The organism is Xanthomonas sp. NCPPB 1638 (assembly GCF_041475635.2).
GTDB lineage: Bacteria > Pseudomonadota > Gammaproteobacteria > Xanthomonadales > Xanthomonadaceae > Xanthomonas > Xanthomonas cucurbitae.
Window position 1 is genome coordinate 3,201,200 of the sequence record NZ_CM192984.1, and the last position, 115,343, is coordinate 3,316,542.

The window sequence follows — 115,343 nt, forward strand, 5'->3', positions numbered from 1 at the left end:
CGGCGGTGCTGGCGCTGGCGCTGGGGAGCGGGGTGTACCTGATCCAGGCACGGAGGGAGCGCGCATGGCCGTTTCAGGCACGCTGAGCGCAGCGCAGATCGTGGTGGTGGGCGAGGTCTATCTGGACCATATCTTCAGCGGTTTCCAGCGCTGGCCGGCGCCGGGCGAAGAAACCTTCGCCCAGCACTACCGGCGCGAGCTGGGCGGCGGCACCCTCATCACGGCCTGCGCACTGGCACGGCTGGGCTGCAAGGTGCGCGCGATCGGCGCAATCGGCGCGCCCGATCGCGCGGTGTTCGCGCAGCGGCTGGGTGAGTTCGGCATCGCGGCCGATGGCTTGATCGACTCGCCCGCCGGCACCGGCGTGACCACCAGCGTGTCGCTGCACGAGGACCGCTCGTTCTTCACCTATGCCGGTGCGAATGCGGAATTGGGCAGCATGCTGCTGCGCGAAGAGCTGATCGCCGCGCTATCGACGGCCGCGCATGTGCACTTTGCGATGCCGCTGCCGGCCGCGCTGGCCGAGGTGCTGTTACCCCGACTGGAACGCGCCGGCTGCACCACCTCGCTGGACGTGGGGTTCAACCCCGCCTGGCTGGCCGACCCTGCCAACCACGCCACCTGCCGCGCGGTGAGCTGGTTTCTGCCCAACCAGACCGAAGCCGCACGGATGGGCTGCGGCGATGGTCCGCAGGCCTGCCTGGAATGGGCACATGCGCTGGGCCTGCGCCGCTGCGTCATCAAGCTCGGTGCCGCAGGCGCGATGTGCATCGACGACACCGGCGCACGCCGCATCGCCGCATCGCCGCAACGCCGGTGCAGGTGCGCGACACCACCGGCGCCGGCGATGCCTTCGATGCCGGTTTCATCGCCGCATGGCGGCACGGCCAGCCGCTGGATGCTTGCGTGCAGCAGGCCTGCCGCGCCGGTGCGGCATGTTGCAGCGCGCTCGGCGCGCTGGACGGTCTTTTCCTGCTATCTCCCCCAACCGAGGACGTGTCATGAGCAGTTCTATCGATAATCGCAAGATCACCCTGATCGGCGGCGGCGGCGTCCGCACCCCGTTGGTGGTCTACGGCGTCAACGAGGCCGCCGAGGCGCTGGGCGCGCGCGAGATCGTGCTGTACGACCCGGACCAGGAACGCCTGGCGCTGATGGTGGCGATGGGCCGCGCCATCGTGGCCGAAGCCGGTGGCGCGCTGCAGGTGCATGCGGCCCCCTCGCTGGAAGCGGCGATCGAAGGCGCGCACTTCGTGCTCAACAGCATCCGTGTCGGCGGCATTGCGCAGCGCGCGGCCGACGAACAGACCATCATCGCGCACGGCTATTCCGGCCAGGAAACCACCGGGCCCGGCGGCGTGGCCAAGGCCTTGCGGACAGTGCCGGTGGCCATCGACCAGGCGCGCCTGGTCGAGCGCCTGAGCCCGGAGGCCTGGCTGGTCAGCTTCACCAACCCGGCCGGCCTGATTACCCAGGCGATCAGCGCGCATACCCGTGCCCGCGTGGTGGGCATCTGCGACACGCCGGTGGAGTTGTTCCACAACATCGCACGTGCGCTGGGCGAGCCGGCCGCCGATGTGGAATGCGAGTACATCGGCCTCAACCACCTGGGCTGGATCCGCGCGGTGCGACTGCGCGGCGAGGACATCCTGGACCGCGTGCTCGCCGACGATGCCATCCTGCGCCAGCTCTACCTGGCGCAGCTGTTCGACTTCGACATGCTGCGGGCGCTGCGGCTGATCCCCACCGAATACCTGTACTTCATCTACGAACGCCGCCGTGCGCTGGACAACCAGCGTGCCAGTGGCGCCAGCCGTGGCGCCGAGATCGAGCGACTCAACCGCAACCTGATGGACGCCTTGCACGGCCACTTGCATGCCGGCGATACCCACGGCGCCGTGCAGACCTACGCCGCCTACCTCGCGCAGCGCTCTGGCTCCTACATGAAGCTGGAGGCAGAAGCAGGCTCGGCGTTCGCACCGGATCTGGCGCCGCAACCGGACCCGTTCCGCGCCAGCACCGGCTACCACCGCATCGCGGTCGATGTGATGAGCGCGCTGACCGGCGCCCGCCCCGGCCGGCACGTGGTCAACGTGCGCAACCACGGCGCGATGGCCGAGCTGGCCGACGACGACATCGTGGAAATTGCCGCCGACATCGACCGCGACCGCATCGTACCGATTCCCGCCGCCCCGCTGCCCGCCGCCGTGCAGGGTCTGGTGCGCACCTTCAAGGCCTACGAGCACGCCGCCATCGAAGCGGCCCTGAGCGGCCGCCATCTGGACGCCTGCAAGGCCATGCTGATCCACCCGGCGATTGGCGAGTGGAGCGCGTCGCGGCGCCTGCTGGAGGCCTTGTTCGGGCAGGCGCACGACGAAGACGGCCAGTGCGCCTGGCCGGCACGGTGGCGCGCACAGGCGGTGGGTTGAAGGGTTGGTCGGGCACCGTCAGGCCTGGCGGCAGCATCGGCAACCACGCCGACCTGCACGGGCCGTGGATCCGCCCGCCCGCCATGGCAACGGCGAGGGGTGCATACGGCGGCGGATTGTGCAGGCGCACTATGCATCTGCGGCGCACACGTTGTATGGTCATCGGGAATTGGTCATGCATAGGTCTCATCGCCGCATGCGCGCTCCCGTGGCGTCTGGCGCCGACCTCCACGCGTGCGATTGCCAAGTGAACCCACGGAGTCTTGAGGTCATGCACACCCGTCGCGACATCCTTCAGCTGCTCGGTGCCGGCGCGGGCGCCAGCCTGCTCGCCAGCGCCCTGCCCGCCTTCGCGGCAGCGTCCGCCCCCGGCACCCGTGCCGTCGGCGGCTTCGCCAGCAAGCGCCCGCCCAAGGCGCAGCGCCGCTTCGTCAGCACTGCGGTGGAACAGCAGATTGCGCAGATCAAGGCGCGCATCGCCGACCCGGAACTGGCCTGGCTGTTCGAGAACTGCTACCCCAACACGCTGGACACCACGGTGGAAACCGGCACCCGCAACGGCAAGCCGGACACCTTCGTCATCACCGGCGACATCCACGCGATGTGGCTGCGCGATTCCTCCGCGCAGGTGCACCCCTACGTGCCGCTGGCCAAGCGCGACCCGGCCCTGCGCCGCATGTTCCATGGCCTGATCCAGCGCCAGGCCGCGTGCATCAAACTCGATCCGTACGCCAACGCGTTCCTGCCCGATGGCCAGACCCAGCGCCTGAAATGGTCGCTCAACGACATCACCGAGATGAAACCCGGCGTGGGCGAGCGCAAGTGGGAGATCGACTCGCTGTGCTACCCGATCCGCATCGCGCACGAATACTGGCGCGCCACTGGCGATACCGCACCGTTCGACGATGACTGGCGCGAAGCGATGCACGTGGTGGTGCGCACCTTCCGCGAGCAACAGCGCAAGGACAACCGCGGCCCGTACGTGTTCCAGCGCCCCTCACCGCTGGCCACCGAAACCCTGGTGCTGGAAGGCTACGGCCAGCCGACCAAGCCCAATGGCATGATCCATTCGATGTTCCGCCCCTCCGACGATGCCTGCGTGTTCCCGCTGTTCGTGCCGGCCAACCTGTTCGCGGTGACCTCGCTACGGCAATTGGCCGCGATGAGCACGGCATTGCATCGCGACGCCGCCTTCGCCGCCGACTGCACCGCCCTTGCCGATGAAGTGGAAACTGCCACCCGCCAGTTCGGGCAACTGCGCGACAGCGACGGCCAGGCGTATTGGGCCTTCGAAGTGGACGGCTTCGGCAATCAGTTGTTTATCGACGATGCCAACGCACCCGGCCTGCTCAGCCTGGCCTACCTGGGCTGCTGCGACCGTGCCGACCCGGTGTTCCTGCGCACCCGCCAGCTGGCCTGGAGTGAGCGCAACCCGTATTTCTCGCGCGGCACCGCCGCAGAAGGCGTCGGCAGCCCGCACAGCGGCATGGGCACCATCTGGCCGATGTCCATCATCCAGTACGCATTGGTCAGCGACGACGACACACAGCTGCGCCAATGCCTGCAGTGGCTGAAAACCACGCATGCCGGCACCGGCTTCATGCACGAAGCGTTCGACAAGGACACCCCGAGCACCTTCACCCGCGACTGGTTCGCCTGGGCCAATACCTTGTTCGGCGAACTCATCATCGACCTGTACCAACGTAAACCCCAGTTGCTGCGTAGTAGCTGACTGTCCGAAACGCCAGATCCTCCGTTCCAGGCGGAACGACACAGCACGTGATTTTTCCTTCTCCCGCCGGGAGAAGGTGCCCGAAGGGCGGATGAGGGTGCCCCGGCATCGGCCCGTGAATTTCGAGACCACACACATGGCAACACGACGCGGTTTTCTCCAAGGCGCCATCGCCGCAGCACTATTTGGCAGCATGGGCCTGCCAGGCCTGGCGCGCGCGCGCGCCGGCAACTACGCGCTGCCTGCCGACGCGCGCACGCGTGCCGATCTCACCCGGCATGTGGATGTATTCATCGGCACTGGCGGCCATGGTCACACCTTTCCCGGCGCCACGCTGCCGTTCGGCATGGTGCAGCTGAGCCCGGACACCTATAACGCGGTGTGGGATTCGTGTTCGGGGTATCACGAATCCGATGGCTCGATCATGGGCTTTTCGCACACGCACCTGTCCGGCACCGGCATCGGCGACATGCTGGATTTCCTGCTGGTGCCGGCCACCGGCGAGGTCAAGCTGGTGCCCGGCCCACTGGACAACCCTGACGCCGGCTACCGCTCGCGCTTCGATCACAGCAACGAAGCCGCCTCGCCCGGTTACTACCGCGTGCGCCTGAAGGACAGCGGCGTGCACGCCGAACTCACCGCCACCGCGCGCGCCGGCCTGCACCGTTACCACTTTCCCAAGGGCAAGCCGGCGCATGTGTTGCTGGACCTGTGCCACGGCATGCAGGACAAGCCGGAGATTCCCACCCGCGTGAGCGACGCGCAGCTGCGCGTGGTGGATGCGCAGACCCTGACCGGCGGCCGCCGCGTCCATCAATGGGCCAAGGGGCGCTACATCTACTTTGCCATGCGGCTGTCGCGGCCGTTCGCCAGCGTGCAGCTGTACGACGAAGATCAGGCGCTGCCCGCCGGCACGCGCCATCGCGACGGCACCCATCTCAAGGCCGCGCTGCACTTCGCCGATGCCTCCGACGCACCGCTCCTCATCAAGGTCGGCATTTCGGCCGTCAGCGCCGACAATGCCCTGGCCAATCTCGACGCCGAGCTACCGGACTTCGACTTTGCACGCGTGCACGCCCACGCCGTCGCCGCCTGGGAAAAGGAACTGGGCCGCGTCCGCATCGACAGCGACGACGAGGCGCAACGGCGCATCTTCTACACCGGCCTGTATCACAGCCTGCTGGCGCCCACACTCTTCAGCGACGTGGACAACCGCTACCGCGGCATGGACCTGCAGATCCACACCGCGCCCAAGGGCTACAACAACTACAGCACTTACTCGCTGTGGGACACCTACCGCGCCGCGCATCCGCTGCTCACCCTGGTGCAACCCGAGCGCGTGCCCGACCTGGTGCAATGCCTGGTGCGCGGCGCCAACGAATGCCCGGATGGCGTGGGCATCTGGCCGCTGCAGGGCGTGGAAACCGGCTGCATGATCGGCTACCACTCGGCGGTGGTATTGGCCGAAGCGCATGCCAAGGGCTTCACCGGCATCGACTACAAGGCCGCCTGGCCCGCCTATCGCAAGCGCGCCATGCACGACACCACCCATGGCCTGGCGTATTACCGCAGCCTCGGCTACATCCCCGCCGACAAGGTGGACGAAGCGGTCAGCCGCACCCTGGAATATGCGTATGACGACTGGGCCTGCGCACATCTGGCGCAGGCCGCAGGCGCCAGCGACGACGCACGCGCATTGCGCGCACGCTCGCGCAACTACCGCAACGTATTCAACCGCGACAGCGGCTTTGTGCAGGCACGTTTGCAGGACGGCAGCTGGGCAAAACCGTTCGACCCGCGCGGCATGGGTCATCTCAAACAATGGCGCGATTTCACCGAATCCAATGCCTGGCAGGCCACCTTTCTCAACCAGCACGATCTGTACGGCTACATGGATTTGTACGGCGGCCGCGATGGCTTTGTCGCCAAGCTCGACGAACTGTTTTCCACCAGCTCCGAACTCCCCGCCGATGCGCCGCCGGACATCGATGGCATGGTGGGCCAGTACGCGCACGGCAACGAACCCAGCCACCACGTCGCCTACCTGTTCGCCTACGCCGGCCAGCCGTACAAGACCCAGGCGATGGTCCGCCGCCTGCTGCGCGAGCAATACCACGACGCGCGCAACGGGCTGTCCGGCAATGAAGATTGCGGGCAGATGAGTGCCTGGTTCGTGCTCAGTGCGCTGGGCCTGTATGCCGTGGACCCGGTCAGCGGCAACTACATCCTTGGCAGCCCACTGTTCAAGCGCGCCACCCTGGACGTGGGCACCGGCCGCACGCTGCGCATCGTGGCCAAGGACAACAGCGCACAGAACGTCTACGTACAGTCGCTGCGGTTCAACGGCAAACCGCTCAACCGCGCCTGGCTGCGCCACGCCGACCTGGCCGCCGGCGGCACACTGGAATTCACGATGGGGTCCAAGCCGAACCTGGCCTTCGGCGCAGACAAGCAGGATCTGCCACCGTCGTTTGCGTGATGCCAATGCGCCGCTTCCACAGGCGGCGCGTTAGGTTCTTGCTGCGCGGATCAAGCGGGCATTGCTCCTCCCTTCTCCCGCAAGCGGGCATTGCCTTTCCCTTCTCCCGCAAGCGGGAGAAGGTGCCCGAAGGGCGGATGAGGGCAGCACGCAAACCACCAGCACATCCATTCACCCGCACCACCAGCCCTCCCCACATCGAGACCTCCATGCTGCGTACCACTGTTGCTCCCCTGGTTCTGGCCCTGGCACTCGCGTTCCCCGCCGCTGCCGCCGCCACCGATTCCTGGCCATCCTTCGGCACCCAGGGCACGCAGTTCGTCCGCGACGGCAAGCCCTACCAGATCCTCTCCGGCGCCATCCATTTCCAGCGCATCCCGCGCGCCTACTGGAAGGATCGCCTGCAAAAAGCGCGCGCACTGGGCTTGAACACGGTGGAGACCTACGTGTTCTGGAACCTGGTCGAACCGCAGCAAGGCCGGTTCGACTTTTCCGCGAACAACGACGTGGCCGCCTTCGTCAAGGAGGCCGCCGCGCAAGGTCTCAACGTGATCCTGCGCCCCGGCCCCTATGTCTGCGCCGAATGGGAAGCCGGTGGCTATCCGGCGTGGTTGTTCGGCAAGGACGCCATCCGCGTGCGCAGCCGCGACCCGCGCTTCCTTGCCGCAAGCCAGGCCTATCTGGATGCCGTGGCCCAGCAGGTCCGCCCGCTGCTCAACCACAACGGTGGCCCCATCATTGCCGTGCAGGTAGAGAACGAATACGGCTCCTACGGCGACGACCACGCCTACATGGCCGACAACCGCGCCATGTTCGTCCAGGCTGGCTTCGACAAGGCGTTGCTGTTCACCTCCGATGGCGCCGACGTACTCGCCAACGGCACCTTGCCCGGCACCCTGGCGGTGGTGAATTTTGCGCCAGGCGAAGCCAAGAGCGCGTTCGAAAAACTGACCAAGTTCCGTCCCGAGCAACCGCGCATGGTGGGCGAATACTGGGCCGGCTGGTTCGACCATTGGGGCAAGCCACACGCCAGCACCAATGCCAAACAACAGACCGAAGAACTGGAGTGGATCCTGCGCCAGGGCCACTCGGCCAACCTGTACATGTTCGTGGGCGGCACCAGTTTCGGCTTCATGAATGGCGCTAATTTCCAGAGCAATCCCAGCGATCATTACGCAGCCCAGACCACCAGTTACGACTACGACGCCATCCTCGACGAAGCCGGCCGGCCCACGCCCAAGTTCGCGCTGATGCGCGATGCGATCGCCCGCGTCACCGGCGTACAACCGCCGGCGCTTCCCGCCCCGATCGCGACCACCACGCTGCCGGCAATCCCCCTGCACGAGTCCGCCTCGCTGTGGGACAACCTGCCCGCGCCGATCGCCATCGACACCCCGCAGCCGATGGAACAGTTCGGCCAGGATTACGGCTACATCCTCTACCGCACCACCATCACCGGCCCGCGCAAGGGCGCGTTGTATCTGGGAGACGTGCGCGATGTGGCGCGGGTGTACGTGGACCAGAAGCCAATGGGCAGCGTCGAACGGCGTTTGCAACAGGTCTCCACCCAGGTGGACATCCCGGCCGGCCAGCACACCCTGGATGTCCTGGTCGAAAACAGCGGCCGCATCAACTATGGCCTGCGCCTGGCCGACGGCCGCGCCGGCCTGGTCGACCCGGTGCTGCTGGACAACCAGCCACTCACCGGCTGGCAGGCGTTCCCGCTGCCGATGCGCTCGCCCGACAGCCTGCGCGGCTGGACCCGCAAGACCGTGCAAGGCCCGGCCTTCCATCGCGGCAAGCTGCGCATTGGCACCCCCACCGACACCTATCTGGACATGCTCGCCTTCGGCAAGGGCATCGCCTGGGCCAACGGCGTCAACCTGGGCCGCCACTGGAATATCGGCCCGCAAACGGCGCTGTATTTCCCAGCGCCCTTCCAGCGCCAGGGCGACAACACCATGGTGGTGTTCGACCTGGATACCGTCGAGGCTCCCAGCGTGCGCGGGCTGAAGCAGCAGGTGTGGCTCAAGCCGATGGACTGAACACGCGCGGCTGTTCCGGACGCCGGCAATACGATCGCGCAGCGGAGCAAGCGCAAGTGCCGTCCTGCGTCAGTCACTCGGCAACGCCCAACGTTGCCGGCCAACGCACTTGTTCAAGCACCTGTTGTACCTGCTCGGCAAGCAGCTCCAGGCAGAACGCCAGTTCGTCCATCCGGATCGCCGCATGCGGCGCTTGCTCTTCGCTGCGTGTGCGTGGCTCAGCCATGCGCGCCAAAAACCGCATGTGGTCGCCCAGCTTCTGCAAGCGATACTGCGCATGGTCTGGCAGGTAGTAGCCGGGCAGTAAGCCGGCTGCGTTGGACCCTCGCCTCATTCAGTCCTCCGTTGACAAGTATTTAGTGCCGCAAGCTGACGGTACTCCGCTTGAAATCCTATCAGCTGGACGCACCGACTTCACACATTTTTATTGCATCATCAACTTTGAAGCAATTTTTATTGACTTGCGACGATGAATACCTGATCGTATGCGTCATGTCCAATCATGCACTCAGCGCCACGCTGGCTGAACTGGCAAACGCCCGCATGGGCTATCCGTTCCGTGGCGCGATTTCTGAGATCACTGGCGGCAGCGTCCGCGTCATCCAGACCAGAGACATCACGCGCACCGGCCTCTGCCACTACGAGACGCTTGTTGCGACGGAGGTCGAGGGCCGCAAGGAGCCTGATTGGCTCCAGGACCAGGACATCGTCTTCATCGCCAGAGGCGCACATACCTTCGCAGCACTGGCACAGGCACCGCCGCCGCGCACGCTTTGCTCGCCGCATATCTATGTCATCCGGGTCAAGGCGCCGCAGCGGTTGTTGCCTGCCTTTCTCGCCTGGCAGCTCAACCAGGCCCCGGCACAACGCTACCTGCGCCAATCCGCCGAAGGCAGCAACCAGCTGAGCATTCGCCGCGCCGTCCTGGACAGCACGCTGATTCGATTACCGCCGCTACAGATCCAACACGCCGCCATCGCCATCGACCAGGCCGCACAGGCAGAGCGCATAACCCTCAATGCACTGATCGACAACCGTACCACCGAGCTGGCGATCTTCGCCGAGCGCCTACTCGCCTAAGCCTTTGGAACTCCCATGCGCAAGACCGATATCGCCCAGGACACCATCAACGCCGCCGTCTGGGGCGCCTGCGACACCTTCCGCGGCACCGTGGACCCCAGCGTCTACAAGGACTACGTGCTGACCATGCTGTTCCTGAAGTACGTCTCCGACGTCTGGCAGGACCACTACGACGACTACAAGACCAAACACGGCGACAAGCCAGGCCTGATCGAAGAACTGCTCAAGAGCGAGCGCTTCGTGCTGCCGCACAGCGCCAACTTCTACACCCTGTACGACCAGCGCCACCGCCCCGGCAATGGCGAGCGCATCGACACCGCCCTGCACGCCATCGAAGACGCCAACCTGGGCAAGCTGCGCGACGTATTCCAGGACATCAGCTTCAACGCCAATAAACTCGGCGAAGAACAGCAGAAGAACGACCTGCTACGCCATCTGCTGGAAGACTTCGCCAAGCCTGCGCTCAACCTGCGCCCCTCGCGTATCGGCCAGCTGGACATCATCGGTAACGCCTACGAGTACCTCATCAAGAACTTCGCCTCCAGCAGCGGCAAGAAGGCCGGCGAGTTCTATACCCCGCCGGAAGTCTCCGCGTTGATGGCGCGCCTGATGAACCCGCAACCAGGCGAGGAGATCTGCGACCCCACCTGCGGCTCCGGCTCGCTGCTGCTCAAGTGCGGCCGGCTGATCCGCGAGCGCACCGGCACCGGCAAGTACGCGCTCTACGGCCAGGAAGCCATCGGCAGTACCTGGGCGCTGGCCAAGATGAACATGTTCCTGCATGGCGAGGACAATCACCGCATCGAATGGGGCGACACCATCCGCAACCCCAAGCTGCTGGCCGGCAACCACCTCAAGAACTTTGACATCGTCGTCGCCAACCCGCCGTTCTCGCTGGAAAAGTGGGGCCACGACAGCGCCGACAACGACCCGCACGACCGCTTCCACTGCGGCCTGCCCCCACGCACCAAGGGCGATTACGCCTTCATCCTGCACATGATTGCCACCATGAAGGCGCGCAGCGGCCGCATGGCGGTGGTGGTGCCGCATGGCGTGCTGTTCCGTGGTGCCGCAGAAGGCCGCATCCGTCAGAAACTGATCGATGAGAACCTGCTGGATGTGGTGATCGGCCTGCCGGAAAAGCTGTTCTACGGCACCGGCATCCCTGCGGCCATCTTGGTGTTCCGTAAGAAGAAGAAAGACAAGAACGTGCTGTTCATCGATGCCAGCCGCCAGTACCAGGACGGCAAGAACCAGAACCTGCTGCGCGAGAGCGACCTGCAGCGCATCCTGGACACCGTGCAGGCGCGCCAGAACGCGGACAAGTACGCCCACCTGGCCAGCCCGGCCGAAATCGCCGGCCACGACTACAACCTCAACATTCCCCGCTACGTGGATACGTTCGAGGAAGAGGCCGAGATCGACCTGATGGCCGTGCGCCGCGAGCGCGAGCAGCTCAAGACAGAGTTGACCAGACTGGAGGAACAGATGGCCGCTTACCTGAAGGAGCTGGGTTATGAGTGAGAAAAAAACCGACATCGCCGCCGATGCGATTGAAGGCATGGCCACTCACGAAGGCGTAGCGGTACGCCGCACCTGGCATGCCGATCAGTGGTGGTTTGCGGTCATCGACCTGGTCAGTGCGCTGACCGACTCTGACAGCCCCGAAAGCTATCTACGCAACCTGCGCCGACGCGACGAGGAGCTCTCCCGCAGCTGGGAGACCCTGGTCACGCCACTGCGTGTCGCCACGGCGGGGGGGCCCCAGATGCTCAATTGCACCACGCTGGAAGGCGCGTTGCGCATCATTCAATCCATCCCCTCGTCCAAGGCCGAACCCTTCAAGCGCTGGCTGGCGCGCATCGGCAACGAACGCATCCAGGGCGAGGAGGCAGCCGACTTCGACGCTTTGAGCGAAAACCAGCGCCGCTTGTTCTTGCGCGACCAGATCAGCCAGCACAACAAGGATCTGGCCGCAGCAGCCAAACAGGCTGGCGTGGAAACCCCGCTGGAGTACGCCGTCTTTCAGGATCATGGCTACAAGGGCCTGTATGGCGGCCTGGGCGCAAAGGATATCCATGCGCGCAAGGCCCTGAAGAAGAGCCAGAAAATCCTGGACCATATGGGCAGCACCGAGCTGGCGGCCAACCTCTTCCGGGCGACGCAGGCAGAGGAAAAGCTCCGCCGCGACAACGTGCAGGGCAAGACGGCCGCCAACCACACCCACTACGCCGTCGGCCAGACCGTGCGCAAGACCATCCAGGAACTGGGCGGAACCCTGCCGGAGCACCTGCCAGCACCACGGACCAGCATCAAGCGGCTGCAGAAGGACGCCAGGCCGCCGTTGGGGCAGAGTACGGACCAAGACAAGGACGAACCATGAATCGGAACCTTGGTACCCGGCAAATCAATTACTTGCCGCAAGGGGGGGGTCATCTTGACCCCCCCCTTGCCCTGACCATTTGGGCGGCCGGCGCAGCACATGGTCACCATTGGGCGTTCCGAGAACACGCCCGAGCAGGGGCTTGCCTGAGGGAATTTGGCGATGCGTAAGCACCAACTCCCAGACTCGCCAACCACATCGGCCGCCACAGGCGACGAACGTGCACCGAGCACGAGTGCCCATGGCGAACTGGTGCTCTACGCCACCGACGATGGTACTGCCCGGTTCTATTTGCGCGCCGAGAACGGCAGCGTCTGGCTCAGCCAGCTGGAACTGGCTGCATTATTCCAGACCACCAAGCAAAACATCAGCCTACACGTCAAAAACATCCTGTCGGACAATGAGTTGCAGGAGGCCGCAGTTGTCAAGGAAGACTTGACAACTGCGGCCGACGGCAAGCGCTACCGCACACAGCTCTACACCCTGGACATGATCCTGGCCATCGGCTACCGGGTAAAATCCCCGCGCGGCACCCAGTTCCGCCAGTGGGCTACCACCCATCTGCGCGAGTACCTGGTCAAGGGCTTCGTGATGGACGATGAGCGCTTGAAGGATCCAGCCGGCTGGGACCACTTCGACGAGCTACTGGAGCGCATCCGCGAGATCCGCACCTCGGAGAAGCGCTTCTACCAGAAGATCCGCGACCTGTTCGCCCTGTCGGTGGATTACCGCGACGACGACACCGCCACCGGCCAATTCTTTGCCGTGGTGCAGAACAAGATGCTTTACGCCGTCACCCAGAAGACCGCCGCGCAACTGATCGTGGAACGTGCCGATCCGGACCAGCCCAATATGGCGCTGACTGGCTGGAAGGCCGCGTGCGTGCGCAAGACCGATGTCATCGTGGCCAAGAACTACCTGCACGCGGAGGAAAACACCCAGCTCAACCGCATCGCCGCCATGTTCCTGGATTACGCCGAGGACCGCGCCAGCCAGCGCCAGGACCTGCGCATGGACGACTGGCGCCAGTACGTGGACCGCTTCGTCGAATTCAACGAACGGCCGTTGTTGAAGGATGCCGGCACCGTCAGCCATGAACGCATGCAGCAGATCGCCCACGAGCGTTATGCCGTGTTCGATGCAAAACGGCGCAAGGCGGAAGCTATGGCGGCGGATAGCCAAGACATTAAGGCCCTGGAATCCATGGAGAAGCTTGCACGTGAACGAGACGAGCGCGGATCAAATCGCCAACCCGCTAATGACGGTAAGAAATTGTGATGCTTCCTAAAGACTGGCGACGTAGCACGATTGGTGAGTCCACCAAGCTTATTTCCGGCAATACGCCAAGCAAGGAGAATCCGGCCTTCTGGTCCGGCGATTTTCCTTGGGTAACTGTAAGGGACATGAAAACGCCTTGGTTGCAAGAAACGGGGCTGACATTGACTGAATCAGGAAAATCCGCAGCATCCATTGCGCCTGCTAACTCGGTGTTAGTTGTGACGCGAGGTATGGCTCTACTGAAGGATCTGCCGATCAGTCTCACCATGCGGGATATGGCTTTCAACCAAGATATCAAGGCGATGGTTCCCGTCGACGATCTTGATGCTCGGTTTTTCGCCTACCAACTTCAGAGTAAGAAGCATATTGTTTTGGATATGGTCGATACGGCAGGCCATGGAACAGGGAAGCTGGACACAATTCTTCTGAAATCTGTTGATTTAGCACTTCCACCAATCCGCGAACAACGCCGCATAGCCCACATCCTCTCCACCTGGGATCAAGCCATCGTCACCGTGGAAAAACTGCTAAAAAATAGCCAAAACCAAAAATCGGCACTGATGTGCGAACTTCTTTCGCGCAGGAAAGAAGGCGAAGACTGGAAAGCTTACCAATTGGGCGATTTATTCACAGAGCGCATCGAAGGCAAGCAAGACAGCCTCCCCCTTCTTTCAATTACACGGGACGATGGCATTGTCTTGCGTGACAGCGTGGGACGCAAAGACACCTCGAATGAGGACAAGTCAAAATACCTGCGCATCTGTCCTGGCGACATTGGCTACAACACCATGCGCATGTGGCAAGGCGTTTCGGCGCTGTCCCAAATCGAAGGCATCGTTAGTCCCGCATACACCATCATTCTTCCAAACGAAAAAATCGATGCGCGCTTTGCGGCATATCTTTTCAAGCTTGAAGAAATGATTTTTACGTTCTATCGCCATTCGCAAGGATTGGTGTCAGATACGTGGAACCTGAAGTTTGAACACTTCAAGAAGATCAAGGTACGCATTCCAATGCTCGCCGAACAGGAGCGTGCCGTGAGGGTTCTGACAGCAGCAGATGACCTCATCAATGCGCACAAGGCCCAAATCAAAAAGTTGCGCAGCGAAAAAACAGCCCTCATGGCCCAACTCCTCACCGGCAAGCGCCGCGTGCGCCTGCCCGCCGAAGAGACGAGCGCCGCATGACCCACAGCGCCCCCGACACCCGCGAACAGGCCGGCGCGCAGCTGCCCGCCCTGCACCTGCTGTGCAACCTGGGCTGGCAGTACCTGAGCGCTGCGGACTGCCTGGCATTGTGCGGCAGCACCCGCGAGGTGCTGCTGGTGCCGCGGCTGCTGGAGGTGCTGCAAACGCGGCGCTACATCTACAAGGGCCAGGACTACCCGCTCTCGCCCGGCGCCATCGACCAGATCGTGCGCGAGCTGTCGGCATTGCCGCTGGGCAATGGGTTGCTGGCAGCCAACGAGCGGTTATACCAGCTGCTGGCGCTGGGCATCACCGTCACCGAGTTCATGCCCGACGGCAAGAAGCACCAGCCCACCATCGCAGTGATCGACTGGCTGGATGCGGCTGCCAACCGCTGGGATATCACCGAAGAGTGCGAGGTGCTGTCCGCGCAGGGCACGCACAGCCGCACCCCGGACATAGTGGGCTACGTCAATGGCCTGCCGCTGGTGGTGATCGAGGCCAAGCGCCCGGCTGCCGGGCATGCCGGCAAGTCAATGGTGGACGAGGCTATCAGCCAGCAGTTGCGCAACCAGCGCAGTGAGGAGATTCCACAGCTGTTCGGTTACGCGCAGCTGCTGCTGGCGCTCAGCCTGACCGAAGCGCGCTACGGCACTACCCAAACGCCGGCCAAATTCTGGGCGCGCTGGCGCGACGAGCAGTTCGACGAGGCACATCTGCATCGCCTCAAGAACGCCGCGTTGCCCGCGACCACGCGCGATGCGCTGCTGGCCGGCAAGCCGGCGCCACTACGCGCTTACTGCCAGGCGCTGTGGAACCAACCCATGCTGCCGACAGAGCAGGACCGGCTGCTGGCCGGCCTGCTCACGCCGGCCAGGCTACTGGAGTTTCTGCGCAACTTCGTGCTGTTCGACCGCAAGGCCGGCAAGCTGGTGGCGCGCTACCAGCAGTTCTTCGGTATCCGTGCATTGCTGGCGCAGATCCGCAAGATTCGGCCCGATGGCGGCCGGGAGGGCGGCGTGCTCTGGCACACCACCGGCTCGGGCAAGAGCTTCACCATGGTGTTCCTGACCAAGGCGCTGCTGCTGGATGAAGCCCTGCAGGAATGCCGGGTACTGGTAGTCACCGACCGCACCGACCTGGAAACCCAGCTGGCGCGCAACTTCCTGAGCGGCGGCGCGTTCGGCTCGGCGGTCGCCACCCGCAAGGAGGGCGAACGCAGCAAGGCCACCACCGGCCGCGACCTGGCGCAGCGTATCGGCCAGGGCAATGAGCGCATCACCTTCTCGCTGGTGCAGAAGTTCACCACCGCCGCCAAGCTGCCCGAGTGCCGCAACCCCTCGCCCGATCTGATCGTGCTGGTGGACGAAGGCCACCGCAGCCACGGCGGCGAAACCCACGAACGCATGCGCAAGGCGCTGCCCAATGCGGCCTACCTGGCCTTCACCGGCACCCCGCTGCTGAAGGACGAAAAGACCGCCAACAAGTTCGGCCCGATCCTGCACGCCTACTCGATGCAGCGCGCGGTGGAAGACCAAACCGTGGCGCCGCTGCTGTACGAAGAGCGCGTGCCGGAGCTGGACGTCAACGAAGCAGCGGTGAACCGCTGGTTCGACAAGATCACCGCCGGGCTGTCCGAGGCGCAGAGCAGCGACCTGAAGAAAAAGTTCGCCAGCAAGCGCGCGGTGTATGGCGCGGAAAACCGCATCGAACTGATCGCCTGGGACATCGCCGCCCACTACCACGAGCACGTCAAACCGCTGGGGCTGAAGGGCCAGGTGGCCACCGACAGCAAGCGCGATGCAATTCGCTACAAGCGCGCATTGGACCAGACCGGCCTGGCCAGCAGCGCCGTGGTGATCTCCCCACCCGACACCCGCGAGGGCAACAGTACGGTAGACGAAGACAACGCGCCTGACATCCACAAGTGGTGGAAGCAGACCATGACCGATGCTCGCATCAGTCCAGAAGACTACGAGCGCGAAACGGTGCATGCCTTCGGCGGCGAAGGCGAGCCAGACCTGCTGATCGTGGTGGACAAGCTGCTTACCGGCTTCGACGAGCCGCGCAATGGCGTGCTGTACATCGACAAGCCGCTGAAGGGCCACAACCTGATCCAGGCGGTAGCGCGAGTCAACCGCCTGCACGATGCCAAGCGCCACGGCCTGCTGGTGGATTACCGCGGCATCCTGCCGGAGCTGGATACCGCCGTGCGCGCCTACCGCGATCTGGAAACCCGCACGCAGGCCGGCTTTGATGTAGCCGACCTGCAGGGGCTGTATCACGCGGTCAGCAGCGAGTACAAACGCCTGCCCGCACTGCATGCGCGGCTATGGGCGTTCTTCGAGGGGGTGACCAACCGCCGCGACCTTGAACAGTTCCGACAACGCCTGATCCCGCACTTCGTCCGGGACGCCGATGGCGAGGACTACGACGAACGCCAGGCCGTGCGCGAGGACTTCTATGCTGCCCTGACCGAATTCGGTTTATGCCTGCAGACCGCCTTGTCCTCGCGCAGCTTCTTCGAAGACACAGCCTTTCCCGATACGCTAATCGACCGCTACAAGCAGGATCTGCGGTTCTTCTCGGGCCTGCGACTGACCGCCCGGCGCGACGCGATGGAGACCGTGGACTACGGCGTCTACGAAGAACAGATCCGCAAGCTGGTGGACAAACAGGTGATCGGGCGTGAGGTCCGTGAACCGGAAGGCGCCTATGTGGTGCACGAACTGGGGCAGTCGCAGGACCCGCACACCTGGTCGGAGGAAAAAACCCGTAACGAGGCAGACCTCATCCAGACCCGGCTGCGCAAGACCATCGAACAGGACCTGGCCGGCGATCCCTACGCGCAAAAGGTGTTCGGCGAGCTGCTGCGGCAGGCCATCGCCGAGGCAGCCGCCATGTTCGACCATCCGTTGAAGCAATACGCGGTACTGCGGGCATTCGAACAGCGCCTGCAAAGCGAGCAGCCCCCTGGAATTCCTGCAGCGCTGGCCGACAAGCCACAGGCCAGTGCGTATTTCGGTGTCATCCGGCTCGCGCTGGGCGAACAGGCCATGGATGCCAATAGCGCGGAACGGATGACTGAGCTGGTGACGCTGGCCATCACCATCGACGAGGTGGTACGCAACGCGGTGGCAGAACATTCGTTGAACCCGCACAGCATCGAGTCCCAGATTCGTCAGACACTGCTTCCGGCGATGTTCGATCTGCTTGGGCTGGATCACGCCAAGACCATCGTGGACCAGGTGATCCACATCGTGCGCATCGGGCGCAGCCGCGCGTGACAAATGCCGCCCCACAAGACCACATGGTGGTGACCTATGGCGAGCGCCGCATTCACTGCCAGATCCACCGATCCCCCACCCGCCCCATCGCGCGCGTGGCGATCCATGTGGAGCCGGATGGTCGCGTCCGACTGGATGCGCCGCTACAGGCAACCGACGCGCAGATCCGACAGGCCCTCACCTGGCGCGCGCGCTGGATTCACCTGCACCTGACCGCGATCGAAAGCCGCCTGCGACACGTCACGCCCTACGCCTACGTCAGTGGCGAAACCGTGCTGCATCTCGGCAGACGCTACCGACTGAAGGTGACCCCTGACGCAGAGCAGAACGGCGTGCGCCTGCGTAGCGGCTATATCGAAATATGCGTAACCAGCCGGGCGCCCGAAGCGGTACGCACCGCGCTGGAGCGCTGGCAACGCGAGCGTGCCAGACAAGCGCTACCCCAGCGCGTCGCCGACATGGCCGCGCATCTGCGCTGGCTCAAGCAGCCGCCGCCCCTCGCATTGCGGGCGATGCAGCGGCAATGGGGCAGTTGCTCGCCGCTGGGCAGGATCAGCCTGAATCTGGCGCTGATCCGTGTGCCTGCGGTTTGCATCGATTACGTCATTCTCCACGAGCTGTGTCACCTGAAGCTTCACAATCACGGCAAGGGCTTCCATCGACTACTCGACGCCCATATGCCCGACTGGCGAAATGTAAAGCGTCGCCTGGATGGCCTGGCAGAGCTGGCGCTACGTCAGTGAAAGGCGGTTCCACCGCCTGCTGAGCGTCCACCTGACGGTAGCCATGCACAGAAGAGTGGAATTCCCTGTAACCCGCCGATGTGACACCACGGCCAGTCACTGACACACATAGAGTGATGTCGGCGGCCCTTCAGCCGGGCCGCCCCCAGCCGTTATCAGAACATCCGGTGCCGCCGCGCCGCCCGTTGCCCTGAAGGTATCGGGCGGACCAGATTCCAGGCAAGATCACCGGCTGACTCCGTTACGGATGCGCGTGCTTGCGACGTAGACGGCTTGATTGCAGGTTCCAGGAGCGTTGCATGTCCTCGTCCACCGTTACGCAAGAATCCGTTCCCGCCGCTGCGGGCAGCCAGCATGCCGTTGCCGAGCAGGTCCACGGCAAGCCCATGGACAGCACCGAGGCGGCGCACCGAATGGCCTTCCTGTGCCAGACCGAATCGGCGAAGAAGCCGCAGACGCTGTTGCCGCCACAGGTATGCGACGACAACGTGGCCTGAGCCCATCGAAGACGTGCAGCGGTGGCGGCGGCGTTCCGCCGTCGCCACCGCCCATCAGCTGACCGACTGGGACGACCTAAGCACCGTGAGCAAGCTGGTCATTGGGTATCCATCAAGTCCACACTGCATTGGATCCGGATGTTTGCCACGCGCCTGCTGACCTGCCTTGCTGGAAGTCTTGCTGCCTGCAGCGCGCAGGCACGCGCTCCCGTCCTTCCGGCCTTGCCTATCGTGCGAAGCGAATTCGTGGTGGGGGCTGCGTCTCACCTCCGTCGACAACGGGGCGACATGGTCGGCGCCGCAGCGACTGCCGGGCGGCATCCTTGGGCCGATCAAGAACAAGCCGCTGCAGTTGCCGAGCGGACGCATCCTGGCACCCAACAGCCGCGAAGATCGCGGCTGGCGCGCGCATCTGGAATGGTGGGTTGGTGCACATCAGCTACACCTGGAAGCGCCGACGGATCAAGCGTGTGGTGCTCGATCCCACCCGGATCAACGCATGCGGCTCCTGCTAGGCGCCCGCCCCCGCAACGCAGTCTGAGCGCTGTACAACGGCGTGCGGGCACGCCGCCGAGCCTTCGTAATGATGACGATGGCTTCGCCCCGCAGGATTAGCCGATAGCATTGCATGCCGATCATCGTCGGTGAGCTACAGCCAAGACGAGGAATGCGATGCGACGCGTCGATCAACCACGCCTGCCGGGCATGCCTGTCGGACTGCCGGAGCAGGATGCGTCCAATGCAACTGCGACCGCGCGCAATGTCCCACCCACACACCCCGCGCCCGAGCGCCCTACCGGCATGCTCGGCGGCCTGCTCAGATATGTGCCGGGCCACCGGCCCGGTCGCCCCCGTGTGCCACCGACCGTTGGCGCTTCACTATTACAGCGCTCCACAGCACTTCGCCCCTACCGCGACGTCTTATCGCAATGGCAACGACACTACAAGGCAGATCGCGATCGCTGGCACCGCGCATGGCGCGAGGCCAACCGCAACAACCCGGCGACCGAAACAAGCACCGCCCTGGCACTGAAAGCAACAGCCGACATGCTGGAGGACGCAGCCCTACCGGGGAGGGTATCGCTGGAGCTGCACTCAGTTCCCCTCCCACAATTCCCCGATCAGGCATACCGTCTTTCTCATCTGCAGCACATGACGATCAACGCGGCGGGGTTGATGGAGCTTCCCGCCACCATGCAGCAATTCGCGGGCTTGGAAACACTGACGCTTGCGCACAATCCGCTTGACTCGCTACCTACATCCATCGCAAGCCTCAGCCGATTGCGTGAGCTCTCCATCTTTTCCTGCCCGGAATTGAAAGAACTTCCCGAACGCCTGGCGCGCACCAATGCATCCGGCGAGCACGAGGGGTTGGTCAACCTGCAGAAGCTGCAGTTGGTAGGAACCGGGATCACATCGCTTCCGGCTTCCATCACCGGCCTGCAAAGCCTGAAAACGCTACAGATACGCAATTCGCCGCTGTCCGCCCTTGCCCCGGCCATCCATCAAATGCCAAGGCTGGAGGAACTTGATTTGGAAGGCTGCACGGCGCTGTGCAACTATCCTCCGATTTTTGGCGGCAGCGCGCCATTGAAACGACTGAGTCTGAAAGACTGCAGCAACCTGCGCACGCTGCCGCTGGACATTCACCGCTTGACGCAACTCGAAGAACTCGATCTGCGAGGCTGCGAAAATCTATCCAGACTGCCCTCGTCGATCGCCAGATTACCTGCCAGTTGCATTATCCTGGTGCCGCCGCATTTACAAGCGCAACTCGACCATCATCGTCTGATTGCGCGCCCCGCCGAACCAGAGCGGACTGGCCAGGTCGCCCCGGATCTCTCGCCCCCTATTGCCGGCAATCAAGCCAGCGCATCCTCCTCCACGGCGACTACAACCGAACTTCTGCACAAGGTTGCGCTCGAACGCATCGAAGACACCGCACAGGCTATGCTTAGCACGGTCATTGATGAGGAAAGAAATCCCTTTCTGGAAGATGCCCCATCCTATCTTCCAGAAAAGCGCCACCCCGGAACTCCCACCACCTTCGGCCAGATTCCGGTGTTGAAGAAAATGCTGGAGGAAAGCAGGGATGGCCATTTTCTGGCACGGGTGAGCGACATGGCAGGCCCATCCCCAAGGGTCGAAGACCCGACGGAGGAAGGCTTCAGCCGCCACTACACGAACGTCAGCAACTGGAAGGCGCAGAAGAGCGCGCACCTGGGCATCGTCGATCATCTCGGGCAGTTCGTTTATCACGAAGGAAGCCAGCTCGACGCAGCGACGCTGGCCAAGGCAGTCCAGATGTGGAAGACCCGGGAGCTGATTGTCAATGCACACCCCGAAGAACGGGCGCGCCTTCCCTCTTTCACGCTGCACATTCCCGAACGGGTCAGCGACGACTCTGATAGCGAACAGCAAACAACCTCGGAACATTCACGCCAGCGGTAGCGGCAAACGCGACATGCAGAGCGGCCAATCAAGCATTGCTGTGATTGTGCTTGAGCAAATCAGGCAGCGCCTACTTTGGCGAAACGACCCTTTGCACGTGTTTCACTCTTGCTGCAACGCGTCCACCATCCGTCGTACCCGCACGATATCGGTACGCTGATAGTCTCCGCCCAGATCGCGGATATACGGGTGCGGAGACGACACCTGGGCGGCGATCATGCCACGCGCCGAAGCATGGAATTCGTGGGCACCGGTGCGCTGCCGTACCATGCAGAGGTTGTGCTCGGAGAGTCCGGCGCCGGGCATGATGCCGATGCGACCGGCGGCCTGCCGCACCAGCGCGGCGATGACGTCCACGCCCTCGATGGCGCTGGCGCGTGCACCGGAGGTCAGCACGCGTTCGCAGCCCAGCGCGATCGCATCTTCCAGCGCGCGCGCGGGCTCGGCACTGACGTCGATCGCACGATGGAAGGTCACGCCCAGCGGGCCGGCCGCCTCGATCAACACGCGCATCGTGACCCTATCGACCTGTCCATCGCGATCCAGCGCACCCAGCACCACGCCATCGCAGCCCAGCGCCACGCACTGCTGCACGTCGCGGCGCATCGCCTCCACTTCATCGGCACTGAACACGAAGTCGCCCACACGCGGCCGGATCAGCACATACAGCGGAATCCGCAAGCGCGCGCGCACCACCGCCAACGTGCCGAACGACGGCGTCAACCCGCCGCCATCCAGCCCCCCGCACAACTCCACCCGCATCGCCCCGCCGTCCTGCGCAGCCACGGCCGATGCCACCGAATCGGCGGCCACTTCCAGGCCCAACGCACTCATGCGGCCGGCTCGGTGGTGTAGTGGCTGTCGCCGGGCACCAGCAGATCCTGCCGTTGCGCATCGCAGACCGCATAGCTGAAGCCCTTCTGGATCGCAAAGGCGCCCACCTCGCCACGCGTGTTCATCGCCAGGAACCCCACCTGCAGCGTGCGCGTCAGCTCCGGTTTGCGCCGGATCAGCCGCATCACCACCTCGCGGCAGGCATCGGCCGGCGACTTGCCCTGGCGCATCATTTCCACCACTGCAAAGCTGCCGACATTGCGGATCACCTCTTCGCCCACGCCGGTAGAGGTCGCGCCGCCCACCTCGTTGTCCACATACAGGCCGGCGCCGATGATCGGGCTGTCGCCCACCCGCCCGTGCATCTTCCACGCCATGCCGCTGGTGGTGCACGCACCGGACAGATTGCCGTGCGCATCCAGCGCCAGCATGCCGATGGTGTCGTGGTTGTCCTTGCCGCCGGGCAGCTTGGCATCACGCCAGGCGCGGTTTTCCACATTGGCCTCGGGCGAATACTGGGAGGTCTTCAACCATTGCTTCCACGCCGCTTCGGAACTCGGCGTCAACAACCTGGTTTGCGGAAAGCCCTGCGCAAGTGCGAACTGCCGCGCGCCGTCGCCCACCAGCATCACATGCGGGGTCTTTTCCATCACCGCGCGCGCCACCGAAATGGCATGCACCACGTCTTCCAGCGATGCCACCGCGCCACAATTGCCCAGGTGATCCATGATGCAGGCGTCCAGCGTCACCCGCCCATCGCGATCCGGATACCCGCCCAGGCCCACCGTCGGATTGTTCGGGTCCGCTTCGGGCACGCGCACGCCGGCCTCCACCGCATCCAGCGCCATGCCACCGGCGCTCAGGATCTTCCACGCGGCCTGATTGGCGGCCACGCCAAAATCCCAGGTGGAAATCACCCGTGCCTGACCTTTGGGCAATGCCGAAGGACGTACCGCCGCCGTGCCTGCGGCCGCGGCCTGCGCACGCGCGCCCCACCCGGCCAGGCCGGAAGCGATGGCGCCCAGGGTGGCGCTCTTGAGAAAACCACGGCGTTGAATCATCCAGGCGACTCCATGACCAAAACGACTGCCGCGCACCAGGCGGCAGCTTGCCATGATGCGGCAGCACGGCCTGCAGATAAACCGCCTGGCGGCCTGCGTGGATGCGGATCCAGGCACAACGGCCAATGCGCAGCACTGGCCGCCTGGCCCTGCAACGCGCTGCACTCATCGGGTTGCTGCAGGTTCGCCCATGCGCCGGACACGCCTGCCCCACCGCCACCTCACTCGACCGCCGTCTGCTCGTCATCGTCGCGCAACAGGCTGGTCAGCACATGGTCGCGCCACACCCCGTTCAACTGCAGATAACGCCGCGCGCGGCCTTCGATCTGGAAACCCAGCCGTGCCAACACCTGTGCGCTGCGCACGTTCTCCGGCACGTATTGCGCCATCACCCGGTGCAATCTCAATGGACCGAACACGAACGCAATGCCTTGTGCGGCGGCCCACTGCATCAGGCCACGGCCCTGCCAGGCGGCGTCCAGTCCATAGCCCAGATGGCAGGCCTGCAACGCACCGCGCTGAATCTGGGTGAATCCCACCGTGCCGATCACCTGCTGCCCGGTCAGCAGCACCAGTTGCAGTTCGCGTTCGCCTGGCACCGCGCTGCGATAGGCAATGCACAACCTGCGCCAGCCTTCTACGGTGTAGAACGCGGTTGGCCGCAGTGGCATCGCATCGGCCAGGTGCGCGCGATTGCGCACGTGATAGTCGGCCACCGCCGCCGGATCGACGCCGGCCAGGTCGCACAGCGCAACGCCACCGGCATGCCGCTGCGGTGCGAAGGTGGGCAAGCTCATCGTGTGCCCGGGTCGGCGCGACGCCGTGTGCAGGCACCTGCGCCCCCTGCGTGGCAGCCCGTGGCGGCGCCCGCCGACCAGGCATCCAGACAGCGGTTGGAAAGAACCATCCTCACCGGTTCGACTGCAGCGGCCCGCCCTATCCACGCGGCGATGTACCCGGCGCTTGCGCGCATGCCGGTCAGGCGGCGTCGGCAGTCGCCAACGCCTGCGCAACCTGTGCCTCGATGGCATCCAGGTTTGGCAACAGTGCGCTCTGCTCGCCCAGCAGCACGCGCATGTACACGCCGTCCGGTAGTGCGTCTTCGGATGCGTCGGCCAGCAGGCCGTCGCGCGGCACCGAGATCAGCTGAGGAAACGAGGCGGTGAGCAGGGCAAAGTACGGCAGCGCGGGATTGCCGCCCAGCGCCTTCAGCACGATCACCTTGTTGTTGAGTGCGGCCGGCTCTTCGCCCAACCCGCTCAGGCGCGCGAACGACAGCAGCGGCACCTTCCAGCCATACCAGTCGATACGGCCCACCACCCAGCGCGGCATGTCCGCCAGCGCTTCCACCGCCACCCGCGACATTACCTCGGCCACCGTGGCGTTGGGGAGCAGCACGCGCTCGTTGCCTGCCTGGATCAGGACGCCGCGGATTTCGTCGTTATTGGCGTAGCTCATGGCACGGTTCCGGTCTGAAAGAAGGGGCCGGGCTTACGCCGGCCAACGCTGCGCCAGCGCCTGTGCCAGTTGCGCAGGATCGGCGATTAGGATGCCCTGGCGCGCCAGGCGGGCGGCCGCGGCAGGGTCGTAGCAGCCATCGGCGGACTGACCGGCCAACCAGGCACCCTGGCCAGCCAATGCCAGTGCCCCGTCCACCAGCGCCTCGTTGGCGCCGCTGAGCATCAGCACGGCGCTATCGGCCGCCGGCAACGCGGCAATCAGCCCGGCGGGGTCGCTTTGCGTCACGAAGGCCAGCCCGTCCTGGTGCCGCTGTACGCCAACGCCGTCGGCCAGCACGTAGACCCTGGCCGGTGCCACCACCTGCCCGGCTTCGGCCAGATCGACCGGCAGCGCGGACACGCGCCCCATCTGCCGGACCAGGTTACCGTACTGGCCACCGTCCAGGGTCATGCGCACCAGTACGGCACGCGGAAACTCCGGCGGCAGCGCGGCCAGCAGCCGGCGGATCGCATCCGGCCCGCCGATGCCGGCCATCACCAGCACCGCGCCGGTGGGCGCACTCGTGTGTTCCAGGTCCATCAGCGACAGGCCGCCCGTGGACAGTGCGGCCACGTCCAGCTCGGCACGCGCGCGCGTCACCACCTGCACCTCATCGACCAGGCCCCAGGTACTGGAATCGCCAAGCGTTGGCGCCGGCTTGTCATCGGCTGAGCTGGCGACCTGCGCGAACAAGGCATCGCCCGGCACGCTTTCGAAGGCATGCGCGGCCGCTTCCAGGTGCTGGTCCAGCTGCAGGTCCGAATGCTGCCGCGGTTGGATCGCCAGGCCGGGTTCGGGATGCAGCGACGGCTCGCTTTCGGTGCCTGGCGGCAACACGTCGGCATGACCGTGCAGCTTGGCGGCCAGATGGCGCACCCAGCGCTGCGCTTCCCAGCCCTCGCGACGCACCGTGAGTTCGGCCTCGTCGAAGATCACCGTCACGCCAGGCAGGTTGAAGGCCGGCTCCAGGGCTTCGAGCGCATCTTCGATGGCCGGTTCCAGCGCCACCAGCACCGCTACCGGTTCGGCATCGCGCAAGGTCTGCACGTCCACCGCTGCGGGGTCGTCTTCCAGCACCACCTGCGCGCCAGCCGAGGCCAGCGCTTCGCGCAGACGCTCGCGCGCCGGCCCTGGCCGGCCCAACAGGGCCACCGGAGTTCCCACTGCGCCATTAGTCTCGGACACGGGCAATCCCCAGTAGGTCATACACGTTTCGCATCAGATCCAACTCTTGGTAGGGCTTGCCCAGGTAGCGCTGCACGCCGATCTCGAAGGCGCGCTGACGATGCTTCTCGCCACTGCGCGAGGTAATCATCACGATCGGCACCGCCTTGAAGCGCGGGTCGGCACGCATCGCGGTGGCCAGCTCGTAGCCGTCCATGCGCGGCATTTCGATGTCCAGCAGCATCAGGTCGGGCACGCGCTCTTCGAGCAGTTCCAGTGCCTCCACGCCATCGCGGGCGGTACTGACATCCAGGTTGTGGCGTTCCAGCACACGGCTGGTGACCTTGCGCATGGTCAGCGAATCGTCCACCACCATCACCAGCGGCACCTGACGCTGTGCTTCGGCGGGACTGTCCAGCGCCGGACGTGCCGGCTGGCTGAGGTAACGACGCACCAGCGGCGCCACGTCCAGGATCACCACCACGCGACCATCGCCGGTGATGGTGGCACCATAGATACCCGGCACCGAGGCGATCTGCAGGCCCACAGGCTTGACCACGATTTCGCGGTTGCCCAGCACCTGGTCGATCGCCACCGCGGCGCGCAGGTCGCCCGCACGCACCAGCAGCAACGGCACCTGCGCCTGGCCATCGGCACGCGCCGCAGCCTGGCCGACCAGCGAGCCCAGGTCGTGCAGCACGTACTCTTCGCCGGCGTAGTGGTAACCGCCCTCGCCCGACTCGTAACGGCTGCGCGAGATGCGGCCGATACCGCTGACCGACCCCACCGGCACCGCGAACGTGGTCTCTCCAATACGGACGAACACCGCCTGGGTGACCGCCAGCGTCTGCGGCAGGCGCAGGGTGAAGGTGACGCCCTGGCCACGCACCGAGTGGATGTCCACCGAGCCGCCGAGCTGACGCACTTCGTTGCGCACCACGTCCATGCCCACGCCACGGCCGGCCAGCTGGCTGACCTGCTCGGAGGTGCTGAAGCCGGAGGCGAAGATCAGCCCATCGAGTTCGGCATCGCTGAGCTCCTGGCCCGGTTCGATCAGGCCGCGCTGTTCGCCACGGCGACGGATCGCCTCGCGGTCCAGGCCGGCGCCGTCGTCGGCCACTTCCAGCACGATTTCCGAGCCTTCGCGGCGCAGACGGATCGCGATGCTGCCTTCTTCCGGCTTGCCTGCATCGCGGCGTTGCTCGGGCGTCTCCAGCCCGTGCGCGACCGAGTTGCGCAGCATGTGTTCCAGCGGCGCGACCATGCGATCGAGCACGTTGCGATCCAGTTCGCCCTGGGTGCCTTCCAGCAGCAGATGCACCTGCTTGCCGGTGTCGCTGGCGGCTTGACGCACCACACGGCGCAACCGCGGCACCAGGCCATCGAACGGCACCATGCGCGCGCGCATCAGGCCATCCTGCAGCTCGGAGCTGACGCGCGACTGCTGTTGCAGCAGGCCGTCGTACTGACGCGAGAGATCTTCCAGCACGCCCTGCAAACCGCCCAAGTCGGCCGCCGATTCGTTCAAGGCGCGGCTGAGCTGCTGCAGGGTGGAGAAGCGGTCCAGTTCCAGCGGATCGAAGGTGCGATCGCCCTGGTCCTGCTCACGCTGGTAACGCGCCACGATCTGCGCTTCGGTCTCCAGGTCCAGACGCCGCAACTGGTCGCGCAGGCGGGCGTTGGTGCGATCCAGTTCGCCCATGGCGCCACGGAACGCGCCCAGCTGCTGTTCCAGGCGCGAGCGGTAGATCGCCACTTCGCCGGCGTGGTTGACCAGGCGATCGAGCAGATCGGCGCGTACGCGCACCTGCTCCTGCTGCACGCGCGGCAGGAAGTCTTCTTCGGTTTGGCCTTCCACCGGCACCGGTGCCGACAGCGGTGCCGGCTCCACCGACGCCTTGGCGATCGCGCGGACATCGGCGTCGCTGGGCGGGGCGGCATCGCGGCCACGGGTACGGGTTTCGAAGGTTTCCACCAGGTCGGTGGGCATCGCCACGGCGCGGTGCATGCCGGTACGGGTCAGCAACTGATGCAGGCGATCGAAACCACGCTCGAACAGGCGCACGTCGTCGCGGTCGATGTCGGTGCGGTTGGCCGCCACCGCTTCCAGCAGCGATTCGATCGCGTGCCCAAGGTCGCCGATGGCATTGATGCCGGCCATGCGCGCACCGCCCTTGAGCGTGTGCAGATCGCGCTGCAGTCCGTTGAGGACCTCGCGGTCTTCCGGCACTTCGCGCATGCGGGCGATCAGGCCATCGCAGTGGTCCAGCAGGTCGCGACCTTCCTCGACGAAGATGTCGACCAGTTCGCCGTCGAGTTGATCGAAGTTGAGCGGGCCCACATCGAACGCGGCACCGACGTCGTTGCTGCCGGTATCGGTACGCGCGGCGTCTTCCACCGGTGCGCTGAACGCGGCGGTAGGGTCAGCCGGCTCGGCCGCGTGTTCGCTGGCAGAGGCATCGTGTTCGGCAGCATCGGCGTGTTCGGCCTGCTCCATGTGCTCGACCTGGTCTGTCGTGGCTGTCGCATCGATGGATGCAGGCTCGCCAGCGTGCTGCGCGTCGGTCTTGGCGACCGGCTCGGCATGCGACTCGGGCGCGATCTCCGATTGCGGATCGCTCGCCTCTTCCGCCTGGTCGGCCGCATGCGCCATTTCGACCGCCTGCACCGATGCGATGGTGTGCTCGGGCAGCGCCTCATCGGCCTGTGCGGAGTCGTGATGCTGACCGGACGGCGCATGCGCCGTGTCGGCGTGTTCGGCCTCGATCTCGGCAACTTGCTCGCCGTGCGTCGCGTCCTCGACCGCCGTGTATTCGGTCGTCTCGATCTGCTCGCCGGAGTCTGTGCGTGCCTCGAACGGCACGCCCCAGGCTGCAGACTGCTCCGACTGCGGCTGCTCCGCGTGCGCCTCGGCGTCCGACTGCGCAGCATGCTGTGCGTCGGCGTCGTGCGACGCTGCGGCTTCGTCGTCGTTTGCCTGCTTGGCGACGTCATCGGAGTGGAGCGGCGCGCCGACATCGGCATCGGCGTGCACCGCTTCCAGCGCGTCGATGCTCTCGACCGTCGCGTCGTCGGCCACGGTGTGGGCATCGTCCGCGCTGGCAAGCGTCTGCGTCTGACCAAGCGCGGCTTCTGCGTCGGCCAGCTCGTCGACTACGACGGTGTCCTGCGTGGAAACGCGGGTGTCCGCCCCATCTGCAGCTGGATCGCCCGCTGCCACGTCATGCGCAACGAACGAAGCATCCGCATCGGACGCGGCATGCGCCTGCGTGTCAGCCGGTTCGGCCGGCGCCTGCGCTGCGTCGTGCGCCAGCGCCGCGTCGGCAACATCGGCAGGCTGTCGTTCGGTGGCGTCCCAGGCATCGGTTTCGACCGCCGGCTCATCGGCCAGCGTGTCGTGTGCGTCGTGGGCCTGCGCTGCAGCGTCGTGGTGGTCGGCGCCCACGGCGTCGCCCTGCACAGTTGCTGCGTCGTCGACTGCCGTCTCCGCCGTGTCGGCGTGCTGATCCTGCGACAGGGCGTCGTGATCGTCCGGCGCCGGTGCCTGCAGCGCATCGGTGGCGTGTTGGCCGGCCTCGGATTCGGCCAGTTCGTCCACCGCCATCGCAGCCTCGGCAGGGACCTCGGCGTCATGCGTGTGGTCGGCCGGCTGCGTCGGCGAGGTGGCGTCGGCGGGCAGTGCACCGGCATCCAGGTACTGCGACAGATCCTCCACGCCGGTCAGTTCGACCGTCGCATCACCAGCAACAGAGGTCTCGCTCTCCGCATCGACGTCGTCCAGTTCTTCCAGGAACGCCTGCGGCGGCCACTGTGCTTCCGGCAGCGTCTCCACCAGAGCACGCAAGCGCGCGGTCAACGGCGCGAACGACGGAATCAACGGCGCCTCGGCGCGCAATGCCGTGACCGTGGTGGCGATCGCTGCGGCCATCGCCGCGATTGCATCGATCCCTTCCGGCGACGGCGTTGCCGATGCCGAGAGCAAACGCTTCACATAGCTCTCGGCCGGCGTCGTCACCAGGGTAATTTCCGGCACGTCGGTCATCGCGAACGCGCCACTCATGGTGTGCACGGCACGCAACAGCTCTTCGGTCGCCAACTGTGGTGCCGCCTGGGTGGCCTGCAGCCAGGCGTTGACGGTTTCCAGGTGCGTGGCGACCTCGGCTTCGAGGATTTCGCGCAGCACACTGTCCACCGATGCCGGGGTTCCCCCGCTGGCGGCAGGCGCACCGGCATCGGCCAAAACCGCAGCCACTTCGGTGGTTGCCGGCGTCGCCGCTGCAGGCACGTAATAAACCTCTTCACCGGCCGCAACGCGCTCGGCAATGGCCTGGATTTCCGGCAGGTCCGCGCTGATGCGGCCCTGGTCGCGCAGTGCTGCGTTGAACTGCGGCAGCACCTCGTAGGCCAGCCCGACCATCGCCACCACCGCCGGACTGGGCGGGCGCGAGTTATCCAGCACGCGGTTGAGCATGCTTTCGATCTTCCAGCTGAACTCGCCGAGCACGCTGGCACCGACCAGGCGGCCGCTCCCCTTCAGGGTGTGGAAGACCCGGCGGATCGTGCGCAGCTTGTCCGGGCTGTTCGGCGCGGCGCGCCAGACCGGTAGCAGCTGCCCCAGGTTGACCAGTTCCTCGTCGAATTCTTCGAGGAACACATCGCGGATGTCGTCATCGATATCGCTGTCGCCGAAGCCGCCGAAGATGCCGGCATCGGCCGCCACCGGCACCGGCGCACTGGCGGGTGCCGGTGCCGGTGCGACCTCGGCTGCGGTCTCGCTGCTGCTCGGCGAAACCGGTGGCCGCTCGGTGTCGAACTGCGCAGCGGCCGCGTCCAGATCGGCCAAAAACGCCGCCGATGCCGCATCCACGTCGAACGCGCTGACCACGGCCTGCTGCACGCGCGGGGGAGCCTGCTCGGCAGCCGCCTCGCTCGGTGTGTCCTGTGCCTCGGGCGCGGCATCCACGAACGGACCTTCCGGTTCCTGCGCCGGAGCCGGCGGCGCTGGCGGCGGCGAGAACGCATCTTCGATGCTGACCTGCGCGCGGCGCGCTTCGTTTTCGGCGATGAAATCCAGCGGCGCTTCGGTCTGATCGGCGTCGCCAGGCAAGGTGATCTGCTCGATCTGCAGCGGCGCCTCATCGGCCCCCACCGGCGCAGCGGCGTGTTCCTGTTCCAGGGCGCTCAGGTCCACGGTGTAGCTGACCTGCGCAGCCTCGCTGGCCAGATGCCCATCCTGCTCGGCCGACACCGGGTCGAACGCGGAAGGTGCAATCGGTGCCGCCTGCTCGGTGGTGTCCAGCCGCCAATCGCCGGGCGCCTGCGCGCCATCGTCGGACAGGTCCAGCGGCGCCACCGTGAACGGCACATGCGCCTGGCCGGACACGGTTTCCTCGGCAGTCACCGGGTCGAACGAAAACACCGTGTCGGTGGCTGCCGCGCCGGTGTCGTGCACCGCGCTGGCCGCGAACGGGGTTTCCACAAGGGTTTCGTTGGCCCATTCCAGCACTGCGGCCGGCGTGGCATCGTTGGCCGCCGCCTCCGGGGTACCGGCAAGCGGCAGTGCGCCGACGGCGACCTGCTGCGGCGCGACGACGCTGCCCGGCTGGTCGGTCCCCACCGGCAATTCGGACGGCTGCCCGGACGGCAACGGCCAGTAGCGCAGCGTTTCCAGGCTGTTGCGGGTGATGTCCAGGATCTCCTCGCGGCCGGGACGGCGCTCGCGCAGGGCTTCCAGGTAGTACTCCAGGCTGGCCATCGCATCGGCCAGCGTGTCCAGCTGGCGGCCGCTGGGCACGCGCTGCTTGCCGATCAACTCCTGATCGACATAGCGGCGCACGCCTTCCAGGTAATCGGCCGCCTGCGGCAGCTCGAGGATGCGCAGCGCCCCGCCGACCTCGCCCAGCAGATGCGGGACCTCGGCCAGCCGGGCATGGTCCCAGTTGGTTTCGATGAAGGCGACGAAGTGTTCGCGCGCCGTACCGAAATTGGCGATCGCTTCCTGCGCCAGCACGTCCACGGTGCGACGCACCTCCGACGAGGTGGCGCTGTTGCTGGCTTCATTGCCATCGCCGATGTCGGCGCCAAGACTGGCGACCTGGTCGTCCAGCGAGGCATCCACGTACAGCAGCGCGCCGGCGATATCCAGCAGCACGCCTTCGTCCATCTGCACCTGGCCATCGACCACGCGCGCCAGCGCATCGCGCTGCTGCACGACGACATTGCGTGCCACGCCCAGGCCCATCATGCCCAGCGTGTCGGCCACGCTGCCCAGATCGTTGACCTGGGTCTGCAGCTCGGCGATCTCGCCGCCGGTGCGCAGGTGCAGGTCCAGCGCGTCCTTGACGCGCAGCAATTCTTCCTTGACCGCGCTGCCAACGGTATCGAGCAGCGCGCGGTTACGCCCGCTCAGGCTGCCGCGTGCGTGATCCAGCTCGGCCTCGGTGGCCATGCCGGCCTGCGGGTCGATCGCAAACAGCACGCTCTCGCTCAAGCCGGGCTGGCCACGGGTGGCACGGATTTCATTGAGCAACGGCAGCAACACGATCGGAATGTCGCGATGGCCGTTTTGCAGGCGTTCCAGATAATCGGGCAGCAGCACGGCACCGCGCATCAGCATGGCGCAGGCCTCGTCGCGGTCGGCGATCTCGCCGACCTGTACCGCCTGGGCCAGCAGTTCCAGCTCCTCGGCGACCATTGCCGGCGCGTACAGCTCGACCATGCGCAAGGTGCCCTGCACCTGGTGCAGGTAGCCGGCACAGAAACGCATCCGGCTGGTGTCGGAGGGTTCTTCGGCGAAGTACTCGATCTCGTTGCGCGCCTGGCGCAAGGTCTCGTCCAGCTCCGGCTTGACCCAACCCAGTGCGGCATGGCTCATTGCATCGCGAAGCGCACTCATTGCAGCCCCCTGACGACGGCCGGCCCACCGCTGGCGCGGCGACCGGTCCCTTCCTGCATCGACGTAATGCGACTACGCGCCATCTGCTGATCCTTTCCCGTTCCGCGTCGTGGTCACGCCGGCAGCTTGAAGTCGGCGACCGAACGGCGCAGATCGGCGGCAAGCTGGGCCAGGTTGCCGATCGACTCGGCCGTCTGTTCCGCACCCTGCGATGTCTGGCTGGTGATCTGTCGGATCACGCCCATGGTTTGTGTGATGTCCGTCGCCGCTGCCGACTGCTGGTGCGCGGCGATAGAGATGTTCTTGATGAGGTTGTTCAAGGCGTTGGACACGCGCTCGATTTCGGTCAACGCGGTGCCGGCGTCTTCGGCCAGGCGTGCGCCGGACACCACTTCGGAGGTGGTCTGCTCCATCGAGCCGACCGCCTCGTTGGTATCGGCCTGAATGGTCTGCACCAGGCCTTCGATGCGGCGGGTCGCGCTGGAGGTGCGTTCTGCCAGGCGCTGCACTTCGTCGGCCACCACCGCGAAACCGCGACCGGCCTCGCCCGCCGAGGCCGCCTGCACCGCGGCGTTGAGCGCCAGGATGTTGGTCTGCTCGGAAATGTCGTTGATGAGTTCCACGATCGAGCCGATTTCCTGCGAGGACTCACCCAGACGCTTGATGCGCTTGGAGGTTTCCTGGATCTGGTCGCGAATTTGGTCCATGCCCTGGATCGTCTCGCGTACCACGCCGGCACCTTCGGCGGCGATGACCACCGAGCGCTGCGCCACTTCGGCCGATTCGGTGGAGTTGCGCGACACCTGTTCGATGCTGGCGGCGATTTCGCTGATGCGCTCGGAGGCGGTGGTGATCTGGTTGGCCTGCTGGCCGGCCGCTTCGGCCAGCTGCATCGCGGTAGCCTGGGTTTCCTGGGTCGACACGGCCACCTTGGCCGAGGTGTCGTTGATGGTGGTCACCAGGTGGCGCAGTTCGTCCACGGCGTAGTTGATCGCGTCTGCAATGGCGCCGGTCATGTCCTCGGTCACCGAGGCCTTGACGGTCAGGTCACCCTCACCGAGCGAGCTGATTTCGTCCAGCAAGCGCATGATCGCCTGCTGGTTGCGGCTGTTGAATTCCACCTGTGCCTGGTAGCGCACGTCCTGCTCGCGGCTGCGCACCCGCACCGAGCTCCACACGAACCCGACGATGGCCAGCAAGGCGACCAGGCCGGACACCACGCCCAGCCAGAAGTTGGGAAACCACCGGGTGTCGCGCGCCGAACCGAACGCGGAGAACGCATCGAACAGCTTCTTGCTGTCATCGAGCATCTTGCCGGAACTTGCGGTCAGCGCCGCAGCAGCGGACTGCGCCGCGAACAGGTTGCGCGAGGCGGCCAGGATGGCGTCGATGTCCTTCTTCATCGTCGCCCATTGCGCCTGCGACTGCTCCAGTGCGGCCAGGGCGGCAGGGTTACGCACCGCAGCGATGCCGAGCTCGTCGTTGCCTGCGCGCAGGCCTTCCAGCATCTGGGTGAACACCACCGAGTCGCGCGCCAGCGCATCGCCGGAGGCGGCCGCGTTGGCACCACCGGCGCGCATTTCAGTGACCCGGCGCGCCATGGTGCCGGCGACCACCACCTGCTGCAGGGTGTTGTAGATCTGCGAGGCCGGCGCGCCGCTGGCGGTCATCGCGCGCACCACTTCGTTCAACTGCGCCTGCAGCTGCGGCACGCTGCCGGAGAAGCGTTCGGCGTTTCCGGCCAGGCCCAGCACCGCCGCTTCGCTGGCAATGACCTGGTCGGCGTTCTTGCCCATCGGCACCCAGGTGGATTTGAGCTGCGCCATCGGGCTGGCCACCGAACCTTCCTTGCCGAAGCGGCCATCCAGCTCGCTGACCGTGCTGTCGATGCGGGCCTTGGTGTCCTTGAAGGCAGCGAACGCCTTTGCATCGCCGGAAATCGCTTCGCGGCCCTGGTTGGCCAGCTGCTGCGAGAGCACCTGCAGGTCGGCCGCACCGGTGCCGGCACCGGCAAGACGACTGCCCTGCCAGGTCGCGACGCCAGTGTTGGCGCCAAACACGATCATCGACAACACCAGCAAGCCAAGCCAGAAGCTGGTGCTGACGCTGCCGAGCTTGTTGGTCTTGCGGGCGTCCGGGGCGGTACTCATGGTTCGACCTCGATCTGTAGGACGTGGCGGGGTCGCGGCTTAGGCCGCGGCCTGCCGGAATTCAGGAGTGCGCGACAGCAACGCCAGGGAGAACACACCCCAGTCCTGCGTCTCGTTGCGGAAGGCACGTTCGATGAAGTGCGCATAGCGGCCCTGGGCCAGCTCGCCGGGCTCCACCGCCTGGGCCTGTTCGAAGCTGCGCTGGCCGTAGAGCTCGTCGATGGTCAGCGCGACGTCGCCGCCGCTCTGACGCATGATGAGCACGCGCTGGCCTTCCTGCAGCACCGTGCGCCGGCCCTCCAGGAACTGCTTCAGATCGATCACCGGAAACAGGTTGCCACGCAGGTTGCCCACGCCCAGCAGCCAGGGCTGGGCGCCCGGCACCGGCGTGACCGGCGGCATCGGTACGATTTCCGCCACTTCGCGAAAATCCGAGACCAGTCGCCGGGTACCGACGCGATACCCCACGCCACGCCAGATATCGGCCGAGAACTGGCGTTCCGGCAGCGGCGTGGCGTGCGCAAGACTACGCCGTTCGTAGTCTTCGAGAATGTCGAATGGAGAGCGCATCAACGCACCAGTTGTTTGATGCGCGCGAGCAGATCGTCTTCGCGCGGCGGCTTGACGATGTAGTCGCTGGCACCTTGCCGCAACCCCCAGGCCTTGTCGGTTTCCATGCCTTTGGTGCTGACCAGCAGCACCGGGATGTCCTTGGTGGCCTGGTCGCGCGCCAGTGCGCGCGTTGCCTGGAAGCCGCTCATGCCGGGCAGCACCACATCCATCAGCACCAGATCAGGCGCCTGGCTGCGTATCAGCTCAAGTCCCTGCTCGGCGTTGTCGGTGGCGACGACGGTGTGGCCGGCTTTTTCCAGCCATTGACTGAAGACTGCCCTGTCGGTGGGCGAGTCCTCGATCAATATGATTCGAGCCATGTTGCCTTTCCCCCTGGTCAGGCGTGGACGTAGGTGCGGATCGCGCTCAGTAGTTCTTCACGGGTGAATGGCTTGGTCAGATACTGCTCGGAACCGACGATGCGGCCACGCGCCTTGTCGAACAGGCCATCCTTGGACGACAGCATGATGACCGGCGTCGATTTAAAGAGCTGGTTGCCCTTGATCAACGCACACGTCTGGTACCCATCCAGGCGCGGCATCATGATGTCCACGAAAATGATCTGCGGTTGCTGGTCGGCGATCTTGGCCAGTGCCTCGAAACCATCGGTCGCTGTCACCACCTCACAACCTTCCCGCTTCAGCAGCGTTTCGGCGGTGCGGCGGATGGTCTTCGAATCGTCGATGACCATCACCTTCAGTCCTGCGAGTTCCCCACCCGCAGCCATGTTTTCAGTCATGCAAATATCCCCAGGCGCGCGACGCTTCATCCCTTACGGCGTCGCTACGAAAGTGCATGTATATCCCAAGACCCGCATTGACTGTCAAGGGTGCCCTGCCACCGCCCCGCCAGGCGGACGTTTCAACCACGCCAGGATGTGTCGAAACCGGCAAGTCGCGCATCTGCGACCGAGCCGGGTGCGCCATCACCCATCGCTTGAAGCTACCATCGGCAGCCTGTTCGAAAGGTTTAGCCCCATGTCGCTCGACGTCGTTGTGGTGATGGATCCCATCGCCTCCATCAAGATCGCCAAAGACACCACCTTCGCCATGCTGCTGGAAGCCCAGCGCCGTGGCCACCGCCTGCACTACGTGCGCCCGGGCGGGTTGAGCCTGCGCGAAGGCCGCGCGGTGGCGCAGGTCGCGCCGCTGGGCGTGCGCGAGGACAAGGCCAGCTGGTTCACCCTGGGGGAGTTCGCCGAGCTGGCCTTCGGCCCCGGCCAGGTGGTGCTAATGCGCAAGGACCCACCGGTGGACGCCGAGTTCGTCTACGACACCCAGGTGCTGAGTGTCGCCCAGCGCGCCGGCGCGCAGATCGTCAACGACCCGCAGGGCCTGCGCGACTACAACGAAAAACTGGCCGCATTACTGTTTCCGCAATGCTGCCCGCCTACCCTGGTCAGCCGCGATGCGGCCGCGCTCAAGGCCTTCGTGCTGGAGCACGGCCAGGCGGTGCTCAAGCCGCTGGACGGCATGGGCGGGCGTTCGATCTTCCGCAGCGGCACCGGCGACCCCAACCTCAATGTGATCCTGGAAACGCTGACCGACGGCAACCGCAAGCTGACCCTGGCGCAGCGCTTCATCCCCGACATCACCGCCGGCGACAAGCGCATCCTGCTGGTGGACGGCGAGCCGGTGGACTATTGCCTGGCGCGCATCCCGCAGGGTGACGAATTCCGCGGCAACCTGGCCGCCGGCGGGCGCGGCGAAGGCCGGCCGTTGTCCGAACGCGACCGCTGGATCGCCGCGCAGGTGGGGCCGGAAATGCGCCGCCGCGGCATGCGCTTCGTCGGCCTGGACGTGATCGGCGACTACCTGACCGAGGTCAACGTCACCAGCCCCACCTGCGTGCGCGAGCTGGATGCGCAGTTCGGCCTGAACATCGCCGGGCGGCTGTTCGATGCGATCGAGGCCGGCGTGCCGCAATGAGCACGGCGGCGGCCCTGACTGCAGCAGTGGACGAACGCCGGCGGCTGACCACCACGCTGGTGATCTCGCTGGTGCTGCACGGCGCGCTGATCCTGGGCGTGGGCTTCGCGGTCAGCGAAGACGCGCCACTGGTGCCGACCCTGGACGTGATCTTCAGTCAGACCAGCACCCCGCTGACGCCCAGGCAGGCCGACTTCCTGGCGCAGGCCAACCAGCAGGGCGGCGGCGACCACGACACCGCCCAGCGCCCGCGCGACAGCCAGCCCGGCGTGGTGCCGCAGGACCGCACCGGCCTGGCGCCGCAGGCGCAGCGCGCCACCAGCGCTCAGGCTCCGGCCCCCACCCAGACCCGGGTGGTGAGCAGCCGCCGCGGCGAGCAGGCCATGCCGACGCCGCAGCCGAACCCGCAGACCGACCCGCTCACCCCGTCCGATGCGCAACGCATCCAGCGCGATGCGGAGATGGCCCGGCTGGCGGCCGAGGTGCACCTGCGCTCGGAACAGTACGCCAAGCGCCCGAACCGCAAGTTCGTCTCCGCCAGCACCCGCGAGTACGCCTACGCCAACTACCTGCGCGCCTGGGTGGACCGTGCCGAGCGCGTGGGCAACCTGAATTATCCGGACGACGCACGCCGCCGCCGACTGGGCGGCAAGGTGGTCATCAGCGTGGGCGTGCGCCGCGACGGCAGCGTGGAAGGCAGTCGCGTGCTGATCTCCAGTGGTGTCCCCGCGCTGGACGCGGCCGCGCTGCGGGTGGTGCAACTGGCACAGCCGTTCCCGCCGCTACCCAACACCCAGGACGATGTGGACATCCTGGAAGTCACCCGGACCTGGCTATTCCTGCCCGGCGGCGAGTTGCACGACGACCGCTGACACCCCCCAGGCGTCGTCGACGCGACGGCATGGCCGACTACACGACCTGCCGCGTGCGGCAGCTGGCGCGACAGGTCAGCGGCTCATCTGGCCGGCGGGGTCGAAGCCTTGCCAGTGCAGCAGGCTGTGCGCCAGGCACAGCGCCATCGCGGCGGCGTTGGTCCACTACCCTGCACGCAGGGCGAACGGACCACCACAGTGCATATCGTCGATCGGCGTGAAGCTACCCGGCGCGCAGAATTCCAGCGTGATGCCCGGCGCATCGCCGACCGCCAGGCCGAGCAGACACCCGCGAAAACGTGCGCGCCGGGCAGCGTCGGTCATGGCGTCGCGGCGGCTGCCTTCGCGGCGCGGGCGGCCTGTTGCTCGACCAGGGTGAGTGCGACGTTGTCGCGCAGATAGGCTGGCTCCACCCGCTCCGGCGCTACGCCTTCGCCGCGCTGCAACGCCGGCACCGCGAGCGTGAGCAAATCGGCCGCACGCGGCAGCCCGGTCGCATCGACACTGGTCAGGCGGGTCGCAAAACGCTGTTGCAGCAGTGCGTCGGCTGCGGCGAAACCGGTGCCGACACCGGCCATGCGCGCTGCGGTGTCGGGCACCGCGAGCGCGTCCGGTGCGCACACCATCTCCGGCACCAGTTCCAGCAAGGTGTCGCCGCTGCGCGCGAACACGCCGGCATACACCTCGCCCATGCGCGCATCGATGCAGGCCAGCACATGCGTGGCCTCGGCCGGCGCGCGCAAGGCCAGCACCTGCAGCGTGGAGACGGCCAGCACCGGCAGATCCAGCGCCAGGGCGATGCCTTGCGCGATGCCGATCGCCAGACGCACGCCGGTGAAGGCGCCAGGCCCGCGGGCGACCGCGATCGCATCGAGCTGGCGCCGGGCGATGCCGGCGTCGGCCAGCAGCGCGTCGGCCCAGGGCAAGGCCAGTTCGGCGTGGCGACGCGGTGCCAGTTCGAAGCGCTCGATCACACGTCCATCCACGTGCAGCGCCACGGAGCAGGCTTCGGTGGAGGTTTCGAAAGCGAGGACTTTCATGGCAGGACCGCAGGCAGGAAGGGAAGCTCAGTCATCGCCGAACGGCAACGCGAGCACGCCATTGTCGCCCACTGGCTCGGCGACGCCAAAGAACGCGCGCACCTCGCCGATGTCGCGCGTGCGCGCAAACGGTGGCAGCGAGGCCATGAAAGTGCGTCCGTAGCTCTTGTTCACCAGCCGCGGGTCGCACAACACCAGCACGCCACGGTCGGTTTCGCTGCGGATCAGCCGGCCCACGCCCTGCTTCAGCGCGATCACGGCCTGCGGCAACTGCTCGTCGCGGAACGGGTTGCCACCCTCGCGGCGGATCGCATCCAGCCGCGCTTCGAACACCGGGTCGTCGGGCGCGGCGAACGGCAGCTTGTCGATCACCACCACGCTCAGCGCATCGCCGACCACGTCCACGCCCTCGCGGAAACTGGCAGAGCCCAGCAGCACGCCGTTGCCGGAATCGCGAAAGCGCTGCAGCAGGGTCGCGCGCGGCGCCTCGCCCTGCACGAACAGCGGCCATGGCGCACCGCGCAGCGCGTCGGCGGCCTCGCGCAGCGCGCGGTGCGAGGCGAACAGCAGGAATGCGCGGCCATTGGAGGCCTGCAGCACCGGCGTCAGCGCCGCGATCAAGGCGGTGCCGAAGCCGCGCGCGGCCGGGTCGGGCAGATTCGGCGGCAGATAGCACAACGCCTGGCGTGCCCAGTCGAACGGGCTGGGCTGCAGCAAGGTCACCGGGTCGCGCAAGCCCAGCCGCAGTGCGATGTGGTCGAACTCTCCGCCCACCGCCAGCGTGGCCGAAGTGAACACCCAGGCCGCCTGCGACTTTTCGCGGTGCGCGCGCAGCGGGCCGGACACATCCAGCGGCGTGCGCTGACAGCGAAAGCCACGCGGGCTGAGCTCGTACCAGAGCACATCGGTATCGACCGTCGCTTCTGGCGGATCCTGCGCAAAATCCGCTACCGGCAGATCTTCGCCCAACCAGCGCGAGAGGCGATTCAAGGCTTCCTGCGCACGCGCGGTGCAGCCGTCGAACCCCGGCGAGGCCTCGCGCAATGGCAGCAAGGCCTCGCCCAGCCGCGCCAACGCCGACAGCACCGCATCGAAACCTTCGCGCACCTGCGGCTTGGCCAAGGCGCGCCACTGCGTGCCACGCGGCGGCAGCCCTTCCATGCCGGCGCGCAGGCTGCGCAGCGCATCGTCCAGGGCCAGGATCGGCGCCTGCAGGCTGGCTTGCGCACCGGCGACCAGCCGCGCCTCCACCATGCAATCGCGCGCCAGTTCCTGCCACGGGCGCATGCCGAAACTTTCGCCAAAGAAATTGGCCGCCAGTTCTGGCAGCTGATGCGCTTCGTCGATGACGAAGGCCTGCGCGCCCGGCAGGATCTCGCCGAAACCTTCCTGCTTGAGCGCCAGATCGGCCAGCAGCAGATGGTGATTGACCACCACCAGATCGGCGGCCTGCGCACGCTGGCGCGCCTGCACCACGAAGCACTCGCTGTAGAACGGGCAGTCGGTGCCCAGGCAGTTGTCGACCGTGGAGGTCACCATCGGCAGCAGTGGCGAATCGTCCGGCAGGGCATCCAGTTCGGCCATGTCGCCGTACTGGGTGCGCCCGCTCCAGGCCACGATGCGCTGGAACTGGGTGACCTGCTCGGGCGTGGCCAGGCGTGGCTCGCCCCGCGCCTGCTGGGTGCGGTACTTGCACAGATAGTTGGCGCGGCCCTTCAGCAACGCGCTGCGCAGGCCCACGCCCAGCGCGGCGCGCACGCGCGGCAGATCGCGATGGAACAGCTGGTCCTGCAGCGCGCGCGTGCCGGTGGAGACGATGGTCTTCAAGCCCGATAGCAGCGCAGGCACCAGATACGCATAGGTCTTGCCGGTGCCGGTGCCGGCCTCGGCCAGCAGCACATCGCGCTGTTCAAAGGCCTCGGCGATGGCGCCGGTCAAACGCAGCTGCGCAGCGCGCGGCGCAAATGCATCGAGCTGGCGCGCTAGCGCCCCGCCCTCGCTGAGCGCATCGATGCTGGCAGTGGCAAGTTGGGACATGAGACCGAACGGATGCAGGTGGACAAGCCCGCCAGCCTAACGCGTGCGCAGGGATGCTGCCTGCTTGCCGGATCGGGTGGACCACCGCATCGCATCCAGATGCAGGCGCTCACCCTTGCCAATCGACCGGGCGCGACGCACCCGGCCCTGCGGTCCTCAGTAACGCTTCATGCCCGGCACGGTGCAGCCAGCGATCTGCGTCTTGGCGGAAGCGGCGTTCTCTTTCTCGCCGCGCGCCAGTCGCGATTGCTCGATGGTGGCCCAATGGCGGCGGCACAGCGGGCCGGTCTTGGAGCCCAGATCCACCGCCTGCTTGGCGAAGCGTTCGGCGGCCGGCCAGTCGGCCTGCAACACCGCCACTTCCGCGCGCTCCTGCAGGATCGCCGGATCGCCGGAAACCAGCCCGATCGCCTGATCCAGCGCGGCCGCCGCACCCGGCAGATCGCCGGCCTGGCGTTTGGTCCTGGCGGCTTCGCGAAGATCATCCACCTGCGGGTCGCGCAGTGGCTGGACCGACAACTCGGTGTCGTCGGCGCCGGCCTCGCGTTCGATCAATCCCAGGCGCTGCGCAGGCGTGGTCGGATCGACCGGCGCTGGCGGCGGCGCAGGCGGCGCGGTGACGCAGGCGGTGACTGCGGCTAGTACCCCGATCAGGGCGAGAATACGGTGCAATCGGGTCATCTGGTCACTCCAGTCAATGGGCAGGGGGCGCCGAAGCGGGCGCTGGCGCAGGGTCTTCCGGCCGCTTCTCCAGACCGAAGAAGCGTCGCCAGCCGCCACCGCTGGACTGCTCGGCAGGCGCTGTGGCCTCGCCGGGCGCGCCGGCGATGGGCGGTGCGGTCCCGGCACAAGAGGCGAAGGCAGGCGTGAAACCGACCACGAACGGGAACTGGCGCGCGCCCGGGCAGCCCGGATTGGTCACGCCGGTGCCGGCCGCGTCCACCCATTGCCAGTCCAGGCCCTTGCCACTGACCTTGAGCGGTGCGCTGGGCAGGCGCGCGAAGATGCTCGACCACACCCGCATCGCGCCGGTGGCGCCGTACAGGCCGGTCTGCTCGTTCTGGTCGTTGCCCATCCAGATCACCGCCAGGTGGTCGCCGGTATAGCCGGCATACCAGCTGTCGCGGCCGTCGTTGGAGGTACCGGTCTTGCCGGCCGGAGACAGCCGGCCCAGGCCGTCGCCCAGCAACTGGCGCGCGGTTCCGCCGCTGACCACCTGTTGCAGACCGATGCTGATCAGGTTGGCGGCGACCGAATCGCCTTCCTGCGCCGGCGCGGGGGTCTTGTCGTAACGCTTGAGCAGCTTGCCTTGCGGGTCGAGCACGCCACGCACCGCATGCAGCGGCTGGATCTCCCCGCCGGCGGCCAGGAACTGGTACAGCTGCGCCATGCCGTACGGGCTCTGGTCGGTCGCACCCAGGATCAGCGACGGATTCGGGTCGGCCTTGATCCCGGCCAGTACCTGGATCAACTGCGCGATACGGTCGGCCCCCACCTGCATGCCCACCCGCACCGTGGCCTGGTTGTAGGAATGCGCCAGCGCATCGATCAGCCGCACCGTGCCATGGCTGCGGTTGTCGGAATTGCCCGGCGACCAGGTCTTGCCGCGGCTGAGCTGCACGGTGACCGGCGAATCGTCGACCCAGCTGGACAGCGCCCAGCGGTCCGGCGAGGCCAGCGCCAGCATGTACACGAACGGCTTGAGCAGCGAGCCTACCGGCCGTTGCGCTTCCACCGCCCGATTGAAGCCGGGCTTGGCGACGTCGCGGCTGCCGACCACCGCCAGCACATCGCCACTGTGCACGTCGGTCAGCACCAGCCCGGCCTGCAGCGGCGGGCGCTTCTTGTTGTCCAGCCGCTTGATGGTGCCGGTCACCGCGCCTTCGGCATAGGCCTGGGCCGCAGGCGACATGCCGGTGAGCACGCTCATGCCGGCCCCCTGCAGCACGCCTTCCGGATAGTCGTGCGCCAGTTGCCGCCGCACCAGGTCCACGTAGGCGGGAAAGCGGTTCGCCGCGACCAGGCCCGGCTCTTTCGGCACGCCCAGCGGCGCGGCGAGTGCGCGCTTGTACTCGGCGTCGTCGATCAGCTGGTTCTCGTGCAGCTTGCCCAGCACGAAGTTGCGCCGGTCCAGTGCACGTTCCGGGTTACGCCGGGGGTCGTAGTACGACGGCCCCTTGACCAGCCCGATCAACAGGGCGATCTGTTCGGTGGTCATCGACGTGAGCTCGCGCCCGAACCACAGCTCGGCACCGGAGGACACGCCGTGGATCGCCTGCCCGCCGCGCTGGCCCAGATACACCTGGTTGAGATACGCCTCCAGGATGGTGCGCTTGTCGTAGCGCGCCTCCATGATGACCGCGTACAGGATCTCGTTGAACTTGCGGGTGAGCGTCTGCTCCTTGCCGATGCCGAGCAGGCCGCTGCGGGCCAGCTGCTGGGTCAGCGTGCTGGCGCCCTGACGTACCTGGCCGCCCGAGCGCAGCATGATCCAGGCCGCGCGCAGCATGCCACTCAGGTCGATGCCGTGGTGGCTGTTGAAGTCGCGGTCTTCCACCGCCTGCAGGCCGGTGACCAGCAGCTCCGGCACCTCTTCCATGCGCACCAGGCGACGTTCTTCCTGCTTCTGCCCGTACAGCGTGGCGATGCGCGCCGGATCCAGCCGCGCACTCTTGAGCGCCTTGCGGGTACCGGTATCGCGCAGGCTCGCCACCCGCCCGCCGGACAGCGCCACCTCGATCCGGCGCGCCGGCACCGCACCATCCACGTCGTTGTAGCCGCGGCTGGCGATGGTGAAACGGCTGCCGTCCTGCTGGTACGTGCCGGCCAGCTTGGCCTGTCCGTCGTCGCGGTAGGACGCCGCATCCAGTTCGGTCTTCAGGGTCGCCGTGTCCAGCGCGTTGCCGGGGGCCAGCACCAGGGGGCGTCCGTACACGCGGGTGGGGATCTGCCAACGCAATTCGCCGAAACGCTGGCTGACCTGGGTGTTCAGATACACCGTGTAGGGAATCAGGAAGCCGAGCGCAAGCGCCAACGCGGCAAATCCCCAGACGATCAGCCTGCGTTGCCAGCGGGAGCCTTGCTCTTGGGAGTCGTCCTCGAAGTCTTCGGGATCGTCGTGGTCGTTGCGTCGGGGCACGGGAATGCAGGCATGGAGAATCCGGCGAGTCTAGCGCAGCGCTGTCGTGGCTGCCGCCTGCGGGTTCGGCTTGACTTAAAAATGGCTAAACCGCAAGCCTGCCCGCCGTGCCGCGCATGCGGGCGATACCGCGGGCGAATCGGCAGGCCATGCTCGGAATCGGCGGCGGCCCCTCGTACACTGCGGGTCCGCCGCGCGGTCCACGCCTCGCACCACGACCGCGCACCCATCGCATCTGCCGCTGCATGCTGGAGTTTCTAAGGAATGTCGATGTCCCTGGCCGACGCGCGTTATCTGTTCAATCGCGTGCTTGGCCTGATCCACCGCAGCGTGGCAAGCATGCGCACCCGTGGCTGGCGTGCCACCTGGCAGCGCATCCGCGTGCATACCCAGGCACCGCCGGTCGCGCTCGGCACGCCGTTGTGGTTGCCGCCGCCGGCGCCGTTCGCTGCGTTCGCCGTGCCGTACAACGCCACCCCGCGCGTGAGCGTGGTGATCCCGGTCTACGACCACATCGCCCACACATTGGCCTGCCTGCGCGCGCTGGCCGCGCATCCGCCACAGCTGGCGATGGAAATCGTGGTGGTGGACGATGGCAGTAGCGATGCCACCACCGCACAGCTGCCGCAGATTGCGGGCCTGCGCTACCACCAGCGCTCCAGCAACGGTGGCTTCATCGCCGCCTGCAACGACGGTATCGCCGCCTCACGCGGCGAGTATGTGGTGCTGCTCAACAACGACACCATCCCGCAGCCAGGCTGGCTGGATCGGCTGCTCGCCACCTTCGACCAGCATCCTGGCGCCGGCCTGGTCGGCGCCCAGCTGGTGTATCCGGATGGGCGGCTGCAGGAGTCCGGCGGCGTGGTGTTCGGCGATGGCAGCGCCTGGAGCTACGGCCGCTTCGAATCGGCGCAGGACCCGCGTTACGCCTATGTCCGCGCAATGGATTACTGCTCGGGAGCCGCCATCGCGCTGCCACGCGCGTTGCTGCACACGCTGGGCGGGCTGGATCGCCGCTATATGCCGGCCTACTACGAAGACACCGACCTGGCCTTTGCGGTGCGCGCTGCCGGCCACCAGGTACTGGTGCAACCGGCCAGCGTGGTGGTGCACGACGAAGGCACCAGCAACGGCACCGACGTCCGCACCGGGGTCAAGGCGTATCAGGTGCGCAACCAGAGCGTGTTCGCCGAGAAATGGCAGTCCGCATTGGCGGCGCACTTGCCGGTGGGCACCGTCCCCGGCCCGGCGCAACTCCACCGCGCGCAACGCCAGGTGCTGATCCTGGACGAATGCGTACCGCAACCGGACCGCGACTCGGGCTCGCTGCGGCAATTCAACCTGATCCGGCTGCTGCGCGAAGAAGGCGCGCATGTGGTGTTCGTCCCGACCCGGCGCGAGCATGCCGGACGGCATACCCTGGCACTGCAGCAGCTGGGTGTGGAAGTCTGGCATGCGCCATTCCTGGACGGCATCGCTGGCTGGTTGCGCACCCACGGTACGCGGTTCGCGGCGGTGCTGCTGGTGCGTCATCATGTGGCGCACGCCTGTCTGCCGCTGCTGAAGCAATACGCTCCGCAAGCGCGCACGCTGTTCGACACCGTGGACCTGCACTACCTGCGCGAACGCCGCGGCGCCGAACTCGCCGCCGATGCCAACCTGCTGCGCAGTGCAGAGCGTACCCGCCTGCGCGAGCTGGAGGTCATGGCCGCCACCGATGTCACCCTGCTGGTGTCGGCCGCCGAACAGGCGCAACTGCGTGTGGACGCGCCGCAATTGCGCACCGCCCTGCTCTCCAATCTGCACGAGGTGGCCGGCAGCGGCCTGCCGTTCGCGCAACGCCGCGACCTGGTCTTCGTTGGCGGGTTCCGGCATGCCCCGAACGTGGATGCAGTGCAATGGTTCATCAGCGCGATCTTCCCGCAGGTCCGCGCACAGCTGCCCGAGGTGATGTTCCACTGCATCGGCGCAGACCTGCCCGAGGCGTTGCGGCTGCTCGCCGACGAATCCCCAGGCGTACAGCTGCACGGCCATGTGCCGGACTTGACCCCGTTCATGGACAACGTCCGCATCGCGGTGGCGCCGCTGCGCTTCGGCGCAGGCGTCAAGGGCAAGATCAACCTCAGCATGGCGCACGGCCAGCCGGTGGTCGGCACCACCTGCGCGGTGGAGGGCATGCACCTGCGCGATGGCGACGACGTCTGCGTGGCCGATCAGGCCGATGCCTTCGCCGATGCCATCGTGCGCCTTTACCAGGATGCGACGCTGTGGCAGCGCCTGGCCCACAACGGGCTGCGCAACGTCGCCGAGCATTTTTCGCTGGATGCCGCGCGCGATACCGTGCGGACATTGTTCATTGCCGATTGAGCCGGCAGATTGAGCTGGCCGTGTTGGCTCGGCCCATCGCCGGATACACAGCCGGCGGCGGCGATGTGTGAACCCATCAGCGCTGCTCGGTCACCGCCCTGACCCTGCGCGTGAACTCGGCCAGCTCCGGCAGGCCGGGATCCAATTGACGCGCCTGCTCCTGCGCACGTCGCGCGAACGCCGCATCTTCCTGGCCCAACCGCTCGCTGCCGACGGCGATCCAGCGCTGCGCCAGGCGGCGGCGTGCGCCGGCCACCGCATCGCCATCGGGGGTCAGTGCCTGCCACGCATCCAGGCAGCCGCGCGCGGCGCGCAAACGGTTGTCGCGCAGTTCGTCCTCGAAACAGCGCCGGCTGGCGGGCGCCACGCGCGCGGCCGCCTGCAGCACGCGCGGATCGCGTGGCGCCAGGGCTTGCGCGGCGCGCACGGCATCGTAGGCGCTGGCACCGGGCGGCGTCATCCACTGCTGGCGCGCCTGAGCCTCGACGGCGCGTTGCAGCAGCGCACGCAGGCGGCGCTCGCGAAGCCCGCGCGACAAGCCGGCGGCAGGTCCGCGTTGCGCCTCGCGCGCGCGCGCGATGGCCTGCTCGGCCTGCACGATCGCCAGCTGCCCAGGCGCCAGCTCCTGCGCCTGGCGCAGCGACTGCGCGGCCTGGTCGAAGCGGAAATCCGCTGCCTGTCGTGTGGCCTGTGCGGCGTATTCGCCGGCCACCCGATCAAGCCCGCGACGCGCGCCAGCATCCTCCGGCTCGGCCGCCAATACTGCCCCGAAATCGCGCGCGGCCGGCGCCAGGCGGCCACGCCGCAGCAGCCCCTCGGCACGTTGCCGGCGCAGGTCCAGCAGACGGTGGTAGTGCCCCTCGGTCGAGGGCAGATCCACGTGCCCGGCGTCATACACCCTGGCCGCCGCCAGCAACCCGGCCGCCTCGCCAAATGCGTCGCGGGCCAGGGCCTGGCGCGCCTGCGCCAACAGGTCGGTCAAGGCATCCTCGCGCCCTTCCAGCGCATCGGTCCGCTCCGGCGCCAGGGCCAGGATGCGTTGGAACAGCGGCAGCGCACTGTCCGGCGTGCCATCCAGGCGGCCTTGCTGCTGCGCCGCCACCGCGCGGGCCAGCATGGCATCCAGCCCCGCCCGCTGCGCCTGCAGTTGGCGCAGATGCACCGCAACCGGTGCGATCTGCGCCTGCGGCACTTGCAGCACATCCGCCAATGCCAGCGCGCGCTGGGCGGCCGCTGCGTCACCGGCGGCGATGGCCGCACGCGCCTGCACCACCGCGGCCGCCCCTGTCCGCGCCAGTCCGGCGCGCGCCTCGCTGCGGTCACCATCCAGCGCCAGCGCGGCGGCATACAATTCGCGCGCACCGTTGCCATCGGCAACGCTGAGCTGGCCACGCGCCAATGCCGTATCGCCACGCTGCAGCAACTGCTGGATGCGGCTTTCCGGCCACAACCAGTCGGCCAGCGGCTTGCGCAACACCACCGCGCTCACCACCAGGCAGGCGCACGACAGCATTGCCACACGCCACAGCGCACGATTGCGCAACGGCGCCCAGAGGCGCGCAGACCTGGCCCAGCGCGGCAGCGAAAACATGGGGTGGCGTCCATCCTTGGCGCGACCTGACGGGGGCGCGTTCACCCGGCCATGGTAACGGGGCGTTGCGAAGGCGGTGTGGGTTGTTCGGGAATAGAGAATCGGGAATCGGGAATCGTTGCGGCGAGTACGCTGCGGTCGTGCCGGCCGCTCAGCCCAGCCGCCGCACTTCGTTCACGCCGGGCAAGGCATCCAGCTTGCCCAGCAGCGCCGACAACTGGTCGTAGTCGCTGACCTTGAGCCGCAGGCGCAGCTGCGCCCGCCCGGTATCGCGCACGTTGTCGCTGTTGATCTCCAGCACGTGCGCGTCTTCCTGCGCGATCAGGTTGGTGATGTCCTTGAGCAACCAGCGCCGGTCCACCGCGCGCACCTGCACATCCACTTCATAGCCGCTGCCCGCCTTGCCCCATTCCACCGGCAGCACGCGCTGCGGATGCGCCGCTGCCAGCCGCGCCAGCGCCACGCAGTCGCTACGGTGCACGGTAATGCCACGGCCGCGGGTGAGGTAACCGGCAATCGGCTCGCCGGCCACCGGCTGGCAGCACCGCGCCAGCTGCACCAGCAAATTGCCCACGCCCTGCACGGTGAACTTGGACTTGCCCAGCCCCTCGCGGCGCGCGGTCGGACGCGGCGGCGCAGGCACTGCCGGCTGCGAGGCGGCGCGCTCGGCTTCCAACAGCGCACGGCTGACCTGGTTGGGGCCGGTGTCGCCCAGCGCCACCTGGATATAGAGATCATCCACGCTATCGGCGTGAAACTTGCGCGTCGCCACGCCCAGGTCGGCCTGCTGCAGGCCCAGCCGCTTGAGTTCGCGGTCGAGCAGTTCCTTGCCGGCCTGCACGTTGCGGGCGCGGTCGAGCTTGTGGAACCAGGCACGCACCTTGTCGCGCGAACGCCCGCTGGCCAGGAAGCCGTTGGCGGCCAGCAGCCAGTCGCGGCGCGGGTCCGCTTCCTTGGCGGTCATGATCTCCACGCGGTCGCCACTGCGCAGCCGGTAGGTCAGCGGCACGATCCGGTCATTGACCCGCGCACCACGGCAGCGGTGCCCCACCATGGTGTGCACGTGGTACGCAAAATCCAGCGGGGTGGCGCCCTGCGGCAGATCGATCACCTCGCCCTTGGGGGTCAATGCATACACACGGTCTTCGATCAGCTCGGCATCCAGCGCGCCGGCCAGCTCGCCATGGTCGCCCTCCTGCACCTGCTCCAGCAGCTGGCGCATCCACAGGATCTTGCGGTCGAAGGCCTTTTCGGCGCCCTTGCCGCCCTCCTTGTATTTCCAGTGCGCGGCCACGCCGAGCTCGGCCTGGGCGTGCATCTGGTGGGTGCGGATCTGGATTTCGATGGTGCGCCCTTCCGGGCCGACCACGGCGGTGTGCAGCGAGCGATAGTCGTTGGCCTTGGGCCTGGCGATGTAGTCGTCGAACTCGCTGGGCACCGGCGTCCACAGCGAATGCACCGCACCCAGCGCCGCATAGCAGGCAGCCACGTCGTCCACCATCACCCGCACCGCGCGGACGTCGTAGAGCTGGTCGAAGGACAGGCGCTTTTTCTGCATCTTCCGCCAGATGCTGTAGATATGCTTGGGCCTGCCGCTGACCTCTGCGCGCAGGCCTTGCTGGGCCAATGCATCGAACAGGGTGCGTTTGACCGCGTCGATGTAGCGCTCGCGCGCGATGCGGGTTTCGTCCACCTCGCGCGCGATGCGGCGATAGGTCTCCGGCTCCAGGTGCCGGAACGCCAGGTCTTCCAGCTCCCACTTGACCTGCCAGATCCCCAGCCGGTTGGCCAGCGGCGCATGGATGTCGCGGGTGAGCTGGGCCAGCGCGCGGCGCTGATCTTCGCTGAGGCGGTCGGCCACGCGCATGCGTGCCAGCTGCCGTGCCAGCAGGATTGGCACCACGCGCAGGTCGTGGATGATCGACAGCAGCAGCCGTCGCAGGCCTTCGCTGTTGCGCCCGGCATCGCGCCCGGCGTGCAGCGCCCACACCTGATCGGCAGCGTCCAGACCATCCAGCAGGCCCTCCACCGCCACGCGGCGCTCGGCCGGTTGCCACGGCAGGCCGGCAACGCAGGCGCGCAGGCTGGGCAGGTCGAACAGCAGTGCCGCGATCAGGGTGGCTTCATCAGCGGCCAGCAAGGCCAACGCATCCAGCGTATCGCTCAGCAAGGCCCACGAGCCGGCGGCGGGCGCGGCGGGCGGCGCATGCTGCCAGGCCTGTGCCAAGGCCTCGCGCAATGCAGGGGCGATCGACGCGACAGCCGGACGCTGCAGCAAGGCGTGCAGGCGGTCGAACGAAGAACTGGTCACAGCAGTGGACACGGGCAGGCGACATTCATGGAGGCTGATGTGTACGGTAACGTGCGCGTCACCATCCCCACAACGCACGGTGTTGCGGATGCCGCGCGGCGTGGCCACCGCTGCGCGGATGCCCGGTTCATCCGGCAAGGCGTTGGCTGGCCACGCTTGCATGAGACCTCGCGCACATCGCTGCACGCCGCACATTGCGCAAGCGCGTGTTTTTACGTGCCCTTTACAACTCGGCCTAGCCGCCTGCCTATGCTCCATGGACGCCTCCACGGCATCCCGCTGCGGTGGCGTTCCCCCATCAACTACGAGGTGAGCCGATGAAGACCTGGAAAAAGCCGGTAGTGCGTGAAGTCAACTGCGGCGCCGAAATCAACTGCTACGTCTCTGGCGAGTTTTGATCCGGCCACGCACAGGCGCTACCGCCCTTCCCTTCGATGCATGACCGGCGCTTGTCGGCAGTGTAGGTAACAGCTCTCCATGCGCATCATTGTCCTGGGATCGGCGGCCGGCGGTGGGCACCCGCAATGGAATTGCCACACGCCCGCCAGCCGGCGGGCGTGGCAACAAGTCGACGGTGCCCAGCGTCGCACGCAGGCCAGCATCGCCGTGAGTGCCGATGGGCACCATTGGGTGCTGGTCAATGCCTCCCCCGATTTTCGCCAGCAGCTGCTTGCAACGCCCGCGCTGTGGCCGCAGCAGGGCCTGCGGCATTCGCCGATCGAAGCGGTGCTGCTAACCAGCGGCGAGATCGACCATATCGCCGGGCTGCTGTCGATGCGCGAGAGCCAGGAATTTTCGCTGCATGCCAGCAGCCGCGTACTCGACCTGCTGGCGCAGAACCCGATCTTCGACGCCCTCAATCCGCACTACGTGTCGCGCCAGCCCTTTGCACTGGACACGCCACTGGCACTGCTGGGCCTGCAACTGACGCCATTTTCGGTACCGGGCAAGGTTCCGCTGTTCATGGAATCGCGCAGTGGCGGCGACCTGGCCGGTTCCAATGAAGAAACCCTGGGCCTGACCATCGACGATGGCCGCCACCGCGTGCACTACATACCCGGCTGCGCGGCCATGACCGATGCGCTGCGCACGCGTCTGCGCGGCGCCGAACTGGTGTTCTTCGACGGCACGCTGTGGCGCGACGATGAAATGGTGCAGCTGGGCGTCAGCCAGAAAACCGGCCAGCGCATGGGCCATCTGAGCATCGATGGCCCGGAAGGCACCATGGCCGCGTTCGCGCCGCTCGATGTGGCGCGCAAGATCTTCATCCACATCAACACCACCAATCCCGTACTCGATCTCCATTCGCCCGAATACGCCAACGCGCGCGCCAACGGCTGGGAAGTTGCGCACGATGGCCTGGAGATCACCCTGTGACCGCCCTGCTCACCCCGGACCAACTGGAAGCGGACCTGCGCACCATCGGCGCGCGCCTGTATCACGACCAGCACCCGTTCCATGCACTGCTGCACGATGGCAGGCTCGACCGCGGCCAGGTGCAGGCCTGGGCGCTTAACCGCTTCGAATACCAACGCTGTATCCCCTTGAAGGACGCGGCGATCCTGGCGCGCATGGAAGACCCGGGGCTGCGCCGCATCTGGCGCCAGCGCATCCTCGACCATGACGGCAACAGCGCCGCCGATGGCGGCATCGCGCGCTGGCTGCATCTGACCGACGCGCTGGGCCTGGACCGCCACCTGGTCGAATCCGGACGCGCACTGCTGCCGGGCACGCGCTTCGCGGTGCAGGCGTATCTGCAGTTCGTGCGCGAGAAGAGCCTGCTCGAAGCGATTGCCTCCTCGCTCACCGAGTTGTTCGCGCCCAACATCATCGGCCAGCGCGTGGCCGGCATGCTCAAGCACTACGACTTCGTCTCTCCCGAGGCCTTGGCCTACTTCGAGCATCGCCTGACCGAGGCACCGCGCGATTCGGATTTCGCGCTGGATTACGTCAAACAGCATGCCGATACGGTGGACAAGCAGCAGTTGGTCAAGGCGGCACTGCACTTCAAGTGCTCGGTGCTGTGGGCGCAGCTGGACGCCTTGCACCTGGCCTACGTCACGCCGGGCATCATCTGGCCGGATGCGTTCGTCCCCGACCGCGCTGCCAGCCGGGCCGCCGCGTGAGCAGCATCGCCCGCGACAGCCAGCCGGCCCTGCGCGCAGGCGTGCGCCTGCAGCACGACCGCGCACGCGATCAATGGGTGCTGCTCGCACCCGAGCGCGTGGTCGAACTGGACGAGATCGCCTTGGTGGTGGCGCAACGTTTCGACGGGACGCGCTCGCTGGCGCAGATTGCGCAGGAGCTGGCAGCCGAATTCGACGCAGACCCTGCGCAGATCGAGGCCGACGTGATCGAACTCACCGCCACCCTGCATCAGAAGCGTTTGCTGAAACTATGAGCAGCGCCGTGCCGCCACCGCCGCTGTCCGTGCTGCTGGAGCTGACCCACCGCTGCCCGTTGGCGTGCCCGTACTGCTCCAACCCGATTGCGCTGGCTGCACTGCGTGAAGAGATGGATACCGACGGTTGGCGTTCGCTGCTGCAGCAGGCCGCCGACATGGGCGTGTTGCAGGCGCATTTTTCCGGTGGCGAACCGATGCTGCGCAAGGACCTACCAGAGCTGGTGGCGCACGCGCGCGCACTTGGCCTGTACAGCAACCTCATCACCTCCGGCGTGGCCGGCGGCGAGCCGATGCTGGACCAGTTGCAAGCGGCCGGGCTGGAGCACGTGCAGTTGAGCGTGCAGGACGTGGACCCGGCCGGTGCCGATCGCATTGCCGGGTATCGCAACAGCCTGTCCAGGAAGCGCGAATTCGCAGCCGCCGTGCGTGCGCGCGGCCTGCCGCTGACGCTCAACGCGGTGCTGCACCGGCATAACGCCGAACGGGTGCCACAGATGATTGCGCTGGCGCTGGAATGGCAAGCCGAGCGCATCGAAGTGGCCCACACCCAGTATTACGGCTGGGGCCTGCGCAATCGTGCGGCCTTGATGCCCAGCCGTGCGCAGGTGATGGGCACCATTGCGGCCGTAGAGGCCGCACGGCGCGAACTTGGCGACCGCCTGGCGATCGACTTGGTCACCCCCGACTATTACGCACGCCAGCCCAAGCCCTGCATGGGCGGCTGGGGCCAGCGCTTCGTCAACATTTCTCCGCGCGGCGACGTGCTGCCCTGCCATGCGGCCGAAACCATCGAAGGCATGCGCTTCGACAACCTGCGCGATCATACGCTGGCCGAAATCTGGAACCACGGCGACGCCTTCGTGCGGTTTCGCGGCACCGCGTGGATGCCGGAGGTGTGCCAGGGTTGCCCCAAGCGCGAGATCGACTGGGGCGGCTGTCGCTGCCAGGCGCTGGCGCTCAGCGGCGACGCCGCCACGCTGGACCCGGTGTGCGAGCGCGCGCCCGCGCATGCGCAGGTGCGCGCCATTGCCGAACGCGAAGCCGCGGCGGTGGCACCGGCGTTGGTCTACCGCCGCCCGGTACGCGCCGAACGCGTAGCTTCCATGGCCGACCTCACGCCGGACTAGACGCCCCCCGACAGCGTCTACACTAGCGGTCTCCTACTGACGGATGGCTCCCATGTCGCTCGCGCGCCGCATTCCTCTGCTGGTCTGCCTGACCCTTGCGTTGACCGCCACACCCGCGCTGGCCCAAAGCGCCGTACAGGGCGACCTGCAGTCGCAGATGAGCGCCGAGCAGTTCAAGGCCGCCGGCCTGGACAAGCTCAGCGCCAGCGAACTGGCCGCGCTCAACAATTGGTTGCAGGGCAAGGTTGCCAAGGAGGCCGCCGTGGTGGTCGAGCAAGCCAAGGAAGCCGGCCGCCAGGAGATCATCGTCAAGAACCGCGGCTTCTTCGACTTCGGCAGCAAGGAGCCGATCGAAAGCAGCATCGTGGGTGAGTTCAAGGGGTTTTCCAAGGGCCGTGTCTACTCCCTGGCCAATGGCCAGGAATGGGAACAGACCGATGCAGCCAGCTTGTCGGGCGTGCGCAAGGATGCCCCGAAAGTGAAAATCAAGCCGGGCGTAGTCGGCGTGTGGTATCTGCAGATCGAGGGCTACAACACCCCGGCCAAGGTGCGGCGGATCAAGTAGGCCTCGCCTACTGTGGGACGGCGCGTGCTATCGGGGAACGCGCGGGTAGTGCACACGATGTGCGCCAACTGCCCTTGTAGGAGCGCGCCTGAGCGCGATGAGGCGTTACCGGTAACGCCTCATCGCGCTCAGGCGCGCTCCTACTGGGAAAGTCCTCGTGACTTCGCTCTGGTCGACTCAATGCGTATGGATCGTGATGTCCTGGATTTGGTGACGTGCAAGACTTGCGATCTGGAAAGGGCCTGACCGCGTCCTTCTCACTCGACCTGCTCCACGCTTGAATTGGCGCGCCGCGCTGTTTCCGGAGGACACGATGCGCTTGATGACGTATTGCAACATTGCATGGTTGGTGCTTGTCACCGGATCGGCGCTGGCATCCACCGCGACCGATCGCTGCGCCATCTCGCCGGAGGTCGGGTTTGACCAGGCGCTGGTCTGCTACCACGATGCAGTGGAGCAACAACCCTTGGTCTATACCCGCCTGGCCACCAGTACGGTCAACGGCGTGGAGCGGCGCGATTATCTGCTGACCTCGCAGACCTGGTCGCCGGAGTCACTGGTCACTCCGGCGGTGTGGCAGCACGACGTGGCGATCTACCTGCCCACCGATGCGTTGCCAACCCGCGCTGTACTGTTGTCCACCAACGGCACCCGCAACGCCGCGCCCGAAAGCCCCGCCCAGCCGCCCAGCGAACTGCCGTCCGAAGCACTGGCGGCGCTGGCACGGCGTAGCCGCACCGTGGTCATCGCAGTGAGCGATATCCCCAATCAGGCCCTGACCTACCAGGGCGATGGCATGCCGCGTCGCGAGGACGACAGCGTCGCCTACACCTGGGCGCAATTCCTGAAGGCACCGCAGCAGCGCAAGACCATGCCGCTGCATGTGCCGATGGCCGCTGCCATCGCGCGCAGCATGTCGCTGGCCGAGCGCGAACTGGCGCCGCTGAACATTCATCGTTTCATCCTTGCCGGTGCCTCCAAGCGCGGCTGGGCGAGCTGGCATGCCGCCATCGCCGACCAGCGCGTGGAGGCGGTGGTGCCATTCGTGATCGACATCCTCAACATGCCGGCCGTGCTGGACCATATGTACCGGACCTACGGCGGCCATTGGCCGATTGCGTTCAACGCCTATGCCCAGCAGGGGATCACCAGCCAGCTGCAGACGCCGGAGTTCGCGCAATTGGTCCAGCTGCAGGATCCGCTCAGCTACCTGCACACGCCGTACCGCAAGCGGCTGTCGATCCCCAAGTACATCGTCAACGCCAGCGGCGACGACTTCTTCCTGCCGGACAACACGCAGTTCTTCTACGACGCGCTGCCGGGCAGCAAGGCCCTGCGCGTGGTACCCAATAGTGGACACAAGGACATCCGCGCCGTGATGGTCGACACCTTGGTGCCTTTTGTCACCCGGCTACAACAGCGGCGTTCGCTGCCGCAGCTCAGCGATGCACTGGAGGCAGGAGCAATCCCTCAGATTCGGTTGCGCTTGTCCGAACGCCCGATCCGGTTGCAGCTCTGGAGCGCCAGCAATGCACAGGCACGCGACTTCCGCTACGCCTGCGGCATTCGCTACAGCGCCACCCCGTTGGAGCTACCGCGCGGCGGCAGGATCACCGTGCCGGTGCAGATGCCTGCGCTCGGCTGGAGCGCCTATTTCATCGAAGCCACCTACGCAGATGGATTGGTCTCCACCAGCCAGACCTACGTGCTGGGCAAGCAGCAGTACCCAACCCAGGCACCACCGACCGACAATGCTGCCTGCAGCACGCTGCCGGGCGCAGCGCATAGCGCTGCTTCGCACTGAACAACGGCCCCGGCGCGTGCCGTTGCAGTGAAGCCAAGAATTCTTCGTAGCAGCGCGCTGGCGCGCGCTGGGGCATTACCAGGAACGCCCCAGCGCGCGCCAGCGCGCCCCTACCTCAGCCGCGCAACGCCGCCACCCGCTGCGCCAGTTTCTTCGCCGACACGCCGGACTTGGCCCCCAGCTCCTGCGCGAATACCGACACTCGCAGCTCTTCCAGATCCCAACGCAGCGCCTGCCAATCGGGGCGCTGCTGCAGCCCGCGCGCAGCCGCGTCCTCCAATGCGTCCACGAACGGCTTGAGTTCCAGCATGCGCGCCTGGTCACGCGCCGGGTCGCGCTTGGCACGTTCGGTGCGCAGGATCATCGCCTTGAGATAGCGCGGATAATTGGCCAGCGCTTCGGCCGGGGTCTGGCGCAGGAAGCCGGCATGCACCAGGTTACGCAACTGTTGCTCCATATCGTCCAGGTTGCCGCGCGCCCAGCCCATCAACGGGGCTTCCAGCAGCGGCTTCAATTCGGCCACCGCACCCAGGATGCTTTCGGCCAGCCTGAGGCGTTCCATCGCTTCGCCGAACAGGCGCTTGATCGCATCGTCGCGGCGCTGCGCAAACGCGCCCGGGTCGCGGATTGCGCCCAGTCCCTCGGCCAGCACCGCATTGAGCGCGGCATCGACCAGATCGCCGCGCAGGCGTTCCTGCGATTCGATCGCCGCATACAGCAGCCCGGTCTTGGGCGACACCGGCAGCTGCTTGCGCGCCTGCTTGATCTTGTCGGCCAGGGCGATTTCCAGCAGCCGCCGCACGCCACGCGGATGCGCCTGCACCGCTTCGTTGCGGTCGGCGAAGATGCGTAGCGCTGCATCCTCGCCCTGATCCACCAGCGCCGGATACGCCGGCACACCGGCTTCGCCGGCCACCTGCTCGGGGATCGGCGCAGCCGGAAAGTCGCGCAGGCCTTCGGCGGCCAGCGCACGCCCCGCACGTGCGGCAAACGCTTGGCCGGCACGGTCGCCGAAACGCGCGCGCAGCCCATCCAGATCGCGCGATTCGGCCAGCACATTGCCGCCGTCATCGCGCAGTCGCAGGTTCATCAGCAAATGGGTATCCAGCGCCTGCTCATCGAAGTCCAGCGCTGTCACCTGCACGCCGGTGGCCTTGGACAGGAAACGCGCCAGCTCGCCGCGCATGTCGTCGGCCGACGGCAGGCTATAGGCCTCGTAGAACGCCCGGCCAAAATCCGGCGCCGGCACGAAATTGCGTCGTTGCGCCTTGGGCAGGCTGCGGATCAGCGCCGACGCCTTGTCGGCGACGAAGCCCGGTGCCAGCCAGGACAACCGCGCCGGATCCAGTGCATTGAGCAGATGCAGCGGCACCTCCAGCGTCACGCCATCGTCGATGGCGCCCGGCTCGAAGCGGTAATGCAACGGCAACCGCGCATCGCCCAGTGGGAAGTATTTCGGGAATCGGTCGGCCTCGCTGCCTTCGCCGGGCAGCAGATCGTTCAAGCTCCAGTGCAGGCTGCGGCGCTTGTCGGTCGGCAGCGTCTTCCACCAGGCGTCCAGCCCGCTGGCCGAATGCAGCTCGGCCGGAATGCGGTCCAGATACCAGCGCGCCTGCCAGTCCTCGTCGGCCACGATACCGGCGCGACGCAGCTTGGCCTCTTCCTCGCGCGCCTGTTCCAGCACGCGCAGGTTGTCGGCCACGAACGCTGCGCGCGTGGTGATCTCGCCGGTCACCAGGCCCTGGCGCACGAACAGGTCATGCGAGGCCGCCGGATCGATCTTGCCGAAGTGCACCGGCTTCTTCGGCGCCAGCACCAGCCCGAACAGACTGATCTGCTCGGACGCCACCACCTGCCCCTGCGCGCGCGACCAATGCGCATCGAAATGCTTGCGCGCCAGCAGATGCCCCAATTCGGCGATGGCCCAATCCGGCTCGATCGCCGCATTGGTCATGCCCCAGACTTTCTGCGTGTCCAGCAGCGTGGCGGCCAGGATCCACGGCGGCGGCTTGCGTGCCAACGCCGAGCCGGGAAACGGCACGAAGCGGCGCTGCCGTGCGGCCAGGAAATCCCCTTTTTCGGTGCGGTGGCCGATCTGCGTGGGCAGGCCGGCCAGCAGCGCGCGGTGCAGCGCCTGATACGCCGCAGCACGTTCACGCTCGCTGGTGCGTGCCGATGCCTCGGCGGCCTCGGCCTGCCGGTTGGGCGGAACCGCTGCAGGCTGCACGGATGGCGCAGCCGGATCGGCCTTGCCCTCGCGTGCCAGCCGCGCGGCGCGGTGCAGCTGCCCGCGCGTGGGCCGGTTGGCGTTGTGGCCATCGGCGCTAGCCGGCGCGCTGGCGCCGGCTAGCAGCGGCGCCAGCATTGCCGTGGCCGGCTCCTCGCTCCAGCCCAGTTCTGCGCACAACAGACGCAGCTGCCGATGCAGTTCGCGCCACTCGCGCATGCGCAGGAAACCCAGGAAATGCCGGCCGCACCAATCGCGCAACTTGGACTGGGTGAGGTCTTCGTGCACCTGCCGGTACGCCTCCCACAAGCGCAGGATGCCGACGAACTCCGAGCGCGCATCGGCAAACAGCGCATGTGCATTGTCGGCCGCCTCGCGTGCTTCGGGTGGGCGCTCGCGCGGGTCCTGGATGCCCAGGAACGCTGCAATGACGATCATCTCGCGCAGGCAGCCGTGCTGCTGCGCAGCCACCAGCATGCGTGCCAGCTTGACGTCCACCGGCAGGCGCGCCATCTGCCGGCCGATGGCGGTCAAACGCCGCTCTGCATCGATCGCACCCAGCTCCAGCAATTGCTGCCATCCGTCTGCGACCGCACGCTCGTCCGGCGCTTCCAGGAACGGAAAGTCCTCGATCCGTCCCAACCCCAGCTGCAGCATGCGCAGGATCACCCCCGACAACGACGAGCGCCGGATCTCCGGATCGGTGAAGGCCGGGCGCGCGGCAAAGTCGGCTTCGGCATACAGCCGGTAGCAGATGCCCTCGGCAATCCGCCCGCAACGGCCCATGCGCTGGTTGGCGCTGGCCTGCGAAATCGGTTCGATATGCAGGCGATCCAGCTTCTGCCGCGGGCTGTAGCGTTTGACGCGGGCAAAGCCCGGGTCCACCACATAGCGGATGCGCGGCACCGTCAGCGAGGTCTCGGCGACGTTGGTGGCCAGCACCAGGCGCCGACGCGGGCCGGGGTTGAACACCCGGTCCTGGTCGGCCGCAGAGAGCCGCGCATACAGCGGCACCACTTCGGTGTCGCGGTACTTGCGCCGCTCCAGGGAATGATGCGCATCGCGGATCTCGCGCTCGCCCGGCAGGAACATCAGCACATCGCCACGCGGGTCCAGGCGGGTGATCTCGTCGATCGCCGCCACGATGGCATCGTTGACGGTGCGTTCGCCGTCGCGCCCGGCAGCGTCGTCATCCCCGCCCGCCTCGCCGTCGAGCGGCCGATAACGCACGTCCACCGGGAAGGTCCGGCCTTCCACGCTGATGACCGGCGCGTTGTCGAAATGCTGGGCAAAGCGCTCGGTATCGATGGTGGCCGAGGTGACGATCAACTTCAGGTCGGGGCGCTTGCCCAGCAACTGTTTGAGATAGCCCAGCAGGAAATCGATGTTGAGGCTGCGTTCGTGCGCCTCGTCCACGATGATGGTGTCGTAGGCCGACAGCCAGCGGTCGCTGGCGATCTCGGCCAGCAGGATGCCGTCGGTCATGAACTTGATGCGGGACTGCTCGCCTACCCGGTCGGTGAAGCGCACCTGAAAGCCCACCGTGGTACCGAGCGGCGTCTTCAGCTCGTCGGCCACGCGTGCGGCCACCGCGCGCGCGGCAATCCGGCGCGGCTGGGTGCAGCCGATCATGCCGGCCGCACCGCGCCCTGCGGCCAGGCATAACTTGGGCAGCTGGGTGGTCTTGCCCGAGCCGGTCTCGCCGGCGATCACCACCACTTGGTGGTCGCGGATCAACGCAATGATGCGCTCGGCCTCGCGCGCGATCGGCAGCTGCGCATCCAGGGTGATGGCCGGCTGTTGCTCGGCACGCGCCTGCCGCTGCGCCTGCGACGCCGCCAATGCGTGCTCGAACGCCTCGCGCGCCTGCACGTTGCCCGGCTTGCCATGCCACCGAGACCACAGGCCCAGCAAGCGCCCACGGTCGCGGCTCATCGCGCCATCGACGGCGCGGCGACGCTCGCGCAAGGTATCGGCAAGGTCGGTGTCGATAGCGCTCATTGATTGAGAAATGTGAAAGATTGAATGACGTTTGATCCTTTAGTCTGTCTATTGTGACGCCATATCTGTTCCACCAGACAACCAACCCTCGGTAAGGACCCTCCCATGTCCAAGAAAAAGAACGCCAACAAGCCTGTCGTCGTCAACGATGCCCTGCCGGTCGCTGCCGCCTCCGCGCCGCATATCGATATCGGGATCAAGGACGCCGATCGCAAGCAGATCTCCGACGGCCTGGCCCGCTACATGGCTGACGCATTCACCTTGTATCTGAAGACCCACAACTTCCATTGGAACGTCACCGGGTCGATGTTCAACTCGCTGCACACCATGTTCGAAACCCAGTACACCGAGCAGTGGGCGGCGCTGGACGAAGTGGCCGAGCGCATCCGCGCCCTGGGCTACAACGCACCGGGCTCGTACCGCGAATTCGTCGCACTGACCTCGATCCCGGAAGAGCCAGGCCTGAGCGACAGCGCCGACTGGCGCGAGATGGTGCGCCAGCTGGTCAGCGGCAACGAAGCGGTCTGCCGCACTGCGCGCAAGGTGCTGGGCACCGCCGACAAGGCCGGCGACGACCCGACCGTGGACCTGCTGACCCAGCGCCTGCAGACCCACGAAAAGTACGCCTGGATGCTGCGCTCGCTGTTGCAGTAACCCCTCGGGCGTCGCCCCTTTGCGTTTGAGCCCTCTCCCGCCGGGAGAGGGTTGGGGTGAGGGTGCAGGGCGAAGCCCGCGTCATCCCAACCGCACAAGCCTTCAGTCAATACCCCGCGCCCCCACACACAGCACATCGCGGCAATCTCCGATCTGCCGTCGCGCACAACTGCCCGCATGCCATCCGACCTGGGCTTGACCCGCGCGGTATCCTAGCGACATGTCTTCCCCCGCACACGAACTGCTCAGCCGCGTCTTTGGCTACGACGCCTTCCGCGGCCCGCAGCAGGCCATTGTCGAACACGTCGCCGCCGGCAACGACGCGCTGGTGCTGATGCCTACCGGCGGCGGCAAATCGCTGTGCTACCAGGTGCCGGCGCTGCTGCGCGATGGCATCGGCATCGTGGTCTCGCCACTGATTGCGCTGATGCAGGATCAGGTCGAGGCGTTGCGCCAGCTCGGTGTACGCGCCGAATTCCTCAACTCCACCCTGGATGCGGAAAACGCACAGCGGGTAGAGCGCGCCCTGCTCTCCGGCGACCTGGACCTGCTGTACGTGGCGCCGGAACGGCTGCTGACACCGCGCTTCCTGTCGTTGCTGGAGCGCAGCCGCATCGCGCTGTTCGCCATCGACGAGGCCCACTGCGTCTCGCAATGGGGGCACGACTTCCGCCCGGAATACCGCCAGCTCACCGTACTGCACGAGCGCTGGCCACACATCCCGCGCATGGCGCTGACCGCCACCGCCGACCCGCCCACCCAGCGCGAGATCGCCGAGCGCCTGGACCTAGTGGAGGCGCGCCACTTCGTCAGCTCCTTCGACCGCCCCAACATCCGCTACACCGTGGTGCAGAAGGACAACGCGCGCAAGCAGTTGCAGGAGTTCCTGGGCCGCCATCGCGGCTGCGCCGGCATTGTCTATGCGATGTCGCGGCGCAAGGTCGAAGAAACCGCCCAGCAGCTATGCGCGCAAGGCTTCAATGCCCTGCCCTACCACGCCGGCCTGCCGGCGGAAGTGCGCGCCGAGAACCAGCGCCGCTTCCTGCGCGAGGACGGCATCATCATGGCCGCCACCATTGCTTTCGGCATGGGCATCGACAAGCCCGACGTGCGCTTCGTGGCGCACGTGGACCTGCCCAAATCGCTGGAGGGCTACTACCAGGAAACCGGTCGCGCCGGCCGCGATGGCGAGGCGGCCGAAGCGTGGCTCTGCTACGGTCTTGGCGACGTGGTGCTGCTCAAGCAGATGATCGAACAGGGCGAAGCGGCCGAAGAGCGCAAGCGCCTGGAGCGCGCCAAGCTCGATCACCTGCTCGGCTATTGCGAATCCATGCAGTGCCGCCGCCAGGTGCTGCTGGCCGGCTTCGGCGAGACCTATCCCAAACCCTGCGGCAATTGCGACAACTGCCTCACACCGGCCGCCGCCTGGGACGCCACCGTGGCTGCGCAGAAGGCGCTGAGCTGCGTGTATCGCAGTGGCCAGCGCTTCGGCGTGGGCCACCTAATGGACATCCTGCGTGGCAGCGAGAACGAGCGCATCAAGCAGCTGGGCCACCACCAGCTGAGCACCTACGGCATCGGCCGAGATCTGGACGAACGCACCTGGCGCAGCGTGTTTCGCCAGCTGGTTGCCGCCAGCCTGCTGGAAGTGGACAGCGAAGGCCACGGCGGCCTGCGCCTGACCGACGCCAGCCGCCAGGTGCTCAAGGGCGAGCGCCAGGTGATGATGCGGCGCGAAAATCCATCCGCCGGCCGTGAGCGCGAGCGCAGTACCCAGCGCACCGGCCTGCCAGTGCAGCCTCAGGATCTGCTGCTGTTCAATGCCTTGCGCGGCTTGCGCGCGGAACTGGCCAAGGAGCAGAACGTGCCGGCCTTCGTCATCTTCCACGACAGCACGCTGCGCAATATCGCCGAACAACGCCCGACCAGCATCGACGCCCTGTCGCGCGTAGGCGGCATCGGTGGCGGCAAGCTGGCCCGGTATGGCGCGCAGCTGATCGAGATTGTCCGCGAACAAGGATAAGGCGCCCCGCCAGCGTGGCCCCCGGCCAAGCGACAGCGGGCATTCAATCAGGCGTTGCTACCGTCGCCTCAGAAGCCGCGCACGCTACCCGTCCTTCCTGTAGGGTCGAACCGATGACATCTCGCCTGTTCCTGCTGGTCACACTCCTCGTCGCCGGTGACGCACTCGCCCAGGCCGGCGATGCCAGCACCGGGCAAGCCGCCGCACGCGCGCTGAATCTGAGCGTTCCACAGGCCCCGCTGCAGTACCGTTCCGACCCGGAGTACAGCACGGACCCGCCGGGCACGTTCTACGGCGACAAGCGCGGCCCCCGGCCAGTCTCCACGCGCCCGAGCGCGGCTTCACTCGCTGCCGAACGCGCCGAGCAGTGCCAGGGCAAGTTGCACGGGGCGGTGGAGACCGGCATCGGTTATTCCAGCCGTGGCGGCAACAGCAACTGGCAGGCCGCCAACCTGAATTCCTGCAAGACCTATTACGACGACGACGGCGACGCGCATCAGATCGGCGTCAGCATCAGTATTGGGCGTGGCGAAGGCCCAGTGTTCGGCCCGCGCTATGCGCCTGGCTATGGCCCGGGCCCGTTCGGCTGGTAACCATACGGCTGCGCCTGCGTTGACGAAGGATTCACTGCTCCATCGCCGAGAATGGGGCCTGCCTTGCGAGACACGTCCATGCTACCCAACAGGGATCGGCCAGTGGTCTTCGTCGTCGAAGACGGCGACGGCACACGACAACTCAGCTGCCTTGTGCTGGAGAGCTACGGATTCACCTGCCGTAGCGCGGGTTCGGTCGAGGAAGCCCTGGCACTGATCGAAACCGACCCGCGCGTGGACGTGCTGTTTTCCGACATCCACTTTCCCGGCGGCCTGACCGGCGTGGACCTGGCGGTCAAAGCCACACATGCGCCGTACAACCTGCCGGTATTGCTGACCTCCGGCCTCGCAGTCGAATATGTGGAAGAGATCCTGCCCGACGGTGTGGCCTTCCTGGAAAAACCCTATACCCCCGAGCAGTTGCTCACCGCCATCCGCAGCGTGATGGCCAAGCGTCGCGTGCTGTCCAGCCCAACCGCGTAACGCCGACGCATCACCAGGAAGGCATGCGCATGCATGTTGTTCGTCGGACGCCTCCATGGGCAATGACAGCATCGCGCTGCGACGACACCGGTCGCGGCACCACCGTGCTGCCGGCCAGGTAAAGCACCTGCCGCGGGTTGATCGCGATGCTCGATGGACCCACTCCGTTCCCGATGGAGCCATCGGTCTCCAGGCAGGGCCCATCGCCTGGGTTATGCGTACTGCCAGACTCACCAGCACTCCGCGCATTTCACGCCATCAATCAGTGGGCTCGCTAGGCTGATTGCCAGTGCAGCGCATCGCTGCAAAATTTCAGGAGAATCCCATGGGCGACAACTCGTTTCTTTCGCCAGCATTCGTCATCTTGGTCATCGGCGTCATCGCTGTGGTGTTGTGGTTGGTGACGCGCGCCAAGAAAAAACGCAACAAGAAGTGAGCCTGCTGGCGGCGGTGCCACGCGATGATCGGCACCGCCTGGCCGCTCCGATCGCCACACAGCGATCGGGTGCTGACCAGGCACGGGAGGCGACTTGAACACTGGTGGCTGCCACCAGGACGAATACGGCGCAACGGGGCGCAACATCCGTCCCTATCGCAGCGCAGCGCTCAGAAACGCTCACCTGCCGGCAGATAGCGCCATTGCCCGCTGACCAGCCTGCCCAATGACACCCGGCCGATGCGGAGCCGACGGATCCCGACCACGTCCAGCCCCACCTCGCTGCACATGGCACGCAACTGGCCCGGCTGCACGTGCTTGATCGCGAACCGTAACCGTTGCTCGCTCTGCCAGCTCACCTTGCACGGCGGCAGGTGCCGTTGCCGATACACCATGCCCTGCGTCAATCGCGCCATGCCATAGGGGTGCAGCGTGCCACGCACGTCCACCACGTATTCCTGCTCGATGGACGCGGCATCTTCGGTGAGCCTGCGCAGCACGCGGCCGTCCTGGCTCAGCACCAGCAGCCCGCTGGCCTCCTCGTCCAGCGCCAATGGTGCAGACAGGCGCAGGAAATGACGCTTGAGGATGCGTGTCGGCAGCGGGTCCAGCTCGCTGCGCGATGCTGCAGTGGCCAACGCCATCGCTGCATCTGCGGACAGTCCCGCCGGCTTGTGCAACAACAGCGTGGCAGGTTCGGCGGGCGCGAGAACGGCATCGGCCGCCAGGCTCACCTGGGCGGCGACCGCCAATGCTTGCGGCTCTTCCACCACTACCCCGTCGATGCTGACCCAGCCGCCTTCGATGTACTGCTGCGCCTGGCCACGCGAGCAGCCGAACAAGGCGGCAACGCATTTATCCAGGCGAATGGGATCGGACATCGGGCAAGCTCGGTGGCGGGGATGGCAGTGTACGTGGTGACCGCCGGCAACGCGCGCTGCGCTTGCCCCACCCTACGCCGCCCGCGCGTCCTGCCCGCCCGTACCGCATCGCCGATGGCGATACGACGCGATGCAGCGCAGTCAGCCTGGTCTCGTGTTTTCCAGCTGCAGCAGCGCCGCCTGCAGGTCACGAAACTGGAACGGCTTCTGCAACCCATGACGATGGCGAAAGCGCTCCGGAATCCCGCTCTGCGCATAACCGGTCACGAAGATATAGGGCACGCCACGCGCGTCCAGCGCTTCGGCCACGGGAAACGACAAGCTGCCCCCCAGGTTGACGTCCAACACGGCAAGATCCACCACGTTGCGATGGACGACCTCCAGCGCGGCATCGACATCGCCCACGGTCGCAACCACCTGGTATCCCAGTTCGACCAGGCAATCCTCCAGCAGCATCGCCACCAGCGATTCGTCTTCGACCAGGAGTACGCGCAAGCTCACGAGACCAGTGCCTCGGGGGCCGTCGCCAGCGGAACGACAACCCGAAAGCGGACCCCGCCCGGTTCGAACGACAGCGCCGCCTCGCCCTTGAGATCGTGTGCCAGGCCGCGCTCCAGCAGGCGCGAACCGAAGCCCCTGCATGCCGGCGGTTGCACCGCCGGCCCCCCGGACTCCTGCCAGACCAGTTCCAGTGTCCGCCGACCGTCCCGATCGTGCAGTTCCCATGCGATGTGCACCCGGCCTTGGTCCGCGGACAATGCGCCGTGCTTGAGGGCATTGGTGCACAGCTCGTGCAACGCCATCGACAGCGCCAGCGCACGGCGCGGATCGAGCCGGCAGGGCGCTCCCTGCAAGATGAAGCGCGGGCTGTCGCACGATTCGTACACTGCGGCCGCGTCGCGTGTCAGTTCCTGGATATCCGCGCCGACCCAGTTTTCCCGCGTCAACGTATCGTGGGCGCGCGATAGCGCCAGCAGCCGCGCGTCGATCTTTTCGTGCGCATCGGCCAGGTTGGCGGCGTTGGCGAAGGACTGCCGCGCCAGCGACTGCACCATCGCCAGCGAATTCTTGACCCGGTGATTCAGTTCGTTGATGAGCAGTTGCAGATGCTGCGCATGCTGGGTGTGTTCGGTGATATCGCGGGTGGCCCCAGCGATTGCCTCCACCTTGCCGTCGAGCCCGAATACCGGGGTGAAGATGTAGTCGTAGATGCGCAGCCCGTTGACCGAGTGCGGAAATGGCACCTCGCCACGCAGTGGCTGACCGGTGGCGATCACCCGCTCGATCTCCCTGTCATGCATGGCCGCATGCCAGGGCTCGTAGCCCAGTTCCAGGCACGTCTTGCCACACGCCTCTTCCCAGCGCAGGCCCCACATCGTCAGCAGCGCCTGATTGGCGTAGACGAAGCGGTGACGGGTATCGAACACATACAAGAGGTCCGGTATCGCCTGTAGCAAGGCCTCGTAGATACGCGACTTTGCGGCGTCTTCCTGATGCATGGCCATTGACGACCTGGTCCTGAAGTTGCAACACGTTGAGTGGGACCGGCTGGTGGGACGATTGCACGGGCGCCAGGCCTGGATGACCTGTCTCCAGCGCAGTAGCTGCCACAACATCGCCGCACCTGCGCGGCAACGGACTCTCGACAGGCTGCAGCGCTTGGTTAGCCACTCTAAGTGGAACGCCGTGAACGCCTCATCATCGGCACGGACTACCTCCATGTTCAATAAGGCATACCGCAGAGCACCACGGCGGGGCCGCTTCGACCCTGATTTTCCGGCAACTGCAATAGTTGCTGCGATCAAGATCCACTACACCGCATGACGTCGGAATTACCCCAACTGGACAATCACTCACTGCCAGCGGACGCATCGCGCCGTTTCGGCGGGCAAGCCTCCTGGCCGCTCGCCACGCCGCGCGCGGACGCTGTCCGCCAGCGGCGCTGTCGCCGCATCCTGCCGTCCCTGTTAGCCTTGCACTTTGGATTTTTCTGCGTTGATGGTCATGAAGAAAGCTGTGGTTCTGTTGTCCGGCGGCATGGATTCGGCCGCCGTCGTCGCACTCGCGCAGGAGCAGGGCTTCGCCGTGCACGCGCTGAGCGTACGCTACGGTCAGCGCCATACCTCCGAGCTGGACGCCGCCGCACGCGTGGCAGCGGCGCAGGGGGTGGTTGCGCACAAGGTGGTCGAGGTGGATTTGCGCAGCATCGGTGGCTCGGCACTCACCGACGACATCGACGTCCCCGATGCCGGCGGCGAGGGTATTCCCGTTACCTACGTGCCTGCACGCAACACCATCATGCTGTCGCTGGCGCTCGGCTGGGCCGAGGTGGTCGGCGCCAACGACCTGTTCTGCGGCGTCAACGCCGTGGATTACTCCGGGTATCCGGATTGCCGTCCCGAATTCGTGCGCGCGTTCGAGGTACTGGCCAATCTGGCTACCAAGGCCGGCGTGGAAGGTGCCGGCATGCGCGTGCACGCGCCACTGCAATTCCTCAGCAAGGCCGACATCGTGCGCGAAGGGCTGCGGCTGGGCGTGGATTTCGCGCTGACCGTCTCCTGCTATCGCGCCGATGCCGCCGGGCGCGCCTGCGGCCACTGCGACGCCTGCCGCCTGCGCGCGGCCGGTTTCGCAGACGCCGGGGTCGCAGACCCCACGCATTACGCGATTTCGCCTTGACGCCTGGGTAGGGTAGAATGCGCACCCCGACGCGCAGTCGGGGTAGCGGGCCGTTAGCTCAGTCGGTAGAGCAGAAGACTTTTAATCTTTTGGTCGATGGTTCGAATCCATCACGGCCCACCACCTCCAGCACCGCGTGCATGCCATGCCCGGCCGCTTCGCTCCCCCAGTCGGTTCACCCCATGCATCGTCGCTCCCGTGGCCTGCAAGCGCGCGCGTGGCAAGACAGGTGTTGATCGCAAGCCCCAAGCGGAGCCTGCGGTGCGTGTAGGGCAACCGGCCACGGCATGCGGGTGTCAACGACCGGGTTCGTCATTCCATAGCAGCTTGTGCAGCTGCATCTGAAAGCGTACCGGCAAGCGATCGGCGACGATCCAGTCGGCCAGCTGGCGCGGGGTGACTTCGCTCTTGCTGGGCGAAAACCACACCGTGCAACGACGGTCCAGTGCGTGGCTGGCGACGCGCTCGCGCGACCATTGGTAGTCGGCCCGGCTGCAGATCACGAACTTGATCTGGTCGCGGGCGGTCAGCAGCGGCAGGTTGTCCCAGCGGTTGCGATGCTCCTCGCCCGAGGCGGGGGTCTTGATGTCCACCACCCGCGACACGCGCGGGTCGACCTCGGCCACGTCCAGGGCGCCTGAGGTTTCCAGCGACACGTCGAAGCCGGCGTCGCACAGCTGTTTCAGCAGCGCCAGGCAGCGCTTCTGCGCCAGCGGCTCGCCGCCGGTCACGCAGACATGGCGCACACCATGGCTGGCGACCTCGGCGACGATGGCGTCGATATCGTGCCACTGCCCGCCGTGGAAGGCGTACGCAGTGTCGCAATACTGGCAGCGCAGCGGGCAGCCGGTCAGGCGCACGAACACGGTCGGCCAGCCGGCGGTGTCGGCCTCGCCTTGCAGGGACAGGAAAATTTCGGTGATCTTCAATCGCGGCAACGGCGACTGGACGATCTCGCTGGGGACGGCGGCGGCGTTCATGGGCAAAGTATGCGCCGCGCCGAAGGCACGAGCGCGACACGGTTCAGCGCAGTTGCTGACCGAGACGAATGGACTGCAGGCGCTCCTGCGCAACGCGCGCGGCATCGGTGCCGGGGTACTGCGAGACAACCTGCTGCAAGGTTTGCTGGGCCTGGTCGTTCTTGCCCGCGCCGTACTGCGACAGGCCAAGCTTCAACAGGCCGCCAGCGGCCTTGTCGTGCGTGGGATAACGGCTGACAAGGTCGCGGAACTGCGCCTCGGCCAGCTGGAAATTACGGGTGGCGTAGTAACTTTCGCCCAGCCAGTACAAGGCATTGGGGGTGTAGACGCCATTGGGGTACAGCTGGAGAAAACTCAGGAACAGCTGCGAGGCGTCGTCGTACTTGCCGTTCTTCAACGCATCGAACGCAACGTTATAGGCGGTGCGCTCTTCATTGCTGACGGCCAGGGTGCCTGGATCGCCATGCACGCTGGGCGGCTTCTCGGAAGTGGCCGCCGCTGCAGGCCGCGCGGCCGGAGCCGGGGCGGGGGTAACGCTACCGGTGGCTGAGGGCAATGGCGGTGTTGTGCCACCTGCACCTTCCAACCGATTCAGGCGTCCGTCCAGGTCCAGATACTGGTCCTTGGATTGCTGCTTGAGTTGCTCGTTGTCGTGCTGCAGCTGTTCAACGGTCGCGCGCAAGCCCTGCAGGTCAGAACGCGCCTGCTGCAGTTGGTTGAGGAGATCGTTATTGGCCTGGCTATTGGCCTGCTGTTGCTCGAGCACGGCCACACGATCAGCGAGACTGGCTCGCTGGGCGTATGCCGGCGCGGCGACCACCAGGGCCGCCGCGACGAACAGGGATGTCACTCGAAAGCGCATCGCTTCTTACTGAGCCGTGTACACGATTTCGACGCGACGGTTCTGCGACCAGCAGCTTTCGCTGGTTTCGGTGCAGACCGGACGCTCTTCGCCGTAGCTGACCACGGTCAGCTGGCTGGCCGAACCACCGGCAGCCTGCAGCGAGGAGGAGACCGCGTTGCCGCGACGCTCGCCCAGACCCATGTTGTACTCGCGCGAACCGCGCTCGTCGGCATTGCCCTGCAGGGTAATGCGCGAGGACGGACGGTCACGCAGGTACTTGGCGTGGCAGGCCATGATGGCCTGGAATTCCGGCTTCAGGGAGTCCTGATCCAGATCGAAGTAGACCACGCGCTGGCGCAGGCAGGCATCGGTATCCAGGTCGCCCGGGCCGTACAGGCCGGAGGTGGACGGGCCGGTGGGAACGGAGGAACCGGCGGTGGTATCGGTTGCGGGAGGCGGAGTTTCCTTCACCTTCTTCGAGCAACCAGCCAGCACGGCAACGGACAGCAGGGAGACAAGCAAGACGCGGGTGGACTTGTTCATGGGATACCTATGGAGGCTCTGGGCCAATGAGTGGTTTAACGCAGCGAAATATTAACATTAATGCGCGGTTCGGTAAGGCCCCCAAGCGGGTTCTCTCACATCACCATCGGCCAGAACCAGACGCTGGCGGACCCGAGCGTCGGCGGATACGGCGTAAAGCACACCCCGGCCACCCTCACGTGCGGCGTACAACACCATGCTGGCGTTGGGCGCGAAGCTCGGCGATTCGTCCAGCGAACCCGGCGACAGCGTGCTCCAGCTAGGCGAACCCAGGCTGCGATCCATCATCGCAATGCGGTAGCTGTTGCCGCTGCCCTGCGCAACGGCAATCTTCTTGCCGTCGAACGAGACACTGGCGGTCGCGTTGTAATTGCCCTGAAAGGTCACGCGGTTGGCGCTGCCGCCGCTGGCAGCCACCTGGTAGATCTGCGGACGGCCGCCGCGATCGGAGGTGAAATAGATGCTGCCGCCATCCGGCGCCCAGGTCGGCTCGGTGTCGATGCCGAAGTGGTTGGTCAGCTGGGTCAGCTGCTTGCTGCCCAGATCCATCACGTAGATCTCGGGGTTGCCGCTGCGCGACAGCGCCAGGGCAAGCCGGCGACCGTCAGGCGAGAACGACGGTGCACCGTTGATGCCGCGGAAGCTGGACACCAGCTCACGTGCGCCGGTGGCGATGTCCTGCAGGTAGATCGATGAATTGCCGCGCTCGAAGCTCACATAGGCCAGCTTCTTGCCATCAGGGCTCCAGTTCGGCGACAACAGCGGCTCGGCCGAACGCACGATGGTCTGCGGGTTGTAGCCGTCCGAATCGGCCACCATCAGCGCATAGCGCATGGCGCCGCCCTTGCCGCTGGCGGTGACGTAGGCGATACGGGTCCAGAATGCGCCGCGCACACCGGTGATCTTTTCGTAGATCGCGTCGGCCATCTGGTGCGAGACATCGCGCATCGCATTGGCACGCGCAGTCATCGCCAGCCCGAGCAGGCGCTCGCCCTTAGCCACGTCGAACAGTTCGTACTCGACGCGATAGGCGCCCTCACCTGCGTCCATCACCCGGCCGACGACGATGTAGTTCTGCTTGAGCGTGCGCCAGGTCTGAAACTGCACCTCGGTGCCACGGGTCGGCTTTTCGACGATCTGCGCGGCGGGCAGCGTGCGGAACTGGCCGGAACGATCCAGGTCGGCACCGACCACGGCCGAGACGTCGGTCTGCGGCGCTGTTCCGGAGCCCTGGTAGGGCATGGGGACAACGGCAATCGGCGTGGCCGAGGCGCTACCGCCCACGATGTCGATGGTGAGCCCTTGCTGCTGCGAGAGCGCGCTCAGCGGCAACAACAGGGCGGTCAGGGCAGCTAGCCAACGCAGCGGTTTTTTCATGGACGGCTCGGATCGGGCAGGAAAAGTGGGCAAGGGATACCAATCAGCGAGTGAACATACTCGCAATCATGAACGCGACCGCGTGAAAATGGAGCAAGCGGAAGCTTGGCACAGCCGGAAGCTTGGCACAGCGACTCCGTGAAGCGACAGCAGGGTGGAACGAGGCCCGGCCAGCAGCATTGGAGTTGCGTGCCAAGCTCGGATACACCCCGCAGCCGCCGACACCAGGCGCCCATGCGGCATCTGCCGGCCAGCAGACGCCGGGTACGGGCATCATTGATCCTGCGCGGTGAACACGAAGGTCAGGTTGCGCTGGAACACCGATTCGAAGCCGCGATACGGCAGCGGCTGCGCGCTCAATACCGCCGCTTCGATGGAGCGCTGGCCGGCCTCGTCGTACGGGCAACCCGGCGCGACCTTGGCCTCCATGACGCTGCCACCGGGCAGCTGACGGATGTTGATGGTGCACTTCTGGCCGGGCGGCACGGAGGGCGGACGCACCCACTGCGCCAGCACCTTCTGCTGGATCGCAGCAGCGTACTTGGCCGACAGGTCAGTGCTGGTACCGCCCTGCCCTGCGGTCGGCTGCGCGCTGGTCGCTGCGGCGGCCGAGGCCTGCTGCGCGCGCGCGGCGGCCACCTGGCGCAGCTTCTGCTCGGCCAGCGCCGCTTCCTTGTCGGCCTGCGCGCGCTGGCGGCGGATATCGGCGATCTTCTTCTCACGCTCGGCGTCCGCTGCCGCCTGCTGCGCCGCGGCCTGTTTCTTCTTGGCGTCGTCTTCTTCCTGCTGCTTGGCCAGGCGCAGTTTCTGCTCGGCCTCTTCCTGGCGCTTGCGCTCGGTCAGGTCGATCTGCTCCTGGCGGCGCTTGGCTTCCTGCTCCTGCTTGGCCTTTTCGGCAGAAATGGCCAATGCATCGACCTTCTCCTGATCGACCTTGTCCGGCTGGGCCACGCGCTCCTGCGCCTGCGCCTGCTGCGGGGTGGGCGCGTCCTGCGGGCGCGGCTCGGGAATCGGCTGCGGCGGCGGCACGCTGTCTTCGGGGGCGGGTTCGGGCAGCGGGGCCGGTGGCGGCGGCGCCTCCACCGGGGTGGCCTTCAGCGCCTGGCGGGCCACGCGCGCGTCGGCGGCGGACACGTCCAGCGAGGCCTCCATGCTGGAATCACCTGCGGCCGGTTCCACCGAGCGTTCCGGCGACCACAGCCAGCCGGCGATGAACACCAGCGCGACCAATACGTGCACGACCAGGGCCAGGACCACCGGCCGCAGCCAGCCGTCCTCGCGCGAACCTTGCGTGGGGAATGCGTCAGCGTGCATCGCTGCCTGCAGTGCCGCCGGAGTCGGAAATCAGGCCCACCTTCTCGACCTTGGCCTGCTTGAGCACATCGATGGCGTCCATGATTTTCTGGTACGGGGCGGCACGATCGCCGGCCACCACCACGCGGGCGTCCTTGTCCTGCGCCACGATGGCGGCCAGTTGCGCCTGCAGCGCCGCCACGTCCATTGCCTGCGGCTTGCCCTTGGGCAGTTGCAGGGCCAGTTGGCCATCGGCGGCGACCACCACCACCACCGGGTCCTGCTTGCTCTCCAGCGCCTTGGCGCGCGAGCTGGGCAGGCTGACGTCGGTGCTCAGGGTCAGCAACGGTGCGGTCACCATGAAGATGATCAGCAGCACCAGCATCACGTCGATGTACGGCACGACGTTGATGTCGGATTTGAGCTTGCGCTTCTTGCGGCGGGAAATACCGGAGATCATCGCGAAACGTTCCTAATTAATCCTCGGCGCCGGGCGCCAGCGTGGTCGCGCGGCGCCCGGGTGAGGGACAGCCGCGCATGACGCTGTGCATCGACGCGACTGGCTCGCCCGGCCACGTCCCGCATCAAACCGTGCGGGTGCATGCCGGGAGCGCGCATCACTCGTCCGCGCCAGCCTGGCGCTGCAGGATGGAGCTGAACTCGTCGGCGAAGGTTTCGTAGCGCACCGACAGCCGTTCCACGCGGGTGGTGAAGCGGTTGTAGGCCCACACCGCCGGAATCGCCACGAACAGGCCGATGGCGGTGGCGAACAGTGCTTCGGAGATACCCGGCGCCACGGCCGCGATACCGGCCTGCTCGCCGCTGCTGACCATGTCGTGCATGGTCACCATGATGCCGAACACGGTACCGACCAGGCCAACGTACGGCGCGGTGGAGCCGATGTTGGCCAGCAACTCCAAATTGCGCTCGAGCTGGTCGACCTCGCGGGTGAAGGCGGTGCGCATGGCGCGCTGCGCGCCTTCCAGCTGGACGCGCGCGTCCAGGCGGCGGCGATCGCGCAGGCGCGAGAACTCGCGGAAGCCGCTTTCGAACATCGATTCCAGCCCGCCCACAGTGCGGTTGCGGTCGGTGGCCGAGGCGTACAGCTTGGCCAGATCCGCGCCGGACCAGAAGCGGTTCTCGAACTCGTCGGCCTCGCGGTTGGCCAGCTTGAAGGCGCGTGCCTTGCGGAAAATGATGACCCAGCTGATGAACGAGCCGATCAGCAGCAGCAGCACGATGATCTTGACCGGGATACTGGCCCGCAGGATCAGGTCCACGTAGTTGATGCTGCTGTTGTGCGCCGCCACGGCGGTTTGCGCCGCTGCGGCGGTGACGTCCTGGGGTAGTGCTTCCACTACCGTGTCCTGCAGGGCCAGGAGCAATGCAATCGACATCCGTTCGTTCCTCAGTAATCGGATTCTGGGGTTTCTAGAGCTTTCAAAACGTCATACAGCGCATCGTCCATGCCGCGCGGGCGGAAGTCGCTGGCACCCAGGGCGGCAATGCGCACCTGCGCGGTCAACAACACTTCGCCCTCGCGGCGCACCGACTGCGCGAACAGCAGGCTGGCCCGTCTGCATTTCAACACTACCGCCGACACCGACAGCGCGTCGTCAAGCCGGGCCGGCTTGAGGAAATCCAGTTGCATCGAGCGGACCGCAAACACCAGACCATGCTGCTGGCGCATCAGATCCTGCCCGTAGCCGGCCGCGCGCATCCATTCGGTGCGCGCGCGTTCCATGAAGGCGACGTAGCGCGCGTGGTAGACCACCCCGCCGACGTCGGTATCTTCCCAGTAGACGCGTGTCGGCCAACTGAATACAGGCGGGGAATCGGGAATCGGGAGTCGGGAATCGGCGGTCATGGGGACGGATTTTCAGTCGAGACGGCCCCGGTGAACGACGAACGGAGCGCCATCAGAACAGGTCTCCCGGTTCGCCGATGGCCGGGGCGCGGTCGCGCGGGGGCTTCAGGCCCAGGTGCAGATAGGCCTTGGGCGTGACCATGCGCCCGCGCGCGGTGCGGATCAGAAAGCCCTGCTGGATCAGATAGGGCTCGACCACGTCTTCCAGCGTGCCGCGTTCTTCCGACAGTGAGGCCGCCAGCGATTCCACGCCCACCGGGCCGCCATCGAAGTGGTCGATGATGATGCGCAGCATGCGGCGGTCGAGTTCGTCGAAGCCTTCCGGATCCACTTTGAGCATCTGCATGGCCGCCTGCGCCACGGGCAGGTCGATATGGCCGGCGGCCTTGACCTGCGCGTAGTCGCGCACGCGGCGCAGCAGCCGGTTGGCGATGCGCGGCGTGCCACGGGCGCGACGCGCGATCTCGGCCGCGCCTTCCGGCGTGCAATCGATGCCCAGGATGGCCGCCGAGCGGATCACGATGCGGGTCAGCTCGGCCGGCGAATAGAACTCCAGCCGCTGCACGATGCCGAAGCGGTCGCGCAAGGGCGCGGTCAGCAGGCCGGCACGGGTGGTGGCGCCGATCAGGGTGAACGGCGGCAGGTCGATCTTGATCGAGCGCGCGGCCGGGCCGTCGCCGATCATGATGTCGATCTGGAAATCTTCCATCGCCGGATACAGCACTTCTTCCACCACCGGCGACAGGCGGTGGATCTCGTCGATGAACAACACATCGTGCGGCTGCAGGTTGGTCAGCAGCGCGGCCAGGTCGCCGGCCTTTTCGATCACCGGGCCGGACGTCACCCGCAGGCTGACGCCCAGCTCGTTGGCGATGACATGGCTGAGCGTGGTCTTGCCCAGGCCCGGCGGGCCGAAGATCAGCACATGGTCCATCGCCTCGCCGCGCGCCTTGGCGGCCTGGATGTAGATGTCCATCTGCTCGCGCACCGGCTGCTGGCCAAGATAATCGGCCAGGCGCTTGGGCCGGATGCTCGCATCGGCGGCATCGTCTTCGCGGGTGGAGCTGCTGGCGATGATGCGGTCCATTGAAAAGCCGGGAATGGGGAATCGAGAATGGGGAATCGAGCGGACAATAGTAGCGGTTACCGGCAACGCTGGTGCCCTTTTCAGCCGTCGCCGAGTGTCTCGGGCCGGCGCAGGCCGTTGCTTTTCCTATTCCCCATTCCCGTCTCCCGATTCCCAAGGCCGCGACACTGTCGCGGCCTCAGATCTCCACCTGCGCGCCGAGCTCCACCAGGCGGTTGCCGGGGATGCGGAAGAAGCCGGTGGCCGGGGCGGCATTGCGGTGCATCAGCGCGAACAGCTTGTCGCGCCAGATCGGCATGCCGCGGTTGGCGCTGGCCACGATGGTTTCGCGGCTGGCGAAGAAGGTGGTGTCCATCGGGTCGAAGTGGATGCCGCCCTGGTCGCAGGAACGCATCAATGCCAACGGCACGTCGGGCGTTTCCATGAAGCCGAAGCGCACATAGACGCGGTAGAACTCATCGCCGATCGATTCGATCTGCAGACGCTTGTCCACCGGCGCATACGGGATCGGCAGCGTGTCCACGTTGAGGAAGATGTTGCGTTCGTGCAGCACCTTGTTGTGCTTGAGGTTGTGCATCAACGCATGCGGCACCACCATCGGGTCGGCGGTCAGGAACACCGCCATGCCGGGCACGCGCACCGGCGGTGCCAGCATCAGCCCGGGCAGGAAGCTGTCGATGCGGATACCGTCCTTGCGAATTTCTTCGCGCAGCAGCGCACGGCCGCGGCGCCAGGTGCGCATCAGGGTGAACACCACGATACCCAGCGCCAGCGGGAACCAGGCGCCCTGCAGCAGCTTGGCGCCATTGGCGATCACGAAGGCCAGTTCGATGATGAAGAACACCACACACAGCGGCAGCACCCAGCTGCGCCAGCGCGGCCACAGCGCGCGCGCCACCAGCGCCAGCAGCAAGGTGTCGATCAGCATGGTCATCGACACCGAGATGCCGTAGGCCACCGCCAGATTGGTGGAGCTGCGGAAGATCAGCACCAGCGCGATCACCATCACCATCAGCAACCAGTTGATGCCGGGCACGTAGATCTGGCCAATGGTGTCGCGCGAGGTGTGCTTGACCAGCATGCGCGGGATGTAGCCCAGCTGCATGGCCTGGCGCGCCACCGAATAGGCGCCGGTAATCACCGCCTGCGAGGCGATCACTGCCGCCAGCGTGGCCAGGACGATCATCGGATACAACGCCCAGCCCGGCACCGCCTCGAAGAAGGGGTTCTTCAACGCGGAGGGGTGGTTGAGCACCAGTGCGCCCTGCCCCAGGTAATTGAGCAGCAGCATCGGCAGCACGAAGAAATACCAGCCATGGCGGATCGGGCGCGCACCGAAATGGCCCATGTCCGCATACAGCGCCTCGCCGCCGGTCACCGCCAGTACCACCGCGCCGAGGATGAACACCCCGTGCCAGCCGTGCTGCAGGAAGAAGCGGATCCCCCACCACGGGTTGAAGGCCTTGAGCACCTCCGGCGCATCCACGATGTTCCAGATCCCGATCGCCCCCAGCGACAGGAACCACAGGCAGGTGATCGGACCGAACACCTTGCCGACCTTTTCGGTACCGAAGCGCTGGGCCATGAACACCAGCAGCAGCACCACGACGGTGATCGGCACGATGAACGGGTGCAGGCTGGGGGCGGCGACCTCCAGGCCCTCCACCGCGCCCATCACAGAGATGGCCGGGGTGATGACGCCGTCGCCGAAGAACAGCGAGGCGCCGAAGATGCCGAGGATGCCCACCACGTAGGCCGAGCGCGAGCCCTGCCTGAGGGTGCGCTGGGCCAGCGCCATCAGCGCCATGATGCCGCCTTCGCCATCGTTGTCGGCGCGCATGATGATGGTGACGTACTTGAGCGTCACCGTAATCATCAGCGCCCAGAACGCCAGCGACAGCACGCCCAGCACGGTGTCGTGGTCGCTGGTCAGCCCATAGTGCGGCGAAAACGCCTCCTTCAGGGTGTATAGCGGGCTGGTGCCGATATCGCCGAAGACGACACCGATGGCACCGATGACCAGGGCCATGTGGCCGTTGGCGGGCGCGTGGCCGTGGCCCGCTGCAGGAGTGGAGGTCTGTGACATGAGTGGGCAGGGTATCGCCGAAGGGCGTGAAGAGTGGGAAAGGCCGAGGCTGCTTAACGCAGCGCGGCCTGCAGGGCCTTGCGGATGACCGTGGCGACGTCGTCGCCGTCTGCCCCGGCCTCGCGTGCCATGCGTGCGGCCTCGGCCGGCTTGTAGCCCAGTTGCTGCAGCGCGACGGTGGCTTCGGACACTGCATCGGGACCGAGCTGGCCGGTGATCGGCGCGCCGCTGCTGAAGTCGGCCGCGCGGTCGCGCAGTTCCACCACCATGCGCTCGGCAGTCTTCTTGCCGATGCCGGGGATGCGCGTCAACGCGGTGATGTCACCGCTGGTGATGAGGCGAGCGAACTCGTCCACGCTGACCCCGGACAACACCGCCAGCGCGATCTTGGCGCCGATGCCGGTGACCTTCTGCACGTCGCGGAACAAGCGCCGCTCGCCCTCGCGCAGGAAACCGTATAGCGCGACGCTGTCTTCCTTCTGCGCGTAGTGGGTGAACAGGATGACGTCGCGACCGACATCGGGCAGGTCGTAGAAAGTGCTCATCGGCGCCTCCAGCTCATAGCCCACCCCGCCCACGTCGATCACCAGCCACGGCGGCTGCTTGTAGGCCAGGATTCCGCGTAGACGGCCGATCATTGGGCACCGCCTGTGCGGTGCCGGGAATGGGGAATCGGGAATGGGGAATCGACACAGCACGCGCCGTTGTGGACTCCGCTGTTGGCGTTACCGATTCCCGATTCCCGATTCCCGATTCTCATTTCTTGCGGCTCCAGGCCTGTTGGGTGTTGACGCCCAGGCGCTGCGCGGTGGCGCGCACGTGGGCGTGGGTGATGGCGACCGCCAGTGCGTCGGCGGCGTCGGGCTGCAGCTTGCCTTTCAGGTTGAGCATGATGCCCACCATGTGCTGGACCTGCATCTTGTCCGCGCCACCCTTGCCGACCAGGGCCAGCTTGACCTCGGTGGCAGCGTACTCGTGCACCGGCAGGTCGCGCATGACCACCGCGCAGATCGCCGCGCCGCGCGCATGGCCGAGCTTGAGCGCCGAGGCGGCGCTCTTGCCCATGAACACCTTTTCGATCGCCACCTCATGCGGCCGGTAGGTCTCGATCAGCTCGCCCAACCCGTGCAGCAAGCGCTTGAGCCGCTGGGAGAAGTCGCCCTCGCCTAGCAACAGCAACGGTGCGTGGTGCACATGCCGGCTGCGACCGCCCTCGTCGATGTCGATGATGCCGATCCCGGTGCGCTGCGAGCCGGGATCGATGCCCAGGATGCGGGTCATTGGCGGGCCGGGAGTGGGGATTGGAGATTGGGGATTGGTAACCTGCGTGCAGCGCAGCGCGCACATCGCTGTTGCGAATCCCGAATGCCCAATCCCGCCATCCCCACCTGCATCAGGCGCCAAGCGCCGCTTGATCGACGTTCGAATACACGTCCTGCACGTCGTCCAGGTCTTCGAGCATGTCCAGCAGCTTGCGCACCTGCACGGCGGTGTCGCCGTCCACGGCAATGTCGTTCTCGGCGCGGAAGGTGATGTCGGCATGCGCCGGTTCCAGGCCGGCGGCGGCCAGGGCGTTCCTGACCTGGATAAAGGCATCCGGGGCGGTCAGCACGTCGATGGCGCCGTCTTCCGGGTACACCACCACGTCGTCGGCGCCGGCTTCAATGGCGGCGTCGGTGAGCGCGTCTTCATTGGCACCGGCGGCGAAGCTGAGCACACCCAGGCGCTTGAACATGAAGGCCACCGAGCCCTCGGTGCCCATGTTGCCGCCGCACTTGCTGAAAGCGTGGCGTACGTCGGCCACGGTGCGCACGCGGTTGTCGGTGAGGCAATCCACGATCACCGCCACGCCGCCGGGCGCGTAGCCCTCGTAGCGGATTTCTTCGTATTCCACCCCTTCCAGCTCGCCGGTGGACTTCTTGATGGCGCGCTCCATCACGTCCTTGGACATGTTGGACGACAGGCCCTTGTCCATGGCGGTGCGCAGGCGCGGGTTGTTGGACGGATCGCCGCCGCCAGCGCGGGCGGCCACGCTGATCTCGCGGATGATCTTGGTGAACATCTTGCCGCGTTTGGCGTCGGAGGCGTTCTTGCGGCCTTCGATGGAGGGGCCTCTACCCATGGGTGGTTCCAGACTGGCTTGGATGACAGGGCGCGGATTTTACCCGATTGCCTGCCCTCACCGGGGCAGCAACGTGCGCCAGCGGACGCGCAATCCCCAAAACGGCCCTGGCGCAGGAAAGGTCATCGCCTGCGAGGCGGTGGCCGACGAGCGCAGCGGGCCGCCATGAGGGTCGGCAGGGATCCGTATAAAGAAGCGCCAAAAGTGAGCCAACTCGCTGTCAGTACAGAACTTTTTCACGAATCCCTGCCAACCCTCAACGTCTCGGTCTGCGCAGCTGGTTGGGGCTGGCACTTGCGGCGCTGGCGATCGCCGCAGGGATGCGTCTGGACTGACGCTCGCGCTTTCGGCCTGCGCGACGCCAGTTCGCCACCGGCCTTCCGCACCGGGTGGCGGTCGCTACGATAAGCGTGCATACCTACCGGAGTTTGTGATGCGCCTGAATCCGTTTTCGCGCACTGCTCATCGGGTCGCAACGGAGCCGCTCAGCCCCACAGCTCCAGCTGGGACGCCAACCGCTCCAGGTACGGCGTCGCCGCACCCGCTGTCACACGCGCCCAAGACCGGCACCACGAAGCGTGCGTCCAAGTCGCGGCAGGGCATGCTTACGTTGGCGCGTCAATCGCTGGCGACGCTGCGCAAGCAGTTGCCCTCCATGTGCGTGGGATCGTCGGTCACCAAAACAACGTCGAGCCAGCCTCCGACCGCACCCGCACCCGCACCGCATGACATTGCACTGCGCGTTCCCACACAGCGCCCACCGCTCAACCACGCCGCTGTTGATGCGCGATGGGAGGCGCCCAGTGCAATGCCCAAGCCACGCAATCGTGTCCCAACGCAGACAGCAACGCCGCAACGGCAACCGCTGCCGACCGCGCTTAATGCAGCGCGCCCGCAGCCACGTCAGGGCGGCACCGCGGAACGGTGGCAACGGCAGGCTCCAGGCCCGGCCAGGCGCGACCAGATCGGCCAGCCGCAGCAGCCTACATCGCCAGTGCGGCCAGCACCGTCTGCGAGTCGGGTATCGCCGCCACAGGCACCGCCCACGCAGTCCAGGCGGCTCCCTGCGGTGCGCAACATGAATCTACGATTGGCGGCGCTGAGCAAGCAGTGCTACGACATCAGCCAGCGGCTCTACGACGAGGACCGCCCCCCTCGTCCCGAAGAGCAGGCGATGTTCGAGACGCGTGCCGCACTGATCGCCGAGCGCAACGCCGTGCGCGATCAGCAGCTCGATGATATGCTGGCGGCGCTGGCGCCATTGGAAAAGATCGCTGCGCCGAAAACCACCAGCAGCGGTTTGCTCATGGTCCAAACAGATGTGATGCAGTCCAATCGACATGCGTTGCTTGCGGTAGGCCGCGACAATATCAACATGACCAAGATGGCGGTGCATTACGCGCGCGCGCAGCGGCGCCTGGAGTCCTTGAAGGAGAGCGACGCGCCCCATGACAAGATCCGGCGCCTGCAGCGCATGATGCAGGGCTACACCAATCTGCTGGCATTGAACGAGATCGTCAAACGCACCGATGACCAACTGCAGCGGATGGGCGCGCCACGCTTGATGGATAGCATACCTACCACACGGCAAGAGCGCGCACAGTACGAGCAGAGCGAACGTGATGCCCACCAAGAGGCAATCGACAACGGCTATTACTGAGGATCGATCACGTAGTGGCCGGTGCGCGTAGACCGTGTGCGGGCCGCATCGCCTACTTCATGCAGCTCCGGCATCGGTGCGGCCCAGCACTGAATCTGCTGGCGCTGCCAACCGATGTCGGTGTACGGCAGCGGCGTCATGCCGGTGTGTGCCGGATGACCGATTCCTTCGCATCCACGCGGTGGCGCGCGGCGCGCCAGAAACCGGCGGCACTGGTCCTGGTAGCGCCGCCGACGCCGGATAGTTCGCCCACCCGGTCCATGCGGCTGGACAGCCAGAAAAAGCCTTTGCGGCGAATCACCTGCGGCAACCCGCTGTGCACCATGTGCGCAAACCGCTGCGGGTGAAACGGCCGACTTGCGAGAGACACGACGCCGCTAATGCCGCATTCGAAGGCCTTCAGAAGATCATGAAAAATTCGTTTATGGCAGCGAATTAGCTAATTTTTGACTGCTTTTTATACGACTCCCTGCCGACCCTCGCTATGGCTGGCCTGCACCACGCAGTGGCCGCGCAGCCCCGGCAGGCGGGTTTCCCACCGCCACGGTGCCGTCGGAGTCGCCGTCCAGCGCCGCCAGCCAGCGGCCGACGCCGCGCGGGATGCAGCCGGCCACCTGACCGGTCTCGGCCGCACCGTCCCACTGCGCAAAGCCCTGCTGCAGCAACGCGGCACTGCGACCCATGGCCCAGACGCCACCGCGCCGGGCCAACCCGCGCGCGGCAGCGCTTCCGCGCAGCGGCGAGCCCAGGCACACCACACGGCGTACCGGCAGGTCGGGCGCATCGCACAAGGCCTGCAAGGCCATCAGCCCGCCCAGGCTATGGCAGACCAGCAGCTGCGCGCCGCTACTGCGTACGCGCGCGATCAGCTGCGGCACCGCCTGCGCCGGGCCACCCAGCACGCTGGCGTAGCCGAACAACGCTGGCGCCAGCCCGTCGCCGCGCAGCCGGTGGGCCAATGGCAGCAGCCAGTGCACGCTATTCCAGATGCCATGCACCAGCAGCACATCGGCGGTGGTGGTGGTCGATTGCTTGCGCGAGCTGCGTCGCGGGGTGACCGCAAGGGCCGAAGATGCGCTGGACAAAGGCAGGAGGACCGGAACGTGGCGCGCAAGCGTCGAGCAATGCAGACGCGGTGCAGGATCTGCAGTGTACGAGCGCCCGACGCTAGCGCGTGAACGGAAGAAGGCGCGGCGCGACACGCCAATCCCCAATCCGCCAATCCCGGCTCTCAGCGCGCGGCGACCAGGGGGCCACGCCGCAGGATGAACTCGCGGTCGACGATCTTGCCGACCGGAAAGTCGTACTCGCCCACCTTCTCGAAACCATAGCGGGCATAGAAGCGCTGGGCGCCGAAGTTTTCCGACCACACGCCGATCCACAGCGTGCGCGGGCCGTCGCGCTCCAGCCACTCCAGTGCGGTTTCGAACAATCGGCTGCCCCAGCCGCTGCTTTGATAGTCCTGGAGCAGATACAGGCGCTTGAGCTCACCGTCGCCGGGGCGCACGTCGTCATGCGGCAACCCGCATGGGCCGGCGGCGGCGTGGCCGACCAGCAGGTTATCTAGCTCCAGCAGCCAGATCGCATAGTCCGGATGCGCCAGCACGATGCGCGCGCGCTCGACCGCGTAGGTCTCTTCAAGAAAGCCGCGCAGGTCTTCCTGCGGATAGAGATGGCCGAAGGTTTCGGTAAAGGTCTGCGCAGCCAGAAGCGACAACGCTTCGGCATCGTCCGGCGTGGCGCGGCGGATGCGGGTCATGCGGGCCTCTCGTGCCGGGTGGACGTGGCAGCTTGTCGCATGCAGCGTTGGTGGTGCAAGCGGGGGAATCGGGAATCGGGAATCGGGAATCGCAAGAGCGACAAGCCGGAGCGCTGTGTTCGCGGCGTGCGGCCGGGTGGCACTGCCTGGCCACGCATTCGGCGTGACCAGGGGTGGTACAGGTCAGGCCTGCTTGGGGCGCACCTGTACGTGCACCTCGGCCAGTTGCTCGGCGGCGATTGGCGACGGGGCGTCGGTCATCAGGTCCTGCGCGCCGGTGGTCTTGGGGAACGGGATCACGTCGCGGATGGACTCGGTGCCGGCCATCAGCGCGGCAATCCGGTCGATGCCGAAGGCGATGCCGCCGTGCGGCGGGGCGCCGTAGTTCAACGCGTCCAGCAGGAAGCCGAACTTGGCACGCGCTTCGTCGGCGCCGATACCGAGCAGTTCAAACACCGCGCTCTGCATGTCCGGGCGATGGATACGAATCGAGCCGCCACCGATTTCATTGCCGTTGAGCACCATGTCGTAGCCACGCGACACCGCGGTGCGGGCATTGGCGCGCAGGTCGGCGATATCGTCCACCGCTGGTGCGGTGAAGGGGTGATGCAGAGCGACGTAGCGCTGCGCTTCGTCGTCCCATTCGAACATCGGGAAATCGGTGACCCACAGCGGCGCCCAGCCATCGGCGACTAGGTTGAAGTCCTTTCCGGCCTTCAGGCGCAGCGCGCCCATGAAGTCTGAAACTTTGTTGTAGGTGCCAGCACCAAAAAATACGATGTCGCCAGGAGATGCTTTAACCGCATGGAGAAGAGCAACCGTCTTTTCAGGCCCCAGTACCTTGACGACAGATCCCGAGACCTGGCTGATATCAAAGCCACTTTCGATAGACCCACCACCCTGCGCACCATCCGGTGTCTGCCCATACTTGAGCCAAGCCAAACCCTTGGCGCCGTACTTGGCGGCATGCGTGGCGTAGTCGTCGATCTGCTTGCGCGACAAGCTTGCACCGCCCGGAATAAGCAGGGCAGCGACACGTCCGTCGGCATCGTTGGCAGCGGTGGCAAAGAAGGCGAACTCGCTGTCTTTCACCAGCTCGGCCACATCGACCAATTCCAGCGCGATACGCAGGTCCGGCTTGTCCGAGCCATAGCGACGCATCGCCTCGGCCCAGGTCATGCGCGGGAACTGCGCGGCCAGCTCGACGTCCACCACTTCCTTGAAGATGGCGCGGATCATGTCTTCGACGAAATCCTGCACGTCGCGCTCGCGCACGAAGGCAAATTCCATGTCCAGCTGGGTGAATTCCAGCTGGCGATCGGCGCGCAGCGCTTCGTCGCGGAAACAGCGCGCGATCTGGTAGTAGCGATCGAAGCCGGCCACCATCAGGATCTGCTTGAACAGCTGCGGGCTCTGCGGCAGTGCGTAGAATTCTCCCGGATGCATGCGTGCCGGCACCAGGAAGTCACGTGCGCCTTCCGGGGTGGCCTTGGTGAGGATCGGGGTTTCGATGTCCTGGAAGTCGCGCGCATCCAGATGCCGGCGCAGCGCCTGCACCAGCTTGATGCGGGTGCGCTGCATGCGCTGCATTTCCGGGCGACGCAGGTCAAGGTAGCGGTATTTCAGGCGGGTTTCTTCGCCCGGGTTTTCGTGCGCATGAAACGGCAACGGCGCAGCCTTGTTGAGGATGGTGATGCGCGTGGCGATCACTTCCACCTTGCCAGAGCGCAGCTTGTCGTTGACCGCATGCCGCGCACGCACCACGCCTTCCACCTGCAGCACGTCTTCATAGCCCAGGCTGGCGGCCACCGGGAACACCTCGGCGTTCTCCGGCTCCACCGTCACCTGCACGATGCCTTCGTGGTCGCGCAGGTCGATGAAACACACCCCGCCCAGATTGCGGGCCACATCGGTCCAGCCGGCGAGAGTGACGGTTTGGCCGATCATGGTCGCATCGACCAGGCCGCAGAAGTGGGTACGCATCGAAAGCTCCGCTGAAAACCCGACGCAGGCAGCGCCGGAAAGCCGGATATTCTGGGGCCGGCGGCCGGCAGGAGCAAATGCGGCGACGGTCACCGGCGCTTAAGTCGGTGCCCGGCTGAATAGGCACCACGCCCCTCCCGCACCAAGGACGTCCCGATGCTGCGCACCGCCCTGCTGCTCTCCGGCTTCAGCCTGATCGCCCTCGGTGGCGCGCTCGGCGTCCGCCCCGCCGCCGCGCAGGACCGCGGCTGGAATGGCCCCAGCATCACCTGTTCCAGCAACGACAACCGCCGCCGCGAATGCGACACCCCGTTCCGTGGGCGCGCCGCGCTGGTGGAAAACATCTCCGGAACGCGCTGCATCGAAGGCCGCAACTGGGGCAGCGACCGCGGCCGCATCTGGGTGAACAATGGCTGCCGCGGCCGCTTCGTCGAGGCGCGCGGCGGCTGGGGTGGTGGCGGCTGGAATGGCGGCGACGACCGCCCCGGCAATGCCACCGGCATCGTGCGCTGCGAGAGCCGCGACCAGCGCCAGGCGATCTGCAATACCGGCTGGCGGCGCGCCATGCTGGTGCGCCAGCTTTCGGATACCCCGTGCGTAGAAGGCCGCAACTGGCGCCAGGAAAACGGCCGGATCTGGGTGGACGACGGCTGCCGGGCGGAATTTGCGCAGGTACGCGGCGGCCGCGGCTGGGATCGCGACGACGGCGGCGACTGGCCAGGCGAGCGCCCACGCCCCGGCTACTCGGTGACCTGCAGCAGCGACGACCGCCGCCTGCGCACCTGTCCATGGGACAACCGCGCCGGTGACCCGGTGCCGACGCGCCAGCTCTCGGACACCCGCTGCGAGGAAGGCCGCACCTGGGGCTATGACCCGCAGCGTTCGATCGTCTGGGTCAACGATGGCTGCCGCGCGCGCTTCGACGCACGCTGACGGCGGTTGCGCGCAGGCGGCCGCGCGCGTCGATGCCAAGCCCCTGCGTCAGGCCGACAGACTGCTACGCGGCGCTCAGCCGCCCCAGGGAGCGGGCGGCAATGCCACCGGCCGGGTAAGATCGAACGCGACCCGCAACAGCCGCCCGTTCGGGCGGCTCAGCTCGTAGACCAGCTGCCGGCCCGGCTGGATATCGATGGCCCAGGTGTTTTCCAGCGAGGCAGTGGACCCGAGCCGCTGGAACAGGGCGATGGATGCCGCGTCCACCGGAAATTCCTGGCGCGTGGCGGTACCGCCAGCGCGGCTGTCGCCGCCGTACTGGGTCATTGCATCGGGGCTGCCGTCGGGGTGCCGGTGATCGTGCTTGAGCCGCACGCCGGCCGACGTGCGGGTCAGCACCCAGGTCCGCGAATGATCGTCGCCAACGTGGAACGGCACGCGCAATTCATGGATTGGATCCTCGCAGCCGCGGACATGCATCACCAGCACCTTGCCGGCGAACGGGCCGGGGGTTGCCGACGCGGGAGCATCGACCAGCACGCGGCCGGCGAAGGCCTGCCCGCAATAGACGGCCAGCGCCGCCATGAAACGGTCGGCCGACGCCAAGGCGACCACAGCGGGTGGCGATGCGGGGCCGGCACATCCACCCGTTGCCACCATCGCGACGACGACCATTGGCCAGCACGCACGGCGCAGCGCGCGGCCGGCCAGCGGTCCGCGCAGGCGCCCCATCATGCCGGGCCGGCCGCCGGTGTCGTCGCAGCCGGCTTGCTGTCGCTGGCCGCGGCCGGCTTGGCCTCGCCCCCACTGTTGGTTTCGGTGAGGTTCTTCTTCTTTTCGCCGGCTGATTTGAAGTCGGTCTCGTACCAGCCGCTGCCGGACAGCCGGAACGACGGTGCAGTGACCTGGCGTTTGACCGTGGCCGCGCTGCAGGCCGGGCAGGTCTGCGGATCGGGGTCGGCCATCTTTTGCAGGCGGTCGAACGCATGGCCGCAGGTGGTGCACTGGAACGCGTAGATAGGCATGACGGAAGACGTGGGAAGACGATGCAGGCGCAGATTCTAGACCGATGCGCACGCGCCGGGGCAGCGGCGCGGCACATCACATCACATCATGCCAAGGCTGCGCTGGCCGTATCGACCCGCTCTTTGCTCTTCAACAGAACCACCAACCAACTGTCTGGCGTGGTGTCCTTGCCGATTGCGGGACCGTTGGCGGCATGGATGCCGCCATCGAGCCCCCATGGACGGGTTAACGGCGTGTCCCGCGAGCGGTGAGGCCACCGCGCCCTCGACGCTGCGGCTTTGCTGAAGGACCCTTGCCCGCCCACCATCGCAGGACACGCTGCAAGTACGTCCTTGTAAGCTCCGTGGCAGCATCCATGCCGCCAAGGGTCCCGCGACGGTGGGCGGGCAAGGACCAGTCGAGATGATCGGTGCGCAGGGTTTTCAAACCCGCTCTTGCCGCTGCGACTCGACGCATCGCTATGCTTGACCGCAGCCCCATCCGTTGCTGCGGTCATCATCACGCAACGCAAGCGCGGCAGGCTTCGCAGATCCCCCGCTGTTGGATTGCAATGGATTCGACGTCCTCCTCGCGCGTGCGCCACCCGGCAACGCTCGCATTACTGCTGATTCCGCTCACCCTGCCCGCTTACGCACAGCACGCTCCAGACGACGCAATGCCAGGCTTGGTTGCGAGCGACGCACCGACCGGCAATGGCGAGCAAGTCTCCACGCTGGGGCAGGTGCAGGTAGTCGGCCAGGCGATGACCTATTCCAAGACCACGGTGAGCAAGGAGATGCTGGACCGGCAATTCGTGCTGGGCAGCGTCAACGGCGCGCTCAACGAGTTGCCCGGCGTGGTGGTCACCGAAGCCGATGCGTTCGGCTCGTCGGATTGGGGCACCCAGATCAGCATGCGCGGTTTCGTCAGCAACCGCGACACACAGCAGATCGGCACCACCATCGATGGCGTCCCCAATGGCGGCTCGGCCTATGGCGGTGGCTCCAAGGCCAACCGCTTCATCGACATGCCGGACCTGGAGACGGTGGAAGTGAGCCAGGGCACCGCCGATATCGCCTCGCGCTCGAACGAGGCGCTGGGCGGCACCTTGAACTACCTCACCGGCGAGCCGCTGGAAGAACAGCGCGTGCGCGTGATCGGCGGCATCGGCGACAACCAGGCGCGCAAGTACTACGCGCGCTACGACACCGGCATGGTGGGCGGCAACACGCGCGCCTGGATCAGCGGTTCGTCGGCGCGCAACGACGACTGGATCGACGGTAGCGGCCACACCCGCCGCGATCACCTGGCCGGCAAGTTCGTCAGCGCGTTGGGTGCCTGGACGCTCAGCGGCTACGCCTCCTACGACGATGCCGACGAATCCGAATACACCAGCGTGACGCCGGAGCAGTTTGCGCGCGACCCCGAACACGATCTGCTGACCGGCAGGCTCACCGGCATCCCGTCTCTGGACCAGAACTACCGTTCCGGCTCGCGTGCATTGCGCAAAAACACGTTTGGCTACCTGCGCGGCGCCTTCGACGGCGGCAGCGGCATCAAGGCCACGCTCACCGGCTACGCACACCGCATGCAGGGCCGCGGCGACTGGATCCCGCCCTACCTGGTGGATGTCACCAATGACGGAGCCGGCGCGCCGGAATCGGAGGCGCGCGGCGGCAACACCGTGTACGGCGGCAGCGACCTGGGCAAGCTGCACTACCTCACTCCCGGCGGCGCCGCAGCCACGCAGCTGGCCGGCTGCACCGGCAGTGATGCGATACCGGCCGAATCGAATCCAGCCTGCTATCCGGCAGGCTCGGTGCCGGTGCAGTCGTATCGCCACAGCCACTACGACAACCACCGCGCCGGCGCCATGGTCGATGTGGAATGGCGCCACGACCTCGGGCCGATCGACAACACCGTGCGTGCCGGCGCGTGGCTGGAGCGCTATGACCGCAGCGTCACCCGCGACTGGCATCGCCTGCTCAACGTGGGCACCAACATCAGCTTCGATCACCAGCCGTACTGGGTGCAGTTCAAGGACGAATACCAGACAGACGAGCAGATGTACTACGTGGAAGATGTGATGCGCTATGGCGCGTTCGCCTGGCGCGTGGGGGTGAAGCAATTCTTTCTCGACCAGACCCGCGACCGCCGCATCGGCGATGCGCAGCATGTGGAATCGGATGCGCATTCAGACCCGCTGCTGTCGGCCGGCCTGACCTGGACCACACCGGTGCAGGGGCTGGAAGCCTTTGCCGGGTACTCGCAGAATTTTGCGGCGATTCCCTCCGGCGTACTGGGCGAAACCGACCCGATCGCCTTGAGCCGGGTGAAGCCGGAGACCGCCGACAACGTAGAACTGGGCCTGCGCCTCAGCCGCTGGCCGTTGACCGGTAGCCTCACCCTGTACGACATCCGCTTCGATAACCGCATCGTCTATGTGCCGGCCAACTTCGTTACCGGCATCGACTACCTGGGCGAAACCGACGGCGTGTACGAGAACTTCGGCGGTGTGCATGCGCGCGGCGTGGAAGCCGCACTGGGCTACGGCTGGGACAACGGCTGGCGCATCAATGGCGCCTACACCTACAACAAGGCCGATTACCTGGGCAGTGGCGATACGGCACGCGATACCGCGCTGGAGATCACCCCCGGTGCGCAGGTGATCGGCCAACCGCGCAACACCTTGGTGATGTCGGCCGACTGGCGCGGGCAGGCATGGCGCTTCGGTGTGTCCGGTCGGTATCTGGGCAAGCGCTACCTGGATGCCTCCAACCGCACCGCGCTCGATGGCGTGACTACCTTCACTGCGAATCTGGGGCTGGAGCTGGCGCAGCTGTCACCGCAGCTGAAGGGCCTGCAGCTGGCACTCAACGTCAGCAACCTCACCGACAAGCGCTATCTGGAAGGGGTGGACGGCAGCGATAGCGCGTTCATCGCCGCGCCGCGCACGCTTGGGCTGACGCTGACGCTGGATCTGTAACGACGACCTGCCATGCTGTGCGATGCTCGCAGTGCACACCGCTGTGGGCATCCCTTTCGATGCGATGCGAATGCCCATGATCGACCTGCCCCGCCGCCGTTTGCTGCAAGCCGGCCTGACCAGCGGCGCGGCCGCCCTGCTGCCCAGCATCGCGCGTGCCGCCGCCATCGCACCGGACCGCCGCAGTGGCACGCTGGAAGATCTGCAGCATGTGGTGATCCTGATGCAGGAGAACCGCGCGTTCGATCATTACTTCGGCGCACTGCCTGGCGTGCGCGGCTTTGGCGATCGCTTTCCGATTCCGGCTCCACCGCTGCCAGGTGCGCCCTCGCGCACGGTGTGGCTGCAGCCCAGCGAAGACGGCACGCAGTGGTTGACGCCGTTCGCGCTCGATACCGCAGCGCAATTCGGCTTCATGCGCATCAAGGGCACGCCGCACAGCTGGCCGGACGCACAACGGGCCTGGGACCATGGCCGGCTCGGGCACTGGACGGCGGCCAAGCACAATCACGCGCTGGGCTACTACGGGCGTGCCGATATTCCCTTCCAGTACGCGCTTGCCGATGCGTTCACCATGTGCGATGCGTACCATGCCTCGATCCAGACCGGCACCAATTCCAACCGGGTGTTCCTGTGGACCGGCGGCAACGACCCGCAGGCGCACCATGGCGGGCCGGTGATCGGCAACTCGCACGACAACTTTCCGGAACTGGGCGGTTTTGCCGAGCCGTATCGCTGGACCACCTATGTCGAGCAGTTGCAGCACGCCGGGGTGTCCTGGCAGATCTACCAGGACATGGCCGACAACTTCACCGACAACCCGCTGGCCGGATTCGAGACCTTTCGCCATGCCTACCGCCAGGCGCCCGGTCACGATGCGCAGCTGCGCGCGCGCGGCGTCAGCACCCGCGGCGTGGCGCAGCTGCGCGAGGATGTGCTGGCCGGCCGCCTGCCGTCGGTGAGTTTCGTCATTGCCGACGCGGCAGGCAGCGAGCACCCGGACCCATCCAGCCCGGCGCAGGGCGCGGCCTATACCGCGCGGGTGTTGGATGCGCTCACCGCCGATCCGCAGGTGTGGAGCCGCACGGCATTGCTGCTGATGTTCGACGAGAACGACGGCTTCTTCGATCACATGCCGCCACCTGCGCCGCCATCGCCGGACCCGCGTGCCGCTAGCGGGTTTGCCGGCGCCTCCAGCATCGCCACCGACGACGACGACCATCGCCAGCCTGCACCGGGCGAGCAGAAAGTGGATCTGCTTGAGCTACGCGGCCGCCCGTACGGGCTTGGTCCGCGCGTGCCGCTGTATGTCATTTCGCCGTGGAGCCGTGGCGGCTGGGTGGATTCGCAGGTGTACGACCACACCTCGGTGCTGCGCCTGCTGGAACGGCGGTTTGGCGTGCAGGCAGCGGAGATCACGCCATGGCGGCGTGCGGTGTGTGGCGACCTGACCAATGCGTTCGACTTCCGCAGCGCCGATGCACGCCCATTCGTCGCAACGCTACCGGATGTGGGCGATGCGGCAACGCGTGCAGCGGCCATGCGCGAGCACACGCTGCCGCCGCTGCCGGCCACCTTGCAACCGCCCGCGCAAGCCTTCGGCGTGCGCCGCTCGCGCGCCGTGCCGTATCGCCCGAGCGTGCAATTGGCGCATGTGCCCGAGCGTGGCGAGGTGCGGCTACGCATGCACAACAGCGGCGGAGCACTGGTGTTGCAGGTCTATGACCGCTACGACCTGGCAGCGATCCCGCGCCGCTACACGGTCGGCCCCGATGCCGTGTTGGACGGCGACTGGGCCACCTACGATGGCCGCTACGATCTGTGGCTGATCGGCCCGGCTGGATTCCATCGTCATTATCGCGGCGACCTGAGCGCCCCGTTACTGGTGGCTGAGATCGCACAAGATCCGAACGACGCCACAGCCGTGTTGCTATCGCTGCGCAATGGCGGCAGCGCTGCCGTGCAGGTGGAGCTACAACCAGGTGCCTATGCAGCCGCGCAGCCGCACGAGCGCCTCGGCATTGCGCCCGGCGCGACCGAGCAGCGCCGTTGGAAAGCGGCAGGAACCGGCGGCTGGTACGACCTGTGGGTGCACCACGACGGCGCGGCCCAGCGCCTGGCTGGTCGTATCGAAACCGGCGCCGACAGCGTCAGCGATCCCGCCATGGGGGGGCCTGCGCGGTTGCAACAGGACAGGCCTGTCATCATCGGCGCGCTGGGTTGAGTGGCCGTGCCAGGTTGAATGTTGCCGCTGGCCAGCGGCAACCATCGCTCCGCATCACGCCGCTGCGTGGAAGAACGTCGCAACCTCCCTAGCCAGCATCGTGCCTGCCGAATCGACATGCGCCGCTAGCGGCACGTGTAGCTTCGGCAGGCTCACCTTCCAAACCATTCCCGCACCGCGACCGCCACCGCCTTCAGCGCCGCATCGCGTGCAGCATCGTCGACCTTGGCACCGTTCAAGTACGTGGTCAGCAGCAGTGGCGGCCGGCCCTTCGGCGGCCAGAGGATGGCGATGTCGTTGCGGGTATCGGTGCCGTTGCTACCGGTCTTGTCGCCGATCTTCCAGTCGGCCGTGAGCCCCGCACGCAGGCAGTCGTCGCCGGTGCGGTTGTCGATCATCCAGTCGGTCAGCTGCTTGCGGGAGGCAGGCTGCAGCGCAGCGCCAAGCAGCAGCGTGCGCAGCGTCGACGCCATGGCCACCGGGGTGGTGGTGTCGCGCGGCTCGCCGGGGGCGAACCCGTTCATCTCCGGCTCGTAGCGGTCACTGCGGGTCTTGGCATCGCCGATACCGCGCAGGAAGGCGGTCACGCCGGGTGGGCCGCCGACCAGCGGGAACAACCGGTTGGCAGCCGGGTTGTCGCTATAGATCATCGTGGCCCGGCACAGGTCGCCGACACTCAGCGCGCCGCCGACATGGCCCTTGGTGACCGGGGCATGCTCCAGCATGTCCGAGGCACGGATCTTGACCGGTTGCGCCAGCGTGAGCTTGCCCTGATCCACCCGCTGCAGCACCGCGGCTGCCAATACAAATTTGAAGGTACTGCACATCGGAAAGCGCTCGTTCTCGCGCTGCCCGAGGCGCCAGCCGGTGGCGCTGTGGAGCAGGCTGATGCCCAGGCGACCACCGGTGCCACGTTCGATGTCCGCCCATTGTGCCCGCAGCAGGTCGTCCATATTCACCGCCGGGCTGAGTGCGCGCGCGGGTCTGGACGCCGCAGACAGCATGCCCGCGCCGGTTGCGCACAAGAACTCTCGCCGATTCAACATGCGTTTGCCTCCTTGAGGGAGCCCGCAGTATCGATGCGCACGCCGCAGACGACCATCGCGATGTTTCGATCACAGGCATGAATTGAACTAATCTCTCTCGATGCCCCGCCCCCGCCTCCCGCTCAATGCCCTGCGCGCGTTCGAAGCCGCCGCGCGCCATCAAAACCTGACCCGTGCAGCGAACGAGCTGTGCGTGAGCCAGGCCGCACTCAGCCACCAGATCAAGGCGCTGGAGCAACGGCTGGGCACCAGCCTGTTCCATCGCCTGCCGCGCGGGGTGACGCTGACCGACGAGGGCGCGGCGTTGGCACCGGTGCTGGGCGAGGCCTTCGACCGCATCGCCGCCACCCTGGAGCGCTTCGCCGATGGGCGCTATCGCGACGTGCTCAGCGTGGGCGTTGTGGGTACCTTCGCCACCGGCTGGCTACTGCCGCGATTGCCGGCCTTTCATGCCGCGCATCCGGAGATCGAATTGCGCCTGTCCACCCACAACAACCGGGTCGATCTGGCCGGCGAAGGGCTGGATCTGGCGATCCGTTTCGGCGATGGCGACTGGCAGGGCCAGATTGCGCAGGCGCTGATGGAAGCACCGTTCGCGCCGGTGTGCGCACCCAACATGGCGCGTGGCCTGTGCACACCAGCCGATCTGGCCCAGCTGCCGTTATTGCGCTCGTACCGTCTGGACGAATGGCCGCAGTGGTTTCGTGCGGCGGGCGTGGCCGAGGTCGCCGCACGCGGGGCGATGTTCGATTCCTCATTGACGCTGGCCAGCGCCGCGGCAGCCGGTGCCGGCGTGGCGTTGTTGCCGCTGCCGATGTTTCGCCAGGATCTGGATGCCGGGCGGCTGGTGTGCCCGTTCCCGATCACGATCGATGCGGGGCGTTACTGGCTGACGCGACTGCGCTCGCGGCCGGGGAGCGAGGCTGGGAGGAGGTTGCTTGCGTGGTTGTTGGTGGAGCAAAAGCCGGGGTGAAGTGGACTGCGTTCCAGTGGTGATTGCCTGCGTGCACTCGACACTGCCTCCCTTATGAGATGGCTACGCCGCACCACACCTGGCCCCTCCATCAAGATGGCTGTCTTCCGCCGTACCCTCACCCCAACCCCTCTCCCGCAGGGAGAGGGGCTGTTAATCACCAGAGCTGCGGCTTGCTCCCTTCTCCCGCTGGGAGAAGGTGGCGCGTAGCGCCGGATGAGGGTGCGGGCGCGAAGCGCACTTCCATCACCTTCAAGCTCTACGCATCATCGATCAACAGGCACTCTCACCAGCCCCATCATCGCGCCCCCGCTCCTATACCCCCTCGATCAGCTCCATCCACGCCGCTTCCGCTGCGGCCAGTTGCTGCGCGGTAGCCTCGCGGTCGCGGCCCAGCACTGCCATCTTTTCGCTGTCGGCATAGTTGGCAGGGTTGGCCAGTGCGCGGTCGAGTTCTGCAAGCGCCGCCTCCAGCTCGCCCACGCGCTGTTCAGCGCTGGCCAGCTTATGCGGGTTGACGGCTTTTTTCGGCGGCAGCGGTTTGGTCGGCGGCGGCGGGGTGGGTGCCACTTCGGCCATCTTCTGCTTGGTGCCCTGCGCGGCCGGGCGGCTGCGCAGCCACGCGGCGTATTCGTCCAGGTCACCAGCGAACGGTTCGACCACGCCATCGGCCACGCGCCAGAAACTGTCGCAGACCAGGCCGATCAGATGGCGGTCGTGCGAGACCATCACGATGGCGCCTTCGAAATCGCTCAGCGCTTCGGCCAGCGCCTCGCGCATTTCCAGATCCAGGTGGTTGGTCGGTTCGTCCAGCAACAGCACGTTGGGCTGCTGCCAGGCGATCAGCGCCAGCGCCAGACGCGCGCGCTCGCCGCCGGAGAAGCCGTCCACCACTTCGAAAGCGCGGTCGCCGGCAAAATTCCATTTACCCAGGAAATCGCGGAACGCCTGATTGGAACCATCCGGCGACAGGTTGCGGAAGTGGTCCATCGGCGACTGGCCTTCATGCAGCGATTCCACCGTGTGCTGGGCGAAGTAGCCAATGCGCAGGTCCGGATGCGCACTGCGCTCGCCCGACAACGGTGCCAGCTCGCCCACCAGGGTCTTGACCAGGGTGGACTTACCCGCGCCATTGGGCCCCAACAACCCGATCCGATCACCTGCTTCCAGGCCGAAACCGACATCGTGCAGGATGACCGTGGCAGCGTCGCCCCCATCCGCCCTTCGGGCACCTTCCCCCGTACGCGGGGGAAGGGACGCGGGCGCGGGATAACCCGCTTGCAGATGATTCAAGCGGATCAACGAAAACGGCAGCCGATTGGGCTGGGCGAACTGGATGCGGAATTCGCGCTCGGCGCGCACCGCCTCGGTGCCGGCCATCTTGGCCAGGCGCTTCATGCGGCTCTGCGCCTGGGTGGCCTTGCTGGCCTGCGCCTTGAAGCGGTCGATGAAGCTCTGCAGATGCGCGCGCTCGGCCTGTTCCTTGTCGTGCGCGATCTGCTGCTGGCGCAGGTGCTCGATGCGCTGGCGCTCGAAATCGGTATAGCCGCCGACATACAGCTTGGCGGTGCCACTGTGCAGGTGCAGCGTATGGGTGGCCACGTTGTCGAGAAATTCGCGGTCGTGCGAGATCAACAGCAAGGTGCCCGGGTACTTGAGCAGCCATTGCTCCAGCCACAGCACCGCATCCATGTCCAGGTGGTTGGTGGGTTCGTCGAGCAGCAGCAGGTCGCTGGGCATCATCAGCGCGCGCGCCAGATTCAGACGCACCCGCCAGCCACCGGAGAACGAGGACACCGCGCGGTGGTGCGTATCGGCCGGGAAGCCCAGGCCGTGCAGCAGCTTGCCGGCGCGCGCCTCGGCGTCGTAGGCGCCGATCTCGGCCATCTTCTGGTGCGCGTTGGCGACCGCCTCCCAGTCCTCGCGGGCGGTGGCCTCGGCCTCTTCCTGCAGCACCGCAGACACTTCGATATCGCCGCCGAGCACAAACGACAGCGCCGGGTCGGGCAAGGACGGGGTTTCCTGCGAGACGCTGGCGGTGCGCACCTTGCCGGGCAGGTCCAAGTCACCCTTGTCGGCCTCCAGCTCGCCCTTTACTGCGGCAAACAGGCTCGACTTGCCAGTACCGTTACGGCCCACCACGCCAACGCGGTAGCCGGCATGCATGGTCAGGTCGACGTTGGACAACAGCAGACGCTCGCCGCGTCGCATGGAGAAGTTGCGCAGGGAAATCATTGATGGACAGTCCGATAGAACGAAAAGGAATGAGCAGATGAGCAGCATTCCTGCGACGCCATTCTAGCGTTAACGAATAATTAGCGCCTTCAGGTTGGCCGATGCAGATCTTCGCCCGCGCCCGACGCCACCTGCCCAGTCTTGCCGGGCCTTGCCCGGACCCACGTTTCGGAGTTGTCATGAACATCCCCCTGTCTTCGCTTGCGACCGCCGTGGTCGCTGCACTGCTTGCCTCTCCCGCCCAGGCCCAGACCGCCGCACCTGCCACCGCGCCGGCCAGCACCGCCAACACCCTGGATACGGTGATCGTCACCGGCACCCGCGTGGCCGACCGCACCGTGGCCGAATCGCAGTCGCCGATCGACATCATCAGCGCCGAGTCGCTGCAGGCCACCGGCACCCCCGAGCTGGCCACCGCGCTGGCGCGCGCGCTGCCCTCGCTGAACTTTCCGCGCCCGGCGCTGAGCGACGGCACCAGCGCGATCCGCCCTGCCCAGCTGCGCGGCCTGTCGCCGGACCAGGTGCTGGTGCTGGTCAACGGCAAGCGCCGCCACACCTCCTCGCTACTCAACCTCAACGGCACCATCGGCCGCGGCGCCGCCGCAGTGGATCTGAACACCATCCCGGTGACGGCGATCGCACGGGTGGAAGTGCTGCGCGACGGCGCCTCGGCGCAATACGGCTCCGATGCCATCGCCGGCGTGGTCAACATCGTGCTCAAGGGCGCCGAACAGGGCGGCAGCCTGCAGGCCGGCTTCGGCCAGTACTCGGCCGGCGACGGCAGCAACTACGAGCTGTCCGGCGACACCGGCGTGGCCTATGGCGGCGACCGCGGCTGGCTGCACGTGGCCGCCCAGCTCAACCAGCAGGACCCCACCGACCGCGCACGCGGCTATGCCGGCGCGCCCAGCGTCTCGCAGCCGGCCGTGGGCCAGAAGGCATTCAAGATCGGCGACCCGGACGTCAATGCGCAGGCCGCCTCGCTCACTACCGAATACCAGTTCAGCGACAGCATCACCGGCTACGCCTTCGCCACCGCCAGCAACCGCGACATCACCTCGTTCGCGTTCTTCCGCGCGCCAGGCAGCAGCCAGAACATCCTGTCGGTCTACCCACAGGGCTTTTTGCCGGAGATCCAGAGCTACGCCAAGGACCGTTCGCTGGTGGCCGGCGTGCGCGGCGCCACCGCCGGCGGCTGGGACTGGAATGCCAGCTATAACTACGGCTACAACCGCATCGACTTCCACACCCGCAACACGCTCAACGTGAGCCTGGGGCCGACCTCGCCCACCTCGTTCTACGACGGCGCGCTGGAGACCACGCAGAACATCGTCAACCTGGACGTCAAGCGCGGTTTCGACTGGGGCCTGGCGTATCCGGTGACCGTGGCCTTCGGTGCCGAGTACCGCAACGAAAAGTGGAACCAGTCGCCGGGCGAAGTGGGCTCGTACTTCCAGGCTGGCACGCTGGCCGGCGGCGCGCAGGGCTTCGGCGGATTCGCACCCAGCGTGTCCGGGCAGTATTCGCGCGACAGCTACGCGTTGTATGCCGACATCGAAGCCGACTTCACCGACAAGTTCTCCGCCGGGCTTGCCGGGCGTTATGAGGACTACAGCGATTTCGGCAGCCAGGCCTCGGGCAAGGCGTCGGCGCGCTATGCGTTTACCGACAAGATCGCATTGCGCGGCACGGTGGCCTCCGGCTTCCGCGCGCCGTCGCTACCGCAGCAGTATTTCCAGTCCACCAGCACCACCTTCCTGGCCGGCAACCCTAATCCATTCGAGATCCGCACCTTCCCGGCCGACAGCAGCGTAGCGCGCGCCTTCGGTGCCGAACCGCTGGATGCGGAAACCTCGCTGTCCTACAGCCTGGGCCTGGTGCTGCAGCCCACCGATGCGCTCTATCTCACCGTGGATGCGTACCAGATCGATGTGGACGACCGCATCGTGCTGTCGTCCAACCTCACCGGTGCCGGCGTGCGCAGCCTGCTGGAATCGCAGGGCATCTTCGGCATCAACGGCGGACGTTACTTCACCAATGCAGTGGACACGCGCACGCGCGGCGTGGACGTGGTGGGCAGCTACCGCTGGCAGCTGGCCGCCAGCCGCGTGGACCTGACCGCCGGTTACAACTACTCCGAAACCGAGGTGCGCAGCGTGGCCGCCAACCCGGCGGCGCTGTCGGCCAACGGGCTGAGCCTGGAGCGTATCGACCGCACTGAGCGCGGCCGCATCGAAGAAGGCTTCCCGCGTGACAAGTTCCTCATCAACGGCAGCTGGAATTCCGAGCACTGGACGCTGGCGCTGGGTGCCACCCGCTACGGCAAGTACAGCACGCGCCCGGCCGCGGCGATCAACGACCAGACCTTCGGTACCAAGTGGGTGGTGGATGCATCGGCCAGCTACAAGGTGGACCGCTGGACGCTGACCCTGGGCGCAGACAACCTGCTGGACCAATACCCGGACGAAAACAATTTCGCCAACTCCACCAGCGGGCAGTTCCCATACAGCAACCTGTCGCCGTTCGGCTTCAATGGTGCCTATGTCTACGGGCGCATCAACTATCGCTGGTAACGCTGCCCCGCTGAGCCACCCATGCCGCCGCTGCGCGCATGCGCTGGCTGCCCGAACACCTGGATTTCCATGCGTTTCCGCAGCGAATATGGCTGACTGCAATCGGGTTTGAAGTATCTGCATGCTTTTTGTGCAGGAACACAAACGCTCGACCACATGCCCCGGCCAGTCCGGGGCATGTGCGTTTTAGGGAGCGGCTGCATGCGTCCCTGGCGGGCACCACCGTGGGCGTCGGTGGTGGCAACAGCGGCGAAGCAATGCAGCGCAGTTTGCGCAACGGCGTGCAGCAAGCGTGCAGATCGCCGCGTGAAACGCAGATTTCATAGCAGATATTACGCCCCATAACGTCCGGCGCAAAACGCCGCTATTCCGGGGGGCGTTCCAAAGAAGTGCGAACCACGCATCACTTTGGTGCACGATGACAACGTTGGCATCAGCATATTGTTGATGACGGTTGCATGCGCAACGTAACCAAAATTTGACATGCGGTTACGCGTGGTTAATGGTTGAGAACGCACCGCAGCTGCCGCAACGGACGCGGCCTGGGAGGGGGCCCACTGCGCTGCATCCGTTCCCCACTCGGAGTTTTCACCGCATGAATTGCAAGTCCAGTCCGCTCGCAGTCGCTGTCGTTGTTGCCTTGTCGTTTTCCGCTTCAACCGTAGTCGCGCAATCGCAGGCTCCCGCCCAGAAAACCCTCGACACGCTGATCGTCACCGGCACGCGCGTGGCCGATCGCACCGTGGCCGAATCGGCATCGCCGATCGACATCATTTCGCCACAGGCACTGGAATCGACCGGCACCACCGAGTTGGCCACCGCGCTGTCACGCGCAATCCCCTCGCTCAATTTTCCCCGTCCCGCCATCTCCGATGGCTCCGATGCGGTCCGCCCGGCGCAGCTGCGTGGCCTGTCGCCGGACCAGGTGCTGGTGCTGGTCAACGGCAAGCGCCGCCACAGCACCGCGCTCATCAACCTCAACGACACCCAGGGCCGCGGTTCTTCGCCGGCCGATCTCAACACCATTCCGATCGCCGCGGTGGAGCGCATCGAAGTGCTGCGCGACGGTGCCTCGGCGCAATACGGGTCGGACGCCATCGCCGGCGTCATCAACATCGTGCTCAAGGGCAGCGGCGAAGGCGGTAGCGTCAATGGCCGCTACGGCAAATACAGTGCCGGCGACGGCGAGCAGTACCAACTGTCCGGCGATGCCGGTTTCAGCTTCGCCGGCACCGGCAAGGTGCATCTGGCCGCGCAGGCCGGCCATTCGGACCAGACCAACCGCGCGGTGCCGTTCGGCGGCCGAGTGGAGCAGCGTTACGGCGATCCCGAGATCGACCAGGGCGCGGTGTCGTTCAACGGTCAATACAGCCCCACCGATTACCTCACCTTCTATTCGTTCGGCACGCTCAGCCGGCGCGAAGTGCTGTCCAACGGCTACTTCCGCTTTGCCGGCGACAACCGCAACCGCCCGGAAATCTATCCGGACGGCTTCCTGCCGCAGATCTACAACGTCAGCAAGGACGTGTCGTGGGTGGGCGGCTTGAAGACCTCCACCGACGGCGGCCTGAACATCGATCTGAGCTACAACTACGGCCAGAACAACCTCACCTTCGATGTACGCAACAGCTTGAACAACAGTTTGGGCCTAGCCAGCCCCACCAACTTCCATGCCGGCACGCTGGAAGTGACGCAAAACGTGCTCAATGCCGACTTCACCAAGACCCTGGACTGGGGCCTGGCCTATCCGGTGACGCTGGCCTTCGGTGCGGAATGGCGCGGCGAGAAGTTCAATCAATCACCGGGCGATGCGGCTTCCTCGGCCAACGGCGGCATTCCGTCGGCCAATGGCGCGTTGATCCCGGGCGCGCAGGTATTCCCAGGCTTCAAACGCTCCGATGCCGGCTACTACAACCGCAACAGTCACTCGGCGTATGTGGACCTGGAAGCGGACCTGACCGAAAAATTCTCCGCCGGTCTTGCCGGGCGCTACGAGAAGTACAGCGATTTCGGCGACACCGCGACCGGAAAGCTGTCGCTGCGGTATGCATTCAATCCCAAGGTGGCGCTGCGTGCCACGGTGTCCACCGGGTTCCGCGCGCCCTCGTTGCAGCAGCAGAATTTCCAATCGATCGCCACGCAGTTTCTCAATGTGGCCCAGCCCAACGGCACGGTGGCGGCGATTCCGTTCGAGATCGGCACCTTCCGCACCGATAACCCGGCGGCCATCGCGCTGGGCGCCGAACCACTCAGGGCCGAGGAATCCAACAACTACGGGCTGGGCGTGGTGCTGCAGCCGGTAGACAACCTGTACATCACCGTCGATGCCTACCGCATCGATATCGATGACCGCATCGTGCTGTCGGAGAACCTCACCTCCACCGCCGCACGCAATTATCTGCAGGCCAACGGGTTTCCCGGCATCGGTGGCGGGCGCTATTTCACCAACGCGGTGGACACCAAGACCCAGGGCGTGGATGCAGTGGGCAGCTATCGCTGGACCCTGGACAGCGGAAATGCCGAGCTGACCACCGGCTACAACTACAACAAGACCGAGATCGAACGCATCGCCGCCAACCCGGCCGCGCTGGAGGCGATCGACCCGGGTGCGGTCCGCATTGGCCGGGCGGAACTGGGTCGCATCACCGAAGGGACGCCGCGCGACAAGTTCTTCCTGGGCGGCACCTGGTCGCCGGGCAACTGGTCCTTCACCGGCACCGCCACGCGCTGGGGCGAGTTCAGCACCTTCGGCACCAATGCCGGCAGCGACCAGACCTACGCGGCCAAGTGGACGCTGGATCTGGCCGCGTCCTACAAGCTGGGCGCCTGGGCGTTCACCGTCGGCGGCGACAACGTGTTCAACGAATATCCGGATCGCCAGCAAGCCGGCCTGGGCACGCGCAACTATCTGCCCTACAGCAATGCCTCGCCGTTCGGCTTCAACGGCGCACTGGTGTACGCCAACGTGAACTACACATGGTGAATGCCGCGCGCCGGGCGGCAACGACCGGCGCATTGCTCGCGCGGCAATGCGGCTGACCACGCATTGCCGATTACCGCCGTTCCCGCACTGCACGCCCGGCTCCCGATGCGTGCAGGACGCGGGTACTACGGATTTCCCCTCCGCCGCCGCAGTACCGGCATTCCCTAGCCTGGCGGCTACGCCCACCCGCCCCTTTGAGCCTTGATCCCCATGCACACCTCCAACGCCCTCTCGCTGGCAATTTCGGCTGCACTGACGCTGTGCGCGTTTACTGCCGGCGCGCAGTCGCAAACCGCCGAACCGCAAAAAACCCTGGATACCCTGATCGTGACCGGCACGCGCGTGAGCGACCGCACCGTGGCCGAATCCGAATCGCCGATCGACATCATCACCGAGCAATCGCTGCAGGCCACCGGCGCCACCGACATCGCCACCGCGTTGGGCAAATTGCTGCCTTCGTTGAACTTCCCGCGCCCGGCCATTTCCGACGGTAACGATGCAGCGCGCCCGGCCACGCTGCGCGGGCTGTCGCCGGACGCGGTGCTGGTGCTGGTCGACGGCAAGCGCTACCACACCTCCTCGCTCATCAACTACAACCCCTACGTGGGCCGCGGCTCGGCGCCAGCCGATCTCAATTCACTGCCGATGTCGGCGATCGCACGCATCGAAGTGCTGCGCGACGGCGCCTCGGCGCAATACGGCTCCGATGCCATCGCCGGCGTGGTCAATATCGTGCTCAAGCATGGCGCCGATGCCGGCAGCAACAGCGTGTCGATCAACGGCGGCCTCATGGACAAGGGCGATGGTGCGCAGAATGGTATCGATGGCTCGATCGGCCTGCCGTTCGGCGGCGGCGGCGATGCCGCACCAGGCTGGGTGCGGCTGTCCTGGAACTACCAGAACACCATGGACACCAATCGCAGTGAAAACACCAACCGCGCCACCACCATCGCCGGTGCGGCCAATCCCGGCGGTGTGCCCTACCAACGCCATGGCGATCCGGATTCCACGTTCTATCAAGGCCTGGCCGCATTCGGCTACACCTTCTCGCCTAATCTCGAGCTGTACGGCCATCTGAGCATGAGCCGCCGCGAAGTGACCTCCAACGGCTACTACCGCGCCTATGACAACACCAGCCGCAATGTGCAGGCGGTGTATCCCAACGGCTTCCTGCCGCAGATCTACAATCCCGTCAACGACCGCTCGGCGGTGCTGGGATTGAAGGGCAGCACTGCCAGCGAATGGAATTGGGACCTGTCGGCCACCTATGGCAAGAACGACATGACCTTCAACATCCTCGACAGCATCAACACCAGCCTGTACTGGTCCACCGGCAACTCGCCACTGAACTTCAATGCCGGCGGGTTCGAGACCGAACAGGGCACGGTCAATCTGGACATCAACAAGTCCTTCGACTGGGGCCTGGCGTATCCGGTGAACGTAGCCTTCGGTGCCGAGCATCGCCAGGACCGCTACGCGATCACTGCTGGCTCGCCGGCCTCGTATTTCTTCGACCCCAACACCATCGACCCCTCCACCGGCACGCCTTACCCCGGCGGCGCGCAGGTGTTCTCTGGCCTGGAACCCTCGGTGGCCGGCAAATTCGGCCGCCACAGCAATGCGGTGTACGCCAATCTGGAAGCGGATCTGACCGACAAGCTCTCCGGCGGTATTGCCGGGCGCTTCGAGAACTACAGCGATGCCGGCTCCACCCGTGCGGGCAAGCTGTCGGCACGCTATGCCTTCACCGATACGTTCGCACTGCGCGCCACCGTCTCCAACGGCTTCCGCGCACCGTCGTTGGCGCAGCAGAACTACGCTTCGGTGGTCACCCTGCCGCAGGACGGCCAGTTGGTCCAGGTGGGCACCTACCGCACCTCCGATCCGGTTGCCCTGCAGCTGGGCGCCCGCCCGCTGAGCCCGGAAAAATCCACCAACTACGGGCTGGGCGGCGTGTGGCAACCCACCGCCAACTTCACCTCCAGCCTGGACGTCTACCAGATCCGCATCTGGGACCAGATTCTGTATTCGGACCAGCTGCAGCTGGCGCAGCCCATCGGCCAGGTGGCCGCGGTGCAGTTCTTCGTCAACGGCGCCACCAGCCGTACCCGCGGCGTGGACTGGATCAACAGCTACCAGGCTGAGCTGGGCAGCTACGGCAAGCTCAACCTGAGCGCCAGCGCCAACTACAACAAGACCACCATCCTGGAATTGTCCAACCCCAACTTCGGACGCGCCAGCCAGGGCCTGCTCACCCAATCGACGCCGCGCACCAAGTACATGGCCGCAGCGGATTGGTCGATCGGCGGGTTCGCGCTGAACGTCAATGCCACCCGCTACGGCGCGATCAAGCGCATCGGCGACCCGGCCGATGGCAGCCAGGATCAGACCTACGCTGCGCGTTGGCTGTTGAACCTTGCCGCCAACCAGACCTGGAATGCCTTCACCTTCACCGTCGGCGCAGACAACCTCACCAACCAGTACCCGACCAAGGCCCAGCTGACCACCGGCTACGACGACCGCGCCAGCGGCCTGCAATATTCGTCGCTCTCGCCGTTCGGCTTCAACGGGCGCTACTGGTACGGCCGGGTCACCTACCGGTTCTGATCCGCGACAGGCTGCGCCGGGCTGGGGTCCGGCGCAGCGCAGCTGCGTGGTCGCGCTGCGACGACCACGCGCGGCGCGGCGCATCCGCAGGGCGGGCATCGATATCCCGTTGCGCGACAAGGCAATGCCACCGTCCCGGTGCGGCGTCCACGCCGCCGCCGTGGCGCGCCGTTCCCGTGCCGGCAATCAGGCTGCATCCACCACGCAGCGTGGATGCACACCGACAGCCTGGGCAGCGACCCGCTGCAGAGGGAGCATGGGTGAGCGGTACCGACAACGGCTCGCATCACGTTAATCAAGCCGTGTGTACTATGACGGCCCGGCCACACCGGACCAGCGCCTGCGGTCCTGTTCCCTTCGCGCCGGACACCCGCCATCCGCACGCAATGCCCGCAGGCGATGCGCTGCGCAGCGATACTGGCCAGGGCCCGCCCCAGCTCTTTCTCCGGACTCCCTCACAACGGATTGGAATGCATCACGACACCAGCCTCATCGACATCATCGCCGTCGGCCTCGCGGTCGCTTTCGTGCTGGGCACGCTCGCACAGAAGGTGAAGCTCTCGCCACTGGTCGGCTACCTGCTGGCCGGCGTCTGCGTCGGGCCATTCACGCCCGGCTTCGTGGCCAACCAGGACATGGCCAACCAGCTGTCCGAGCTGGGCGTGATGCTGCTGATGTTCGGAGTGGGCCTGCATTTCTCGCTCGACGATCTGATGGAAGTGAAGTGGATCGCGGTACCCGGCGCGCTGGCGCAGATCGTGGTGGCCACCCTGCTCGGCTGGGCGCTGGCCTGGAGCATGGGCTGGCCGCTGATGCACGGGCTGGTGTTCGGCCTGGCGCTGTCGGTGGCCAGCACCGTGGTGCTGCTGCGCGCATTGGAAGAGCGCCGCTTGCTGGACACCCAGCGCGGCCGCATCGCGGTGGGCTGGTTGATCGTCGAAGACCTGGTGATGGTGATCGCGCTGGTGATGCTGCCAGCACTGGCCGAGGTGCTGGGAACCGGCGCGCCGGCCGCCACGCACGCAGGCCACTCTCCGTCGCTGCTGGCCGCGCTCGGCGTGACCGTGTTGAAACTGGTGGCCTTCGTCGCGGTGATGCTGGTGGTCGGGCGCCGGGTGATCCCGTGGTCGCTGGAAAAGGTCGCCGCCACCGGCTCACGCGAGCTGTTCACCCTGGCTGTGCTCGGCATCGCGCTGGGCGTGGCGTTCCTGTCGGCCACGCTGTTCGGCGTGTCGTTCGCGCTGGGTGCGTTCTTTGCCGGCATGCTGCTCAAGGAATCGGAACTGAGCCACAAGGCGGCCAACGATTCGTTGCCGCTACGCGACGCATTCGCCGTGCTGTTCTTCGTGTCGGTGGGCATGTTGTTCGACCCGATGATCCTGGTCGAACACCCCTGGCAGGTGCTGGCCACGTTCCTGACCGTGACGGTGGGCAAGTCGCTGGCGGCCTTCCTGATCGTGCGCGCATTCGGCCACCCCACCGGCACGGCGCTGACCATTTCCACCAGCCTGGCGCAGATCGGCGAGTTCTCTTTCATCCTGGCCGGCCTGGGCGTACAGCTGGCGATACTGCCCGAGACCGGGCGCGATTTGATCCTGGCCGGCGCGCTGCTGTCGATCGTGGCCAACCCGTTCCTGTTCTCGTGGCTGGACCGTTGGCAGGCCCGGCAGGCGCAGGATGCGCCGGCGGCGGTGGAACCCGAGCTGCCACCCGGCCCGCCGCTGCCCACCAGCGGCCATGCCATCGTGATCGGCTATGGCCGCGTCGGCAGCGCGCTGGCGCAGTTGCTGCGCGGGCGTGGTGTCCCGGTGCTGGTGATCGACGACAACGGCGAGCATGTGGCCAAGGCGCATGCCGCCGGCATTCCCGGTATCCGCGGCAGCGCGGCCGCCGACCGGGTGTTGGCCGAGGCCAGCCCCGAACACGCCAAGATCGCAATCCTGGCCATCCCGCAACCGCTGGAAGCCGGCGAAGCCCTGGCCAAGCTGCGCGCGATCAATCCGTCGCTGACCCTGCTGGCGCGCGCGCACAGCGATGCGGAGGTGAAGCATCTGCTCGACCACGGCGCCGACGGCGCGGTGCTGGCCGAACGCGAGCTGGCCTACTCGCTGGCCGAGATGGTGATGTCCACCCCGCCGTATCGGGCGTTGAACGTGCCGGCGTCGTGAGCCTGCGACTTACTCCCGATGGCACACGGTCCATCGCCAAACCAAAGGATGCGCATGGAGCACTATCACGGCGATGGAGCCTGTCTCCGTCCTGGCGCAGGCGGTTTGGCAAGGCCCCGAGAAGCCACAGGCAACGCAGTTGCTACCGCCAACATCAGCGTGGCTTGACAGGCCGATACTGACGCCTTTCACCGTAAGCGGCGCCTTTGGTTTCGACATTCGCGCATAGGCGGCCCTCGCACAGGGTCACGTCCGCCGCGTTGTAGGCGCGCAGCAACTCCGCACGCAACTGATTGTCGCGGATCTCCTGGCGGTACTGGCTCAACAACCATCCACCACCGCCCAGCAACAGCAGCAGACTTCCCAGGACAACCGCAGCGCCTTTCCACAGCAGCAGGCGCTGCCCGCGCTCGATCCGCTTGAGTTGATCGGACAGCGACTGCGCGCCTTCGCCGATCAAGCCACCGGCTTGCTGTAGCCGCTTCTCGAAGCCGGCGACAGGTTGATCCAACCCTTGCTGGATGCTTCGAATCAAGGTGTCGGGCACGCGCTGCAGCGTCTGCTCGGCCGAACGGGTGACCACGGTTGGCAGCGACTGGGCCACTTGCTCCAACTGCTGCGCAAGATGGCGTTGCAGTTGTTCCAATTCGGCGCATCGACGCTCGAACTGCTCCATCAAGGCAGCGGTCTTGCTGACCAGCTCCATCGGGTTCTGTGCATTCATTGTATGTCCGGCCTTCCTGGTGATGACGCCTACAGGCTGCGCGCGCCGACGCGCATGGTTTCCTGCTGTTGCAGCTCGGCCTGTTGCCGCTGCGCTTGCATCGCTTGCTGGACTGCCTGCTGTTCCTGCTGGTTCACCGTTTCGACGGCCTCGGCGCGCAATGCGCGGCCAGGTGGCTCATTGGCCAGCACCTGTGTCATCTGACGAAACTCATCACGGTCGCCGCTGCGTGCGGCGGCCAACATGCGGTCCAGAAACGCGCCCGGGTCGTCCTGCAATGCTGGCGGCCTGCCCTGTGTCGACGATGCCGCACGCACATCCTGTGTGTCCTGCTTGAGCGGCACTTGCCACGTTTGCGGCGCATGGCTGCGCTCGCGGTCCTGCTGGAATTGCTGCATCTGCTGCCCCCAGCTGGGCGCATCCATTTCACGACGCCCGGCCCCTGGCTCCAACGGGCCGCGCAGGTGATCGATCCCATCGTGGACAAGTCCAGGAATTCCGCGCGAGTACAGCGTCACGCCCGCCCGCAGCGTTTCCACGTCATCGCGATACTTCCCGATCATCGGCGCGTACTGCTGTGCAAGTTGCCGTGCTGCGGGGTCTTCCAACACGGACCGATCCGGCTTGCCATCCGCATCGACCGGGAGAAAGTTATGCATCAGGTGCGAATCGCCCAGTTTGGCTGCCGCAGACAACGGAAGGCGCGCATCCAGTACTTGAGTATCGTTGGCGTAATCGGCCCTCTTCAGCGTGGCGATCTCCTGCGGCGTAGCGTAGATCTCCACGCGCCCGTAATGCCGGCTGGCGGCGCTGACCACATCACCGGCCATGACGTGATTGATGACCTCGTTGCCGCCTTCGGGAATCCGACGATCCAGGCTGGTCGCTCCATAGGCGTTGAACGTCTGTCCTTTCAGTCCGAAATGGTGAGCGGTGACCTGGGTCAGGCCACCGCCGAGGGAATGCCCGGTCACAGTGACCTCGCGCCTCAGTCCATCACGTTTTTCTTGACGCTCCGCCAGCTCGATCGCCCGTTGCGTCAATTCGATCGCATCCGCGGCCTGGAGATTATGACGCGTCAAAACCATGCCGCCGTCAGCGTAAACCCCATCTTTTAAAAGCTCTCGATCAGGCTCGGTGCCGCGATGGGCAACAACTATTTCACCTGTATCCTTCCTTTGGTAAATGATGCCCTGATAACCAGATGGACGGTCCATATATGCTAACCGCTGATAAGGAACCCCACCAATATCGACAACTTGACTTCCTTCCCCAGTATTACGCGGCTCATCATAAACATCGCGAGCAAGCGCTGCATATTGCTGGCCAGTAAAATTCATGGCGATTCCTTTATCGAGCACAGGGTAACCTTGAAAAGTTCGTCGCGTAACTCTTCCTTAAACGCCTGAATGCTAGGAAGGCCTGTATCTGGATAGTCAGCTACATCTTCCTTAGGATATCCGCCAGCCCAAAAAAAAGTATCCACTGTTTTAGAAGCGAAAAAATCTTTCTTGTCCAGACTTGGCATAAAGTCCGTCTCACCCCTCTTGCCGGTCGCCTTGAGCGAAACACCTACACCACCAAAATCCCAACGACAAATCCCTTTCCCATAATAATCCGCATCCAACATCCCATCAGAATAAACAATCGCAACGTATGTATTGTCACCTACTCTTTGGAAATCCATTGGAATTCCGTCTTCCTTCGGCTTTGTCGACATCCCCAACGCAGGGTCGAACGGCGCACATTCATCGCGATTCGTCATGTCATAAAATGCCGTACCTGACACTGATCCAAACGGCCCCGGCGCATTCTCGATGGTCATGGTGATCCGATAGGCCTGCTTCGGGTGCGGGTTCTGCCGATAGATCGGATCGCCGTCGGCGTCGCGGGCCTGTACGCTTTGGGAGTGCATGGTGGTCTCCTTTGCTCCGCAAGCGCACAGCAATGCGGCCAGGGAGATGCATAGCAGTGCGGTGGAGGTGCGATACACGATTGATTTGACCAATAAATGCTTCATTTCCGAGCCTACGCCGTTTTCATAGCTGCCTCAACAGGATTCGCCAGGGACCGAATCCAGCCGGTCGCCATCGCCAACATGAACGCAATAGACAACGGATTGCAAGCATCAAGCACCTTCTTATCGTTGGTGTGATCAGCAAGCTTCAGCGTGGCGTTTTCCCGCGACGCAACATAGATCTCCACGCGCCCACAATTCCAGCTTGCAGCGCTGACCACATCACCGGCCATGACGTGATTGATGACCTCGTTGCCACCTTCGGGAATCCGACGATCCAGGCTGGTCGCTCCATAGGCGTTGAACGTCTGTCCTTTCAGTCCGAAATGGTGAGCGGTGAACTGGGTCAGGCCACCGCCGAGGGAATGCCCGGTGACAGTGACCTCGCGCTTCAGTCCATCACGTTTTTCTTGACGCTCCGCCAGCTCGATCGCCCGTTGTGTCAGCTCGATGGCATCGGCGGCCTGGGCATTGTGACGCGTCAGCACCATGCCGCCGTCAGCGTAAACCCCATCCTTTAAAAGCTCTCGATCAGGCTCGGTGCCGCGATGGGCGACGACTACCTCCTTAGTATCCACGTTCTGATAGACGACACCCTGATATCCCGAAGGGCGATTCATGTACTCGAGACGCTGATATCGACCCTCTCCAATTGAAACAACAGGACTCTTTAATCCAACCATATCAGGCCTATTATAAGAGTCATTTGCGAGCGCTGCATAATCTTTGTCAGTTAGAGTCACGGCACTTCCCTACTGGCAGACAAGGTCACCTTAAACAACTCTCCACGCAACTCATCCTTGAACTTAGCAGGGTCGCCTTCCCCAGTATCTGGAAAGTCTTCCAACTCGTCTCTTGGGTAGCCACCCTTCCAAAAATAAGTCGTCTTTTCGCCTAAACTAACAATCTGATCTTTTTCCAGGCTAGGCGAGAAGTTGGTTTCCTCTTTCTTACCACTCGCCTTTAAAGAAATTCCGACCCCGGTCAACTCCCAATGGCACACGCCCTTTCCATAATAATTGGCGTCAATCATGCCATCTGCAAAAATCGTGGCCACATAGGTCGTTGCATCGATTTTTTTGAAGACTGCAGGAACACTATCTTCTTTTTGCTTGGACCAGACCCCGGCTATCGGCTCAATCGGGGTGCACAGCGTATGATTAGTCATCTGATAAAAAGCCGCGCCATCCACGAAACCAAACGGCCCCGGCGCATCTTCGATGGTCATGGTGATCCGATAGGCCTGCATAGGCTGCGGATTCTTCCGATAGATCGGATCACCGTCGGCGTCATGGGCCTGTACGTCCTTGGATTGCATAGTGGTCTCCTTTGCCCCGCAAGCGCACAGCAATGCGGCCAGGGAGATGCATAGCAGTGCAGTGGAGGTGCGATACACGATTGATTTGGCCAATAAATGCTTCATCTCCGAGCCTACGCCGTTTTTATAGCCACCTCAACAAGATTCGCCAGGGACGGAATTCAGCCGATAGCCATCGCTCAGCATGAACGTGATGGACAACGGATTGCGAGCATCCAGCACCTTCTTATTGCTGGTGTGATTAGCACGCTTCAGCGTGGCGTTCTCCTGCGACGCAGCATAGATCTCCACGCGCCCGTGACTTCGGCTGGCGGCCCTGACTGCATCGCCGGCCATGACGTGATTGATTACGTCGCCGCCGCCCTCCGGGATCCGCCGATCCAGACTGACCGCGCCGTAGGCGTCGAAGGTCTGCCCCTTGAGCTTGAAGTGATGTGCAATCACTTGCGCCAAATTACCACCAAGCGAGTGGCCTGCAACCGTCACATCGGGTGTTGGCAAGCCGGTACTGACATGCTTCTGCTCTGCATATTCCAAGGCGCCCCGGGTAAATGCAATGTCGTCCGCTACCTGTGCATTGTGACGGGTTGCGACCATTCCACCGTCGGCCAGTGCGCCGTCCAGGATGGGCTGACGATCGAACTCGCTTCCTCGGTGGACAACCACCATTTCCCTGGTATCGACCCTTTCGTAAATCACGCCCTGGTAGCCTGACGGCCTGTCTACATAGTCCAGACGTCTGAAAGCAATACCACCGATATCTACGATAGGGCTTGTCGGCCCCACCTTATCTGGCTTTTGATATGCATCATACGCAAGCGCAGCGTATTCCTGACTGGTCAGGCTCATGGGGCCACCTTCTCCGCCTCGAGAGTTACAACAAACAGATTTCTTCGATTGGGCTCAGCGTAACTCTCGGCAGATGGCATGCCTGTATCTGGAAAGTCATCGACACCACTTCTCGGATAGCCGCCTTTCCAAAAGTAGGTTTTCTTTGAGGCCGACTGCAGGATCTGCTGTTTCTCCAAGCTAGGCGCAAAGTCAGTCTCCTCATGTCTTCCACTTGCTTTCAGCGACATGCCGACCCCTGTCAACTCCCAGTGACACACACCCTTTCCATAATAATCTGCATCAATCATGCCATCTGCAAAGATCGTCGCCACATAGGTCGTGGCATCGATTTTTTTGAAGACTGCAGGAACACTATTTTCTTTTTGCTTGGACCAGACCCCGGCAATCGGCTCTATCGGGGTGCAAAGCGTATGATTAGTCATCTGATAAAAAGCCGCGCCATCCACGAAACCAAACGGCCCCGGCGCATGCTCGATGGTCATGGTGATCCGATAGGCCTGCTTCGGATGCGGGTTCTTCCGATAGATCGGATCGCCGTCGGCGTCGCGGGCCTGTACGTCCTTGGATTGCATGGTGGTCTCCTTTGCTCCGCAAGCGCACAGCAATGCGGCCAGGGAGATGCATAGCAGTGCGGTGGAGGTGCGATACACGATTGACTTGGCCAATAAATGCTTGACATCCGAGCCTACGCCGTTTTTATAGCCACCTCAACAAGATTCGCAAGGGACGGAATTCAGCCGATAGCCATCGCTCAGCATGAACGTGATAGACAACGGATTGCGGGGGTGGATTCGCCCCCACTAAATTGGGGTGACAGTGCGAATCTCGCCACGACAAGGTTTTCTAATGGGCAAGCTTCCCATCTTTATCGCGAATTATGGAATCTGCGCCGTGAATTAAAAGCAATCATTCCATCTCAAATGATCGTGCGCGGAACAGAGGCGTGCGACCATCTTTGTCCGCTGCGCTTGGGTCTGTCCCACGGTCACACCCAGTGCTTTGGATGGAGCAAAGAAGGCAAGGTGACTCAAAAACAAAATCGAATAAAAGCGCGAGCGGATTTAACTTAGAGAAGGTGCGTCAGCTTGCCACTGACGCACCTTTTCAAAGCAAAAGATACAGACAGCCAAATACGACTATAACCAGCGATATCAGTAGATAACGCCAAGCATGGCGACTATTTGCTTGCCCGAAACAGCCTGAAATAACATCAGCGATTTGAGCAAGCAATTCAAACATTTTAAAGCCTAAATTCCTAGCGAGGCCGCTTCGATCGGGGTTCGCCAGTTAAGTGCCGCTGAATCAACGCACACTTTATAGCGTCGGTCTTTGTGCACGCCAGCTACATAAGTGACGATTTGAAGTGCGGTCTTGGCGACATAAGACCACCCAGGAATCCAACCTACCGGCTTCGGAACTAAACTATACGCCTCAGAACACTCCACAATCTCTTTGGTGACAGTCCCGAGAATATCGCCAACTGCCGCATTCATATCCCAACCATCCGCAAGTGACTGCCCCCAAATGGAGGCGGCGACCTTACGCATTTCGGCTTGTTCTGCTGCATTAGGATCTGCGGCGCTCGCTGGTACCAAATTGCGCGAGCCCGAGAAAGAGGACGTCGCTTTACCCTCAACTTCAAATTGAGGCGCGAAACGCTTGGCCCAGGCTTGAATTGCAATGTGGATTTTTCCATTGTCGGAGCTAAAATACCGAATGCGACCCCCAGTGGCTGTGTAATAGGCGGCATAAACTCGACCATCGGGGTAATAGACGAAAGCAGCTGCATCGGTCGCCGGCCTCCCCTTTTTCCATCCGTCGATCAAAATACCACCGTCTTTCAGCTGAGTGGGATTACCGACCTCGTCAAAGTTTTCCTTGAAAGTAGCATATTGACCATTGAGAACGGCCCTTAGGCCATTCTCAATCCCCGCAGTGGCAACCACTTCATCAAATGGCATTATTGCTTTTATCTTTGGTGATTGAGCCGACGCCTGAGATGAAATCACCAAAAACAACAACAAGAATCCCCTCAGCAGTTTCATTTCATTTATCTCCATACAAATGCATGACAATTTCCCCCTGCCCGGTCGTTGTAGACTAATATTGTTACAGACGCAAGCGCTGAC

At 65.7% G+C, this 115,343-nt stretch carries 85 protein-coding genes, 1 tRNA gene and 8 pseudogenes (1 of these 94 cut by a window edge); 43 read left to right on the plus strand and 51 right to left on the minus strand.

The features are described from left to right. The 7 genes and pseudogenes from ACCQ13_RS13805 to ACCQ13_RS13835 form a co-directional block, all read left to right on the plus strand. A pseudogene (locus ACCQ13_RS13805) lies at positions 1-86 on the plus strand (APC family permease) (its annotated part extends 616 nt beyond the left edge of the window); the annotation flags it as partial. Continuing rightward, positions 65-736 (plus strand): annotated as a pseudogene (locus ACCQ13_RS13810) (carbohydrate kinase family protein); the annotation flags it as partial. The pseudogenes ACCQ13_RS13805 and ACCQ13_RS13810, both read left to right, overlap by 22 nt. Continuing rightward, positions 706-1,005, plus strand: coding sequence for a carbohydrate kinase family protein (locus tag ACCQ13_RS13815; RefSeq protein ID WP_267313103.1), 300 nt, complete (start codon positions 706-708; stop codon positions 1,003-1,005). The pseudogene ACCQ13_RS13810 and the gene ACCQ13_RS13815, both read left to right, overlap by 31 nt. Then, positions 1,002-2,429, plus strand: a complete 1,428-nt coding sequence (locus ACCQ13_RS13820; protein WP_104603023.1) for a family 4 glycosyl hydrolase — start codon at positions 1,002-1,004, stop codon at positions 2,427-2,429. The genes ACCQ13_RS13815 and ACCQ13_RS13820 overlap by 4 nt, the downstream gene beginning before the upstream one ends. A gap of 271 nt (positions 2,430-2,700) precedes the next feature. Then, positions 2,701-4,161 (plus strand): glycoside hydrolase family 125 protein, encoded by a 1,461-nt coding sequence (locus tag ACCQ13_RS13825; protein ID WP_159407363.1) that lies wholly within the window; start codon positions 2,701-2,703, stop codon positions 4,159-4,161. A 136-nt stretch (positions 4,162-4,297) separates the two neighbouring features. Further along, positions 4,298-6,640 carry a GH92 family glycosyl hydrolase gene (locus ACCQ13_RS13830; protein ID WP_159407364.1) on the plus strand — a complete coding sequence of 781 codons (2,343 nt, stop codon included), beginning with the start codon at positions 4,298-4,300 and terminating at the stop codon, positions 6,638-6,640. A gap of 209 nt (positions 6,641-6,849) precedes the next feature. Further along, positions 6,850-8,685: a glycoside hydrolase family 35 protein gene (locus ACCQ13_RS13835; protein ID WP_274396406.1), complete on the plus strand. Its 1,836-nt coding sequence runs from the start codon at positions 6,850-6,852 to the stop codon at positions 8,683-8,685. 73 nt (positions 8,686-8,758) lie between these two features. Here ACCQ13_RS13835 and ACCQ13_RS13840 read toward each other — a convergent pair whose 3' ends face one another. Further along, the gene (locus ACCQ13_RS13840) at positions 8,759-9,019 is read right to left on the minus strand and encodes an XAC0095 family protein (protein WP_104603019.1); all 261 of its coding nucleotides are present in this window, start codon (positions 9,017-9,019) and stop codon (positions 8,759-8,761) included. Positions 9,020-9,177: 158 nt separating this feature from the next. Here ACCQ13_RS13840 and ACCQ13_RS13845 point away from each other — a divergent pair, with 158 nt between their 5' ends. The 10 genes and pseudogenes from ACCQ13_RS13845 (at position 9,178) to xopL (ending at position 21,591) form a co-directional block, all read left to right on the plus strand. Beyond that, positions 9,178-9,765 carry a restriction endonuclease subunit S gene (locus ACCQ13_RS13845; RefSeq protein WP_159407998.1) on the plus strand — a complete coding sequence of 196 codons (588 nt, stop codon included), beginning with the start codon at positions 9,178-9,180 and terminating at the stop codon, positions 9,763-9,765. Between the two features lie 15 nt (positions 9,766-9,780). Continuing rightward, the gene (locus ACCQ13_RS13850; RefSeq protein WP_104603018.1) at positions 9,781-11,289 is read left to right on the plus strand and encodes a type I restriction-modification system subunit M; all 1,509 of its coding nucleotides are present in this window, start codon (positions 9,781-9,783) and stop codon (positions 11,287-11,289) included. Continuing rightward, a complete protein-coding gene (locus ACCQ13_RS13855) occupies positions 11,282-12,148 on the plus strand; it encodes a BRO family protein (protein ID WP_159407365.1) in 867 nt (288 codons plus the stop codon). Before ACCQ13_RS13850 ends, ACCQ13_RS13855 begins: the two co-directional genes overlap by 8 nt. 162 nt (positions 12,149-12,310) lie before the next feature. Continuing rightward, positions 12,311-13,426, plus strand: a complete 1,116-nt coding sequence (locus ACCQ13_RS13860) for a virulence RhuM family protein (RefSeq protein ID WP_104603016.1) — start codon at positions 12,311-12,313, stop codon at positions 13,424-13,426. Next, positions 13,426-14,613, plus strand: coding sequence for a restriction endonuclease subunit S (locus ACCQ13_RS13865; RefSeq protein ID WP_159407366.1), 1,188 nt, complete (start codon positions 13,426-13,428; stop codon positions 14,611-14,613). The genes ACCQ13_RS13860 and ACCQ13_RS13865 overlap by 1 nt, the downstream gene beginning before the upstream one ends. After that, positions 14,610-17,900 (plus strand): type I restriction endonuclease subunit R, encoded by a 3,291-nt coding sequence (locus ACCQ13_RS13870; protein ID WP_104603175.1) that lies wholly within the window; start codon positions 14,610-14,612, stop codon positions 17,898-17,900. The genes ACCQ13_RS13865 and ACCQ13_RS13870 overlap by 4 nt, the downstream gene beginning before the upstream one ends. A 23-nt stretch (positions 17,901-17,923) precedes the next feature. Continuing rightward, positions 17,924-18,643 (plus strand): M48 family metallopeptidase, encoded by a 720-nt coding sequence (locus tag ACCQ13_RS13875; protein ID WP_104603174.1) that lies wholly within the window; start codon positions 17,924-17,926, stop codon positions 18,641-18,643. Between the two features lie 299 nt (positions 18,644-18,942). Next, positions 18,943-19,140, plus strand: coding sequence for a hypothetical protein (locus ACCQ13_RS13880; protein WP_104603173.1), 198 nt, complete (start codon positions 18,943-18,945; stop codon positions 19,138-19,140). 247 nt (positions 19,141-19,387) lie between these two features. After that, positions 19,388-19,724: pseudogene (locus ACCQ13_RS13885) on the plus strand (exo-alpha-sialidase); the annotation flags it as partial. Positions 19,725-19,941: 217 nt separating this feature from the next. Beyond that, the gene (gene xopL, locus ACCQ13_RS13890; RefSeq protein WP_223214460.1) at positions 19,942-21,591 is read left to right on the plus strand and encodes a type III secretion system leucine-rich repeat domain-containing effector XopL; all 1,650 of its coding nucleotides are present in this window, start codon (positions 19,942-19,944) and stop codon (positions 21,589-21,591) included. A 102-nt stretch (positions 21,592-21,693) separates the two neighbouring features. Here the strand turns inward: xopL and ACCQ13_RS13895 are convergent, their stop codons facing one another. The 10 genes from ACCQ13_RS13895 to pilG form a co-directional block, all read right to left on the minus strand. Continuing rightward, positions 21,694-22,425, minus strand: coding sequence for a copper homeostasis protein CutC (locus tag ACCQ13_RS13895; RefSeq protein ID WP_104603171.1), 732 nt, complete (start codon positions 22,423-22,425; stop codon positions 21,694-21,696). Then, on the minus strand, positions 22,422-23,486 hold the full coding sequence (locus tag ACCQ13_RS13900; RefSeq protein WP_104603183.1) for a glycosylasparaginase: 1,065 nt from the start codon (positions 23,484-23,486) through the stop codon (positions 22,422-22,424). The genes ACCQ13_RS13895 and ACCQ13_RS13900 overlap by 4 nt, the downstream gene beginning before the upstream one ends. A 221-nt stretch (positions 23,487-23,707) precedes the next feature. Next, positions 23,708-24,283, minus strand: coding sequence for a GNAT family N-acetyltransferase (locus ACCQ13_RS13905; protein ID WP_104603170.1), 576 nt, complete (start codon positions 24,281-24,283; stop codon positions 23,708-23,710). 181 nt (positions 24,284-24,464) lie between these two features. Next, positions 24,465-24,944 carry a chemotaxis protein CheW gene (locus ACCQ13_RS13910; protein WP_104603169.1) on the minus strand — a complete coding sequence of 160 codons (480 nt, stop codon included), beginning with the start codon at positions 24,942-24,944 and terminating at the stop codon, positions 24,465-24,467. 33 nt (positions 24,945-24,977) lie between these two features. Next, positions 24,978-26,150, minus strand: coding sequence for a chemotaxis protein CheB (locus tag ACCQ13_RS13915; protein ID WP_104603168.1), 1,173 nt, complete (start codon positions 26,148-26,150; stop codon positions 24,978-24,980). A 7-nt stretch (positions 26,151-26,157) separates the two neighbouring features. Beyond that, the gene (locus tag ACCQ13_RS13920; protein WP_159407367.1) at positions 26,158-33,045 is read right to left on the minus strand and encodes an Hpt domain-containing protein; all 6,888 of its coding nucleotides are present in this window, start codon (positions 33,043-33,045) and stop codon (positions 26,158-26,160) included. 113 nt (positions 33,046-33,158) lie between these two features. Next, on the minus strand, positions 33,159-35,195 hold the full coding sequence (locus ACCQ13_RS13925) for a methyl-accepting chemotaxis protein (protein WP_104603166.1): 2,037 nt from the start codon (positions 35,193-35,195) through the stop codon (positions 33,159-33,161). 39 nt (positions 35,196-35,234) lie between these two features. Next, positions 35,235-35,765, minus strand: coding sequence for a chemotaxis protein CheW (locus ACCQ13_RS13930; RefSeq protein WP_039413900.1), 531 nt, complete (start codon positions 35,763-35,765; stop codon positions 35,235-35,237). Further along, positions 35,765-36,127, minus strand: coding sequence for a response regulator (locus ACCQ13_RS13935; RefSeq protein WP_104603165.1), 363 nt, complete (start codon positions 36,125-36,127; stop codon positions 35,765-35,767). Before ACCQ13_RS13935 ends, ACCQ13_RS13930 begins: the two co-directional genes overlap by 1 nt. 17 nt (positions 36,128-36,144) lie before the next feature. Next, a complete protein-coding gene (gene pilG, locus ACCQ13_RS13940; protein WP_104562659.1) occupies positions 36,145-36,546 on the minus strand; it encodes a twitching motility response regulator PilG in 402 nt (133 codons plus the stop codon). 238 nt (positions 36,547-36,784) lie between these two features. Here pilG and gshB point away from each other — a divergent pair, with 238 nt between their 5' ends. Together gshB and ACCQ13_RS13950 are read left to right on the plus strand one after the other, a co-directional pair. Then, the gene (gene gshB / locus ACCQ13_RS13945) at positions 36,785-37,735 is read left to right on the plus strand and encodes a glutathione synthase (RefSeq protein ID WP_104603164.1); all 951 of its coding nucleotides are present in this window, start codon (positions 36,785-36,787) and stop codon (positions 37,733-37,735) included. Then, positions 37,732-38,607, plus strand: coding sequence for an energy transducer TonB family protein (locus ACCQ13_RS13950; protein WP_104603163.1), 876 nt, complete (start codon positions 37,732-37,734; stop codon positions 38,605-38,607). The genes gshB and ACCQ13_RS13950 overlap by 4 nt, the downstream gene beginning before the upstream one ends. Positions 38,608-38,685: 78 nt before the next feature. Here the strand turns inward: ACCQ13_RS13950 and ACCQ13_RS13955 are convergent. The 5 genes and pseudogenes from ACCQ13_RS13955 to mrcB form a co-directional block, all read right to left on the minus strand. Next, a pseudogene (locus ACCQ13_RS13955) lies at positions 38,686-38,931 on the minus strand (ADP-ribosylglycohydrolase family protein); the annotation flags it as partial. Then, the gene (gene tsaB, locus ACCQ13_RS13960; protein ID WP_104603162.1) at positions 38,928-39,647 is read right to left on the minus strand and encodes a tRNA (adenosine(37)-N6)-threonylcarbamoyltransferase complex dimerization subunit type 1 TsaB; all 720 of its coding nucleotides are present in this window, start codon (positions 39,645-39,647) and stop codon (positions 38,928-38,930) included. The pseudogene ACCQ13_RS13955 and the gene tsaB, both read right to left, overlap by 4 nt. A 27-nt stretch (positions 39,648-39,674) precedes the next feature. Continuing rightward, positions 39,675-41,684, minus strand: a complete 2,010-nt coding sequence (gene yoaA, locus ACCQ13_RS13965) for a DNA repair helicase YoaA (RefSeq protein WP_104603161.1) — start codon at positions 41,682-41,684, stop codon at positions 39,675-39,677. A 156-nt stretch (positions 41,685-41,840) separates the two neighbouring features. After that, positions 41,841-42,365 (minus strand): tetratricopeptide repeat protein, encoded by a 525-nt coding sequence (locus ACCQ13_RS13970; RefSeq protein ID WP_104603160.1) that lies wholly within the window; start codon positions 42,363-42,365, stop codon positions 41,841-41,843. Between the two features lie 13 nt (positions 42,366-42,378). Then, positions 42,379-44,823 (minus strand): penicillin-binding protein 1B, encoded by a 2,445-nt coding sequence (mrcB, locus tag ACCQ13_RS13975; RefSeq protein ID WP_104603159.1) that lies wholly within the window; start codon positions 44,821-44,823, stop codon positions 42,379-42,381. A gap of 264 nt (positions 44,824-45,087) precedes the next feature. On the opposite strand from mrcB, the gene ACCQ13_RS13980 reads away from it, so the two are divergent. Next, a complete protein-coding gene (locus ACCQ13_RS13980; RefSeq protein ID WP_104603158.1) occupies positions 45,088-47,190 on the plus strand; it encodes a glycosyltransferase in 2,103 nt (700 codons plus the stop codon). A gap of 76 nt (positions 47,191-47,266) precedes the next feature. Here the strand turns inward: ACCQ13_RS13980 and ACCQ13_RS13985 are convergent, their stop codons facing one another. Continuing rightward, complete coding sequence (locus ACCQ13_RS13985; RefSeq protein ID WP_167526925.1) at positions 47,267-48,781, minus strand: hypothetical protein; 1,515 nt, start codon at positions 48,779-48,781, stop codon at positions 47,267-47,269. A gap of 151 nt (positions 48,782-48,932) precedes the next feature. After that, entirely contained in the window at positions 48,933-51,230 is a 2,298-nt protein-coding gene (locus tag ACCQ13_RS13990; RefSeq protein ID WP_372372422.1) for a RelA/SpoT family protein, read from the minus strand. Between the two features lie 179 nt (positions 51,231-51,409). On the opposite strand from ACCQ13_RS13990, the gene pqqA reads away from it, so the two are divergent. The 7 genes from pqqA (at position 51,410) to ACCQ13_RS14025 (ending at position 56,992) form a co-directional block, all read left to right on the plus strand. After that, on the plus strand, positions 51,410-51,490 hold the full coding sequence (gene pqqA, locus ACCQ13_RS13995; RefSeq protein WP_002812057.1) for a pyrroloquinoline quinone precursor peptide PqqA: 81 nt from the start codon (positions 51,410-51,412) through the stop codon (positions 51,488-51,490). 79 nt (positions 51,491-51,569) lie between these two features. Next, positions 51,570-52,469 carry a pyrroloquinoline quinone biosynthesis protein PqqB gene (pqqB, locus tag ACCQ13_RS14000; protein WP_104603156.1) on the plus strand — a complete coding sequence of 300 codons (900 nt, stop codon included), beginning with the start codon at positions 51,570-51,572 and terminating at the stop codon, positions 52,467-52,469. Beyond that, the gene (gene pqqC, locus ACCQ13_RS14005) at positions 52,466-53,218 is read left to right on the plus strand and encodes a pyrroloquinoline-quinone synthase PqqC (protein ID WP_104603155.1); all 753 of its coding nucleotides are present in this window, start codon (positions 52,466-52,468) and stop codon (positions 53,216-53,218) included. The genes pqqB and pqqC overlap by 4 nt, the downstream gene beginning before the upstream one ends. Next, positions 53,215-53,493, plus strand: coding sequence for a pyrroloquinoline quinone biosynthesis peptide chaperone PqqD (gene pqqD / locus ACCQ13_RS14010; RefSeq protein ID WP_159407368.1), 279 nt, complete (start codon positions 53,215-53,217; stop codon positions 53,491-53,493). Before pqqC ends, pqqD begins: the two co-directional genes overlap by 4 nt. After that, complete coding sequence (gene pqqE, locus ACCQ13_RS14015) at positions 53,490-54,623, plus strand: pyrroloquinoline quinone biosynthesis protein PqqE (protein ID WP_104603153.1); 1,134 nt, start codon at positions 53,490-53,492, stop codon at positions 54,621-54,623. Before pqqD ends, pqqE begins: the two co-directional genes overlap by 4 nt. A gap of 52 nt (positions 54,624-54,675) precedes the next feature. Then, positions 54,676-55,188 (plus strand): hypothetical protein, encoded by a 513-nt coding sequence (locus tag ACCQ13_RS14020; RefSeq protein ID WP_159407369.1) that lies wholly within the window; start codon positions 54,676-54,678, stop codon positions 55,186-55,188. 313 nt (positions 55,189-55,501) lie between these two features. Beyond that, on the plus strand, positions 55,502-56,992 hold the full coding sequence (locus tag ACCQ13_RS14025; RefSeq protein ID WP_372372213.1) for a PhoPQ-activated pathogenicity-related family protein: 1,491 nt from the start codon (positions 55,502-55,504) through the stop codon (positions 56,990-56,992). Between the two features lie 115 nt (positions 56,993-57,107). On the opposite strand, the gene hrpA is transcribed toward ACCQ13_RS14025, so the two are convergent. Beyond that, a complete protein-coding gene (hrpA, locus tag ACCQ13_RS14030) occupies positions 57,108-61,220 on the minus strand; it encodes an ATP-dependent RNA helicase HrpA (protein WP_159407370.1) in 4,113 nt (1,370 codons plus the stop codon). 105 nt (positions 61,221-61,325) lie between these two features. On the opposite strand from hrpA, the gene ACCQ13_RS14035 reads away from it, so the two are divergent. From ACCQ13_RS14035 to ACCQ13_RS14050, 4 genes are all read left to right on the plus strand, one after another. Beyond that, entirely contained in the window at positions 61,326-61,874 is a 549-nt protein-coding gene (locus ACCQ13_RS14035; protein ID WP_104603151.1) for a Dps family protein, read from the plus strand. A 220-nt stretch (positions 61,875-62,094) separates the two neighbouring features. Further along, a complete protein-coding gene (gene recQ / locus ACCQ13_RS14040) occupies positions 62,095-63,897 on the plus strand; it encodes a DNA helicase RecQ (protein WP_104603150.1) in 1,803 nt (600 codons plus the stop codon). 113 nt (positions 63,898-64,010) lie between these two features. Then, entirely contained in the window at positions 64,011-64,490 is a 480-nt protein-coding gene (locus tag ACCQ13_RS14045; protein ID WP_159407371.1) for a hypothetical protein, read from the plus strand. 78 nt (positions 64,491-64,568) lie between these two features. After that, positions 64,569-64,973 carry a response regulator gene (locus tag ACCQ13_RS14050; RefSeq protein WP_104603148.1) on the plus strand — a complete coding sequence of 135 codons (405 nt, stop codon included), beginning with the start codon at positions 64,569-64,571 and terminating at the stop codon, positions 64,971-64,973. A 606-nt stretch (positions 64,974-65,579) separates the two neighbouring features. On the opposite strand, the gene ACCQ13_RS14055 is transcribed toward ACCQ13_RS14050, so the two are convergent. From ACCQ13_RS14055 to ACCQ13_RS14065, 3 genes are all read right to left on the minus strand, one after another. Continuing rightward, the gene (locus tag ACCQ13_RS14055) at positions 65,580-66,290 is read right to left on the minus strand and encodes an rRNA pseudouridine synthase (protein WP_104603146.1); all 711 of its coding nucleotides are present in this window, start codon (positions 66,288-66,290) and stop codon (positions 65,580-65,582) included. Positions 66,291-66,431: 141 nt separating this feature from the next. After that, the gene (locus ACCQ13_RS14060) at positions 66,432-66,791 is read right to left on the minus strand and encodes a response regulator (RefSeq protein WP_104603145.1); all 360 of its coding nucleotides are present in this window, start codon (positions 66,789-66,791) and stop codon (positions 66,432-66,434) included. Then, on the minus strand, positions 66,788-67,795 hold the full coding sequence (locus ACCQ13_RS14065) for a sensor histidine kinase (RefSeq protein ID WP_104603144.1): 1,008 nt from the start codon (positions 67,793-67,795) through the stop codon (positions 66,788-66,790). The genes ACCQ13_RS14060 and ACCQ13_RS14065 overlap by 4 nt, the downstream gene beginning before the upstream one ends. Positions 67,796-68,294: 499 nt before the next feature. Between ACCQ13_RS14065 and queC the strand changes: the two genes are divergently transcribed. Next, on the plus strand, positions 68,295-68,969 hold the full coding sequence (queC, locus tag ACCQ13_RS14070) for a 7-cyano-7-deazaguanine synthase QueC (RefSeq protein WP_104603180.1): 675 nt from the start codon (positions 68,295-68,297) through the stop codon (positions 68,967-68,969). A gap of 47 nt (positions 68,970-69,016) precedes the next feature. Next, positions 69,017-69,092, plus strand: a tRNA-Lys gene (locus ACCQ13_RS14075). A 173-nt stretch (positions 69,093-69,265) separates the two neighbouring features. Here ACCQ13_RS14075 and queE read toward each other — a convergent pair. The 13 genes from queE to ACCQ13_RS14140 all read right to left on the minus strand — a co-directional run bounded on the left by queE (position 69,266) and on the right by ACCQ13_RS14140 (position 81,168). Next, entirely contained in the window at positions 69,266-69,949 is a 684-nt protein-coding gene (gene queE / locus ACCQ13_RS14080) for a 7-carboxy-7-deazaguanine synthase QueE (protein WP_104603143.1), read from the minus strand. Positions 69,950-69,992: 43 nt separating this feature from the next. Next, positions 69,993-70,811, minus strand: a complete 819-nt coding sequence (gene ybgF, locus ACCQ13_RS14085; protein WP_159407372.1) for a tol-pal system protein YbgF — start codon at positions 70,809-70,811, stop codon at positions 69,993-69,995. 6 nt (positions 70,812-70,817) lie between these two features. Beyond that, positions 70,818-71,336: a peptidoglycan-associated lipoprotein Pal gene (gene pal, locus ACCQ13_RS14090; RefSeq protein ID WP_016904129.1), complete on the minus strand. Its 519-nt coding sequence runs from the start codon at positions 71,334-71,336 to the stop codon at positions 70,818-70,820. A 57-nt stretch (positions 71,337-71,393) separates the two neighbouring features. Continuing rightward, positions 71,394-72,713, minus strand: coding sequence for a Tol-Pal system beta propeller repeat protein TolB (gene tolB / locus ACCQ13_RS14095; protein ID WP_104603141.1), 1,320 nt, complete (start codon positions 72,711-72,713; stop codon positions 71,394-71,396). A gap of 273 nt (positions 72,714-72,986) precedes the next feature. Beyond that, complete coding sequence (gene tolA / locus ACCQ13_RS14100) at positions 72,987-74,027, minus strand: cell envelope integrity protein TolA (protein WP_104603140.1); 1,041 nt, start codon at positions 74,025-74,027, stop codon at positions 72,987-72,989. Then, the gene (gene tolR, locus ACCQ13_RS14105; protein ID WP_104603139.1) at positions 74,017-74,466 is read right to left on the minus strand and encodes a protein TolR; all 450 of its coding nucleotides are present in this window, start codon (positions 74,464-74,466) and stop codon (positions 74,017-74,019) included. The genes tolA and tolR overlap by 11 nt, the downstream gene beginning before the upstream one ends. 157 nt (positions 74,467-74,623) lie before the next feature. Further along, on the minus strand, positions 74,624-75,403 hold the full coding sequence (gene tolQ, locus ACCQ13_RS14110) for a protein TolQ (protein ID WP_159407373.1): 780 nt from the start codon (positions 75,401-75,403) through the stop codon (positions 74,624-74,626). 11 nt (positions 75,404-75,414) lie between these two features. Next, positions 75,415-75,873, minus strand: a complete 459-nt coding sequence (ybgC, locus tag ACCQ13_RS14115) for a tol-pal system-associated acyl-CoA thioesterase (protein ID WP_159407374.1) — start codon at positions 75,871-75,873, stop codon at positions 75,415-75,417. 52 nt (positions 75,874-75,925) lie between these two features. Further along, on the minus strand, positions 75,926-76,960 hold the full coding sequence (gene ruvB, locus ACCQ13_RS14120) for a Holliday junction branch migration DNA helicase RuvB (protein ID WP_104603136.1): 1,035 nt from the start codon (positions 76,958-76,960) through the stop codon (positions 75,926-75,928). A 178-nt stretch (positions 76,961-77,138) separates the two neighbouring features. Then, positions 77,139-79,046, minus strand: coding sequence for a potassium transporter Kup (locus ACCQ13_RS14125; RefSeq protein WP_104603135.1), 1,908 nt, complete (start codon positions 79,044-79,046; stop codon positions 77,139-77,141). Between the two features lie 53 nt (positions 79,047-79,099). Beyond that, a complete protein-coding gene (gene ruvA / locus ACCQ13_RS14130; protein ID WP_104603134.1) occupies positions 79,100-79,684 on the minus strand; it encodes a Holliday junction branch migration protein RuvA in 585 nt (194 codons plus the stop codon). A 118-nt stretch (positions 79,685-79,802) separates the two neighbouring features. Beyond that, a complete protein-coding gene (ruvC, locus tag ACCQ13_RS14135; RefSeq protein WP_104603133.1) occupies positions 79,803-80,327 on the minus strand; it encodes a crossover junction endodeoxyribonuclease RuvC in 525 nt (174 codons plus the stop codon). A gap of 112 nt (positions 80,328-80,439) precedes the next feature. After that, positions 80,440-81,168 carry a YebC/PmpR family DNA-binding transcriptional regulator gene (locus ACCQ13_RS14140; protein ID WP_104603132.1) on the minus strand — a complete coding sequence of 243 codons (729 nt, stop codon included), beginning with the start codon at positions 81,166-81,168 and terminating at the stop codon, positions 80,440-80,442. A gap of 433 nt (positions 81,169-81,601) precedes the next feature. Here ACCQ13_RS14140 and xopR point away from each other — a divergent pair, with 433 nt between their 5' ends. Further along, positions 81,602-82,828, plus strand: a complete 1,227-nt coding sequence (gene xopR / locus ACCQ13_RS14145; protein ID WP_167526926.1) for a type III secretion system effector protein XopR — start codon at positions 81,602-81,604, stop codon at positions 82,826-82,828. 41 nt (positions 82,829-82,869) lie between these two features. Here xopR and ACCQ13_RS14150 read toward each other — a convergent pair. The 4 genes and pseudogenes from ACCQ13_RS14150 to aspS all read right to left on the minus strand — a co-directional run. Beyond that, positions 82,870-83,219 (minus strand): annotated as a pseudogene (locus ACCQ13_RS14150) (CobW C-terminal domain-containing protein); the annotation flags it as partial. Positions 83,220-83,309: 90 nt separating this feature from the next. Further along, positions 83,310-83,913, minus strand: a pseudogene (locus ACCQ13_RS14155) (esterase/lipase family protein); the annotation flags it as partial. 146 nt (positions 83,914-84,059) lie between these two features. Then, positions 84,060-84,587 (minus strand): GNAT family N-acetyltransferase, encoded by a 528-nt coding sequence (locus tag ACCQ13_RS14160; RefSeq protein ID WP_104603130.1) that lies wholly within the window; start codon positions 84,585-84,587, stop codon positions 84,060-84,062. A gap of 183 nt (positions 84,588-84,770) precedes the next feature. After that, positions 84,771-86,570: an aspartate--tRNA ligase gene (aspS, locus tag ACCQ13_RS14165; protein ID WP_104603129.1), complete on the minus strand. Its 1,800-nt coding sequence runs from the start codon at positions 86,568-86,570 to the stop codon at positions 84,771-84,773. Between the two features lie 156 nt (positions 86,571-86,726). Between aspS and ACCQ13_RS14170 the strand changes: the two genes are divergently transcribed. Then, positions 86,727-87,503, plus strand: coding sequence for a DUF3011 domain-containing protein (locus ACCQ13_RS14170; RefSeq protein WP_104603128.1), 777 nt, complete (start codon positions 86,727-86,729; stop codon positions 87,501-87,503). A 75-nt stretch (positions 87,504-87,578) separates the two neighbouring features. Here the strand turns inward: ACCQ13_RS14170 and ACCQ13_RS14175 are convergent, their stop codons facing one another. After that, a complete protein-coding gene (locus ACCQ13_RS14175; protein WP_372372224.1) occupies positions 87,579-88,163 on the minus strand; it encodes a hypothetical protein in 585 nt (194 codons plus the stop codon). Positions 88,164-88,234: 71 nt separating this feature from the next. After that, positions 88,235-88,528: an FmdB family zinc ribbon protein gene (locus ACCQ13_RS14180; protein ID WP_104603127.1), complete on the minus strand. Its 294-nt coding sequence runs from the start codon at positions 88,526-88,528 to the stop codon at positions 88,235-88,237. A gap of 551 nt (positions 88,529-89,079) precedes the next feature. Here ACCQ13_RS14180 and ACCQ13_RS14185 point away from each other — a divergent pair. Beyond that, positions 89,080-91,494 (plus strand): TonB-dependent receptor, encoded by a 2,415-nt coding sequence (locus tag ACCQ13_RS14185; protein ID WP_159407375.1) that lies wholly within the window; start codon positions 89,080-89,082, stop codon positions 91,492-91,494. Positions 91,495-91,570: 76 nt separating this feature from the next. Next, entirely contained in the window at positions 91,571-93,718 is a 2,148-nt protein-coding gene (locus ACCQ13_RS14190) for a phosphocholine-specific phospholipase C (RefSeq protein WP_104603177.1), read from the plus strand. A gap of 152 nt (positions 93,719-93,870) precedes the next feature. Here ACCQ13_RS14190 and bla read toward each other — a convergent pair whose 3' ends face one another. Next, positions 93,871-94,764, minus strand: a complete 894-nt coding sequence (gene bla / locus ACCQ13_RS14195; protein ID WP_159407377.1) for a class A beta-lactamase — start codon at positions 94,762-94,764, stop codon at positions 93,871-93,873. 100 nt (positions 94,765-94,864) lie between these two features. Between bla and ampR the strand changes: the two genes are divergently transcribed. After that, the gene (gene ampR / locus ACCQ13_RS14200) at positions 94,865-95,737 is read left to right on the plus strand and encodes a LysR family transcriptional regulator AmpR (RefSeq protein WP_104603124.1); all 873 of its coding nucleotides are present in this window, start codon (positions 94,865-94,867) and stop codon (positions 95,735-95,737) included. 315 nt (positions 95,738-96,052) lie between these two features. Here the strand turns inward: ampR and ACCQ13_RS14205 are convergent, their stop codons facing one another. Continuing rightward, positions 96,053-97,972: an ABC-F family ATP-binding cassette domain-containing protein gene (locus ACCQ13_RS14205; RefSeq protein ID WP_104603123.1), complete on the minus strand. Its 1,920-nt coding sequence runs from the start codon at positions 97,970-97,972 to the stop codon at positions 96,053-96,055. A gap of 179 nt (positions 97,973-98,151) precedes the next feature. On the opposite strand from ACCQ13_RS14205, the gene ACCQ13_RS14210 reads away from it, so the two are divergent. From ACCQ13_RS14210 to ybaL, 4 genes are all read left to right on the plus strand, one after another. Next, the gene (locus ACCQ13_RS14210) at positions 98,152-100,545 is read left to right on the plus strand and encodes a TonB-dependent receptor plug domain-containing protein (protein ID WP_104603122.1); all 2,394 of its coding nucleotides are present in this window, start codon (positions 98,152-98,154) and stop codon (positions 100,543-100,545) included. Positions 100,546-101,140: 595 nt separating this feature from the next. Continuing rightward, the gene (locus ACCQ13_RS14215; RefSeq protein WP_104603121.1) at positions 101,141-103,528 is read left to right on the plus strand and encodes a TonB-dependent receptor plug domain-containing protein; all 2,388 of its coding nucleotides are present in this window, start codon (positions 101,141-101,143) and stop codon (positions 103,526-103,528) included. A 210-nt stretch (positions 103,529-103,738) separates the two neighbouring features. After that, on the plus strand, positions 103,739-106,135 hold the full coding sequence (locus ACCQ13_RS14220; RefSeq protein ID WP_104603120.1) for a TonB-dependent receptor plug domain-containing protein: 2,397 nt from the start codon (positions 103,739-103,741) through the stop codon (positions 106,133-106,135). A 470-nt stretch (positions 106,136-106,605) separates the two neighbouring features. Then, on the plus strand, positions 106,606-108,303 hold the full coding sequence (ybaL, locus tag ACCQ13_RS14225; RefSeq protein WP_159407378.1) for a YbaL family putative K(+) efflux transporter: 1,698 nt from the start codon (positions 106,606-106,608) through the stop codon (positions 108,301-108,303). A gap of 154 nt (positions 108,304-108,457) precedes the next feature. Here the strand turns inward: ybaL and ACCQ13_RS14230 are convergent, their stop codons facing one another. From ACCQ13_RS14230 to ACCQ13_RS14260, 7 genes and pseudogenes are all read right to left on the minus strand, one after another. Next, positions 108,458-109,027 (minus strand): relaxation protein, encoded by a 570-nt coding sequence (locus ACCQ13_RS14230; protein ID WP_159407379.1) that lies wholly within the window; start codon positions 109,025-109,027, stop codon positions 108,458-108,460. Between the two features lie 29 nt (positions 109,028-109,056). Beyond that, positions 109,057-110,367: a Tle-like phospholipase domain-containing protein gene (locus ACCQ13_RS14235; RefSeq protein WP_159407380.1), complete on the minus strand. Its 1,311-nt coding sequence runs from the start codon at positions 110,365-110,367 to the stop codon at positions 109,057-109,059. Next, positions 110,364-110,942 carry a hypothetical protein gene (locus ACCQ13_RS14240; protein ID WP_159408000.1) on the minus strand — a complete coding sequence of 193 codons (579 nt, stop codon included), beginning with the start codon at positions 110,940-110,942 and terminating at the stop codon, positions 110,364-110,366. Before ACCQ13_RS14240 ends, ACCQ13_RS14235 begins: the two co-directional genes overlap by 4 nt. Before the next feature lie 197 nt (positions 110,943-111,139). After that, a pseudogene (locus ACCQ13_RS14245) lies at positions 111,140-111,787 on the minus strand (Tle-like phospholipase domain-containing protein); the annotation flags it as partial. After that, entirely contained in the window at positions 111,784-112,362 is a 579-nt protein-coding gene (locus tag ACCQ13_RS14250; RefSeq protein ID WP_223214336.1) for a hypothetical protein, read from the minus strand. The pseudogene ACCQ13_RS14245 and the gene ACCQ13_RS14250, both read right to left, overlap by 4 nt. Positions 112,363-112,518: 156 nt before the next feature. Beyond that, a pseudogene (locus tag ACCQ13_RS14255) lies at positions 112,519-113,211 on the minus strand (DUF6792 domain-containing protein); the annotation flags it as partial. After that, the gene (locus tag ACCQ13_RS14260; RefSeq protein ID WP_274391964.1) at positions 113,208-113,786 is read right to left on the minus strand and encodes a hypothetical protein; all 579 of its coding nucleotides are present in this window, start codon (positions 113,784-113,786) and stop codon (positions 113,208-113,210) included. The pseudogene ACCQ13_RS14255 and the gene ACCQ13_RS14260, both read right to left, overlap by 4 nt. 213 nt (positions 113,787-113,999) lie before the next feature. Here ACCQ13_RS14260 and ACCQ13_RS14265 point away from each other — a divergent pair, with 213 nt between their 5' ends. Further along, entirely contained in the window at positions 114,000-114,284 is a 285-nt protein-coding gene (locus ACCQ13_RS14265) for a hypothetical protein (protein WP_159407383.1), read from the plus strand. A 177-nt stretch (positions 114,285-114,461) separates the two neighbouring features. Here ACCQ13_RS14265 and ACCQ13_RS14270 read toward each other — a convergent pair whose 3' ends face one another. Continuing rightward, a complete protein-coding gene (locus ACCQ13_RS14270; RefSeq protein ID WP_223214338.1) occupies positions 114,462-115,259 on the minus strand; it encodes a hypothetical protein in 798 nt (265 codons plus the stop codon). Positions 115,260-115,343 lie beyond the last annotated feature (84 nt).

Excerpts from the sequence above, each read along its gene's own strand:
- ACCQ13_RS13815 (WP_267313103.1), top strand. The coding sequence starts at position 706 with ATGGGCACATGCGCTGGGCCTGCGCCGCTGCGTCATCAAGCTCGGTGC.
- ACCQ13_RS13820 (WP_104603023.1), top strand. The coding sequence starts at position 1,002 with ATGAGCAGTTCTATCGATAATCGCAAGATCACCCTGATCGGCGGCGGC.
- ACCQ13_RS13825 (WP_159407363.1), top strand. The coding sequence starts at position 2,701 with ATGCACACCCGTCGCGACATCCTTCAGCTGCTCGGTGCCGGCGCGGGC.
- ACCQ13_RS13830 (WP_159407364.1), top strand. The coding sequence starts at position 4,298 with ATGGCAACACGACGCGGTTTTCTCCAAGGCGCCATCGCCGCAGCACTA.
- ACCQ13_RS13835 (WP_274396406.1), top strand. The coding sequence starts at position 6,850 with ATGCTGCGTACCACTGTTGCTCCCCTGGTTCTGGCCCTGGCACTCGCG.
- ACCQ13_RS13840 (WP_104603019.1), bottom strand. The coding sequence starts at position 9,019 with ATGAGGCGAGGGTCCAACGCAGCCGGCTTACTGCCCGGCTACTACCTG.
- ACCQ13_RS13845 (WP_159407998.1), top strand. The coding sequence starts at position 9,178 with ATGTCCAATCATGCACTCAGCGCCACGCTGGCTGAACTGGCAAACGCC.
- ACCQ13_RS13850 (WP_104603018.1), top strand. The coding sequence starts at position 9,781 with ATGCGCAAGACCGATATCGCCCAGGACACCATCAACGCCGCCGTCTGG.
- ACCQ13_RS13855 (WP_159407365.1), top strand. The coding sequence starts at position 11,282 with ATGAGTGAGAAAAAAACCGACATCGCCGCCGATGCGATTGAAGGCATG.
- ACCQ13_RS13860 (WP_104603016.1), top strand. The coding sequence starts at position 12,311 with ATGCGTAAGCACCAACTCCCAGACTCGCCAACCACATCGGCCGCCACA.
- ACCQ13_RS13865 (WP_159407366.1), top strand. The coding sequence starts at position 13,426 with ATGCTTCCTAAAGACTGGCGACGTAGCACGATTGGTGAGTCCACCAAG.
- ACCQ13_RS13870 (WP_104603175.1), top strand. The coding sequence starts at position 14,610 with ATGACCCACAGCGCCCCCGACACCCGCGAACAGGCCGGCGCGCAGCTG.
- ACCQ13_RS13875 (WP_104603174.1), top strand. The coding sequence starts at position 17,924 with ATGGTGGTGACCTATGGCGAGCGCCGCATTCACTGCCAGATCCACCGA.
- ACCQ13_RS13880 (WP_104603173.1), top strand. The coding sequence starts at position 18,943 with ATGTCCTCGTCCACCGTTACGCAAGAATCCGTTCCCGCCGCTGCGGGC.
- xopL (WP_223214460.1), top strand. The coding sequence starts at position 19,942 with ATGCTCGGCGGCCTGCTCAGATATGTGCCGGGCCACCGGCCCGGTCGC.
- ACCQ13_RS13895 (WP_104603171.1), bottom strand. The coding sequence starts at position 22,425 with ATGAGTGCGTTGGGCCTGGAAGTGGCCGCCGATTCGGTGGCATCGGCC.
- ACCQ13_RS13900 (WP_104603183.1), bottom strand. The coding sequence starts at position 23,486 with ATGATTCAACGCCGTGGTTTTCTCAAGAGCGCCACCCTGGGCGCCATC.
- ACCQ13_RS13905 (WP_104603170.1), bottom strand. The coding sequence starts at position 24,283 with ATGAGCTTGCCCACCTTCGCACCGCAGCGGCATGCCGGTGGCGTTGCG.
- ACCQ13_RS13910 (WP_104603169.1), bottom strand. The coding sequence starts at position 24,944 with ATGAGCTACGCCAATAACGACGAAATCCGCGGCGTCCTGATCCAGGCA.
- ACCQ13_RS13920 (WP_159407367.1), bottom strand. The coding sequence starts at position 33,045 with ATGAGTGCGCTTCGCGATGCAATGAGCCATGCCGCACTGGGTTGGGTC.
- ACCQ13_RS13925 (WP_104603166.1), bottom strand. The coding sequence starts at position 35,195 with ATGAGTACCGCCCCGGACGCCCGCAAGACCAACAAGCTCGGCAGCGTC.
- ACCQ13_RS13930 (WP_039413900.1), bottom strand. The coding sequence starts at position 35,765 with ATGCGCTCTCCATTCGACATTCTCGAAGACTACGAACGGCGTAGTCTT.
- ACCQ13_RS13935 (WP_104603165.1), bottom strand. The coding sequence starts at position 36,127 with ATGGCTCGAATCATATTGATCGAGGACTCGCCCACCGACAGGGCAGTC.
- pilG (WP_104562659.1), bottom strand. The coding sequence starts at position 36,546 with ATGACTGAAAACATGGCTGCGGGTGGGGAACTCGCAGGACTGAAGGTG.
- gshB (WP_104603164.1), top strand. The coding sequence starts at position 36,785 with ATGTCGCTCGACGTCGTTGTGGTGATGGATCCCATCGCCTCCATCAAG.
- ACCQ13_RS13950 (WP_104603163.1), top strand. The coding sequence starts at position 37,732 with ATGAGCACGGCGGCGGCCCTGACTGCAGCAGTGGACGAACGCCGGCGG.
- tsaB (WP_104603162.1), bottom strand. The coding sequence starts at position 39,647 with ATGAAAGTCCTCGCTTTCGAAACCTCCACCGAAGCCTGCTCCGTGGCG.
- yoaA (WP_104603161.1), bottom strand. The coding sequence starts at position 41,684 with ATGTCCCAACTTGCCACTGCCAGCATCGATGCGCTCAGCGAGGGCGGG.
- ACCQ13_RS13970 (WP_104603160.1), bottom strand. The coding sequence starts at position 42,365 with ATGACCCGATTGCACCGTATTCTCGCCCTGATCGGGGTACTAGCCGCA.
- ACCQ13_RS13980 (WP_104603158.1), top strand. The coding sequence starts at position 45,088 with ATGTCGATGTCCCTGGCCGACGCGCGTTATCTGTTCAATCGCGTGCTT.
- ACCQ13_RS13985 (WP_167526925.1), bottom strand. The coding sequence starts at position 48,781 with ATGTTTTCGCTGCCGCGCTGGGCCAGGTCTGCGCGCCTCTGGGCGCCG.
- pqqA (WP_002812057.1), top strand. The coding sequence starts at position 51,410 with ATGAAGACCTGGAAAAAGCCGGTAGTGCGTGAAGTCAACTGCGGCGCC.
- pqqB (WP_104603156.1), top strand. The coding sequence starts at position 51,570 with ATGCGCATCATTGTCCTGGGATCGGCGGCCGGCGGTGGGCACCCGCAA.
- pqqE (WP_104603153.1), top strand. The coding sequence starts at position 53,490 with ATGAGCAGCGCCGTGCCGCCACCGCCGCTGTCCGTGCTGCTGGAGCTG.
- ACCQ13_RS14020 (WP_159407369.1), top strand. The coding sequence starts at position 54,676 with ATGTCGCTCGCGCGCCGCATTCCTCTGCTGGTCTGCCTGACCCTTGCG.
- ACCQ13_RS14025 (WP_372372213.1), top strand. The coding sequence starts at position 55,502 with ATGCGCTTGATGACGTATTGCAACATTGCATGGTTGGTGCTTGTCACC.
- hrpA (WP_159407370.1), bottom strand. The coding sequence starts at position 61,220 with ATGAGCGCTATCGACACCGACCTTGCCGATACCTTGCGCGAGCGTCGC.
- ACCQ13_RS14035 (WP_104603151.1), top strand. The coding sequence starts at position 61,326 with ATGTCCAAGAAAAAGAACGCCAACAAGCCTGTCGTCGTCAACGATGCC.
- recQ (WP_104603150.1), top strand. The coding sequence starts at position 62,095 with ATGTCTTCCCCCGCACACGAACTGCTCAGCCGCGTCTTTGGCTACGAC.
- ACCQ13_RS14045 (WP_159407371.1), top strand. The coding sequence starts at position 64,011 with ATGACATCTCGCCTGTTCCTGCTGGTCACACTCCTCGTCGCCGGTGAC.
- ACCQ13_RS14050 (WP_104603148.1), top strand. The coding sequence starts at position 64,569 with ATGCTACCCAACAGGGATCGGCCAGTGGTCTTCGTCGTCGAAGACGGC.
- ACCQ13_RS14055 (WP_104603146.1), bottom strand. The coding sequence starts at position 66,290 with ATGTCCGATCCCATTCGCCTGGATAAATGCGTTGCCGCCTTGTTCGGC.
- ACCQ13_RS14065 (WP_104603144.1), bottom strand. The coding sequence starts at position 67,795 with ATGGCCATGCATCAGGAAGACGCCGCAAAGTCGCGTATCTACGAGGCC.
- queC (WP_104603180.1), top strand. The coding sequence starts at position 68,295 with ATGAAGAAAGCTGTGGTTCTGTTGTCCGGCGGCATGGATTCGGCCGCC.
- queE (WP_104603143.1), bottom strand. The coding sequence starts at position 69,949 with ATGAACGCCGCCGCCGTCCCCAGCGAGATCGTCCAGTCGCCGTTGCCG.
- ybgF (WP_159407372.1), bottom strand. The coding sequence starts at position 70,811 with ATGCGCTTTCGAGTGACATCCCTGTTCGTCGCGGCGGCCCTGGTGGTC.
- pal (WP_016904129.1), bottom strand. The coding sequence starts at position 71,336 with ATGAACAAGTCCACCCGCGTCTTGCTTGTCTCCCTGCTGTCCGTTGCC.
- tolB (WP_104603141.1), bottom strand. The coding sequence starts at position 72,713 with ATGAAAAAACCGCTGCGTTGGCTAGCTGCCCTGACCGCCCTGTTGTTG.
- tolA (WP_104603140.1), bottom strand. The coding sequence starts at position 74,027 with ATGCACGCTGACGCATTCCCCACGCAAGGTTCGCGCGAGGACGGCTGG.
- tolR (WP_104603139.1), bottom strand. The coding sequence starts at position 74,466 with ATGATCTCCGGTATTTCCCGCCGCAAGAAGCGCAAGCTCAAATCCGAC.
- tolQ (WP_159407373.1), bottom strand. The coding sequence starts at position 75,403 with ATGTCGATTGCATTGCTCCTGGCCCTGCAGGACACGGTAGTGGAAGCA.
- ybgC (WP_159407374.1), bottom strand. The coding sequence starts at position 75,873 with ATGACCGCCGATTCCCGACTCCCGATTCCCGATTCCCCGCCTGTATTC.
- ruvB (WP_104603136.1), bottom strand. The coding sequence starts at position 76,960 with ATGGACCGCATCATCGCCAGCAGCTCCACCCGCGAAGACGATGCCGCC.
- ACCQ13_RS14125 (WP_104603135.1), bottom strand. The coding sequence starts at position 79,046 with ATGTCACAGACCTCCACTCCTGCAGCGGGCCACGGCCACGCGCCCGCC.
- ruvA (WP_104603134.1), bottom strand. The coding sequence starts at position 79,684 with ATGATCGGCCGTCTACGCGGAATCCTGGCCTACAAGCAGCCGCCGTGG.
- ruvC (WP_104603133.1), bottom strand. The coding sequence starts at position 80,327 with ATGACCCGCATCCTGGGCATCGATCCCGGCTCGCAGCGCACCGGGATC.
- ACCQ13_RS14140 (WP_104603132.1), bottom strand. The coding sequence starts at position 81,168 with ATGGGTAGAGGCCCCTCCATCGAAGGCCGCAAGAACGCCTCCGACGCC.
- xopR (WP_167526926.1), top strand. The coding sequence starts at position 81,602 with ATGCGCCTGAATCCGTTTTCGCGCACTGCTCATCGGGTCGCAACGGAG.
- ACCQ13_RS14160 (WP_104603130.1), bottom strand. The coding sequence starts at position 84,587 with ATGACCCGCATCCGCCGCGCCACGCCGGACGATGCCGAAGCGTTGTCG.
- aspS (WP_104603129.1), bottom strand. The coding sequence starts at position 86,570 with ATGCGTACCCACTTCTGCGGCCTGGTCGATGCGACCATGATCGGCCAA.
- ACCQ13_RS14170 (WP_104603128.1), top strand. The coding sequence starts at position 86,727 with ATGCTGCGCACCGCCCTGCTGCTCTCCGGCTTCAGCCTGATCGCCCTC.
- ACCQ13_RS14175 (WP_372372224.1), bottom strand. The coding sequence starts at position 88,163 with ATGGTGGCAACGGGTGGATGTGCCGGCCCCGCATCGCCACCCGCTGTG.
- ACCQ13_RS14180 (WP_104603127.1), bottom strand. The coding sequence starts at position 88,528 with ATGCCTATCTACGCGTTCCAGTGCACCACCTGCGGCCATGCGTTCGAC.
- ACCQ13_RS14185 (WP_159407375.1), top strand. The coding sequence starts at position 89,080 with ATGGATTCGACGTCCTCCTCGCGCGTGCGCCACCCGGCAACGCTCGCA.
- ACCQ13_RS14190 (WP_104603177.1), top strand. The coding sequence starts at position 91,571 with ATGATCGACCTGCCCCGCCGCCGTTTGCTGCAAGCCGGCCTGACCAGC.
- bla (WP_159407377.1), bottom strand. The coding sequence starts at position 94,764 with ATGTTGAATCGGCGAGAGTTCTTGTGCGCAACCGGCGCGGGCATGCTG.
- ampR (WP_104603124.1), top strand. The coding sequence starts at position 94,865 with ATGCCCCGCCCCCGCCTCCCGCTCAATGCCCTGCGCGCGTTCGAAGCC.
- ACCQ13_RS14205 (WP_104603123.1), bottom strand. The coding sequence starts at position 97,972 with ATGATTTCCCTGCGCAACTTCTCCATGCGACGCGGCGAGCGTCTGCTG.
- ACCQ13_RS14210 (WP_104603122.1), top strand. The coding sequence starts at position 98,152 with ATGAACATCCCCCTGTCTTCGCTTGCGACCGCCGTGGTCGCTGCACTG.
- ACCQ13_RS14215 (WP_104603121.1), top strand. The coding sequence starts at position 101,141 with ATGAATTGCAAGTCCAGTCCGCTCGCAGTCGCTGTCGTTGTTGCCTTG.
- ACCQ13_RS14220 (WP_104603120.1), top strand. The coding sequence starts at position 103,739 with ATGCACACCTCCAACGCCCTCTCGCTGGCAATTTCGGCTGCACTGACG.
- ybaL (WP_159407378.1), top strand. The coding sequence starts at position 106,606 with ATGCATCACGACACCAGCCTCATCGACATCATCGCCGTCGGCCTCGCG.
- ACCQ13_RS14230 (WP_159407379.1), bottom strand. The coding sequence starts at position 109,027 with ATGAATGCACAGAACCCGATGGAGCTGGTCAGCAAGACCGCTGCCTTG.
- ACCQ13_RS14235 (WP_159407380.1), bottom strand. The coding sequence starts at position 110,367 with ATGAATTTTACTGGCCAGCAATATGCAGCGCTTGCTCGCGATGTTTAT.
- ACCQ13_RS14240 (WP_159408000.1), bottom strand. The coding sequence starts at position 110,942 with ATGCACTCCCAAAGCGTACAGGCCCGCGACGCCGACGGCGATCCGATC.
- ACCQ13_RS14250 (WP_223214336.1), bottom strand. The coding sequence starts at position 112,362 with ATGCAATCCAAGGACGTACAGGCCCATGACGCCGACGGTGATCCGATC.
- ACCQ13_RS14260 (WP_274391964.1), bottom strand. The coding sequence starts at position 113,786 with ATGCAATCCAAGGACGTACAGGCCCGCGACGCCGACGGCGATCCGATC.
- ACCQ13_RS14270 (WP_223214338.1), bottom strand. The coding sequence starts at position 115,259 with ATGAAACTGCTGAGGGGATTCTTGTTGTTGTTTTTGGTGATTTCATCT.